This is a genomic window from Bradyrhizobium sp. USDA 3364, assembly GCF_054056355.1.
The window spans coordinates 5,832,641-5,945,948 of sequence record NZ_JBSRYG010000002.1 but is presented as its reverse complement, the minus strand read 5'-3'; the positions used below and the strand labels follow the sequence as shown (position 1 = coordinate 5,945,948).

Sequence of the window (113,308 nt, the reverse complement as noted above, 5' to 3'; positions counted from 1 at the left end):
CTCGACCGGCACCTTCATCGCGACGGTCACCATCATCCCGTTCATGCCTGATGGCTGGGACGTTGCCGCCGGCGGCTTCCCCGCGATGACCGGCAACGTGCCCTTCCTGATGAAGGACGTCGTTCTGCTGGCCGTCTCGCTCTATTTGCTGCGACAGGACGTGGTTCGCCTGACGCGGCAATAGGTGGCATCCGCTGATGGCGATGGATCGCCGGCGAACCCCGCGTTCGCCGGCGATCGCGCATTGCCCAGCGATTGAACAGGCGCAGTGCCTTCCGGATACAGCGACATGGCAGTCATTATTGTATTATTTGCGCAGGCCGGTCGCCCACGGCCTTTCAAGGCCAAGCCATAACCCATTGCCGAATTTGCGGAATGGCTTGAAATTGGCCATCTGTAAAGCGCGCTCGGTGGTGCGGCGGCCCCCATTCGACGAGCGCGCATAGTTTATTCCCATGCACGAATGATCCGTAGTTCTCCGGCCGTGAACATAGTTCCGCCGCGCGGTCTGGGCTAAGAAGTGGCGCCGGTGTTGTTCTGGGGTGAGTTGATGAAAAAGGACGACGTCACGTGTCCGCGCTGCGGGGCCGGATTCCGACGCCTTGAGCTGGCAGCAGGATCAGGAAGCAAGGGCGAGTATCGCTGCCCGGTCTGCGAAACAACGCTCGAGCAGTTCGATGGTGACAAGCTCGTTGCCTACCGCCTGACGATCCAACCCTCGATCCGCGGCTTGAAGACGTGATCGCCACGCCGGATCACGATCTCCGCTTCAGGACGTAACTGTCCATGATCCAGCCGTGCTGCGCACGTGCATCCCGGCGCGCGGCGACGATGCGCGGGCCGACCTCCGCGAGTTCCCCCGCCATGAGAATCTGATCGGGCATGCCGAGATAGGCGCCCCACCAGATCTTCAGGCCCTCAGGATCGAGCGTCTGGAAGGCCGCTCCGCCGTCGAGCATCACGACGATAGTGTCGACGCCGGGCGGCCAACCGCCCTCGCGCAGCCGCCGGCCTGTCGTGACCAGGAATGGCTCGCCGATCTCATTGAGCGGCAGCGCGTGCGCCGCGCACAATGCCTGGATCGACGTAATGCCCGGGATCACGTCGATCGATGGCAAAGGATCGAGCCGTTGCGCAATCCTCAAGCTCGAATCGTAGAGCGACGGATCGCCCCAGATCAGCAGCGCGACGCGCCCCTCGCCGCCAAGATGCCGCGCGATCTCCTGCGACCAGGTCGCGGCGACCGCGTCGTGCCAATCGTCGACACCCTTGCGATAGTCCTCCTCGCCGGCGTCACGCACCGGCAGGTCGAACTCGGCAAGGCGAGTGCGGTCGCTGCTCAATGCCTCCGCGCAGATCGTCCGGCGCAAATCGGCGAGATCGGATTTTGCCGCTCCCTTGCGCGGGATCAGGATCAGATCGGCGGCATTGATCGCGTCTGTTGCGGCGCGGGTGAGCTGCCGGGGGTCGCCGCAACCGATACCGATCAGCGAAAGCCTCAACATGGCCGCGTCAACCTCGATCCGGCGCCAGCGCGCCGAACAGAATGACGGCAGCCGCCGTGGCGGCGCCGGCATGCGTGAGCCGTTCGGCCAGCTCTGCGATCGTGGTGCGGACAAGCCGCTCATCGGCGTGGCCGAGCGACTCCGCCAGCAGCGCAGGCGTATCGGGCGCGAGGCCCTGCGCGATCAGCGTTGCGGCGAGCACGGGGAACGTGCGCCGGCCCATATAGACGACGGTGGTCGCTTCGGGATCGGCCAGCGCCGCCCAGTTGAGGTCATTTGGCAACTCGCCGGTGACATCGGCGCCGGTCACGAACTGGACCCGGCGCGAGGTCAGCCGTCGCGTCAGCGGAATGCCGGCCTGCGCGGCGGCCACCGAGGCCGAGGTGACGCCGGGAATGATCTCATAGCCGATGCCGGCCGCGCGCAACGCCTCGATCTCCTCCTCGAGCCGGCCAAAGATTCCGGCATCGCCCGATTTCAGCCGCACCACCCGCACGCCGGTCCCAGCATAGTCGACCAGCAGCCGGCTGACATGATGCTGCCGCGCGGACAGCCGGCCGGCCCGCTTGCCGACCGCAACGAGATTGGCGCCGGGGCGCGCGAGATCGAGGATCGCGCCCGAGGCAAGATCATCATAGAGCACCACGTCGGCCTCGCGCAGCCGCGCGGCTCCCTTCATGGTCAGGAGTTCGGGGTCGCCGGGACCGGCCGAGACGAAGGCGACGAAGCCGCTCACCGGTCCTCCGCGATCAGATGGAAGAATGTCCCCGTTGCGTTGCCCCGCCGCGATCCGGTCTCCGCAACGATCGCGCCGGTCGCATCGCGCACCACCGCAAGCGGCGTGTCCGGCTGCGCGATGATCGTCGAATAGTGAAATTCGTGGCCACGCAGGCGTACGCCCGGACCGTGGCCCGGCATCGGTGCGGCAAGTTCGGCGAGCCGGTAGCCCAGATGCATGCGGCGCTTGGCATAGCTGGACTCAAGCCCGAGCAACCCCGCCATTTCATGGCGCACGCCTTCGGCATCGGTCAGCGCGGCGCCCAGCACCATGTAGCCCCCGCATTCGCCGTGCACCGGCTTCGTCCCGGCGAAGGCACGCAGCTCACCGAGGAATCGCCGGTTGGCGGCAAGCCGGCCCGCATGCAGTTCAGGGTAACCTCCGGGCAACCAGCACACGTCGGCGTCCGCGTCGGGGCCCTCGTCGGCAAGCGGCGAGAAGGTCACGATGTCAGCGCCGGCTGAGCGCCAGGCCTCCAGCATGTGGGGATAGACGAAGGAGAAGGCTGCGTCGCGCGCAAGCGCGATGCGCTGGCCGGGCGGCGTGATGTCCAGCCCGCGCGCGGTTGATTGCGGCGACCAGACCCGCGCCGATTGCATCACGGCGTCGAGATCGACATGCTCGACGACAAAGCGTGCGGCTTCGTCGATCAGGCCGTCGATCTCGGCCTGCTCTTCGGCCTGCACCAGGCCGAGGTGACGCTTCGGCAACGCGATCTCGGCGTGGCGGGGTAACGCGCCCAACACCGAAATGCCCGCCCCCGCCATGGCACTGCGCACCAGGGCTTCATGCCGCGCGCTCGCGACGCGGTTGAGGACGACGCCCGCAAGCCGCGCGCCCGGGCGAAAGTCGCGCAACCCAGCCGCGACCGCCGCCGCCGTCTGCGCCTGGCCGGAGGGATCGATCACCAGCAGCACCGGCCATCCCATCATCTCGGCAATGTCGGCGGTGGCGCCGGTGCCGGAGACGCCAGCCGCGGCAACGCCATCGAACAATCCCATCGAGCCTTCGGCCAGCACCAGATCGGCATCCGCACCGCGGCTCGCCAGATGCGCGATCGCATCACGCGCCATCGCCCAGCTATCGATGTTGACGGATGCGCGGCCGGTTGCGACCGCGTGAAAGGCAGGATCGATATAGTCCGGCCCGCTCTTCAGGCACTGCACCTTCAATCCGCGATTGCGATAGGCGCGGGCCAGCGCCAGAGTCAGCGTCGTCTTGCCGACACCGGATGCCGGCGCCGAGATCACGAGCGCTGCGGTCATTGTGGTGATTCCGGCGATGATTCCGGAAAGCGTGGTTCCGCCCCCACCGGACGGTAGCGGCGGTCGTAATCGGCTGCATAGAGACGGCTCTCGGCGAACTCGTCCGCGCCGAGTGTCTTGCCGACCAGGATCAGCGCGGTGCGTTCGAGCTCGGGGCCGACAGCAGCATCGAGCGTCGCGAGCGTGGCACGCACGATGCGCTGATCCGGCCAGCTCGCGCGCCAGACGATCGCCACCGGACAGTCAACGCCGTAATGCTGCGTGAGTTCGGCGACGACCTTGTCCAGCAGATGGATCGACAGATGGATCGCGAGCACCGCGCCGGTCGCGGCAAAGGCTGCAAGCGTCTCGCCGTCGGGCATCGCGCTCGCCCTCCCCGGCGTGCGCGTCAGCACCACCGATTGCGCAACGCCCGGCAGCGTCAGCTCGGCCTCCAGTGCCGCCGCGGCCGCCGAGAAGGACGGCACGCCGGGCGTGACCGAATACGGAATCTGCAAGGCCCGCAACCGGCGCAGCTGTTCGCCCATCGCCGACCAGATCGAGAGATCGCCCGAATGCAGCCGCGCGACGTCCATGCCCTCTGCATGCGCGGTAGCGATCTCGGCGATGATCTCGTCGAGCGACATCGGCGCGGTGTTGATGATGCGTGCGTCCTTCGGGCAATGCGCCAGAACGCCTGATGGCACCAGCGATCCGGCGTAGAGACAGACCGGGCACGAGGCGATGAGATCGCGCCCGCGCAAGGTCAGGAGGTCGGCGGCGCCGGGCCCTGCGCCGATGAAATGCACCGTCATTCGCCGTCTCCTTCCGCGATCGCTGCGGTCGCCATCCGATCCTGCGAAACGGCCCTCGCCGAAATCAGGCGTGCACCGCGCCCCGCCGCCGCGAGCGCCGCGGCTTCTGCGACGGAGCCCGTGCCGAACTCGGCACGGATCAACTCGGATTGCGTCACGGTTTCGACCTCGGCCAGCGTCTCGGCGGGGATGCCCCGGATCGACAGCCCGAGTTCCTGCGCCAGGACTATCAACGCGGTTGCATCGGCCTTGTCGCTCACCGTGGCAAGCGCCGCAAGCCCTTCGGGGCCGCCGGCCGCGTCGAGCGCGTCGCGCAAGGACGCAACATTGGCATCGCGCCTGAATCCCAGGCCCGCGACCTTCATCGGACCACACTCCATTGCACGATCGGCCGCGCCGCCTTCCAGGAACGATACCGGCCCAGCGGTTCAGCCTGCGCAATCTCAAGGCGCATCAGTTCGCCGCCATGCCGCTGGTGCAGATCGGACAGCAGCACCTCGGTTTCAAGCGTCACCGCATGCGCGACCAGCCGCGTGCCCGGCGCGATGCGCGACCAGATCGCGTCGAACATGTCAGCATCGAGGCCGCCACCGATGAACACTGCATCGGGCGCCGCGAGGTCCGATAGAGCGCCGGGCGCCTCACCCTCGATGACGGTGATCCGGTGCGCCAGGCCGAAGCTGGCTGCATTGCTGCGGATATTGGCGGCGCGTTCGCCGCGGGCCTCGATGGCGATCGCCGTCCCTCCGCACAGCGCCCATTCGATCGAGATCGAGCCCGAGCCTGCGCCGACATCCCACAGCCGCTCGCCGGGCCGTGGCGAAAGCGCCGACAGCGCAAGAGCGCGAATCGGCCGCTTGGTCAGTTGCCCGTCATGCACGAAGAGCGTGTCGGGAAGACCCGAGCTGCGCGCGATGCCCTGCGCGCCCCTCGCCTCCAGCGCAATCGCGACCAGACTCTCACCGGAATCGCCGGCATAAGAGTCAGCGCGATGCTGCGTGATCGATTCACGCAGTCCGCCAAGCGCTGACAGCGTCCACATCGCCGATGCCCCCCAGCCATGGTCCGCAAGCCAGCGCGCGAGATCGGAAGCCGCCTTGCCGTCACGCACCAGACAGATGATCCGCGCATCGCGGGCCAGATGCGGCAACAGCCGCTCGAACGGTGCCGCATGAAGACCGAGACAGATCACATTCTCGAGCCGCCAGCCCAGACGCGCTGTCGCCAGCGAGAATGTCGACGGCGCGGAGTGCGCGATCCACTCGCCGGGCTGAAGTTTCTCGACAAGGCTTCCGCCAGCGCCATGCCAGAACGGATCGCCCGAGGCGAGCACAACGGTCGGACGACCGCGGCATTCAAGCACAATCCCCGCATCGAACGGCACCGGCCAAACGCGGCCGCGGTCGCTGATGCCGGCAAGCGCGAGGTGCCGTTCGCCGCCGAAAACCGTTTCGGCTTCACGAAGCGCGTTTCGGCTTGCGTCTGACAGCCCCGCAAGGCCATCTTCGCCGATGCCGATGATGGTCAACCAGGGATTACCCATGATGCGCGCCCTGATCCTGGGCGGAACCGCCGACGCCAATCTGCTTGCCGCTGCGGTCGCGCGCGCGGGAATCGACGCGGTCTATTCCTATGGCGGCCGCACCCGCGCGCCGGCTGATCAGCCATTGCCGGTCCGCAGTGGCGGCTTCGGCGGCGTCGGCGGGCTTGCCGATTATCTGCGTGGCGAAACCATTACGCATGTGATCGACGCGACGCATCCGTTCGCGGCCGAGATGAGCCGCAACGCGATCGCGGCTTGCGCGCAAACCGCAACGCCATTGATTGCCCTCGAACGCCCGCCCTGGGACAAGACCTCCGGCGATCACTGGATCGAGGTCGCGGACGTCGCCACCGCGGTCGCGGCCTTGCCGGAGCGCCGCGCCAACGTGTTCCTTGCGATCGGCCGCCAGCACATCGCGCCCTTCAGCGACCAGCCGCAGCATGCCTATACGTTGCGGTTCGTCGACCCGCCTGGCGAAACGCTGCCATTGCCCGATGTAGGTATCATCGTCTCGCGTGGACCATTCACGCTCGAGCGCGAGCTCGAGATGATGCGCACGCGCGCCATTGAGTGGATCGTCGCCCGCAACTCCGGCGGAACCGGCGCATACGCCAAGATCGACGCGGCCCGCATGCTTGGCCTTCCCGTCATCATGATCACGCGGCCGCCGCTGCCCGACCGGCCGCGGGTGGAAAGCGTCAGCGAAGTAATGGAATGGCTCGGTCATCGCACCTGCCTCGGTGCATAGACCCAGCGGCCGACCCGCCGCGTCGCCGAATTACCGACGATGACTAGCGTCCGCATGTCGGCCATCTCGGGTCGCGCGTCGCGCAACTCAACCGTCTCGATCCGCTGCTCGGGCGTCGAGACGGCGCGCGCGAACACCACGATCCGCTCGCCACAGCCGGCCTCGCGCAGGATCTCGAGCGCGCGACCGAAACCTTCCGGGCGGCGGGCCGAGCGCGGATTGTACATCGCAATCGCAAAGTCGCCCTCGGCCGCGAGCCGCAGCCGCTTCTCGATCAACGGCCATGGCTTGAGATTGTCCGACAGGTTGATCGCGCAAAAATCATGACCGAGCGGCGCGCCGGCGCTCGCCGCCGCCGCCAGCATCGCCGTGACGCCAGGTAGAACGCGAATCGGCAAATCGTGCCATTGCGGCGTTTCCTCGAGCGCCTCGAACACGGCGGATGCCATCGCGAACACGCCGGGATCGCCAGATGACACCACCACGACGCGGCGTCCCTCGGCCGCCAGCCGCAGCGCCTCAGCGGCGCGCTGCAACTCGACGCGATTGTCCGACGGATGCAGCGTGAGCCCGGCGCGTGGCGGCACCCGCGTCACATAGGGCGCGTAGCCGACGATGTCAGTTGCCGCAGCGAGCGCAGCAGTGACTTCCGGCGTGACCAGCGCCTCGTCGCCCGGCCCAAGTCCCGCGATGGTCAGCGTGCCGGTCATTGCGCCGCCTCCCGGCGCCGCCCCTGCCCGTGCACCAGCACGATCGCAAAATACGGACAATCGGCCTCGCCAATCTCAGCGAGCCTGATGACCCGCTGGTCCGGCATGGTGCCGCGCTCGACGAGCCAGGCATCGTCGAGACGCCCGGCGGAAGCCAGCGCACGGCGGATCTTCGGAAGATTGCGGCCGGTCTTCATGACGACCAGCGCGTCAGAGTTGCGCATCCGCGCTGCGAGTTCGGCCTCCGGCAGCGTGCCCATCAGGACCGTGGTCACATCGTCAGCGAGCGCGAACGGCTGGCCGACCGCATTCCAGCAGCCGACCATGCCGGGAATGCCGGCGATCACCTCGATCCCGACACGTCCCTGCAGCCGCGTATGCAGGTGCATGAACGAGCCGTAGAAATAGGGATCGCCCTCACACAGCACGACGACATCGATCTCGCGCGCAAGCCGCACCAACCGCTCGGCCCATGCATCGTAGAAATCAGCCAACTGCCGCGCGTATTCGGGACTGTCAAACGCGATCTCCGTGGTGACGGGATATTCCATCGGATATTCGTTGACGTCATCCGCGAGCATGCCTTCGACGATGCGGCGCGCCTGCCCCGGCTGCCCCTTCTTGCGGAAATAGGCGACGTCCTTTGCGGCACGCACGATGCGGTCGGTGCGCACGCTCATCAGATCCGGATCGCCTGGGCCGAGGCCGCAGCAGATGATGCGTCCCATCGCTATTCGCTCCGGCTCGCCAGCGCATTGACGGCGGCAACCGTGATCGCCGACCCGCCGAGACGTCCCTCGACCGTCAGCGCCGGCACGGGCGGCTCGGCCATCAAGGCCGCCTTGGACTCGGCGGCGCCGACGAATCCGACGGGACAGCCGATGATCGCCGCCGGCCGCGGGCAGTCGGTATCCTCCAGCATGTTGAGCAGATGAAACAGCGCCGTCGGCGCGTTGCCGATCGCGACGATCGCCCCCGCCAGATGCGGCCGCCACAGCTCGAGCGCCGCCGCCGAGCGCGTGTTGTGCATCGATTGCGCGAGCGCGGGAACTTGGGGGTCGCCAAGCGTACAGATCACTTCGTTGCCGGCCGGCAGTCGCGCGCGCGTAATTCCCTCCGACACCATGCGCGCGTCGCAGAGGATCGGCGCACCGTTCTGCAAAGCTGCCCGTGCGCTGGCGGCCATGCCTGGCGTGAAGCGGACATGCGCTTCCAGGCCCACCATGCCCGCGGCATGGATCATGCGCACCACGACCGGCTCTTCGTCCGGCGTAAAGCGGGCAAGGTCGGCCTCGGACCGGATGGTGGCAAAGGACTGGCGATAGATCGCCGCGCCATCGGTTTCATAGACGTGCGGCATCAGCGGCCTCCCGTCAGCACGGCGGGATTTGCCAGGAGGTACGTGTTGGTCAATCCTCGCATGACCGGTGCATCCCGCGTCGTGCCGCAGCGGATGAGGTCAAAGCCCTCGCATGACGCAACGAGGGTGACATCCGCAGAGCCGGAATGGGCACAGCCCTTGGCGCAGCCGGAGACGTGAAGCCGGGCATCGGATGGGACATGTGGCGCAAGCGCCGATGCCAGTGCCCGCGTATCGGCATACGCCTCGGCGCAGCGCGGTGCGCCGCTGCAGGCGGTGACGCGCAGCGCAGGATCGTCGGCGTCGGTGACGAGATCCGCCCCATGGGGCATCTCGTGCAATCCCTCCGCCAGCACCATCCGCCACGGCGTCATGCGAAGCGCCTGCGCGCATCCGGCGAGATGGCTGAGCGTCTGGTGCGGCATTTGCCCGAAGGTCACGCCAACCATCGCGCCGGTCGGATAGAGACCGGGAACAGGATCCGCCGATCGAGGCGCTGGCTCGGCATCGCCGCGAAGCGATTCGGACAAGCTCGCTCCGCCGACGAGATGCGCCGCCATTCGTCGCTTCTCACCCTTGGCTCCGCCGGAGGCCACAAACCATTCGGCCAGCGCCAGCGCGACCTGGACAGCCTCGCTCAGCGCGACCGACCGCCCGAATTGCGCGCCATCGGCGCGCACCAGCAGGCCACCATTACGATCGCGCTCGATCCTGATATCCGCAGAGGCGCCAGCCAGCACGCGCGCGTTGCCGTCATCGATTGCGAAGCCGAACTTGGTCGGAAGATCGAACGAAGCACCGGCAAGCGCCCGCTCCAACTCGGCCGCGAGCGAGCGGGTGTCGTCACCGACAGTCCAGAACGGCGTCACCAGAATGTTGCGCTGCGCCTCGGTATTGGAGTCTTCATCCAGCAACCCGAGCTGGGCGAGCCCATCGATCAAGGCTGGATAGCTCGCATCGCTGACGCCACGGATCTGGAGATTGGCGCGGCTGGTCAGATCGATCAGGCCGTTGCCGTATCGCGCAGCCAGTTCGGCGATTCCCGCCGCCTGCGCCGCGTCCAGCCGCCCGCCACGCGGTCGAATCCGCACCACGAGGCCGTCGCCAGATTGCATCGGCCGCAGCGCGCCGGGACACCAGCCCTTGATCGCGACCGCGCTCATAAAACCTCCTGCAGCGCGGCCGCAATCGAATTGCGCCGCGTCTGCCAAAGCGACGCTTCATGCAGCCGGGTGAAGCAGGTTTCGATCGCAGCCAGCGCCGCCGGATTCTCGCGCGCCATGAAAGCGCGCACCTCGTCATTGCCGAGCGTCGCGTCGTAGTAGAGGTCGAACAGATGCGGCGGCACCGCGCCGGCGAGATGGGCGAACGCCGCCATGTGCTCCAGCGTCGCGGTGATCTCGGCGGCGCCGCGGAAGCCGTGGCGCATCATGCCGGCGATCCATGCGGGATTGGCGGCGCGCGCCCGCACCACGCGCGAGATTTCCTCGGTCAAGGACCGCGCGTGCGGCTGATCCGGCCGCGTTGCATCGAGGTGATACAGCGCCGGGACGTTTGCGCCGAGGCGCCGGGCCGCCGCCGCGATACCGGCCTCATGCGCCGCGTAGTCCGCCGCCAGCAGCAGATCCGTCTCGGGCAGATCCTGGGTGTGGACGAAGCTGTCTGCAGCAGCGAGCCGTGCCTCGATGCCAGCGCGATCCGGCCTGCTCTCGCCGTCGGACGCAATCGCCCAGGACGATGCCGACAGCCAGGTCTCGCCGGCCGCGTCGCGCGTCTCCGGCGTGAAGACATCGGGGATCGACGCAATGCCGGCGCCGTAATGTCCGGGCGGCGGACCGAACACGCGCGCGATGCGCTGCCGGTACGGATTCTCGTCCGCCTCATCGCTGCGTTCGGACAACGCCTCCGTCGCGGCCTCGAACAATTGCGCAAGTCCCGAAAAGACGTCGCGGAACAGACCCGACACGCGCAGCGTCACGTCGATGCGGGGACGGGCGAGTTCCGCCGGCGCGATGATGTCGTAGCCCGACACCCGGCCCGACCCATGATCCCAGCGCGGCGCGATGCCGGCGAGATGCAGGGCCATCGCAAAGTCTTCGCCGGCGGTGCGCATCGTCGACGAGCCCCAGAGATCGACGACGAGTCCCTTCGGCCAATCGCCGTGATCCTGCAAATGACGGCGCAGCAGCTCTTCGGCGAGCTTCACGCCCTGCGCATGCGCCGACGGCGTCGGCACCGCGCGCGGATCGACCGCAAACAGATTGCGCCCGGTCGGCAGCACGTCGCTGCGCCCGCGATAGGGCGAGCCCGCTGGGCCCGGCGCAACGCGCCGGCCGGCGAGCGCATCACGCATGGTAGCCCTCTCCGCTTCGCCGCAAGCGCCCTGCCCGAACACATGCAGGCCGTCGCCGAATTGGCTTTCCTTGAGATCGCAGACGAAGCGATCGATCTGCGGAATCGCCTCCGCCGCCGAGACCGACGCCGCCAGGCCAAGATCGTCCTCCAGCCCGGCAATGCGCGCCTCCTCGCGGATTGCGGCAATCAGGCGCTGCCGCCGCGCCGGATCGAGGCCATCGGCGGTCGAATACTCGTCGAGCAAGCGCTCGAGACCGCGCAGGCCCTCCGGCACCACCGCCTGCGCCAGCGGCGGCGGCAGATGGCCGATCGTCACGGCGCCGATCCGGCGCTTGGCCTGGGCGGCCTCGCCGGGATCGTTGACGATGAAGGGATAGATGACGGGCAGATCGCCGATCAGCGCTTCCGGCCAGCATGCCGATGACAGGGCGACCGACTTGCCGGGCAGCCATTCCAGCGTGCCATGCGTGCCCATGTGGACGACAGCATCGATGCCCTGCTGCCTGAGCCACAGATGGAACGCGACATAGGCATGACGCGGCGTGCGCGAGAGATCGTGGTAGTCGGCATCGCGACGACCGGCCTCACCGCGCTCCGGCTGCACGGCGATGACCGACCTGCCGCACTGGATCGCCGCGAAATGAAATGCGCCGTCGCGGCAATCGGGATCATCCTCCGGCGCGCCCCATGTGCTGGCAAGGTCGTCCTGGAGTTGCACCGGCAAGTTGGAGATCGCCGCGCGATATTCGACCACGCCCCAAGTCAGTTTCCGTCGCAGAAGTGCATCGCCCAGCGACGCCACCGGCTCGAGATAAAATCCCGCAGCCGCGAGATCGGTCAGCAACACCTCGACCGAGGCCAGCGCATCGAGGCCGACGGCGTGCGCGATCTGATGCGGACGGCCCGGATAGTTCGAGAGCACGAGCGCGAGATGTTTGTCCCGCGCCGGCTTGCTGGTAAGCCGATGCCAGGCCGCCACACGCGCGACAATTGCCGCAACGCGCTCGGCATCCGGCCGATGCGCGAGGTGCGCGAATTGCAGTTCGGGATCGCGCTCGCCTGCCGACTTGAAGCTCACGACGCCCGCGAACAGGCGGCCGTCGACCTCCGGCAGCACGACATGCATCGCGAGATCGCCGGGCGAAAGGCCGCGCAGCGACAAGGCCCAATCCTCGCGCCGCGCCGTGGACAGCGCGACCTGGAACACCGGGCACGATGCGATATCGAACGGCGTCGTGCCGTCGTCACCGGCTGCCGAGAATGCGGTCGCATTGACAATGGCGGCCGGCGGGCATTGCGCGAATTGGGTGCGCAGCCAATCGGCGACGCCCGCCGCCTTCAACGAGGTGACGAACACACCGTGGGCATCGAAGCCCTTGTCGCGCAACGCATCGATCAATGCATCGACCGGCGCGGTGTCGCCGGCCGCGAGATAGGAGCGATAGAAGGTCACCAGCACCCGCGGCCTGTCGCCGGAGGCCGGCAGAGCCGCGACGGCACCGCGCACGGAATCGTAGACGCCGATTTCGGGGAGATCGATCTCGCCGACGACGGGTCCGGCATAGAGACCGGACGCCAGCGCCAGCTGCGCGATCACGGCCTGCGCGGCAACCGGGCCGCCCTTGTCGCACAGCACCTTCAGGCGGCGCAGCGTCGAGACCGGCAGCGTCGAGAACTCATCCAGCCGCAGATCGTCGCGGCCGTCCGCCGGCAGCACGACCAGGGCGATGCCGCGCTCCTTCGCCAGCCGATGCACCGCGGCCAGCCCGTACGACCAATAGGGCTCGCCGCCGATCAGGCGGACGAGAATGCCGCGTGCATGCGACAGGGTCCGCTCAATATAGGTGTCGACCGACAGCGGGTGGCGCAGCTCCGCGAGATTGGCGAGCCGCAGCGACGGCAGCGCGGCGCGGCCGCGCCGCCAGCCGGCCGCGAACGCCGCGAGATCGCTGTCGGAAAACGACAACACCACGAGATCGGCCGGATCCTGGCCGAGGTCTCTCGGTGTCGCGGTCTCCTCAAGGCCGCGGCTCTCGCGGAAGATGACGTGCATCAGACACCAAGTCGCGCCCTGATCGCGGTCTCATCGATATCGGCATGTTCGCCGATCACGACCAGCTTGGACTGCCGCGGGCGCGCGCCCCAGGGCATGTCGAACTGATGCCGCACCCGTTCGCCGACCGATTGCACGAGCAACCGCATCGGCTTGCCTTCGACTGCAATGTAGCCCTTGGCACGGAGCACGTTCTGCTCGCGGGCCAGGCCCTTGATCGACGTGACCAACGCATCGACGTCAGCAATCTCGGGAAGATCGATCACCACCGAATTGAAATCGTCGTGCTCGTGTTCCTCTTCGCCGTCGTGATGCGACGGACGTGCGGCGAGATCGTCTTCCGCCGCGGCCCCAAGGCCGAGGATCACGCGCGCGTCGATCGTGCCGTCGACAATGGGCAACATCGGCACCTCGCGCGGCATTTCGGCCGCGATCACCTCTTTTGCTGCCTTGATCCCCTCTGCGCCTGCGAGATCGGCCTTGGTCAGGAGCACGATATCGGCGCAGGCGATCTGGTCCTCGAACACTTCGGACAGCGGCGTCTCGTGGTCGAGATTCTCGTCGGCCGCCCGCTGCGCATCGACCGCGGCCACGTCAGGCGCAAAGCGGCCGGCTGCGACCGCCTCGGCATCGGCCAGCGCGATCACGCCGTCCACCGTGATCCGCGAGCGGATCTCCGGCCAGTCGAATGCCTTGAGCAATGGCTTCGGCAGCGCGAGCCCCGATGTTTCGATCACGATATGATCGGGCTTCACGGGGCGTGCAAGCAACTGCTCCATCGCCGGGATGAAATCGTCGGCGACGGTGCAGCAGATGCAGCCATTGGCGAGCTCGACGATGTTCTCGGTCGGGCAATTGGCATCGGCGCACGACTTCAATATCTCGCCGTCGACACCTTCGCTGCCGAACTCGTTCACCAGAACCGCGAGCTTCTTGCCATTGGCATTGCGGAGCAGATGCTGGATCAGCGTCGTCTTGCCGGACCCGAGAAAGCCGGTCACGACCGTGACCGGAACCTTGGCGAGTGTCGTCATTCTGCGGCCTCCGGCACGACAGCGATGGGTGGAATGCGGGCAAGCGATTGCTTGCGGAAGATTTCGGGACGGCTGCGCCACGGCACGATGCCGTCGGGCGCCGCGGCATAGGCAGAGGCGCCGGCGATCACATCCCTGGCATTGGCTTCGGACAGGCGGCCGTAGACATAGGACCACCGCCCCGGCGCGCTGAGCGCGACCGAGCAACCCTGGCTGCAGGCCGACAGGCATTCGACGGGAACCAGATTGACGTTATCGGGCACGCCGGCCTCGACAAGCGCGGCATGCAGGCGCGCGCCGGGTGCGATCTCGCCTTCCGCCAGCGTCTGGCCGGCGCGACAGGTGATGCAGACATGAAGTGTAACGCTCATCGCCCTTCCTGGATTGACAGCGGGAAGCGATGAGGCACACGAACCGACTTCAAGCAGGTTCGTTTCCCCCGTCGCGGAACACCCCGTCCGCCGGTCTCACAACATGTTGCGCTGGCAGGTCTCCCGGCTTGCGGAGCAGGTTTTACCCCTCGATGCCCACCTTCCCGACTCCACATGGAATCAGTGGCTTGGACATCTCTCCGGTCACGGTCGCGGGGGCGGCTGCGCTTCAAGCCCGATTTAGCGGAGCCCTATCGCATTCCCTCTTCGCCTGTCGTAGGACAGGAACCAACGCGGGCCCACCATTCGTCGATGGCTCGCACTTGTCAAGCCGAAGGACCATGATGATTTCTGATGGAAACGACGCTCAGGACGGCGCCGTCGGCACCGACCCCTCGCTGGATGCGCGCCATGCCGACAAGATGGCGAAAAAGAAGGCCGCCCGCGACCGCATCATGGCGACGAAGAGTGGCGAAAAGGGCCTGATTATCGTTCATACCGGCGCCGGCAAAGGAAAATCCTCCTCCGCGTTCGGCATGATCGTGCGCTGTGTCGCGCACGGCTTTCCCTGCGCGGTGGTGCAGTTCATCAAGGGTGCCTGGGATACCGGCGAGCGCCGCCTGCTCACCGGACATTTCGGCGATCTCTGTCAGTTCCATGCCATGGGCGAAGGCTTTACCTGGGAGACCCAGGATCGCGCCCGCGACATCGCGGCGGCCCAGGCCGGCTGGGAAAAGGCCAAGCAGCTGATATCAGAGCCGAGCCTACGCATGGTAGTGCTCGACGAGATCAACATCGCGCTGCGCTACGATTATCTCGCGATCGCCGATGTCGTCGAATTCCTGACGACGTCGAAGCCGCCGATGACGCATGTCGTGCTCACCGGACGCAACGCCAAGGACGAGTTGATCGAGATCGCCGATCTCGTCACCGAGATGACGCTGGTGAAGCACCCGTTCCGCTCCGGCATCAAGGCCCAGCCGGGCGTCGAGTTCTGACCGATATCACGATGGCGCGCGCATTGATGATCCAGGGAGCCGGCTCGGACGTCGGCAAGTCGCTCATCGTCGCGGGCCTCGCACGCGCCGCTACACGGCGCGGCCTGCGCGTGCTGCCGTTCAAGCCGCAGAACATGTCGAACAACGCCGCAGTGACCGTCGACGGCGGCGAGATCGGACGCGCGCAGGCCTTGCAGGCGCTCGCCGCCGGCGTCGAGCCACACACCGACATGAATCCGGTGCTGCTGAAGCCCGAAACCGATGTCGGAGCCCAGATCATCGTGCACGGCAAGCGGATCGCGACCGCGCGCGCCCGGGAATATGCCGCGATGAAGCCATCGCTGATGGGCGCGGTGCTGAAGAGCTTTGAACGCCTCAAGGCGCGCGCCGACCTTGTGCTGGTCGAGGGTGCCGGCAGCCCCGCGGAGGTTAACTTACGCAAGGCCGATATCGCCAATATGGGCTTTGCGCGCAGGGCCGACGTGCCCGTGGTGCTGGTCGGCGACATCGACCGCGGCGGCGTCATCGCGCAGCTCGTCGGCATCAAGACGGTGATCGATCCTGACGATGCCGCGATGATCCGGGGTTTTGTCATCAACAAATTCCGCGGTGATCCCTCTCTGTTCGATGACGGCTACCGCCTGATCGAGGTCCGCACCGCGTGGCGCGGCCTTGGCGTGCTGCCCTGGTTCGCCCGCGCCGGCGAGCTTCCGGCCGAAGACGCGCTCGGACTCGGCGAGGCGCGCAAGCCCGGCCAGTGCAAGATCGCCTTTCTGGCGCTGTCGCGGATCGCCAATTTCGACGACCTCGATCCGCTCAAGCTCGAGCCCGGCGTCGATCTCGTGATGGTACGTCCGGGTGAGGCCATCCCGGGCGATGCGCGGCTCGTCATCCTGCCCGGCTCGAAATCGACCCGCGGCGATCTCGCCTTCCTGCGCGCGCAAGGATGGGACATCGATCTGCTGGCGCATCATCGCCGCGGCGGCCATGCCCTCGGCCTGTGCGGCGGCTACCAGATGCTCGGACACACCGTCGCCGATCCCGAGGGAATCGAGGGTCCCGCCGGCGAAACGCGCGGCCTCGGATTGCTCGATGTCACCACCACGATGACCGAGCAGAAGACGCTGACCCGCGTCAGCGCGGTGCATGCTGCGACCGGTCAACCGATCAGCGCCTACGAAATCCATATCGGGCATACCGACGGCCCGGATCGCGCGCGGCCTTTTTCATTGCTAAACGGCTCACCGGAAGGTGCGATTTCCGCCGATGGACGCGTGTATGGCAGCTACCTGCACGGCTTGTTCAGCTCGGACGATTTCCGTAAGGCGTTCCTTGCGCAGCTCGACGTGCCCGCGACTGATCAGCCCTACGGCGCCAGGGTCGAGAGCGCGCTCGACGCGCTTGCCGAGCACATCGAGACCCATCTCGATGTCGAAGGGCTGCTCGCGCTGGCGTGCTAAACGGACAGCACGGCAGACAGGCGGGACCACTCGGCCTCATTGCCCGGCAAGCCGAGGCGCAGCCATCCCGGCCTTTGCTGGAAGACGCGCGACCAGATCTGGCCGCGGGCGAGCTTGTCCTGCGCGGCCAGCGCATCGCCAGTCTCATAGAGCCGGAACAGCGGCGTGCCACCGACCAGCGTCCAGCCCTGCACGCGCGCCTCCGCATCGAGCCTGACGCAGTCGTCCGCCAGCCGCGCGGCCGTCGCCTGTGCCCAGTCGCGATCGAGCAACGCGCGCCGTCCGATCGCAATTGCGGCGCCCGACACCGGCCATGGCCCCGCCATCGCCGCAAGCGCGGCGATATCCGCCTCGCTGCCGAGCGCAAAGCCGAGCCGCAAGCCGGCCAGTCCGTAAAATTTTCCGAACGAGCGCAGGATCAGGAGCCCTGCTCGTCCGGTTTCCGACGCAAGCGAGATGCCGGGCACGGCGTCCGCAAAACTCTCGTCTATGACGAGCCGGCCAACGCGCGGCAGCAGCGCCAGCAGTTCGTCCCGATCATGGTGCTGTCCGTCGGGGTTGTTCGGATTGACGACGACGGCAACATCAGCTCCCGCAAGCGCTGCCAGATCGGATACCTCGGCGACGTCCCAACCGGCCGCTGACAACACCGCGGTATATTCATTGTAAGTCGGCGCCAGTATGCGCGCCCGCCCCCGAGACGCCAGATGCGGCAGCGACTGAATGGCAGCCTGCGCACCGCCCATTGCCACGATCGGCGCCTTGGTGGCATAGGCCCGCCGCGCGGCATCGTGCAGCGATTCAAGTTCGGATCGCGACGGCAACGCGCTCCATTGCCGCGGCTCCACATCGACGACAGGATACGGCACCCGATTGATCCCGGTCGACAGGTCGATCCAGCCGTCCACCGTGCCGCCGAAGCGTTGTTGGGCGACATCGAGATTTCCGCCGTGCTCACGCATGCGCTGCCCTCTTACAGCAACGCGAGGGCGACGAACACCCCGGCCAGCAGCGTCATGGCGCGACGATAGAGCTTCAGCCCGGCGAAGATGTCCGCGGCCGCCGGATCGCGCGCGCCCTCATTCAGCCAGGGCTCGTTTGCGATGCTGCCGTGATAGATGCGGGGACCGCTGAGCCGCACCCCGAGCGCGGCGGCCATCGCCGCTTCCGGCCAGCCGGCATTCGGTGAACGATGCCGGCTTGCATCGCGCAACATGCATGACCACGCCTGCGAACGGTTTGGCGCGAGCAGCACGAACAGAACGCCGGTCAACCGCGCCGGAGCGAGATTGGCGAGATCGTCGATCCGGGCTGCGGCCCAGCCGAAGGCTTCGTGCCGCGCGGTGCGATGGCCGATCATGGAATCCAGCGTGTTGATCGCCTTGTAGCCAAGGATGCCCGGCAGGCCGAACAGCGCGCCCCAGAACACCGGCGCCACGATGCCGTCGGAGGCATTCTCGGCGAGGCTTTCGATGGTCGCGCGCGCGATGCCGGCCTCGTCGAGCGTTGCCGGATCGCGCCCGACAATTTGCGCGACCGCCGAACGCGCCGCTGTGATATCGTCGGACGCCAATGGATTGGCCACCGCAGCGACGTGATCATGCAACGAACGCAACGCCACCAGCGGCCACGCCAGCGCACCCACAAGGGCGACGCGCACCCATCCGGATGCGAGCGCGGACTGAACGGCCCAACCGAGTGCGACCACCAGCGCGATCACCAGGACAGCAGCCGCGACGCCAGCCATGCGCCGAAACGCCGGTGCATCGGCGGTCCGGTTCCAGTTGGAATCGGCAAAATGGATCAGGCGGCCGAGCCAGGTCACGGGATGGCCGATGCGTGCAAACAGCCACGCCGGCCAGCCGATCAAGGCATCCACGGCCATCGCCACCGCCATCGCTCCCGCAAAACCCACTTAACCCTCTCCTCGCCGCGATCCCCCTGATGCGCAAGACGTGAACCGAGCGCAAGCCCTCCGTGACGGATTTCGGCTTTGTCTTTCACTGCGATTGGTGGTTAGAGCGGGCGTAAAGGAGATCACATGTCCGTCATTCTGATCACGGGCGGGGCCCGATCCGGGAAAAGCCGGCGCGCCGAATTGCGGGCGCGCGGCTTTCCGGGGCAGCCGGTCTATGTCGCCACCGCCGAGGCCCTCGATGCGGAAATGGACGAGCGGATCGCCAAACATCGCGCGCGGCGCGGCAACGACTGGATCGAGCGCGAGGTGCCGCTCGATCTCGTTGACGTGCTGTCCGCGACCGACGGCGGTGGCGCAAGGCTGGTCGATTGCCTGACGCTGTGGCTGTCCAACCTGCTGCATGCGGAGCGCGACTGGTCGCGGGAGGTCACGCTGCTGGCAGATGCACTGCCGCGTCAGCGCAGCCCGGTCATCTTCGTCACCAACGAGGTTGGCCTCGGCATCGTGCCCGATAACGCGCTGGCGCGGACCTTCCGCGACGCCGCCGGGCTGATGAACCAGATGATTGCGGGTGTGGCTGACGAGGTGGAATTCGTCGTGGCAGGCTTGCCGATGAAGCTTAAATGATGTCCGCTACCCAGCGTATCAAAGGCGCGCGATGATCTCATTCGACGATGCGTTCCGCCGGCAACTGCACGAGTTGTTCGTGTGGCGGCGCGACGTGCGGCGCTTCCGGACCGATCCGCTTCCGGATGGGTCGATCGAGCGGTTGATCGAGATCGCCTGCCTGTCGCCTTCGGTCGGGCTGAGCCAGCCGTGGCGGTTCGTCATTGTCGACGATGCGGCACGGCGCCGCGCTGTCATCGACGACTTCAAGGCCTGCAACGCCGATGCGCTGCGGTCCTATTCCGGCGAACGTGCCGCAAAATATGCCGCGTTGAAACTATCCGGCCTCGAGGAGGCGCCGGGCCATCTCGCCGTGTTCGCCGAGAAGTCCGACCACATCGGCTCCGGCCTCGGCCGCGCGACGATGCCGGAGACGACGGAATATTCCGTGGTGGCCGCGATCTGCGCGATGTGGCTTGCCGCGCGCGCCGAAGGCATCGGGCTCGGCTGGGTCTCGATCCTCAATCCAGGCCGCGTTCATGAGATCCTGGAGATTCCGGACGCCTGGAAATTCATCGGCTATCTCTGCATCGGCTACCCTCAGGCCGAATGCGACCGACCGGAGCTCGAACAGGCCAAGTGGGAATCGCGGCGAGGTCCCGGTGAATTCACCATTCGACGCTGAAGGCGCTGCTGAGAACGGCGGCGTGCACTGGCGCGGCGACATCGCCTCGCTGATCTTTCCCGTCCCGGAGCACGGCGCGATCTGCGCGGTGCATCAGGGCGCGTTTCGGACGCTGCTCGGCATGGAGCCGGCGCCGGAGGCCTGCATCCGCCATTTCGAGCGGTATCAAGACGCGTTCAGGGCCGCGGCACGTGCCAAAATCCTGCGCAAGGGCATCCCCCTTGGAACAAATCTGCATCTTACCAGTCGCGACATCGCCCGAAAGCTGCTAGAAGCCGACCAAATCGAACGTGGAGAACGACCATGAGCCAATCCCGGGCCGCGCAAACCCAGACGACGCATCTGCCGGTCGCCACCGGACAGGTGGGACGGCTTGCCCAGTCCCTGATGGCGATGACGCTCGGCCTGTTCATCGTCGGCGTGGTCGGCTTCTCGCACATCGACGTGATCCACAATGCCGCGCACGACCTGCGCCACTCCAACGCGTTCCCCTGCCACTGACCTCGTTGGCATGAACACGTTTCGCTCGATCGTCTTCTCGTCGGTCATTGCCGGATTCATCGTTGGCCTGATCGTCACCGCGGTCCAGCAATTCGGCACCGTCCCCCTGATCCTCAGGGCCGAGGTGTATGAGAAGGTGGCCGAGCACAAGCACGAAGCCTCAGCGCCGCCGCAGGCCATCCTGGTGCACGATCACGCCGATCACGATCATCGCGCCGAGGCGTGGGAGCCGAAGGACGGCCTGGAGCGCAATCTCTATACCGCTGGTGCGAACATCCTGACCGGGATCGGCTTTGCGCTGCTGCTCTGCGGCTTCCTCTCGGTCCGCAGCGGTGCGACCGGCGAGCCGATCTCGTGGCACGAAGGCCTGATGTGGGGGCTCGCAGGCTTTGCCGTCTTCACTATCGCCCCCGGCCTTGGGCTGCCGCCCGAATTGCCGGGCGTGCCTGCCGCTCCGCTGCTGTCGCGTCAGATCTGGTGGGTGACGGCGGTGCTGGCGACCTCAGCCGGCCTCGGGCTGATCGTGTTCCGGCGCTCGATGCCGGCCGCGATCGCCGGCGTTGTCCTGATCATGCTGCCGCATTTGATCGGCGCGCCGGAGCTCGAGCATGTCGAGACCAACGTGCCCTCGTCCCTGTCGCATCAGTTCGTGGTCGCGGTCACGTTGACGAGCCTGGTGTTCTGGTCGCTGCTCGGCAGCCTGACCAGCGCCGCGTTCGCGTATTTCGATCGGCCCGCGTCGGCGTGACCGCCACGGGCCTGATCGCGACACGGCTCAGCTCGCCTGCCTGAGCCGCTTTCCAGCCCGCAACTCCCTGTCCTGCACCAGCACCTGCTCCGCATAGAGCTGGTCGATGTCCTGCTCGGACAGCCCGAGTTCGCCTAGGATTTCTTCATTGTGCTCGCCGAGCAGGTCGGCCCTCAGCTCAGTGCGCTGCGGCCATCCCGAGAAGCGCATCGGCGCGCCCGGAATTGCGAACTGGCCGATCCTGGGATCGCTGACCTGGCGGACCGTGCCGCGCTCGATCAGATGCGGCTGGGCCATCGCGTCATTCAGGGTCAGCACCGGCGCACAGGGAATCCTCTCCTGCTCGAGTGCTGCAATCGCCGCCTCGCGCGACGGGAAGCTCTTGAGCCACGTTTCCACGATCTCGCCGACCAGCACCCGGTTGTCGGCACGGGCGCGCGCGGACTCAAAGCGCGGATCCTTCTCGAGCTCCGGCCGGCCCAGCGCGCGGACCATCTGCGGCCATTGATGCGCCAGCGCGCAGATCACGAGAAATTCGCCCCGGCCGCAATCGAACACCCCGACCGGGCCGCCATTCGGATGCAGCGAACCTTCCCGCTGCGGCACAAAATTGTCGCCGCGCAGCGCGACCTTCGGCACATTGGCCTCGTGCATATGAAAGTAGGTGTCGAGCAGCGTCGATTCGATGAACTGCCCCTCTCCGGTCCGCTCGCGGTGAAGCAGCGCAAAGCCGACGGCCATCGCCGCGGCGACACCGGTCGAGGCGTCTCCGATCGCGACCGGCACCTGCGCCGGCTTGCCATCGGGATCGCCGATCACCCCGGTGATCCCTGCGAATGCCTGCGCGATGTAGTCGAAGCCGGGCTTGTCGCTCAACGGACCAGTCTGTCCCGCGAACGAGATCGAGCACATGATCAGCCGCGGATTGATTTTCTTCAGTGTCTCGTAGCCGAGTCCGGCGCGTTCCATCACGCCGGGCGTAAAATTCTCCACCAGAACGTCGGCCTTGGCCGCGAGGCGGGTCAGGATCCGGCGGCTCTTCTCATGCTTGAAATCGAGCGCGAGGCTACGCTTCGAGTGGTTCTGCTGGAAGAAATAGGTGCTCTGCGACGTGTTCTTGTAGGCGGGGTCGCGCGGCTTCAGGCCCTGGAAGCGCGATCGATCGCCGAACGGCGCAAGCTCGATCTTGATCACGTCGGCGCCGGCCTCGGCCAATAGACGCGTGCAAGTCGGGCCCGCGACGAACTGGGTGATATCGAGCACGCGGTAGCCGCTCAGCATTTTCGGAGGCAGGGTCATCTCACCGATCCACTTGTTGTGATGGCAGCGCTCCGCCGGGCGCGTCTCCGCCCGCCGGCCTCGTTCCAAACAGATTGCTGCGCGCCTCATCGTCGAGCGTCCTGCGCACCGCGCGGCGCCCGACCGCCAGCCCCTGCTGGAGCCTGGGCCGCGCGCGCAGCTCAGTGAACCAGCGCCTGACGTGCGGGAAATCGTCGAGCGTGAAACCCTGCGCCTTGTGGGTCATCACCCAGGGAAAGCAGGCGACGTCGGCGATCGAATAATCGTCGCCGGCGACATAGCCGCTCTCGCTGAGCCGGTCGTTGAGCACGCCGTAGAGACGGCGCGCCTCGTTGCGGTAGCGCTCGACCGCATAGGGAATCCTGTCCGGCGCATAGAGCGAGAAATGTCCGTTCTGGCCCAGCATCGGCCCGAGCGCGCTCATCTGCCACATCAGCCATTGCTGCACGCGGGTGCGGCCACGCAGATCTCGTGGAAAGAACCGGCCGGTCTTCTCCGCGAGGTAAAGCAGGATCGCCCCGGACTCGAAGATCGTCAGCGGCGCGCCGCCGCCGGGTGGATCCCTGTCGACGATGACAGGGATCCGGCCGTTCGGATTGAGCTTCCGGAATTCGGGCCTGAACTGGTCGCCGCGCGTAATGTTGACCGGCACGACGGCGTACGGCAGCCCGCATTCCTCGAGCATGATCGAGATCTTCCAGCCATTCGGCGTCGGCGCGAAATGAAGGTCGATCATCGGGGCCTCCGGCAGCTCACGCCAGCTGCTTTTCGCGCGACAGCGAGAGCCCGGCCTCGTGCAGCCGCCGCTCGAGCATCGGCACCCGGTCGTTGCCCCAGAACTGCTCGCCGCGGAACACGCAGATCGGCACGCCGAAGATGTGATCGCCCTGGCTCTCCTGCTGCGCCTCCTCATATTCGCGCCGGCCGTCGCCCTCGAAATAGCTGCGGAATTCCACACCGGACATGCCGAGCGATTCGATGAAGCGCTCCACCGCATCGACCTCGTCGACCGCGAGTTCGCGGCGGAAGAACAGCTCATAGACCAGCCGGCTGTACTCGATCAGGCGCCCCTGCTTCTCCGCGAACAGCCCGCCGATCAGTGCGGGCGCGGTGTCGAAGATCTTCAGGGGGCCGCGGATGATCTTCTTGTCGCCGCGCTCATTGGCGCTCCGCCGTGCATCCATGTAGGAATACTTGACCTTGTATTCGGAATAGACGCTGCGCTGGCCGGAGCCCTTGATGCGGAGCTGGAACGGCCGCCACTGCACCCTGATGTCGAACTTCTTCTCCAACTCGAACACCGGATCGAACGCCAGCCAGGCATAGGGGCTCTTGTAGTCCGAATACATCTTGAGAACTTCACGGGACATGGCCTCTCCTTTCGATGTCATTGCGATTGGGCGACGAGCGGGCACTGGCTCTGCGACAACGGCTGCGCCGCCTCGGATGCCGGAATGACCTTCTCGATGGTGTAGTAGTCCCAGGGCTTACTGACCTCGCCGGGGGCCTTGATGCTCGCCATGTAGAACGGATGCATCAGCCAGCCGTCGGCGCGCACCGATCCGTTCTCGACATACATGTCGTTGACCGGCAGCTTGCGGATCTCGTCGGCGACCTTCAGACCGTCCAGCGTCCCGGCGGCAGCGACGGCCTGGAGATAGTGCAGCGTACCCGAGTAGACCGCGGCCTGGTCCATGGTCGGCATCGCGCGATGCTGCCTGAAGAAGCGCTCCGACCAGGCACGCGTCTTGTCGGTCCGGTCCCAGTAGAACGGTGTCGCAAAGGTCAGCCCTTGCACGTTGGCGATCCCGAGCGCGTGCACGTTGGTGATGTAGGTCAGCGGCACCACGATGTGCTGGCCGCCCTCGGCGATGCCGAACTCCTTGGCCTGCTTCAACGCGTTGGTGGTGTCCTCGGCCGCCGAGATCAGCCAGATCACCTTGGCCTTCGACGCTACCGCCTGCAGCAGGAAGGAGCTGAAGTCGGGATTGTTCTGCGGGAAGCGCACCGAGCCCAGCACCTTGCCGCCGGCGGCCTTGATCGCGCCCGCCGCAGCGTCCTCCATCGCCTTGCCGAAGGAATAGTCGGCCGACAGGAAGAAGAAGCTGTCGAGACCGCGCTCGATCAGCGGCTTCGGCAGCGGAGCCGAAATGGCGTAGGCATTGAGCGACCAGGAGAACGCGGTCGGCGCGCAGGCCTGCTGGGTGATCGCGGGACTCCCGGTGACGCCGTGGATCACGATCTTGTTGCGCGCCCGCGCCAGCTCCTGCACGGCGAGCGCCACCGCCGACTGCGCGACGTCGACCACGACATCCGCGCCGCCATTGTCGAACCAGTTGCGGGCAATCGCCGCCCCGATATCGGCCTTCGCCTGGTGATCGCCGGAGACGACCTCGATCGGGCGGTCCAGCACCTTGCCGCCGAAATCCTCGACCGCCATTTTCGCTGAGAGCACCGAACCCGGTCCCATGATGTCGCGGTACATCCCCGACATGTCGGTGAGCACGCCGATCCTGACCGGCTGCACATCCTGCGCCCGCACCGGCGTCAGCATCACGCTGCCGACCAGTAACGCGATTGCCGTATTTGAGATTGTTCGTTTCCTCGCCATGACTGTCCTCGACGCTCCCCGCTTAGGACGGCATGCATGTGCCGGCCTTCTTAGCTTTCAGATGATCCGCCTGGACTTCAGATCTTCGATCCGCTGGTCCGAGAGGCCGAGCAGGCCGGCATAGATCTCCTGATTGTTCTGCCCGAGCGTCGGAGCCGGCGCGGTGTATCCCTTGTGGGTCCGTCCCATCTTGATCGGGAACCCGGCGCCGACGACGCGCTGCTCCAACGTCTCGGTCGGATGCTCGACCGCCTGCAGCATGTCGCGCGCACCGAGATGCTCCCAGGCCAGGATGTCGTCGATGTCACGGATCGGGCTTGCGGCGACGTCGCCGCCATTGAGCGCGTCGATCGCCTCCGACGTGGTCCGCGCCCTCGTCCATTCGGTGACGATGGCGTCGATGATCGCGTTGTTAGCCACACGCCAGCCGGTGTTCATGAACTTCGCGTCTTCGGCGAGGTCGAGCCGGTCCATCACGCGCAGCAGCGCCAGCCAGTCCTCGTTGGTCGCGGCGCCGAGCGCGATCGCCCCGTCGCGCGTGGCATAGGTGTTGAACGGCGAGAACCGCATGATGCGATTGCCCTGCCGCGGCGCCATTCCCATCTGCGGGTAACAATCCAGCGGCTCGTCGAGCACCAGCGACAGCAGGCAATCGGCCATCGCGACATCGACGAACTGGCCTCGCCCCGACATCCGCTGCTCGGTCAGCGCCGCAAGAATGCCGGAGACGGCAAAGGCGCCAGTGATGCCGTCGGCGAGCGCGGTGCCGGCTTTGCTCGGACCGCCGTCCGGCGCGCCGGTGATCGACATCAACCCTGCGGCCGCCTGGATCATCAAATCGTAGGCCTTGAGACGCCGATCGGCACCGGTCGAGCCGTAGCCGGTCAGCGCGCAATGCACGATCGCGGGGTTGACCTGGCGGTTTGCCCCGTAGTCGATCCCAAGCCGCTCGGCGGCGCCGGGCCGCAGGTTCTCGACCAGGATGTCGGACTTGCGCAGCAGCGCATGGAACAGCTCCATGCCCTCCGCCGTGCGCATGTTCAGCGTGATCGACTTCTTGTCGCGGCAGCGCTTCAGATAGGCGAGGCCGAGATCGCTGTCATGCTTGCGGTCGAGCGCGACGCCGTCCTTGCCGAGGAACGGCGGCCCGGCCATGGTGGGGTCGCCCTGCTCCGGGGTGTCGATGCGAATGACCTCGGCACCGAAGCCGGCCAGCATCAAGGTCGCGAACGGACCGGAATAGAACCGCGTGAGATCGAGAACGCGGATACCGTGCAGCGCGCCTTGCCTCGTCATCGTCGGGCTCGCCGTCATCCGCAATTTCCCTTCCCGCTCGCTGCTCTGTCGTTGTGTTCATCGTTGACGCCGCGGCCATATAGGTCAAATATTTTCCAATCTGGATTATTGATGCGTAAATGGAATGAATGATGCGCGAGCGACGTCCACGCGGGTTCGAGGTCAGCCTCAAACATCTTCGCGCCGCCAACTCGGTGGCGGTGTATGGCAGCTTCACCGCGGCCGCCGCCGACCTCGGCATGACGCAATCGGCCGTAAGCCGCCTCGTGCTTCAGCTCGAGCGGCAGCTCGGCGTCTCGCTGTTCCTGCGGTCGACGCGCAACGTGATCCTGACCGCGCCGGGCCGCGAGTTCACGGCGGCGATCCAGCGCCTGCTCGCCGATCTCGGCGCCCAGGTCGACAACGCCCGCGCGCTGGGCGAACAGATCAAGGGACGCCTGATCATCTCCTGCCTGCTGTCACTCACCCACCACGTGGTGCCGGAGGCCGTGCTGAAATACAGGAAGGCGCATCCGGGCGTCGAAATCCATTTGCGCGAGGGCCTCGGCAGCCAGGTCTATGAAGACGTGCGCAGCGGCTTTGCCGACTTTGGCGTCGGCAACGTCACCGCACTCGGCCAGGAGGTCGTCAGCGACGACGTGGTGCAGGAGTCCTGCTTCGCGATCCTGCCGTCACGCCATGCTTTGCGCGACAAGAGCACGCTGAGCCTGCGCGAACTGCGCAACGAGGCGTTCGTCTCGCTTCCGACCGGCTCGGGCCTGCGGCAGCAGATCGACAGCGTCGCGACCGCGAACGGCATCGTGCTCAAGCACAGCACCATCGTCGAGCAATTCGGCACGCTGTACGACTTCGTCGGCGCCAATGTCGGCATCTCGATCGTCCCGGCCTCGGCGCTGCCGCCGCGCGCCCCGCGCGGCGTGGTCGTCAAGCGGCTGGTTTCGCCGCCGCTGGTCCGCAAGATCGGAATCCTGCGGCTGAAGAACCGCCCGCTGACGCCGGCTGCGACCGGATTTCTGGATATCTTCCGGCCGCTGTTCCTGAGCGCGTCGCGGCGATAGCAGGCGGCGCACCGCGCCTCACATCCAAGAATCATTTGAGATTCGCGGCCGAGCCTGATTAGGTTCGGCAACACCAGATGCGACAGGACCCGACCACGAATGGCAAAGGCGCGACGGACACGACCGACGATTCGTGACGTCGCGGCCGAGGCCGGCGTGTCCGTCTCAAGCGTCAGCCGCACGCTCAATGGCGGCATCTATACCAGCGCGGAGCTGCATGCCCGCATCATGCGCGCGGTGAAGCGGCTGGGCTTCGAGCCCGACCAGGCGGCGCAAGCGCTGCGCTCGCGGGCGTCAAATACGATCGGCTGCATGGTGGCCGACTTCTCCAATCCGCACTACACCGGCATGGTGAGCGCGGCGGAGGAGGAATTCCAGCGCGCCGGGTTCCTCCTGATGCTGGCCGCGACCAAGCACGAGGAGGCGCGCGAGGCCGCGTTCCTGTCGGCGGTACGGCGGCGCCAGATGGATGGACTGCTGCTGTTCGCCGGCGACAACTCGCACAAGGATTTCATGAAGGGGCTGGCAACGCTCGACCTGCCCTGCGTCACCGTCGACCGCGACGTGCCCGATAGCATCCCGGTTCGCGTCGATCACCGCGGCGGCGCGCTGGAGGCGACGCGCTACCTGATCGGCCTCGGCCATCGCCGGATCGCACTGTTGACCGGCAGCGCCGCGGTGCTGCCGAGTTCGGAGCGGCTTGCGGGTTACCGGCAGGCGCATCAGGAGGCAAAGATCGAGGTCGACCCGACCCTGATCCGCCCGCACATGCAGGGCGCCAACACCGCCTTCAGCTCGGTGTGCCAGCTCCTGCAATCGGCAAAACCGCCGACCGCGATCATCTCGCTCGGCACCAGCATGCTGGCGGAGGTGCTGGAGGCGATCACCAGCAACGGCCTACGCTATCCGCAGGACGTCTCGATCGTGTGCAGCGGCGACACCGACCTCGCCCGCCATGCGACGCCCGCGATCTCGGCCCTGAGCTGGGACATGAACGAGGTCGGCCGCACCGCCGCGCGGCTGTTGCTGGAGCGGATTCGCGAGGGCGACAAGCCTGCCGGCAGCCGCGCACCGGTGTTCCTGCCGACGCGCCTCATCCTTCGCCATTCCTGCGCCGCGCCGGCGACGCCTGCGCGCGGGCGGAAGTAGCGTTCTGATCTATGCTAGCGCTGGAAACGGTTCCAGTCTTTCCGTACAAGCCCTATCTACGTCATTGCGAGCGAAGCGAAGCAATCCATCGTCCCGCGTATGCCTCGCGATGGATTGCTTCGTCGCTATCGCTCCTCGCAATGACGGAGAGGGCCGGCGCCCGCCACACCTCAGCCTCAGCGCAGCACGAAGCCCTCGTAGTCGCGTTGCGCGATCTGCGCGATGCGGTGGCGATAGCCCTGGCCGACATAGGGCATGAACACGCGCGGCTTGCCGGCGATGTTGGCGCCCTGGTACCAGGAATTGGCCTTCGGATAGAGCGTGCGGCTGGCGGCATCCGCGACATGCGCCATCCAGGCTTGCTCGGCGTCGCGCTCCGGCTCGATCCGCGTCAGCCCCTTGGCGCGCATGTTGCCGAGGCAGGCCGTGATCCACTCGACATGGTTTTCGCAGGCATGGATCACGTTGCCGATCACCGATGGGCTGCCCGGCCCGGTGACGACGAACAGGTTCGGGAAGCCCGACACCATCAGGCCGAGATAAGCGCGGGGCCCGTCGGCCCAGGCCTCCTGCAACGTCGTTCCGTCGCGTCCGCGAATCTGCATCGCAGCGAGCGCGCCGGTCATCGCGTCATAGCCCGTCGCCAGCACCAGCGCATCGAGCGCGAAGGACCGCGTCGTGGTCTCGACGCCGGTCTCGGTGACCGTCGTCAGCGGCTCCGCGCGCAGATCGACCAGTTCGACATGCGGCAGGTTGTAGGTCGCGAAATAACCGGTATCGATGCAGATGCGCTTGACGCCGAGCGGGTAATCCTTCGGCGACAGTGCCTCCGCCGTCATCTCGTCCTTCACGATGCCACGGATCTTGTCGCGCACGAAGTCGCAGGCGACGTCGTTGACGGCCTCGTCGGTCAGGATGTTCGGGAACGCGGTCAGGATGCCGCCGCCGCCCTGCTCCCAGAGTTGCTCGTAGCGCGCCCATTGCACGTCGCGCTCCGGCACCGGCGCGTCGAAGGCGTTCGCGGGCACCCGCCCGAACTCCGGCGTCTCGAGGCTCTCGCGATATTTCGCGATCACGGGCTCGGCGGCCGCGATGTCGGTGTCCGACAGCGGCGTGTTGCGCGCCGGCACCGAGTAGTTCGGCGTGCGCTGGAACACGGTCAGGCGGCCCGCCGCCTTGGCGACCATCGGGATCGTCTGCACGCCCGACGAGCCGGTGCCGATCACGGCAACGCGCAAGCCGGAGAAGTCGACCTCCTGATGCGGCCACTGCCCGGTGTGGTAGATGGACCCGCGGAAGCGTTCCAGCCCCGGCAGCTTCGGCTTGTTGGGCACCGAGAGATTGCCGGTCGCCATCACGCAGATCGATGCGACGATGCAATCGCCGCGATCGGTGCGCACCGTCCAACTCTCACCCGTCTCGCCCCAGTCGGCATCAGTCACGCGAGTATCGAAGCGGATCAGCGAGCGCAGCTCGAACCGGTCGGCGACGTGCTGCGCATAGCGCACGATCTCCGGCTGCGCGGCGTATTTCTCGCTCCAGCGCCATTCCTGCCGCAGCTCCTCCGACCAGGTGTAGGAATAGAATAGGCTCGGTATGTCGCAGCGCGCGCCGGGATAGCGATTCCAGTACCAGGTGCCGCCGACATCCGACGCCGCCTCGATTCCGATCACCTTCAGCCCGAGCTCGCGCAACCGGTAGATCGCGTATAGCCCGCCGAAGCCGGCACCGACCACGACGGCATCGCATTCGACGACAAGCGGCGGCCTCGCACCACGGTCCGGGCTCGCCTGCTCCAGTCTGCTCATTTGTCACACCTCTCCGGCCGCAGGAATATTGCCATCGCTGGGAACACGCGCTAGTCTGGAAACGTTTCCAGACTGGAAGCGCATACGATAATTGTCGCCGGGCGTCAACGCGAGGCCTTCGGGCCCGCGACCGTCACAAGGCGATCGGGAATCATCAGGGAGAGACTGAGGGATGTTGGACGGTTTTTGTCTTCGCGCGCTTGTAGCGATCGCGGCAACGATCGGCGGGCTGTCGCCTGTGCTCGCGCAGAAGAACTACGGCCCGGGGGCCTCGGATACCGAGATCAAGATCGGCAACATCATGCCGTATAGCGGCCCCGCCTCCGCCTACGGCGCGATCGGCCGCACCGAGGCGGCCTATTTCAAGATGATCAACGACCAGGGCGGCATCAACGGACGCAAGATCAACTTCATCAGCTATGACGACGGTTTCTCGCCGCCGAAATCGGTCGAGCAGGCGCGCAAGCTGGTCGAGGGCGACGAGGTGCTGCTGGTGTTCCAGCCGCTCGGCACCGCCCCCAATGTCGCGATCCAGAAATATCTCAACGGCAAGAAGGTCCCTCACCTCTTCATCGCGTCGGGCGCGACGCGCTTCGGCGATCCCAAGGGCTTTCCCTGGACGATGGGCTGGCAGCCGAACTACCAGAGCGAGGGGCGCATCTACGCCAAATACATCCTGGACAAATTTCCGAACGGCAAGATCGCCGTGCTCTGGCAGAACGACGATGCGGGCAAGGATGCGCTCAAGGGACTGCGCGACGGACTCGGCGACAGGGCCAGCAGCATGATCGTGGCCGACAAGTCGTATGAACTCACCGATCCGACGCTGGACTCGCAGATCGTGGCGCTGCGTGCCTCGGGCGCCGACATCCTGTTCACCTGGGCGGCGCCGAAGGGCGCGGCGCAGACCATCAAGAAGGTCGCCGAGCTCGGCTGGAAGCCGACCTTCTTCCTGACCTCGACCGCAACCTCGGTCGCCTCGGTGATGCGCGCCGCCGGCATCGAGCATTCGCAAGGCATCATCTCGGTCGCCTACCTCAAGGATCCGACCGATACGATCTGGAACGATGACGCTGAAACGAAGGAATGGCGCGCCTTCATGGACAAGTACATGCCCGACGGCGACAAGACCAACGGCAATCACGTCTATGGCTACGCCGCCGCGCAAACGCTCGCGCAGGTGCTCAAGCAGTGCGGCGACGATCTGACACGCGAGAACGTCATGAAGCAGGCCGCCAGCCTGAAGGACTTTGCACCGAAGATGATCCTGCCCGGGATCCGGATCAACACCGGTCCGAACGACTTCCGCCCCATCGAGCAGTCGCAGCTGATGCGGTTCGAAGGCGAGAGCTGGAAGCTGTTCGGCAACATCATCACCGGCGAGGTCGGCAGCGAATATTAGCGCGGTGATGCTGCCTCGGTTCGTCATGCCCGCTGCAAAAGCACGAAGCGCGCCGTCGCGCCGGATGCCTCGGGCATGACGCAAGCGATCGTCATCCAGTCAGCCAGCCGAAGGCGCGGCGCAAGAACGCCGGCGCATCCTGCTCGACCGGCGTTCCGTGGGCCATCAGCACCTTTTCGGCGGGCCACGCCAGAATCCGCTGCATCGCCCTGCGCGCCGCACGGCGGCCTGTGAAGGCAACGCGGAACTTGCGCGGCACCGACGGCTCCGGCCCGACCATCAGGTCGAGTTTCGCAATCGTTGCACGCCAGCCCGAGACCAGCTCGGCAGGTATCTGCTGCAGCAGATCGGTGAACAGCACGGTCCCGCTCGTGATGTGGAAGAACACCACCTCCGTGGTGATCAGGTTGCCACGCATCACCGCCTGGTCGATCTGCCCAAGCCAATCAAGGCTCGCTCCGTCGGCGAGATCGGCACCGAAGGCAAGATCGCGACGCCGCTTGCGCAGGCCCGGCGGGGCGTGGAGCACGGCGGCCGGATAGGCCTGCTTCCACTCGGCGAGGAACAGATGATGCAATGAATTGGGCGCCACGATGTGCCTGACCTGGCCGAGCGCGTCCACCGCGGCCTGCAACTCCCTGGTCAATCGAACCGGCGACCAGACGAAGAGGCCACCGTCCGCAAGGCGGATGACGGCCATCCGGGTGGGATAGTGAAAGCCGGCGACCGTGACATCAGGTCCGTCGGCAATCCAGATGTCGTCGCCGAAGGCCTGCAACATCGCCATTTCCGATGTCCGTCGAACGCCGGGCACGCTGCCGCCAGCGTTGCGGGTTCATTTACCATGCCCGGCGCCACGGGCCGCGGGCAAGGGCCATGCCGGCCTCGGGTTCCAATGATGCCGTGGCTAATTGCAGCGGCCGGGTTTACGCAACCTTAGACGATTTGGTCCAGATGTTGCTCGTGCACGACGCGATTGGAATGAAGCGGCCGATGTCGCAAAAGTCGGACCTCGAGGGACACAGGCTGGCCTTCGCTGATGATGCCGCGCGTCATCTGGCGGCGTCGGATGAGGCAGATCCAGGCGCTGCGACACAGCGCGGAACCATCGGCCGGATGTCCGGCGCAGACGCGCTGATCTCCGCGCTGCGCGACGCCGACTGGCTCACGTCCGATCGCATCACCGCCTTCTCCCGCGTCTTCCTCGTCCTGTTCGTCGGCTGCATCGCGATGATCCCGTGGGCAGCGCCGACGATGGACGTCGGCCATGACTTCGCGGCGTTCTGGACCGCCGCAAGGCTCGCGCTCGACGGCCGCGCCGGCGACGCCTATGGCGAGGCGGGCCGCGCCGCCGTAGCAGCCGTGCTCGGTCCGAAGAACTACGCGCCGTTCTTCTACCCGCCGACGTCTTTGCTGTTCTGGCTTCCCTTCGCACTGCTGCCGTTCGCGACGGCCGTTTTCATCTGGATCGTCGCGACCGGCGCCGCCTATGCGACTGCCATGCGAGCCATCCTCAAGGGCGGATCGATCATTCCGGCGCTCGCCTTTCCCGGCGTATGGGTGTGCGCGTTGTTCGGGCAGAACTCGCTGTTCTCGGCGGCCCTGCTCGGCGGATCGGCGGTGACGCTGGATCGCTATCCGGTGATCGCCGGCGCCCTGCTCGGATGTTTTGCCTACAAGCCGCAGCTCGCTTTGCTGGCGCCGCTTGTGCTGATCCTGACGCGGCGCTGGCGCGCACTCGGCGCAGCGGCCGCAACAACACTCGTGCTCATCCTGGCGACATCAGCGATCTTCGGGATCGACCCGTGGATCAAGTTTGTTGCCGTGCTTCCGGAAGCAAGCGCCTGGAGCATCGGCGGCGCGCCCGGCTTCGAGAAGTTCGCAAGTCCCTACGCTGCAATCAGGCTGGCGGGCGGATCGGCCGGCGCTGCCTGGCTCGTTCAGCTGGCCGCGGCCGCGATCGCGGTCATCATCCTGATCGTGCTGCTGTGGAAACGCCGCGGCGGCGCGGCCGAGATCGCGCTGATGGTGGCCGTGACCGGACTGTGCATCCCCTCGCTCGGCAATTACGAGATGGTGATGCTGGCGATCCCGGGCGCCTGGCTGATCTCGCAAGCGCTTGAGCAGGGATGGCTTCCCTACGAACGCATCGCCCTTGCCGCGCTTTACCTGACCCCGTTCGCGATGGTGCCTGCGAGCGCCAACGGCCTGCAACTGGCGCCGATCGCCGGTATAGCGCTCGTTGCGCTGCTCGCCCGACGCATCCGGCATCTGCCGCCTGGTGACGCTCCGGCCAAAATTGCCAATCCCTGATTTGCCGGACGGCCCAAGCCCTCGCAGCAAGCTCGATGTCGTCCCGGGCAAGCCAACGGGTCGGCGCGAAGCGCCGCCCGATGACAGGCTCCGCGCGACCCGGGACCCATAACCACCGATCGTGATTGTTGCACGACGCTGGGGCCACAGCTCACTTCAACAACGCAGGCCTGTGGTTATGGGGCCCTGCTTTCGCTGGGACCACGGCAGGAAGGAGCCGTTGTGCCGGTGATGGCATCAAACAAGCTGTTTGACTGATTGAACTCAGAACTTATCCGGCCGGCGTCAGGATCGCCTGCCGTGCCGCTTGCCAGCTTTCCTTGTCGGGCGCGCAGAGCAGGCCGCCGGTCAGGTTGACCGGCTTGTAGGGCGATCCGTCGAAATGTGCGCTGTAGCCGCCGGCCTCGCGATGCAGCAGCCAGCCCGCGGCGTGATCCCACGGCATCAGCTTGTTGTAGAACAGCAGATGGCAATGGCCGGATGCCGCCATGCGATACTCATGCGCGGAGCACCTGAGCCAGGCGCTGACGGCAAGCTTGGAAAGATTGCCGGAGACGATCGCGCGCAGCGGCTCAGGCAGGAAATTGACGCCGACGATCGCGTCCATCTGCTTGACCGGCACGGGCGCGGCGACTTTCAAATCGTGACGCTTGCCGTCAGGCAGTTCGAGCCACGCGCCCTCGCCGCGCAGCGCGAACGCGGTATCGTTGCTGACGGGATCATGGATCGCGCCGAACACGATCTCGCCGCGCATCGTGGCGGCGACCATGGTGCCGAACAGCGGCAGGCTCGAGGTGAAGTTCCGCGTGCCGTCGATCGGATCGATGATGAAGGCAAGCTCCGCAGTGCCGACCTGATCGAGCGCGGCCGGATCGCGCGACGTCGCTTCCTCGCCGATGACGGTCGCCTTCGGAAATGCCCGGAGCAGCGCCGTCGATATCGCCTGCTCGGCGAGTTCGTCGGCCTCGGTGACGACGTCGAATGCCGAGGTCTTGGTGCGGGCCTCGATCTCCCGCACGCGGCGGAACCGCGGCATGATCTCGCTGCGGCCGACCTCCGCGAGGATGTTTCCGATGTTCAGCGCATCGGCATGGGACAGTTTCACGCGGCATTCTCCTGCGTTGCGTTCGAATCATACAGCTGATTCCGCAACCGCATGTTGACAAGCCGCCGGCGCGACAGATCGCGCCCGGAGCGAATTATCGGCGCTGGTTGTAGACGTCGATGCAGACGGCGCCGAGCAGCACGAGGCCCTTGATCACCTGCTGATAATCGATGCCGATACCGAGAATCGACATGCCGTTGTTCATCACGCCCATGATCATGGCACCGACCACCGCGCCGCCGACCCGGCCGACGCCGCCATAGGCCGACGCGCCGCCGATGAAGCAGGCGGCGATCACGTCGAGCTCGAAGCCGAGGCCGGCCTTCGGCGTCGCGGTGTTGAGCCGCGCGGCGAACACCAGGCCGGCGAGCGCGGCGAGCACGCCCATGTTGACGAAGGTGAAGAAGGTGAGCCGCTCGGTCTTGACGCCGGACAGCTTGGCGGCCTTGGCGTTGCCGCCGACGGCATAGATCTGCCGGCCGATCACCGTCCGCCGCGTGACGAAGCCGTACAGCGCGATCAGCACGGTCATGATGACGAGCACGTTGGGCAGGCCGCGATGCGAGGCGATCAGATAGGTGAAATAGAGCACCGCGCCGGCCAGCGCGATGCTCTTGACGATGAAGAACGCGTAGGGCTCGACCTCGATGCCGTGCGACTGCTCGCGCGCCCGGCTCCTGGCGCTCGCCAGCACCAGCGCGAACGCAAGCACGACCCCGATCAAGAGCGAGGTCGGATAGAGCGTGCCGGCGCTCGGGAACAGCTCGGGGATGAAGCCGGACGACAGCTTCTGGAAGGTCGGCGGAAACGGCCCGACCGACCGGCCTTGCAGCACCGCGAGTGCAAGGCCCTTGAACACCAGCATGCCCGCCAGGGTCACGATGAAGGACGGGATCTTGAAATAGGCGACCCAGTAGCCCTGCGCCGCGCCGATCGCAGCACCGATCAAAAGACAGGCGACGAACGCGACGGGATAGTCGACATGGTAGGTCACCATCAGCACCGCCGCGACCGCGCCGACGAATCCCGCGACCGAGCCGACCGACAGGTCGATATGCCCGGTGACGATCACGAGCAGCATGCCGAGCGCCATGATCACGATGTAGCTGTTCTGCAGCACGAGATTGGTGAGATTGACCGGCTGCAACAGCGTGCCGTCGGTCACGATCTCGAAGAACAGCATGATCGCGAGCAGCGACAGCAGCATGCCGTAGTTGCGCAGGTTGTTCTTGATGAAGCCGGAATGCTTGGGGGCTTCGGGAAGTGACACCGTCTTGTCGGTCATTGCGCTGCTCCTGCCGCCCGCACGGCATCGTGATGCGCGCCGTTTCCGGATACCCTGATATTGCGCATGATGGCGCGCATGATCTTCTCCTGCGTGGCATCGTCCTTGGCGAATTCGCCGACGAAGGCGCCGTCATTCATCACGCAGATCCGGTCGCAGATGCCGAGCAATTCCGGCATTTCCGACGAGATCACCACGACGCCCTTGCCGGCCTCCGCGAGCTCGTTGATGATACAGTAGATCTCGTATTTCGCCCCGACATCGATGCCGCGGGTCGGCTCGTCCAGCAGCAACACCTGCGGATCGGTCATCAGCCATTTCGACAGCACCACCTTCTGCTGGTTGCCGCCCGAGAGCTGCCCGGTCTCCTGGTAGACGTCGGAACAACGGATTCGCATCCGGTTGCGATAATCGCTCGCGGCCTTCAGCTCGACGACATCGTCGATCACGCCGCGATCCGACACCTGGCGGAGGCTCGCCAGCGTCACGTTCTTGCGGACGTCGTCGGCGAGCACGAGCCCGAGCTGCTTGCGGTCCTCAGTGACATAGGCAAGGCCGGCACGGATCGCCGCCGGCACGCTGGAGACGTCGGCCTGACGTCCATCCAGGCTGATCCTGCCGGTGATGTTGTAGCCCCAGGCGCGGCCGAACAGGCTCATGGCGAACTCGGTGCGGCCGGCGCCCATCAGGCCGTGCAATGCCGACCACCTCGCCGCGGCGCACCCTGAAATCGACGTTCTTGATCACCTGCCGGGCGGTATGCAGCGGGTGATACACCGACCAGTTCTCCACCGTCATCACGGGATCGCCGATCGCAACGTTCCGCTCGGGGAAGCGATGCGCGAGGTCGCGATTGACCATGCTGCGGATGATCCGGTCCTCGTCGACCTGTTCGGTCCGGCAATCGATACTGTCGACGGTGCGGCCGTCGCGCAGCACCGTGATCCGGTCGGCGACGCGCGCGACCTCGTTGAGCTTGTGCGAGATCAGGATCGAGGCGATGCCCTGCTCGCGGAACACGAGCAGCCGGTCCAGCAGCGCGGCGCTGTCGGCCTCGTTGAGGCTCGCGGTCGGCTCGTCCAGGATCAACAGGCGCACCTTTTTCGACAATGCCTTGGCGATCTCGACCAGCTGCTGCTTGCCGACGCCGAGATCGGTGACTAGGGTATCGGGCGATTCCCGCAGGCCGACCTGGCTCAGCAGCTCCGCCGTCCGCCGGAACGCCGCATTGCGGTCGACCACCCCGAAGCGCGACGGGGCACGAGAGAGAAATATGTTCTCGGCGATCGACATCAGCGGGATCAGCGCCAGCTCCTGGTGGATGATGATGATCCCCAGGTCCTCGGAGTCGTTGATGTCTCCGAACCGGCGCTCCTCGCCATCGAACAGGATCGCGCCTTCATAGCTGCCGGCGGGGTAGACCCCGCTCAGCACCTTCATCAGGGTCGACTTGCCGGCGCCGTTCTCGCCGACCAGCGCATGGATCTGGCCGGCTTCCACGGTGAAACTGACGTCGCGCAACGCCTGCACGCCGGCAAAGCTCTTGCTGACGCCGCGCATCTCAAGCATTGCCGTCATCGGATCATGTCCCGCAGCGTCGATCGGCCTCGGCGTGGTGCGCCCCGCTCACCCGCCTTAGTCGAATTGCGAGCGCTTATAGTAGCTGCTGTCAATCAGGACTTTCTCCCAATTGGTCTTGTCCACCACGACCGGCTTAAGCAGATAGGACGGAACCACCTTGACGCCGTTGTTGTAGGTCTTGGTGTCGTTGACGCTGACCTCCTTCTTGCTCAGCACGGCATCGACCATGTCGGCGGTCACCTTGGCGAGATCGCGGGTGTCCTTGAAGATGGTCGAGTATTGCTCGCCGCGCAACATGGCCTTGATCGACGGCACCTCGGCGTCCTGGCCGCTGATATACGGCATCGGCTGGTCCTTGCTGCCGTAGCCGACACCCTTCAGGGAAGAGATGATGCCGATCGACAGACCGTCATAGGGCGACAGCACCGCATCGACCCGCTTCTTGCCGTAGAAGGCGCTGAGCAGATTGTCCATCCGAGCCTGCGCGGTGGCGCCGTCCCAGCGCAGGGTCGCGACCTTGTCCATGCCCATCTGGCCGCTGGCGACCACCAGCTTGCCGCTGTCGATGTATGGCTTCAGCACCGACATCGCGCCGTCGTAGAAGAAATAGGCGTTGTTGTCGTCGGGCGAGCCGCCGAACAGCTCAATGTTGAAGGGCCCCTTGCCCTCCTTCAGCCCGAGTGCGTTCACGAGCGAGCTTGCCTGCAGCACGCCGACCTGGAAATTGTCGAAGGTCGCGTAGTAGTCCACGTTCGGCGTGTCGCGGATCAGGCGGTCGTAGGCGATGACAGTGATGCCCTGCGCCTTGGCCTGCTTCAGCGCGTCGGACAGCGTGGTGCCGTCGATCGCCGCGATAACCAGGACCTTGGAGCCCTTGGTCACCATGTTCTCGACCTGGGAGAGCTGGTTCGGAATGTCGTCGTCGGCATATTGCAGGTCGGTGCCGTAGCCGCGCTCCTTCAGCACCTTGACCATGTTGTTGCCGTCGTCGATCCAGCGTGCCGAGGATTTGGTCGGCATCGCGATGCCGATGGTCGGCTTGCTTTGGGCCAGCGCGTCCGGTGCGGCCGCGGTGAGACCCGCCAACGCCAATGCGATCAACGAGACCTTCAGTCTGAACATGCGTCACTCCCTTGGCTTTTTGAGTTGGGTATCGTTGCGTTGGCCAGCGTCAACCGACGGCTATCATTCGTTGGCTGGTCGCAGGTCTACGACGATGTCGGATCGGCACCGGGGCCATTACGAACCGAAATCGTGGAAAGTCGATTGAACCCGTCAGCAGCACCATGCTCACTCCGCACGATCAGCCATATCGATCCTGCAATGCCTAGGTCACCCGCGCGTCAGGCCGTCGGGCGAACGAGGCGTAGCAATGAGGATCATGAGGCGCTGTCTCCCGGAATTGTTGGCAAGCGCCAGCGCCCCCAGAACCTCTGGTGGCTTGGTACCGCTTCTGGCAACTTTTGGTGGATGGTGCCCCTGCTGTGCCATCGATGCAAGCACGATTTATTCAATCATCCGAAGAAAATTGATCCGAGACACGGACGATCATGAGGCGCTGTCTCCCGGAATTATTCGCAGCCGCCACCGGTCGCCAGAATTTCTGGAGGCCGGGCGCAGCTTCTGGCCGAAGGTGCCCCTAATTCGCCATCGACGCAAGCGCGATTTATTTAACTTTCCGAATAAATTGATCGGAAGCGCCGTCCAGCGGCAGCAATGGCCTTCAGTCGGCGATCTCGGAGAGATCATCGACGACCAGAAGCGCCTCGGCAAAATCATCGTCGCCGAAATATGCGCTGCGGGTAATGACCACCGGGATGCCGGCGCGCGATGCGGCAACGAGGCCGTTGCCGGAGTCTTCGATCGCAATGCAGTCCGCCGGCACGAGACCAAGCCGCGCCAAGACCTCGACATAGACATCGGGCGCCGGTTTCTTCCGCGGAACGTCGTCGCCGGCCACGATCGTCTCGAACAGTTCGGCCCAGTCCAGCCCAAGCGCGACCGCGAGCAAGGCGTCGATATTGCCATGCGAGGTCGTCGTCGCGATCGCCAGGCGCTGGCCGCGGCGGCGTGCACCAGCGAGGAACGCGCGCACCCCGGGACGCAGTGGACATCCGCCCGCCGCGATCAACGCGGCATAGCGGGCGGTCTTGATCCGGTGCAGGTCGGCGATGTCGGCGAATGTCAGCGATGGAACCGCATTGCGCTGGTCGAAGGCGCGGATACGCTCCTTGCCGCCGGCGACGCGAAGCAGGCGCCCATAGGTGACCTGATCCCAGAACCAGTCGAGCCCGGCTTCGGCAAACGCCTCGTTGAAGGCGCGACGATGCACCTCCTCGGTCTCGGCGAGCGTGCCGTCGACATCGAAGATCAATGCGCGGGCGCCCGCAATGATGTCGCGCATCCCGGCGGTCCGGATCGCCGCGAGCGCCTGGTTCATCGCCCCTCGCCCGCCGCAGAGGTACCCTTGGCGAACACCCGGCTCGCCAGCACGTCGCCCGCCTCGATCGACATCACGTCGTCGGCCGTCAGCGTACGGTCAAGCTTCGCCACGATCCGGTTGGCCTGGCGCAGCCGGATGCGGTCGAGCGCGTTGCGCATCGAGCGCGCGTTGGAGAACAGCGGTTGCTCCTTGCGGATGCCAATGTATCTGGTGAAAGCCTCGCGCGCTTCCGGGGAGAAACGATAATTCTGCTGCTGCAGCATCAGCTCGGCGATCCAGAGCAGCTCGCCGTCCGAATAGTCCGGGAAGTCGATGTGGTGCGCGATGCGCGAGCGGAAACCCGGATTGCTCTGGAAGAACTTCTCCATCCGGTCGCCGTAGCCGGCCAGGATCACCACCAGATCCTCGCGCTGCTGCTCCATGATCTGCAGCAGGATCTCGATCGCCTCCTGGCCGTAATCGCGCTCGTTTTCGGGGCGATAGAGGTAATAGGCCTCGTCGATGAACAGCACGCCGCCCATCGCCTTCTTGAGGATCTCTTTCGTCTTCGGCGCGGTGTGGCCGATATATTGCCCGACGAGGTCATCGCGCGTGACGCTGATGACATGGCCGCGGCGCACGAAGCCGAGCCGGTGCAGGATGCCGGCCATCCGGAGCGCGACCGTGGTCTTGCCGGTGCCGGGATTGCCGGTGAACGACATGTGCAGGGTCGGAAATGTCGTCGCCAGCGCCATCTTCTGCCTGATGCGTTCGACCAGCAGCAGCGATGCGATCTCCCGGATGCGGGTCTTCACGGGCTTCAGGCCGATTAGTTCGGAATCAAGCTGGTCGAGCACGTCGCCGATGCCGAGGTCGGCGAATTCATGCCGGAGGTCGATCGTCTCGGGTGGCGTCTCGCGGATCTGTTCGCTGATTTGTTCTTGTGCTTGGGTCATTATCCTCTCGCTTGGAAAAAAGCTCCGTCGCCGCGGCGGGCGACGACGGAGAAGTGCATCCGGACCAGGCGGTCGAGGGAGCAACCCGCCTGGCTTGCCAACCGGACGCGGTCACTGATCGGCGTAGCGCTCGCCCTCGGGACGGCCCGCCGCATAGGAATGCGTGGCGTAACGCAGGTTGCGTCCGGCCGCCTCCTGACGGTCGAGCCGGAAGCCCGGCTCCTCGCGCGGCCGGTTGACGATGAAGGAGATCCGGACCGACTCCCAGCCATGGCCGGAATCGAAGCCGGAGATCCGGATGTAGCGGTCGCCATAGACCCGCCGGCAATCGGCGAGCTCCTTCATGATGCCGGCGGCATCGCGCAGGTCGAACATCGGCAGGCCCCACATGTCCCAATAGGTGTTGCGGGGATGCGGATCGTCGGTGAACTCGATGTTCACCGCCCAGCCCTTGTCGAGGCAGTATTGCACCTGCGCGGCGATCTGTTCATCGGTGAGATCGGGCAGGAACGAGAAGCAGCCTTGGGTTACGCGCATGAGAAACTCCTGTCAGACCGCCATGCTCGGCGTGGGAACGAAATCGGGGGCGTCCGTCGACTCGTAGTTGAAGGTGACGTCCTTCCAGACGTCGAGCGCCTCGCGCAGCGGCGTGCAGGTCTGCGCCGCCTTGGCCAGGATCTCGGGGCCCTCATGGACGTAGTCGCGTCCCTCGTTGCGGGCGAGGATCATGGCTTCCAGCGCGACGCGGTTGGCGGTGGCGCCGGCCTGGATGCCGCGGGGATGGCCGATGGTGCCGCCGCCGAACTGCAGCACGACGTCCTCGCCGAGCAGATCGAGCAGCTGGTGCATCTGGCCGGCGTGAATGCCGCCGGAGGCCACCGGCATCAGCTTGTTGAGGCTCGCCCAGTTCTGGTCGAAGAACACGCCGTGCTCGAGCTGCGTCGGATTGAAGTCCTCGCGGCAGATGTCGTAGTAGCCGCGCGTGGTGTTCGGATCGCCCTCGAGCTTGCCGACCACGGTGCCGGCATGGATGTGATCGACGCCGGCGAGCCGCATCCATTTCGCGATCACCCGGAACGAGACGCCATGGTTGCGCTGCCTGGTGTAGGTCGAGTGACCCGCCCGGTGCAGATGCAGGATCATGTTGTTCCGGCGTGCCCACTTCGCCATCGACTGGATCGCGGTGTAGCCGATCACGAGGTCGATCATGACGATGTTGGAACCGAGCTCATGGGCGAACTCGGCGCGCTCGTACATGTCCTCCATGGTCGCCGCGGTGACGTTGAGATAGGTGCCCTTGATCTCGCCGGTCGCCGCCTGCGCGCGGTTGACCGCCTCCATGCAGTACAGGAAGCGCTCGCGCCAGTGCATGAAAGGCTGCGAGTTGATGTTCTCGTCGTCCTTGGTGAAATCGAGCCCGCCCTTCAGCGCTTCATAGACGACGCGGCCGTAGTTGCGGCCGGACAGGCCGAGCTTCGGCTTCACCGTGGCGCCGAGCAAGGGACGGCCGAACTTGTCGAGCCGCTCGCGCTCGACCACGATGCCGGTTGCCGGGCCCTGGAACGTCTTCACATAGGCGGTCGGAAGCCGCATATCCTCGAGGCGCAACGCCTTCAGCGGCTTGAAGCCGAACACGTTGCCGATGATCGAGGCCGTCAGGTTCGAGATCGAACCCGGCTCGAACAGATCGAGGTCGTAGGCGATGTAAGCAAAGTAGCTGCCCGGCGAGTTCGGCACCGGATCGACGCGATAGCACTTCGCGCGGTATTTCTCGGCGGCGGTCAGCCGGTCGGTCCACACCACGGTCCAGGTCGCGGTCGAGGATTCGCCGGCCACCGCCGCGCAGGCTTCGGTCGGATCGACGCCGTCCTGCGGGGTGACACGGAACAGCGCGATGACGTCGGTGTCCTTGGGCTCGTAGTTCGGCTCCCAATAACCCATCCGCTTGTATTCCATCACGCCGGACTTGTAGCGATCCTTGCCGCGCACGGTGATCGACTGCTGCACATTCATCGAAATCTCCTGTCGTTCGCCGCGATCTGCTCAGGCGGCCTGGGTCATCTTTCCAATCTGCGGATCGAGCGCGCCGGCGCGATAGCGACGGGCCATTTCCGGCAGCGCAACCACCTTGATTTTGGCGGCATTGCCGGCGGTGCCGAACTGCTCGAAACGGTCGCGGCAGAGCTCGCGCAGCGCATCCATCGCGGGTGTGAGGAACTTGCGCGGGTCGAACTCGCTCTTCGACTGGACCGCGACCTTGCGGAAGGCAGCGGCCATCGCCAGCCGGCAGTCAGTGTCGATATTGACCTTGCGCACGCCATGCTTGATGCCGCGGACGATCTCCTCGACCGGGACGCCCCAGGTCTGCGGCATCTCGCCGCCGAATGCGTTGAACATGTCCTGGAGCGGCTGCGGCACCGAGGACGAGCCGTGCATCACCAGATGCGTGTTGGGCAGCCGCGTATGGATCTCCTCGACCACGCGCATCGCCAGGATCTCGCCGTCGGGCTTGCGGGTGAACTTGTAGGCGCCATGTGAGGTGCCCATTGCGATCGCGAGCGCGTCGACCTTGGTGGCGCGGACGAAATCGACCGCCTGATCGGGATCGGTGAGCAGCTGATCCTGGCTCAGCTTGCCTTCGACGCCGTGGCCGTCTTCCTGCTCGCCGCCGCCATGCTCGAGCGAGCCCAGCACGCCGAGCTCGCCTTCGACCGACGCGCCGACCCAGTGCGCCATCTCGACGACGCGCCGGGTGATGTCGACGTTGTAGTCGTAGTCGGCGACGGTCTTGGCGTCGGCCTTGAGCGAGCCGTCCATCATGACGGAGGTGAAGCCGTAGCGGATCGCGGTGGCGCAGGTCGCCTCCTCGTTGCCGTGATCGAGATGCAGGCAGAGCGGGATCTGCGGATACATCTCCTCCAGCGCATCGATCATCTTCGCCAGCATGATGTCGTTGGCATAGGACCGCGCGCCGCGCGAGGCCTGGATGATGACGGGCGCATCGCAGCCCGCCGCCGCCTCCATGATGGCGAGGCCCTGTTCCATGTTGTTGATGTTGAAGGCCGGCACGCCGTAGCCGCGTTCGGCGGCATGATCCAGCAATTGTCTCAGTGTGATCCGCGCCATCGTGGCGTCCTCCTTTCAATTCGCTCGTTGGATGAGCTGTTTTGCCGCCGCGGCGACTGCCGCAGGCGTGATGCCGAATTCCCGGTACAACACGTCGGCCGGCGCGGAGGCGCCGAAACCGGTCATGCCCACGAACGTACCGTCGTCGCCAAGCCAGCGCGCCCAGTCGCCCTCGACGGCAGCTTCCACGCCGACACGCGGGGCGCTGCCCAGCACCTTCGCGCGGTAGTCGCTCGGCTGCTGGCGGAACAGGTCGAAGCACGGGGCCGAGACGACCGCGGCCTGCACCCCTCCTTCCGCCAGCAGCTTTGCGGCTTCGAGCGCGATCGCCACCTCCGAACCCGTTGCAATCAGGGTGACGTCACGCGCGAAGGACGGCTCGACGAGAACGTAGGCGCCGAGCGCGACCTGGTTGTCCGTGCTGGCCTCGCGGACCGTCGGCAGCGCCTGCCGCGACAGGCAGAGGATCGACGGCGAGGCCTCCGCCTTCAGCGCGCAGTCCCATGCTTCCGCGGTCTCGACCGCATCGGCCGGACGGAACACCAGCAGGTTCGGGATCGCCCGCAGCGCCGCCAGATGCTCGACCGGCTGATGCGTCGGCCCGTCCTCGCCGAGCCCGATCGAATCATGGGTCATCACGTGGATGACGCGGATGCCCATCAGCGCCGCCATGCGGATCGCCGGCCGGCTGTAATCGGCGAAGCTGAGGAAAGTGCCGCCATAGGGAATGAACCCGCCATGCAAGGCGATGCCGTTCATCGCCGCCGCCATGCCGTGCTCACGGATGCCGTAGTGGATGTAGCTGCCCTCGAGCGTTTCCGGCCGCACCGAAACTTGCGACTTCGCCAGCGTGAGATTGGAGTGCGTGAGGTCAGCCGAGCCACCGAGCAGGTTCGGCAAAGCTTCCGCGATCACGTCGATGACCTGCTGCGAGGCCTGCCGCGTCGCGAGCTTCGGCCGCTCGGTCGCAAAGCGCTCGACGAGCGCCGCCATTGCCTTGCTGTAGGCACAGGGCAGTTTCCGGTTCAGCGCGTCGTGGAACGGCGATCGCTCGGCCTTGCAGGCGCTGCGCGAGCGCTCGATCCAGGCACGCCGCCCATCGCGGCCGCGGCCGCCGAGCTCACGCCATTCGGCCAGCACCGCCTCGGGGACTTCGAAGGCCGGATACGGCCAGCGCAGCGCGGCACGGGTCTTGGCCACCTCATCGGTGCCGAGCGGCGCGCCATGCACCTTCTCGCTGCCCTGCCGGTTCGGCGCACCGAACCCGATCACCGTGCGGCAGGCGATCAGCGACGGGCGATCGCTCGCTCGCGCCTGCCTGATCGCCGCAGTGATCGCCTGCGGATCGTGGCCGTCGATGCGGCAGACGTTCCAGCCGCTCGCCCTGAACCGCGCCGCCTGATCATCCGAGCAGGACAACGAGGTCGCACCATCGATCGAGATGTGGTTGTCGTCGAACAGCACGATCAGCCGGTTCAGCCGCAAATGGCCGGCGAGCGAGATCGCCTCATGGCTGAGGCCCTCCATCAGGCAGCCATCGCCGGCGATCACATAGGTGTAATGGTCCACGAGGTCGTCGCCGAAGCGGGCGTTCATCAAGCGCTCGGCGAGCGCCATTCCGACTGCGGTCGCGATCCCCTGCCCGAGCGGCCCGGTCGTGGTCTCGACTCCAGGCGTATGGCCATACTCGGGATGTCCCGGGGTCTGCGATCCCCACTGCCGGAATGCCTTGAGCTGATCGAGCGTCATGCTCTCGTAGCCGGTCAGATAGAGCAGCGCGTAGAGCAGCATCGAGCCGTGACCGGCCGACAGCACGAAACGGTCGCGGTCGGGCCAGGCCGGATCGGCCGGATCGAACTTCAGGAAGTCGGTGAACAGCACGGTCGCGACATCGGCCATGCCCATCGGCATGCCGGGATGACCGGATTTCGCCTGCTCCACCGCATCGACGGCGAGGAAACGGATGGCGTTCGCCATCTCGTCGTGGCTGATGTCGGGGCGGCTGGCAACGGACGCAAGTGCGGTCATATCGTTCGCCTCTTTCGTTCGATCAGTTGCAGGATCAGCGGGGTCAGGATGAGCTGCATCGCGAGGTCGAGCTTGGCGCCGTGCACCACGATCGAATTGGCGCGCGACATGAAGCTGTGCGGGATCATCGAGAGCAGATAGGGAAAATCGATGCCGCGCGGGTTCTTCAGCCGGATCACGACCATCGATTCATCCGGCGTCGGGATCCAGCGCGCGATGAACGGGTTCGACGTGTCGACCGTCGGCACGCGCTGGAAGTTGATGTCGGTCTCGGTGAATTGCGGGCAGATGTAGTTCACGTAGTCCGGCATGCGGCGCAGGATGGTGTCGGTCACCGCCTCGGTGGAATAGCCGCGATGGCTGCGGTCGCGGTGCAGCTTCTGGATCCATTCGAGGTTGATGACCGGCACGACGCCGATCTTGAGGTCGGCGTGCTGCGCGACGTTCACCTTGTCGGTGACCACGGCGCCGTGCAGGCCCTCATAGAACAAGAGGTCGGAATTCTCCGGCAACGCCTCCCATGCGGTGAAGGTACCGGGCTTGGCGCCATAGAGCCGCGCTTCTTCCTCGTCGTGGACATAGTGCCGCGTCGTTCCGGTGCCGGTCTCGGCATAGTCGCGGAACAGCTTCTCCAGCTCCTCGAACAGATTCGTCTCGGGGCTGAAATGGCTGAAGTTCTTGTTGCCGCGCTCGGCCCGCTCCGCCATCAGGCTGCGCATCTCGGCGCGGTCGTAGCGGTGGAACGCGTCGCCCTCGATATAGGCCGCGACCACGTTCTCGCGGCGGAAGATGTTCTCGAACGTCTTCTTCACCGAGGTGGTGCCGGCGCCGGAGGAGCCGGTGATCGAGATGATGGGGTGTCTGCGAGACATGCGCTTCCCCTCAGCGGAACAGGCCGCGCCGCGCGAACAGCGGGGCATCGCTGCTCTCGAACAACGGCTCGACGGTCAGGTGAATCGCATCGACGTCGCGCACGGCGCGGGCCGATCCCATGATCAGCGGCACGCGCTGATGCGGCGTGCGTGCCGAGAGTTCGAGGATGCGCGAGCGGCCATTGGATGCCGCACCGCCGGCCCATTCCATGATCAGCGCGATCGGATGCGCCTCGTACAGCAGCCGCAGCCGGCCCTCGCGATACCCCTGGCGCGCATCCGCCGGATACAGGAACACGCCGCCGCGCATCAGGATGCGGTAGGCTTCCGCCACCAGCGAGCCGATCCAGCGCATGTTGAAATCCTGCCCGCGCTCGCCGTTCACGCCGGCGAGGCACTCGTCGATATAGTTGCGCACCGGGCCGCTCCAGTGCCGGCGGTTCGAGGCATTGATGGCGAATTCGGACGCGTCCTGCGGCACCCGCAGGTCGCGCGCCGTCAGGACGAACTCGCCAGTTCGCGGGTCGAGCGTGAAGCAGTCAACACGCTGGTCGAGTGCCAGCACCAGCACGGTCTGCGGTCCGTAGATGAAGCAGCCTGCGGCGCATTGCGCCGTGCCGGGCTCGAAGAAGGTCGAGATGATGTCGTTGCCCTTCGGCCGGATCGAGAAGATCGTGCCGATCGAGATGTTGTTTTCGAGATTGGCGGATCCATCGAGCGGATCGATCGCGACACAGAGCGGCGCGTCGGTATCGAGCATCTCCGGCAGCTCGACCTCCTCCGACAAAACCGCTGCAACCGGCGCGGTGCGCAGCGCGTCGCGCATCAAGCCGTCGGCGACGATGTCGATGGTCTTTTGGCGATCGCCGTCGGGATTGACGCCGCCGCTTTCGCCGCCGATGCCGGCGAGCGGCCCGGCGGCAATGATGCGCGAGAGCTCGATCGCGGCACCGGCAAGGGCTTCGATCACCGCGACGGTCGCGGCACGCAGCGGGTTATGCTGCGCCGGCCATTCCAGATGGGCATGCAATGCAGGACGAATCTCCACCGGCCTCTCCCTTTGATCGCGCCCTCTGTCCCGAGGCTTCGAGAGGCGACCTCAGGGGAGTCGCCTTCCGCCGTATCAACGCGCGAATTGCCCAATTAGGGAAATTTTATTATCTTTGGTCCGGGCAAAGTATTTCTTATGGAGCTTGTCATGGCCGGCAACTTCTCGCGCGATCTGACCATCCGCCAGCTGCGCGCGCTGTCCACCCTGCACGAGGCCGGCTCGATCACGTCGGCGGCCAACCGCCTGAACCTGACCCAGCCCGCGGTGACGCTGCAGCTCCGCAACCTGCAGGCGCTCGCAGGATTGCCGCTGATCCAACGTACCGGCGACGGCATGGCGCTGACGGATGCGGGCACGCATGTGCTGACGCTGGTCGAGCGGATCGAGGCGGCGCTGAAGGATTGCGAGCAATCGCTCGACATGATCGCAGGCCGCAGCGGCGGCCGCGTCGCGATGGGCGCGGTCAGTACCGCGAAATATTTCGTGCCGTTCGCGATCGCGGCGTTCTCGCGCCGCTTCCCGAAAATCGAAGTCACGCTCAGGATCGGCAACCGCGAGGAGATCCGCGACGCGTTGCGCGGCTACGATCTCGACATCGCGGTGATGGGGCGTCCGCCGGCCGATGTCGAGGTCGAGATGAAGCCGCTCGGCCGGCATCCGCATTTCATCATCGCCTCGCCCGATCATCGGCTGGCACGGCGGCGGCACGTCTCGCCGCCGGAGCTCGCCAACGAAACCTTCATCACCCGCGAGCAGGGATCGGGCACCCGGATGCTGATGCAGCAGTATTTCGAACGGGTCGGGCTGGAGCCGAAACTCGGCATGGCCATGGACAGCAACGAGACCATCAAGCAGGCGGTCATGGCCGGGCTCGGCATCGCCTTCATCTCCCAGCACACGGTGTTTCATGAGCTGGAGGACGGTCGGCTGGTGGTGCTCAAGGTGAAGGGCCTGCCGATCGTCCGGCAGTGGCACGCGATTAGGCGCACCGACAAGATCCTGCTGCCACCCGCGCAGGCGATGCTGGACTTCCTGGGCAAGGAGGGCTGGCGCTATCTGCCGAACTCGCACCAGCCGCAACGCGTGCGCGATCGAGAAAATCAAGCCGGTACCGTATGTTAACCATTGAAGTTCCGGCAAACGCATGTCACATCTTGGGTGCGGTCAGTGGCGGACCGTATCCCTGCGAGGGAGGATGAACTGCAAAATCAGTCCCCGCCGATGCCTGACTTCAAGGCGTTATTCGAGGCGGCGCCCGGCCTTTATCTGGTGCTGACCCAGCCCGACTTCCGTATCGTGGCAGCAAGCGACGCCTATCTGCGCGCCACCAAGACCGAGCGCGCAGCGGTCCTCGGGCGCAACCTGTTCGAAATCTTTCCCGACAATCCGGACGATCCGGCCGCCGACGGGGTGCGGAACCTGCGCGCCTCGCTCGAGCGCGTGGTCCAGTTCCGCCGCCCCGACACCATGTCGGTGCAGAAATACGATATCCGCAAGCCCGAGTCGGAGGGCGGCGGATTCGAGGAAAAGTACTGGAGCCCGCGCAATACGCCGGTGTTCGGGCCGAGCGGTCAGTTCATCTACATCATCCATCGGGTGGAAGACGTCACCGGCTTCATCCAGCTGAAGCAGCGCGGCGCCGAGCAGGACAAGCTGACCGACCGGCTGCGCGAGCGCACCGAGCAGATGGAAGCCGAGATCTTCATGCGCGCGCGCGAGGTCGAGGCCGCGCGCGAGCAGCTCGAAGCCGAGCAGAAGTTGCGCCAAGTGCAGAAGATGGAAGCCGTCGGGCACCTCACCGGCGGCATTGCACACGACTTCAACAACATCCTGACCGTCATCACCGGCCTGATCGACATCCTCGCCGAGGCCGTCGAGCACGATGCCGCGCTATCGTCCGTCACCAAGATGATCTCTGATGCCGCATTTCGCGGTGCCGAGGTGACCAAGCATTTGCTCGCCTTTTCGCGGCAGCAGCCGCTGCAGCCCCGCGAAGCCGATCTGAACACCCTGGTGCAGGACACCGCGCGGCTGTTGCGCCCCTCGCTCGGCGAGCAGATCGAAATCGACACCGCGCTCGAGCCCGACGCCTGGTCGGCCTTCATCGATCCGAACCACATGGCGACCGCGCTGCTCAACCTCGCGGTCAATGCCCGCGATGCGATGCCCGACGGCGGCAAGCTGATGCTGGAGACCAGCAACGTCATCCTCGACGAGGTCTATGCCGCCGCCAATCCCGACGTGCGGGCGGGCGAATATGTGATGGTCGCGGTCAGCGATACCGGCGGCGGCATCCCGGCGGCGATCCGCGACAAGGTGTTCGAGCCGTTCTTCACCACCAAGGACACCGGCAAGGGTACCGGCCTCGGGCTGAGCATGGTCTACGGCTTCATCAAGCAGTCCGACGGGCATCTCAAGATCTACTCCGAAGAAGGCCACGGCACGTCGATCAAGCTCTATCTGCCGCGCAGCATGGGCGACATGGTCGACGTCGAGCCGCCGGCTCCGGTCGACACGCGTGGCGGCAACGAATCCATCCTGGTCGTCGAGGACGATCCGCTGGTCCGCAATTACGTCAGCGCCCAGCTCGAGCAGCTCGGCTACCGCACGATGGTCACCGCCAACGGTCCGGAAGCATTGGCTGCGGTCGACAACGGGTTCGTCTGCGACGTGCTGTTCACCGACGTCATCATGTCCGGCGGCATGAACGGAAGGCAGGTGGCCGATGCCGTGGTCGCCAGGCTGCCCTCGGTGCGCGTGCTCTTTACGTCGGGCTATACCGAGGACGCGATCATCCATCACGGCCGCCTCGACCCCGATGTGACGCTGTTGCCGAAGCCCTATCGCAAGGCCGATCTCGCCCGGATGATCCGGCAGGTGCTGACCCAACCGCCGGCGGTGGCGGCAGCCAAGTAACGCGGGGCTAGCCAGGACCGAAACTCGAGCAGGTTTCGACCGGCTCCGGCATCACGTGCCTTCACTCTGCTTGTTGCTCCGGTCGGCCGGCACGGCGCAGCCGGACAGGAAGAGCGCCGCGCAGGCCTTGGCGCGTGCTTCCATCTCGCTGTGCACGAGCGCGGGCTTGTGCCCGTACATGACATCGCGCTGCGGCTTGAAGACGAGCATGCCGAGCAGCATGCCCGCTGCGGCCTCACTATCGTCGAGCACGATCCGCCCTCGCCGCTGCTGCACGTTCAGCCAGCTCGCCAGCGCGGCAATGGTCCGCTGCATCGCCTTCTCGTAGAACGTCTCGGCAATGTCGGGAAATTTGTCGCTGTCGGCCAGGATGATGCGTTGCAGGGCGATGACCTCGGCATCGAGCACGAGTTCGGCGCAGGTCAGCAGCACGCCCTCCAGCGCCGCCGACACGTCGCGGCCGTCGCAGGCGCCAAAATTCACGATCGACACGAACCGATCCATCCGATCCGTCACCGTTTCCTCGAACAGCGCCAGCTTGGTCGGGACCAGCCGGTACAGCGTCTTGGTGGACACGCCGGCGCGGCAGGCCACGTCGGCGATATTCGCCGCAGCGAATCCGCGCTCCGAGAACTCGCGCCGCGCAGCGTCATAGATCAGCGCGCGCGTCTCGTCGTCGGAGCGCAGCTGCGGCCGGCCGCGGCCGCGCCGCTCCGGCGCCGCCAGGGCCTGCTCAGTCTGGGCTTTGTCATTCCGGTTCATCGGCGAGCCATGCTTTTAGATGATGACTGTCATTCTATTGACAGTTCCAATATGGGCTCTATTTTGGAAAACATCAAGTTTCCTAATTATCTCGGGCGACCAAGACCAGAAATCACAAGGTTTCCCAGAGAGATAGAGAGCTTCCAGGAGCGACTGCCATGAGCCAGCATGAAACCTCTTTCAAGGCCGAGAGCCAGGTTCCGGCCGATACCGCCAAGCAATTGATCGCCGATTCGGAAGCCGCCGTGCCGACGCCGGGCGCTGCGAAGGGCAAGCTTCGCCGCCTGCTTCTCGCCACCGCCGCCGTCGCCGCCCTCGCGGGCGGCGCCTGGTACGGCTGGGACTACTGGACGGTCGGCCGCTTTCAGGTCTCGACCGACGACGCCTATGTGAAGGCCGACAACACCACGATCGCGCCGAAGGTCTCCGGCTATCTCAGCGCGGTGCTGGTGGGCGACAACGAGCATGTGCACGCCGGCCAGGTGTTGGCCCGGATCGACGAGCGCGATTTCAAGGTCGCGCTCGATCAGTCGAAGGCTGACGTCGCTGCCGCCGAAGCCGCGATCACCAGCAAGCGTGCCCAACTCGACGTGCAGCACTCGGTGATCGAGTCGGCACGCGCGACGCTCGCCGTCGACACCGCGACGCAGACCTTCGCCGAGCAGGAGAACAAGCGCTACACCGACCTCGCCGGCACCGGCTACGGCAGCGTGCAGAACGCGCAGCAGGCGCAGTCGCGCTACGCCAGCGCGCAGGCCGCTATCGCCCGCGACACCGCAAACCTCGCTTCTGCCGAGCGCCAGGTGGAACTGCTCAAGGCCGACATTGCCCAGGCCATTGCGACGCAGGCACGGGCGACCGCGCTCCAGCATCAGGCCGAGCTGAATCTCGGCTACACCACTATCATTGCCCCGATCGATGGCGTCGTCGGCAACCGCACGCTGCGTACCGGCCAGTACGTGCAGGCCGGCACGCAGTTGATGTCGCTGGTGCCGGCCACCGGCGCCTACGTGATCGCGAACTACAAGGAGACGCAGCTCACCAATGTCCGCAAGGGCCAGCCGGTCGAGATCGAGGTCGACATGTTCCCCGGTCAGGTCGTACGCGGCCATGTCGACAGCCTGGCGCCGGCGAGCGGCCAGGAATTCGCGCTGCTGCCGCCCGACAACGCGACCGGCAACTTCACCAAGGTGGTGCAGCGCATCCCGGTGAAGATCGCGCTCGACGCGACGCCCGTCGAACTGCGGCCAGGCATGTCCGTGATCCCGACCATCGCGACGCTTTCACATCCTGCCGATGAAGCTCCGCACGCAAAAGCCACGCCGAAACTCGCTGTCGCCTCCTTCAAATAGGTGATGTCATGTCCGACCTCGCGCTCTCCTCCCCGGCTGCCGCGCCCCGCGCGGTAGCGGTCGATCCCAACCGCGCCAGCATGGCCGTCTGGATCTCCATCGTCGCCGCGATGATCGGCGCCTTCATGGCGATCCTCAACATCCAGATCACCAACGCCTCGCTGCTCAACATCGAGGGGGGCATCGGCACCGGCGTCGACAACGGCTCCTGGATCTCGACGTCCTACCTGATCGGCGAGATCGTGGTGATCCCGCTGACCGACTATCTCAGCCGGGTGTTCTCGTTCCGCAAGATCATCATCTCCTTCGCCACGCTGTTCGCGATCTTCTCGGTCGCCTGTGCATTCACCCACGACCTGCCCTCGATGATCGCGATGCGCGGCCTGCAGGGCTTCTTCGGCGGCGTGCTGATCCCGATGGCCTTCACGCTCGTGTTCACCAAGCTGCCGAAGGTGCAGCAGCCGATCGGGCTTGCGATGTTCGCGCTGGCCGTGACCTTTGCCCCGGCGATCGGCCCGACCATCGGCGGCTACCTCACCGAGAATTACGGCTGGCAGACCATCTTCTTCGTCAACGTGGTCCCGACGGCTGTCATGGTCGCCACCCTCTATCTCACGCTGGATCGGCAGCCGATGCAGCTGCACCTGCTGCGCGAGGGCGACTGGCTCGGCATCGCCACGATGGCGATCGGCCTGTCGGCGCTGCAGGCGGTGCTCGAGGAAGGCAACAAGGACGACTGGTTCGGCTCGCCCTTCATCGTCAAGCTCGCGGTGATCGCGGCCGTCAGCCTCACGCTGTTCGTCTGGATCGAGCTCGTGGTGGAGAAGCCGCTGATCCGGTTGCGCCTCTTGACCCAGCGCAGCTTCGGCTTCGGCACCATCTCGGCCGTGTTCGTCGGCTTCGCGCTGTTCGGCTCGGTCTATCTGCTGCCGGCCTATCTCGGCCAGGTGCAGCGCTACAATGCCGAGCAGATCGGCCAAGTGCTGGCATGGACCGGCCTGCCGCAGCTGATCCTGATCCCGCTGGTGCCGAAGCTGATGCAGCGCTTCGATGCCCGCTACATCGCCTTCACCGGCATGATCCTGTTCGCGGTCTCGTCCTTCATGAACATCCAGATGTCGCTCGACTACTCCGGCGACCAGTTCTTCGTCCCGAACATCGTTCGCGCCATCGGTCAGGCGATCATGCTGGCGCCGCTGTCGGCCGTCAGCCTGGGCAGCGTCGCCCCGCAGGATGCGCCGGCGGCCTCCGGCATCTCCAACATGATGCGCAACCTCGGCGGCGCGATCGGAACGGCGCTGCTCTCGACCATCGTCACCAAGCGCGAGCAGTTCCACTCCAACATCATCGGCCAGTCGGTCCACCTCGGCCGTGAGGAGGTGCGCACGCGGATCGCCGAGGTCACCAACTACTTCCTGAGCCACGGCATCTCCGACCCTGCCACCGCGCACAACCAGGCGATCGTGGCAATCGGCAACATCGTGAAGCGCCAGGCGCTCGTGCTGGGCTTCAGCGACGCCTTCGCCGTCATCGGCATCGTGCTGGTCTTGGCCGCGATCGCGATCGTGCTGACCGGCAAGCCGAAGAGCACGGCCGGCGGCAGCGCGGCGCATTGATTGATTTCTCGACGATCCCCAAAGGGGCGGCGGCGAAGAGCCGCCGTCCCGTTCCTAGCTGGCTTCGCGCAGCTTGAAGCGCTGGATCTTCCCGGTCTGGGTCTTCGGCAGCGCCTCGACGAAGGCGATCGCGCGGGGATATTTGTAGGGCGCGATCGTCGCCTTGACGTGATCCTGCAGCAGCTTGACCTCGACATCGTCGCTGCGCGCACCCTGCTTCAGGACGATGAAGGCCGAGACGATCTGTCCCCGCTCCTCGTCGGGTGCGCCGATCACGGCGCATTCCGCGACATCGGGATGCCCGAGCAGCGCCGCCTCGACCTCGGGACCGGCGATGTTGTAGCCCGCCGAGATGATCATGTCGTCGGCGCGCGCCACGAACGACAGCCGGCCGGTCTCGTCGCTGACGAAGGCGTCGCCGGTGATGTTCCAGCCGTCGCGGACATATTTGGTCTGCCTGGAGTCCGCGAGGTAGCGGCAACCGGTCGGGCCGCGCACCGCGAGCTTGCCGACCTGCCCCGCCGGCAGCTCGTTCATGTCCTCGTCGACGATCTTCGCCTCGTAACCGGCGACCGGCGTACCCGTGGTGCCGCCGACGGCGCTACCGGCGCGGTTGGTGATGAAGATGTGCAGCAGCTCGGTGCTGCCGATGCCGTCGAGGATCGGCTTGCCGGTCTTCCTGGTCCAGCTCTCGAACACCGGTGCCGGCAGCGTCTCGCCGGCCGAGACCGCGAGCCGCAGCGACGACAGATCGGCGCCCTTGTCCATCGCCGCCATCATCGCCCGGTAGGCGGTCGGCGCAGTGAAGCAGATCGTCGCCTTGTAGGTCTCGATGATCCTGATCATCTCGCTCGGCGCCGCGTTCTCCAGCAGCGTCGCGGTGGCGCCGAAGCGCAGCGGGAAGATGGCGAGTCCGCCGAGGCCGAAGGTAAATGCAAGCGGCGGCGAGCCGACGAACACATCGTCCGGCGTCACCTTGAGCACTTCGCTCGCATAGCCGTCCGCGACGATCAGAAGATCGCGGTGGAAATGCATCGTCGCCTTGGGTTCGCCTGTCGTGCCCGACGTGAAGCCGAGCAGCGCGACGTCGTCGCGGCCGGTCTTCACCGCTTCGAACTTGACCGGCTTGTTCAGCGCGATCCGGTCGAGCTCGGCGTCGTGGTTCTGCGTGCCGTCAAAATTGACGACCTGCTTGAGGAATTTGCTGGTCTTGGCGCAGGCCACCAGTTCGTCGGCGATGCGACTGTCGGTCAGCGCCAGCGCGATCTCGGCCTTGTCGACGATCTTGGCAAGCTCGCCTGCGCGCAGCATCGGCATGGTGTTGACGACGACGGCGCCCGCCTTGGTCGCGGCGAGCCAGGCCGCGACCAGTGCCGGGTTGTTGCCCGAGCGGATCAGGACGCGATTGCCGGGCTTGACGCCATAGTTCTCCACCAGCGCATGCGCCAGGCGGTTCGACCAGTCGGTCAGTTCCTTGTAGGTGCGCTGGCGGCCGTTGCCGATCAGCGCGATGCGATCGCCCATCCCCTGCTCGACGATGCGGTCGGTCAATTCGACCGCGGCGTTGAGATAATCGGGATACTTGAATTCGGGCCGGTCGAGCACGAGCTGCGGCCATTGCTCCGATGGAGGCAGGTTGCGCCGCGCGAAATCGTCGACATGCCCGGATGGGCCGAGCCCGGGAAATTCACCTGACATTCGATTGCCCCTCGCTTTCCATCCAGAAAGGCCAAAGACCAACATCGCCAATATCGAGGACGCCCGGCAGCGTTCCAATCGCCAATCATTTTATACTTAAAATAATTCGGCGCAAGGGTGGATATCGCGTGGAGATGGCGAGGTCCTTTAGAGCCTCAGATCTGCGTGAGCTGCTTCAGCCGCGCGACCATCGCCGAGCCCGGGTCGGCGAGCGGTGCGATCGCGGTGAAATGATTGGCGTCGGGCACGGTGCCAAAGCGCGTTGCAACGCCCGCTTTGCCCCAAACATCGGCGATGGTCCGGCTCTGCCGGTGATATTCCGCGCTCTCGGCGCCGCCGACGACGGCATCGAACGTCGCGCCCGTGGGTGCTTTCCAGAGCAGCGGGCTCGCGGCCCTTGCTGCGTCGCGGTCGAGGCCAAGCGCCTTGTTGATGGTGGTGCCGACCAGCGGCTCGAGTTCGAACAGGCCGGAGATCGCGTAAGCAGCCCTGACCATGTCCCTCGGCAGCGACGCATCATAGGCCGGCCAATCGGTCGCGAGCATGCATGCGGCAAGATGTCCGCCGGCGGAGTGTCCCGACACGACCAACGGCCGGCCGAGCTTCGCCAGTTCGCGGCACGCCGCGCGCATCTCGCCGACGATGTCGTTGACCGAGACATTGGGACAGAGATCGTAGCTCGGCACTGCGACACTGATGCCGTGACCGTTGAGGCCCCGCGCACAGTGGCTCGAGGACGAGCCGTCGAGCGCCTGCCAGTAGCCGCCATGGATGAAGACCACGAGCGGCCCGTCGCGATCGCCCTCAAAGAGATCGATGACGTTGCGGTTGCCGGGGCCGTAGGTCAGCCGCCGCGGCGGGTGCTGCTCGCAATAGGCCGCGGAGTCCCTCGCCCAACCGGCCATGATCGCCGGGTTCTCCGGCACCCGCGCCCGGTTGTTGTATTCGACCTCGTAATCGATCTCGCTCACGGCGCTACGCAGTCCTCGCCTTGGCGGAGCGCTGCGCCGAGCCCTTGGCCTTGGCGAGCAGCCGCATCAATTCACGGATATCCTTCGGCGAGAGATCGCCGAAGATATCGGCGATCCATTTCTCGTGCTCGGCCGCCATCTTGCGGAATTCGGCCCGGCCAAGCTTGGTCAGCCGGATGAACTGCACGCGGCGATCGGTCTCCGAGGTGCGGCGATCGAGATGGCCGGACTCGACGAGGCGCTCGACCAGCCCGGTGACGTTGCCGTTCGACACCATCATCCGCTTCGACAGGTCCGACAGGGTCATGCCGTCGGATACCTTGTCGAGCTGGGCCATCAGGTCGAAGCGCGGCAGCGTGACGTCGAATTTCTCGCGCAGCCGGCTGCGGACCTCGCCTTCGATCAGCGTGGTGCAGGTCAGGAGCCGCAGCCACAGCCGGAGCTCGGTGCCGTGATCGTCGGGCAGTTCGACGGCTTTGGTTTCGGAATCGAGGATCATGCGGCGATCGTGCCTCCGCGGCGGGTTTCGGTCGGACCGATTACTTTGAGCTTCAAGCAATTCGTGGCGCCCTGCAAGGACAATTGCGAATCTTGCGGGGAATGCCGGCGCGATCCTGCAATTTCTTTAAACTTCAAGCAATTGGCGCGGCGCTTGCATGGTGCGCGGCGGCGCCTGCATGGCGCGCGACCATCGCCCTGACGCAATGCCACATCGCTTGCGGCGGTTGCGCGCGTCAGACTAAGCTGCGGCCAAGCTGCGAAAGGCATCGAGACAGTGATTGGGGAGTGACATGAAGCAATTGACGGGGCTCGCGGGATTGGCGGCGCTGCTGGGAATCGCGGCGACCCCGGCGACGGCCCAGGAGAAGATCAAGATCGGCGTGCTGGTGACGACCTCGGGACCTGCCGCGGCGCTTGGGCAGCAGGTCCGCGACGGCTTTGCGCTCGCGATCAAAGACCTCGGCGGCAAGATGGCCGGCCGCGATGTCGAGATCGTCAACGCCGACGACGAGCTGAAGCCCGACGGCGCGGTGGTCAAGGTGCGCGGCCTGCTCGAGCGCGACAAGGTCGATTTCGTGGTCGGCCCGATCTTCTCCAACATCCTGCTCGCGATCCATCGCCCGGTCACCGACAGCAAGACCTTTTTGATCAGCCCGAATGCCGGCCCTTCCAGCTATGCCGGCAAGGAGTGCAACCCGTTCTTCTATGTGACCTCGTACCAGAACGACCAGGTGCACGAGATCCTCGGCAAGGTAGCGCAGGATCGCGGCTACAAGCGCGTCTACCTCCTGGTGCCGAACTATCAGGCCGGCCGCGATTCCGTCGCCGGCTTCAAGCTCGACTACAAGGGCGAGATAACAGAGGAATCCTACACGCCGCTGAACACGCTGGATTTCCAGCCCGAGCTCTCCAAGATCGCCGCGCAGAAGCCGGATGCGCTGTTCACCTTCATGCCGGGCGGCATGGGCGTGAACCTCGTGAAGCAGTACAAGCAGGCCGGCGCCACCGTGCCGGTGCTCTCCGCCTTCACCGTCGATGAGTCCACCCTGCCCGCGCAGCAGGACGCCGCGGTCGGCATGTTCGGCGGCGCGAACTGGGCGCCCAACCTCGACAACCCCAAGAGCAAGAAGTTCGTCGCGGCCTATGAGGCGGCCTACAACGGCGTGCCCGGCACCTATGCCATGCAGGCCTATGACGCCGCGCTCCTGATCGACAGCGCGGTCAAGGCCGTGAAGGGCGACCTCTCCAACAAGGACGCCGTCGCGGCGGCGCTGAAGAAGGCCGACTTCACCTCGCTGCGCGGTAACTTCAAGTTCAGCAACAACGGCTATCCGATCCAGGATTTCTACCTCACCAAGGTGGCAAAGCGGCCGGACGGCAAATTCCAGACCGAGATCGTCGAAAAGGTGTTTTCGAACTACGGCGACCGCTACGCCAAGGACTGCGCGGCCAAGTAAGTCACAAAGCGTTTTCAAGCGAAGTAGACACCGGTTCGCGTGAAGAAAACGCGTTAAGCAAAAGAGAGGGAACCATGACGATGAAAGACGAGATCGCCGGCATCACCCGCGCCAATGAGGGCATCCAGGGCATTTCCTGGAGCATCCTTGGCCAGACCTACGTGCCGAAGAGCCGCACCGAGCATTCGTTCTCCTGGCACGCCACCTTCCCGCCGGGCACGTTCGTTCCGCCGCACATCCATCCCGACCAGGACGAGTACCTCTACATCCTCGAGGGCAAGCTCGACTTCATGCTCGACGGCGCTGATGAATCGGCCACTCCGGGCGATTTGGTGCGCCTGCCGATGGGCAAGCCGCACGGCATCTTCAACAAGTCGCAGCAGACCGCCAAGACGCTGTTCTGGGTATCGCCGACGCGCCGGCTCTACGACCTGTTCTGGGCGATCCACAACATGAAGGAACAGAACCCGGATGACGTGGTGCGGCTCGCCGCCGAGCACAACATCCACTTCCTGCCGCCGCCTCCTGGCTAGGACGCGCGGTCTCTCCTCGTCATCCTGAGGAGCCGCGAAGCGGCGTCTCGAAGGATGCACGGCCGCGCTGGTGGCCGTCGCCCCTTCGAGACGGCCGCGTTGCGGCCTCCTCAGGGTGACGGAAATTGCTGCCTCACTAGGAGAGAAGCAATCGTCTCGGCTCGCCCTACTGCCGCGCGACCACGCGCGCGGCAAAGCCGGCCTTCGCGGCATAGCCGCGCACGATCGCCTCGCGCGCCTCGTAATTGAGGATGGTGTCGACGTCGGTAAAGCCCTGCGGCGCGAGCTGCTCGACGGCGTCGATCACGCCCTCCGGCCCGCCGCGGCGGTTGGAGGCGACGATGTCGGCGGTCATCGGCAGCCGCTGCCGCTCATAGGCCGCCAGCGCCTGGCGCGGATGCTCTGATCGCGCCAGCATGTCGGCGAGGCACCGCGCATCGAGGATCGCCTGCGAAGCACCGTTCGAGCCGACCGGATACATCGGATGCGCCGCGTCGCCGAGCAGCGTGACGCGGCCGCTCGACCAGTACGGTAGCGGATCGCGGTCGCAGCACGGATACTCCCAGAACTCCGGCGTCGCGCTGACCAGTCCGGCGAAGTCGACCTGCGGAACCGTGAAGCTCGTGACATAGGGCATCATCTCGTCGCGCCGGCCGAGATTGGACCAGCCCTCGCGGCGCGGCGGCGGCGAGGAGCCGTCGCCGATCCGCACCAGCACCGCCCAGTTGGTGAGCCGGCTCGCCGGGCTCGACCCCGGCGCGATCGGATAGATCACGGCCTTGGCGTTCAGCCCGCCCGCGATGATCATCGAGCGTCCGGTCAGGAAGGCCGGCCAGTCGGTGGCGCCGCGCCACAGCATCAGTCCGTTCCAGCACGGCCCGCCCTCGCCCGGGAACAGCGTCTCGCGCACTTTGGAGTGGATGCCGTCGGCGCCGATCAATATGTCGCCGCGCGCGGTGTGCACATGGGCGCCGCTGCGGTCGAAGAAATAGGCCGAGACGCCGCCCTCGTCCTGCGTGAAGGAGCCGAGCCGGCAGCCGGTGCGGATCGCATCCGCGCCGAGCCGGTCGATCACCGCCTGATGGATCACGCTTTGCAGGCGGCCGCGATGGATCGAGAATTGCGGCACGTCGTGGCCGGCATCGAGCCCGCGCTTCTCGTGCCAGACCTGCTGGCCATGGCGCGTCAGGTAGAACAGCTCATAGGTCCGGATCGCGACCTCGTCGAGCCTGTCGAGCAGGCCAAGCCCCGCCAGCTCGCGGATCGCATGCGGCAGCGTGTTGATGCCGACGCCGAGCTCGCGGATCGTCTCGGACTGCTCGTACAGCTCGCAAGCGATGCCGCGCGAGCGCAGCATCAGCGCGGTGGTGAGGCCTCCGATTCCGCCTCCGACGATAATCGCCTTCATCGTCCTCAACTCCACACACAACAGGACGTATTTGCGTTTGCGCCTAGGGTCGCACGCCCGCTTGTCCCGCCGCAAGCGGCTTGGCGGCCTTAGCCCCTAATTGACCCGCGCCGGTTCGGCTTAGGATTAACATTCGCTCAGCGCGCTCCCATCTATTCCCGTCACCCTGAGGAGCCGCGGAGCGGCGTCTCGAAGGGTCGACGGCCACTAGCCCGGCCGTGCATCCTTCGAGACGCGGCTTCGCCGCTCCTCAGGATGACCGGACCAGCATGGTCGCGATCCATCAATCCGGCACCACCGCAATGGCCTGGATTTCCACCTTGGCGCGGTCCTCGATCAGGCCGGCAACCTGGATCGCGGTCATTGCCGGAAAGCGCCGGCCGATGATGTCGCGATAGACGGTGCCGATCTCCTTCAGCCGCGCGGAATATTCCTTGCGATCGAGCAGGAACCAGGTCATCGAGACGATGTGCTCGGGCCCGGCGCCGCCAGCGGCGGCGACCGCGACAATGTTGCGCAGGGTCTGGCCGATCTGCGCCACGAGATCGTCGGTCTCGAACACGCATTGCCCGTTCCAGCCGATCTGGCCGGCGATGAAGATCTGTTTGCCGCGCGCGGCCATGCCGTTGGCGTAGCCGATCGGCTTCGCCCATCCGTCCGGTTGCAGGATCTCGATCATCTCAATTGCCCTCGAAGGCCGGTTTCTGCTTGGCGGCGAAGGCCTCGAAGGCGCGGCGGAAATCGCCCGTCACCATGCAGATCGCCTGCGCCTGCGCTTCGGACTCGATCATCTCGTCGACGCCCATCGCCCATTCCTGGTTGAACATCGTCTTGGTCACGCCATGTGCGAACCACGGGCCATCCGCGAGCGAGCGCGCCAGCTCCTGCGCGGCAGCGGCGAGCTCGGCCGGCGGCACCAGGCGATTGTGGAAGCCCCACGCAAAGCCTTCGTCGGCGCTCATCGCGCGGCCAGTGTAGAGCAGATCGGCGGCATGCCCCTGCCCGATTACCCGCGGCAACAATCCGCATGCGCCCATGTCGGCGCCGGCGAGGCCGACGCGGGTGAACAGAAAGGCGGTCTTGGCCTGCGGCGTCGCCAGCCGCAAATCGGACGCCAGCGCCAGCATCGCGCCGGCGCCCGCGCAGATGCCGTCGATCGCGGCGACGATGATCTGCGGACATTTGCGCATCGCCCGCACCACCTCGCCGGTCATCCGGGTGAAGGCGAGCAGGTCCGGCATCGCCATCCGCGTCAGCGGCTCGATGATCTCGAACACGTCGCCGCCGGAGCAGAAATTCCCTTCGGCACCGGTGAGCACGATGGTGCGGACATCGGAGGCATATTTGAGATTGGTGAAGAGGTCGCGCAGCTCTTCGTAGGACTCGAAGGTCAGCGGGTTCTTCTTGTCCGGCCGGTTCAGCGTAATAGTCGCGACGCGGCCGGTCGCGTCGGTCGACCAGCGGAAGTGCTTGGCGGGATAATCCTTGAACGGCCGGAGCTTTGCTTTCATCTCGGACATGATCTGTTCCTTCACCCGGTAAAGACTTCGCCGCCGGCGACCGCCACGGCTTGTCCGTTGATTGACGATGCGCCCTCGGAGGCTAGCCAGAGGATGCTGTCGGCGACCTCCTCCGGCGTGACCAACCGCTGCATCGGATTGACTTTTGCCAGCGCGGCGCGCGCTTCCTGCTCGCTGCGGCCGGTCTTGGCGACGATGTTCGCGGCGGCATCCGCCACCAGCGGCGTATCGGTGTAGCCGGGGCAGACCGCATTCACAGTGACGCCGCGCCGCGCATATTCCAGCGCCAGCGAACGGGTCAGGCCGACGACGCCGTGCTTGGCGGCGACATAGGCGGAGACGTACGCGTAACCCGTGAGGCCCGCGGTCGAGGCGACATTGATCACCCGCCCGCGGCCGCGCTGCGCCATTCCGGGCAGCACCGCATGCGTCACCAGGAACACGCTGGAGAGGTTGCTCGCCAGCATATCCGCCCACAGCGCCCCATTCGTCTTGTCGAACGGCGCACTGCCGGCCTTGCCGGCATTGTTGACGAGGATGTCGATCGGGCCCGCCTCGGCCTCGATCCCAGCGACACCCTTGGTCACCGCGGCTTCATCGGTCACGTCGATCGAGACGACCGAGCCCACGTGCTTGCCAAGCGACGCTGCCGTCGCCTTCAGCGCATCGATCCGGCGCCCGGCGATGCTGACGCGCACGCCCGCATTCGCCAGCGCGATCGCCGTGGCAGCGCCGATGCCGGAACCGGCACCGGTAACCAGCGCATGGGCGTTGGACCAGAACCTCATCATGCCTTCCCTCCGGCGGCTGCACGTTCGAGATTGGCCTCATATTGCGACTTGCCCGACAGGTATTGCTTCGGCCAGGCGATCTGCTTGACGCCGATCTTCGCGGCCTCGTGCAGCGTCCAGGCCGGATCGGCGAGATGCGGCCGCGCGATGGCGCAGAGATCGGCGCGGCCGGCGGCGATGATCGAGTTGGCGTGGTCGGCCTCCGAGATCGCACCGACCGCGATGGTGGCGATGCCGACCTCGTTGCGGATCTTGTCGGCGAACGGCGTCTGGTAGAGCCGGCCATAGACCGGATGGTCGTCGGCCCAGACCTGGCCCGACGAGCAGTCGATCAGGTCGACGCCGGCCTGCTTGAACAGTTTTGCGAAGGCGAGCGCGTCCTCGGGCGTGTTGCCGCCCTCGGCCCAGTCGTGACAGGACAGACGGACCGACATCGGCTTGTCCTCCGGCCACACCGCGCGGACGGCGCGGAACACCTCCAGCGGATAACGCGCGCGGTTCTCGATCGATCCGCCGTAGTCATCGGTGCGGCGGTTGGTCAGCGGCGACAGGAAGCTCGACAGCAGATAGCCGTGCGCGCAGTGCAGCTCCAGGATATCGAAGCCCGCGGTGGCGCCGCGTTTGGCCGCCGCCACGAACTGGTCGCGCACCTCGTCCATCTCGGCGCGGCTCATCGGCTCCGGGATCTGGCCGTCGGGCAGATAGGGCACCGATGAAGCCGACACCAGCGGCCAGTTATGGTCGGGCAACGGCTCGTCCATCCCTTCCCAGGCGACGCGCGTCGAGCCCTTGCGGCCGGCATGGCCGAGCTGGATGCCGATTTTCGCTTGCGAGTTGCGATGCACGAAGTCGACGATGCGCCTGTAGGCCGCTGCCTGCGCATCATTCCACAGGCCGCAGCAGCCGGGCGTGATCCGCGCTTCCGGCGAGACGCAGGTCATCTCGGTGAACAAGAGGCCGGCGCCGCCGAGCGCGCGCGAGCCGAAATGCACCAGATGGAAATCGCCCGGCACGCCCTCCTCCGCCGAATACATCGCCATCGGCGAGACGATGATCCGGTTGTGCAGCGACAGGCCGCGGATCTGGAACGGCGTCAGCATCGGCGGCGTGACGCGGTCGTTGGTGGCGGGCACGCCGCTGCGCTCCGCGAACCAGCGCTCATAGCCTTCGAGCCACGTCTTGTCGCGCAGCCTTAGGTTCTCGTGGCTGATGCGCTGCGAGCGGGTCAGCAGCGAGTACATGAACTGCTCCGGCTCGAGCGTGTCGGCATAGCGCGAGCCGACCACCTCGAACCATTCCATCGCATTGCGGGCGGCATTCTGGATCCGCGCCACGTCGACCCGGCGCAGCTCCTCATAGGCCTTTAGCACCGCGGGAATGCTGTCCCGCGTCGCGCCGTGGATCTTGAACTGGTTGGTCAGCTCGATCGCGTCTTCCAGCGCGAGCTTGGTGCCCGAGCCGATCGCGAAATGCGCGGTGTGGGCGGCGTCGCCCATCAGCACGACATGGCTGTTGCCGTTGAACGCGGTCCACTTGCCGCAGATCAGCCGCGGGAACGACAGCCAGGCCGAACCGCGCAGATGCCGCGCGTTGGAGACCAGATGATGGCCCTCGAGGATTTCCGCGAACACGTTCTCGCAGAACGCGATGGACTCGCCCTGCTCCATCTTGTCGAGGCCATGGGCGAGATACGCTTCCTCGGTGGTCTCGACGATGAAGGTCGCCGCGCCCTCCTCGAATTTGTAGATGTGCGCCTGAAACCAGCCATGCTCGGTCTTGCGGAAGTCGAAGGTGAAGGCGTCGAACGGCCTGACGGTGCCGAGCCAGATATAGCGGTTCGGCCGCATCAGCATGTCGGGCTGGAAGGTCTCGGCGTATTTGACGCGCACCTTCGAATTCACGCCGTCGCACGCCACGATCAGGTCGGCGTCGGGAAACTCGAGATCGGAATTCACCTCGCGCTCGAAGATCAATTCGACGCCGAGCTCCTCGGCCCGCGCCTGCAGGATGTTGAGCAGCCGCTTGCGGCCGATGCCGACGAAGCCATGGCCGGTGGTGCGCATGCGGCGGCCCTTGATCAGAACCTCGATGTCGTCCCAGTGGTTGAAGGCCTGCTCGATCGTGTCAGCGGGTGGCCGGGTCCCATCTGCGCATGTTGTCCATGGTCGCATCGGAAAACACCACGCCGAAACCGAAGGTGTCGTAGGGCCGGTTGCGCTCGACCACGGAAATACGATGCGCGGGATCCAGCATCTTCATCAGGATGCCGAAATAAAGCCCGGCCGGCCCGCCTCCAATGCAAACGATGCGCATGGCGTTCTCCCGTTGGCTTCGGCCGGGGTCGGTTCTCCGGCCAGCCGATACCGCATATTATTTTATACTTAAAATAATTGTCAAGATGGGTTGGGCCGCAACCATAACCGTCGTCCCGGCGCAAGCAGGGGCCCATAACCGCAGGATCGCGTTGTTGAAATGGGCTGTGGCCCAGCGCTGTAAACCAACAGCAATTGGTGGCTATGGTCCCTGCTTCCGCGTTTGGGACGACACTGAGTTTGTGGCGCGCCGCGCGAACTCAATGCACCGCGGCGTACAGGATCTTGTCCTGGGTCGCATCCGCGGCGTCGAACTCGGCGACGATGCGGCCGGTGCGGGCGACCAGGATGCGGTCGGAGACGGCGAGGATCTCGGGCAAATACGACGAGATCACCACCACCGCCTTGCCCTCGTCGGCGAGACGGCGGATCTCGCCGTGGATATGCGGGATGGTGCCGACGTCAACGCCGCGCGTGGGCTCGTCGAAGATGATGATCGAGGGGTCCTGCACCAGGGTCTTGGCCAGCACCACCTTCTGCTGGTTGCCGCCGGACAATTCGATGATCCGCGCTTTGCGCTGCAACGCGCTGATCTTGAGCCGGTCGACCCAGTAGTTGGCGAGCTTGCTGCGCCTGGCGCGCGACAGCAGCAAGCTCCAGCCCTTCCGCGTGGCGAGGCTGCCGATATAGACGTTGTCGTCGACCACCATGGTCTCGAAGAAGCCGTTGGCCTTGCGGTCCTCGGTGATGTAGGCGATGCCGTCATTGATCGCCTGCCGCGGCACGCGGTAGCGGATCGGTTTTCCGCGCAACCTTATGGTGCCGCCGTTGACCAGATTGCGCTTCAGCGCGCCGTAGATGATCTTGGCGATCTCGGTGCGGCCCGAGCCGATCAGGCCGGCGATGCCGACCACCTCGCCGGCATAGACCGAGAACGACATGTTCTTGACCGCCATGCCCATCGTGACGTTCTCGACCGTCAGCACCTTCTCGCGGCGCTGATGGGTCTTGGCCTTGCCGCCATAGACCGCCTGCGCCACCTCGCGCCCGACCATGTGCTGCACCAGCGCGTCGCGGGTGAGCTGCTTCGCCGGCGCCGTGATCACGAGCTTGCCGTCGCGCAGCACGGTGATGCGGTCGGCGATCTGCAGCGATTCCTCCAGCGCATGCGAGATGTAGATGATCGAGACGCCGCGGGCGCGCAGGTCGCGCACCAGATGGAAGAAGTGGACGATCTCCTCCGGCGTCAGCGACGCGGTCGGCTCGTCGAAGATGATGATGCGCGCCTTGTTGTAGATCGCGCGCGCGATCTCCACCATCTGCTTCTTGGCGGTGCCGAGCAGCGCCACCGGCGTGGCCGGATCGACGTGGAAGTTGAGCGACTGCAGCAGCTGCTGCGCCTGGATGTTCAGGGTGCGGAAGCGCGTCAGCAGCTTCTCGTTGCCGAGCTCGATGTTCTGCGCCGCGGTCATCGTCGGCACCAGGCTGGTCTCCTGATAGACCATGCAGATGCCCGCATCGAGCGCGTCGCGCGGCTGCTCGAAATCGGCGGGCTTGCCGTCGAGCAGGAAGTCGCCCGAGGTGAGATTGATCGCACCCGCGATCGCCTTGCACAGCGTCGACTTGCCGGCGCCGTTCTCGCCGACCAGCGCGTGCACCTCGCCGGGATAGAGGTCGAAATTGACACCCTCGATGGCGTGGACGCCGCCATAGATCTTGGAGCCGTTGCTGATCCGCAGCACCGGCTCGCGGGCTGCGGAGGGGGTTGCGGTTGCCGCCTGCATCACGCCGTCATTCATCGCAGGTCTCCCGTATAGCGCAGCAGCCGTCCGGCGCCGCGCGCCGCGATGACGATGCCGGAGGGCGCAGCACAAGCGGCGGTGATGCCGTGGAAGCGGCCGCCGGCACGGCTGTGCATGCTGTCGGTCGCATCGCCCTCGGCATCGAGATGAACCAGCAGGCCGTAGGAGCGCGGCGGCGCCCAGGGCTTCTGGATGCCGAGCGCCTTGACGCTGCCGATCTGCATCGGCTCCAGGCAATCGCTGCCGCCGACCAGGGCCGGCGCCACCCAGTAATCGGGCGGCATCGTCGCCATCATCTCCTCGCGGAAATCGTCTTCCTTGAGCACGAATTCGATCAGATGGGTGCGGCGCGCGAACATGCCGAGCAGCAGCCCGGCATGGCCGTCCGGATGCAGCCGCGCCGGATAGCCCGGCATGTTGGCAGCGACGGTCTCGCGCGGACCAAGCCCGTTGGCAGTGAGCGCGAAGCGGCTGAGGCGGTGCGCCCAGCTCTCGGTGAGCCACAGGCTCCTGCCGTCGGCGGAGACCATCACGCCGTAGGGATATGGCAGGTCGCGCTGCAGCACCTGCGGATTGTCGAGGCCGGCGCCGCAGCTGATGAGGCGGCCATTGGCGCGCTTCTCCATCAGATCGTGCCGCCATTCACCGGGACGGCGCCCGGCGCTGCCTTCGACGGCATAGATGCGGCCATCGGGCGCGGCCGTCACCGACAGCAATCCTGTGAGCGCGCTGCCGCCGGCAGATTCCAGCCAGCGCGGATCGGGCTTCGCCGGATCGATCGCGGCAAGTCCCCTGCCCACGACGCAGACCAGCAGGCGGCCGTCGGGATGCAGGGAGAGCCCACCGGCGTCGTCCTCGAACTCGGCCACGACCGTACGTGTCGAGAAATCCGCGCCGCTGAGCTTCAGCACCTTGTGGCCGGCGGAGACAAAGATCGCGCCGTCGCCGGCGGCGATGACGTCATCGACGCCGGGCAGCGGCTCGCCGATCGGCTCCGCGCTGTCGAGCCGGTCGTTCGGGCTCAGTGCGCCGTCGAGCGGCGGGATCGCGTTCTGGCCGCCGTCACGGTCGACGACGCTGCGGATATCGCGCAGCAGATGATCGAAGAAGCCCATTACGTCGCCACCCTGCTTTTTGCGCCCCAGTACGCGTCGTAGCCGGTCCAGCTGTCGTCGACGCCGTCGAGCTTGATGCGGCCGATCCGGTTGTTCTCGAGCCCGCCGAGATAGAGATAGCCCTGGTGCTCGCGCATCGAGGTCAGGGTCGAATGCGAGATGCCGGTCGGGTCCCACCACGACTCCAGCGCCTCGCCCTGCTCGTTGAACTTCAGCACGCAGCCATGGTTGAGCGCGGGCGCCAGCCATTCGTCGGTCGGCACCTGCTTGACCATGCGCAGGCGGAAGCCGGGTTTTCGCGCGGCGAGGTCGAATGTCGGGGTGCGGATGCCGACCAGCGCCAACCAGTACGTTCCGTCGGACGCGCGGTTGATGTTGTCGGGATTGCCCGGCAACTCGTCCATCAGCACTTCGGTCTTGCCCTTGTTCGGGCCGTCGATCCAGTGCCGGAAGATCTTGCACAGCGAGGTCGACGCGATCAGGATCGACTTGCCGTCATGGGAGACGCAAATCCCGTTCGGGAAATAGAAGTGGTTGATCACCGTACGCGTGGTCTTGGTTGCCGGATCGTAGCAGACCACGCGGCCGTTCGGCCGCCCCTCGAGAATGTCGAGGGTGTTGGTGGTCATCTCGTAGCGCGTGGTGCAGTCGCTGAAATAGATCTTGCCGTCGGGCGCGATGTCGAGGTCATCGGCCATGCGCAGCCGGCTATCGTCGTTCAGCTTGTACCAGGTGCGGTTGGTCTCGTCGGTGACCTTGAAGATGCCTCCGTCGGGCGCGACGCCGTAGACACCCATGCCGGCGACCGCGACGATCAGGTTCTCGTCGCGATCGAACTGCATGCCGAGCGGCCGGCCGCCGATATGGGCGAACACCTCGCGGGTTTCGAAGTTCGGCCCGGAGAAGCGGATCACATTGCCGTCGCGGGTCGAGCCGTAGAGCCGGCCCTGGCGGTCGAGGATGACGTCCTCGGGGCCCTCGACCTGATCGACGCCGATCGCCTGCGCGTTGATCAGCCGGTCGTTCTGCGCATAAGGCGACGCCGCGCCGGGCTGCACCGCCGGCGCCGAGGCGAGCGGCACGAAGGCCGGATTGACGTAGATCTTCTGGATCGCCTTGCCACGGTTCTTCGACCATTTGACGTCGATGCCGACGGCAGCGAGCAGGATCATGCCCGTCACCGCCGAAGTGACGTAGCCCGGGATGCCCATCCGCACGAGGCCGTTGATCAGCAGGAAGATGATCAGCGCGCCGATCATCGCCCGCCACACCGTGCCCTTGCCGCCGGCGAGCGACACGCCGCCGAGCACCACGGCGGTCAGCGCCTGGAACTCCCAGCCGACGCCGGTGGTGGAATCGGTCGAGGCCTGGCGCGCGGCGTAGAAGATGCCGCTCGCCGCGCACAGCGTGCCCGACAGCACATAGGTCATGAACAGCATCAGGCGGACGCGGATGCCGGCATGGCGCGCCGCCTTGCGGCTGGCGCCGATCGCCGTGAGGTGCCAGCCATAACGCGAGCGCGACAGGAAGATGTGGCAGATCAGGAGCACCACGAACAGCGTCGCCGCGTTGACGGGAATGCCGAGCACGCTGCCGCCGCCGATGAAATCCCAGGCGTCGCTCTCGATCGAGTTGGTCGCGAACACCTGGGCATAGCTGGTGTTGAGCAGGTTGACCGAGGCACGCAGGATGATCAGCGTCACCAGCGTGGTCAGGAACGGCCGCGTCTTCAGGAAGCCGATCAGGAAGCCGTTGATGCTGCCGAGCAGCGCGCCGACCAATAACGTCGCCGGCACGGCGAGGCCGACCGGCCATTCGCGCACCAGCAGGAAATACAGCGCGGCGAAATTGCACAGCGCGAAGATCGCGCCGACCGAAAGGTCGATGCCGCCGGTGACGAGGCAGAAGCCCATCGCGAGCGCGACGAAGCCGAATTCGGCGAACAGCCGCAGCAGCGACACCGAGTTCTGCACCGAGGCGTAGTCGGGAATGGTGAGCGCGAAATACGCCCACAGCCCGATCATCACCGTGAAGGGAACGACCGGCTCGAACCACTGTTTCAGCAACAGCTCCGACAGCAGGAGCCGGGGTGAAAACCGCCGCACCGACGCGGAAAACGAATCAACTGCCATCGACATCGCGAATGCACTCCCTCGATCCGGCGTCCACGTCTCCGGATCACTCCCGTGATACAGCCGGCGCGGGAATGCCCCCCGCGCCGGCTGCCCCGCGCCTTGTTAATTTTTCTTGGGTAGCGCGAAACAGGTGCCGCCGAGCGAGGCGTTCGACTTATCGATCCAGATCGGCCGCGTGTAGTAGGACAGGTTCTTAGAGCCGGGCTTGTCGCCGGACATCAGCAGCGTCTCGGCCGCGAACATCAGATCGTGGCCCTGCTCGGTCGCCTTGTAGCTGAGGAACTTGCTGAAATTGCCCGAATTGACCTGGTCGCAGTCGAGCTGCGAGCCCTCACCCGAGGCGAACACCTTCACGTCATCGATCTTGCCGGCGTTGCGGATCGCTTGCGCGGCGCCCGACTCCATGATGCCCCAGAAGCCGATCGAGGCGCAGAGATCGGGATGCTGCTGGATCACGGTGGCGGTGATGTTGAGCGCGGTGTTGGCGTCCCAATTCGCGGCCTGGTTCGACACCACCTTGATGTTGGGATCCTTGTTCAGGACGTCCATGATGGCGCCGACCTGGTCGACGCTGGCGGCTGCGGTCAGTTCGCCCTGCACGATCTGCACCTTGCCCGACTTGCCGGAGCCGGTGCCGCAGGCCTTGACGGCTTCGTTGGCGAGCATCCTGCCGATCTCACGCCAGTCGACGCCGACGAAGGCGCCGGACTTGTAGTTCGAGGCCATGTTGACCTGGATCACATGCGTGCCCTGGGCCTCGGCGCGCTTGAGGTCCTTCATCAGCAGCGTCACGCTCGGGTTCTGCACGATCAGGACGTCGGGCTTCTGGTCGACCAGCGCGGTCAGCGCCTGCTGCATGGCGGACGGATTGTTGTTGGGATCGCGCACGATGTATTTCATGCCGCGCCACTCGGCCTCTTCCTGCACCACGCGGCCCCATTCGTCGGACAGCGGCACGCCCAGCGCGATCGGCAGGTAGGCGATGGTCTTGCCCTGCAGCGCCTTGTCGTAGGCGCCGCGCAGCTCGCGCCCGGCCTTGGTGCCTTCCTCCTGCGCGGATGCCGCGAACGGCATCGCGGCAACCGCCACCCCGGCAAGCAGCATCGTCCAGAACTTGGTCGTCTTCATCGTCTCCTCCACACAAAATTCTTTTGATTGATTTTGGAATTGTTTTTTTGATTGGCGCGGGAAGCTCGCTCAGTCCCCTTGCCGCGCGGTCTCCTCGTCGCGGGGATGCAGCCAGTTGTCGAGCACGATCGCCGCCAGCAGCACCACGCCCTTGATGATGTTCTGCACCTCGCTGTTGACGTCCATGATGGTGAAGGCGTTGAGCAGCGTGCCGATCAGGACGCAGCCGACCACGACGCTGAACACGCTGCCGCGGCCGCCGATCAGGCTGATGCCGCCGATCACGACGACCAGCACGACGTCGAAGATCATGGTCCCCTGCGTGATCGCCATCTGCATGCTGCCCGTCGTGCCGACCCAGACCAGGCCTGCAATCCAGGCGAGCAGCGCAACCAGCACGTGCTCGAGCACGATCAGCGGCCGCAGCGGAATGCCGGTCAGCCGCGCGGCCTCCGGATTGTCGCCCTGCGCATAGATGAAACGGCCGATCGAGGTGCGCGACAGGAACAAATGCATCGCGATCGCCGCGACCGCGAACACCAGGATCGGAACCGGGACGCCGAACAGCCGTCCGGCGCCGAGATACATCAGGCCCGGCGCATCCTTCGGCGCATAGACCACCCAGGCCGGCGCGATCCAGAACGCGAGGCCATAGATCACGAAGCCCGCGGCGAGCGTCACGAACAGCGCCGGCGCCTCGACGAAGGCGACCATCACGCCGTTGACGACGCCGATCAGCACCGCGATTGCCAGCGCCAGCAGCACTGCCGTGAAAACGGGCATACCGTCCTGCATGTAGATCAGCGCGATCGCCCAGGAACCCGCCATGATCGCGACCTCGGACAGGTCGATGCCGCGGCTGATCACGATCAGCCCCATGCCAAGGCCGAGCACGCCGAGGATGGAAATACTGCGCAACAGATTGAGGAGATTGGAGACGGTGGCAAAGCCGTTCAACGTCAGGCCGAACACGACCAGAAGCGCGATCGTGATCAGGAGCACGATCTGCTCCTGGCTCGGCTTTGCAAACGTTGTGCCCGAGCGAGATGATGCCGCAGGGACAGCAACGCCGCGCGATGGCGATTGCACGCTCATCGTTTCCTCCAGGTATTATTTTGCTTGAGACTTTAAGAGTGCCAAATCATATTCGTCAAATGCATTCGACGGATACGGATTGATTATTTCCATGCATGTACGCGACATCGATCTGAACCTGTTCGTCGTGTTCGACGCGATCTATTCCGAGGGCGGCGTCAGCCGCGCCTGCTTCCGCCTCAATTTGACCCAGCCCGCGGTGAGCCATGCGCTGAGCCGGCTGCGCGCGATGTTCAACGATCCCTTGTTCGTGCGCCGCCACCACGTGATGACGCCGACCCCGCTGGCACGCCAGATCATCACCACCGTGCGCCAGGCGCTCAATGGCCTCGAGACGACGCTGACCCACACCAACCGCTTCGATCCGGCCAAGACGCCCAAGCGGTTCGTGATCGGCCTGCGCAACAATCTGGAGGCGCCGATGCTGAGCGCGCTGATCAACCGCATCAGCACGGTCGCGCCGCTGGTCGAGATCGCCACCGTGCGCAGCGAGCGCAACAATCTGGAGCGCGAGCTTGCCACCGGCACGCTTGACGTCGCGATCGATACGCTGTTGCCGCTGTCGACCGAGGTGCGGCGCGAGCAGATCCTGACCGAGCATATCGCGGTGTTCGCCCGGCGCGGCCATCCCGAGCTCGGCGCGCGGCTCGACAAGAAGGCGTACCTGCGCATGGAGCATGTCTGCGTGACGTCGCGGCGCAGCGGCGTGTCGTTCGAGGATTTTCAGCTCCAGCGCCTCGGCCTGACGCGCACCGTTCGACTGACCTGCCAGAATTTCGCGACCGCCTGTCACGTCGTGAGCCGCAGCAACATGTTGCTGACGGCGTCCGAAAGCGCAGCCTCCGTGCTGGAGGATCCCGGGCTGTTGCAGTGCTTCCCCTGCCCGTTCCCGATCAGCCCGCACGTCAACTATCTCTATTGGCATGCCACCGCCGAGGGCGACACCACCAATCAATGGCTGCGCGAACAGCTGCGCGGGGCGGCGGCGCTGCTGGCGGGCAGCCGCTTCAGCAAGAAGAACCGGCGCACGGCAAAGACGGGCCCGAAGGTGGCAATCCCGATCCCGGCCAGCATCGCCGCCGAATAGCGCCGATGCTCCACGCCGTCAGAGCCCGCTCAGGCCGCTGTCGACCGCTAGCGTCTGCGCGGTGACGTAGACGCTTTCATCCGACATGAAGAACAGCACGGCATAGGCGATCTCCCACGCCGTCGCCTGGCGGCCGAACGGGACGTGCCCCCTGCCGCGCGAGGGCCGGCCTGCACCGGCCTCGCGGCCGTTCGGCGTGTCGACCAGCCCGGGATAGACCAGGTTGGCGCGGATGCCGCGGCGCGCGCCGGTATGCGCGATATTGCGCATCAGGCCGCCGAGCGCGGCCTTCGAGGAATCATAGACCGCCATCTGCGATCCGGCCTTCAGCGCCGCGATCGAGGAGATGAACACGATCGAGCCGCCGTCTGCGAATTTCGGCAGAGCGGCGCGGCAGCACAGCATCGGACCGCGGACGTTGACGTCGTAGATCCTGTTCCACTCCTCCGCGCTGACATTGTCGAGCCCGGTCTTGCCGAAGGTGCCGATGTTCAGCACCATGCCGTCGAGCCCGCCCATCGCGTGATGAGCTTCATCAATCATCCTGATGACGTCGGCCTCCCTGGTGACGTCGGCGGCGATCGCGAAGCCGCGGCCGCCATCCGCCGTGATGCGCGCGACGGTGTCCTCCGCGGAGGCAAGGTTGAGATCGGCGACCGCGACATGCGCACCCTCGCGCCCGAACAGCAGGCTCATGGCGCGGCCATTGCCGATCGGATCGGTCGCGGCGTCGAACACGCGCTGGCCGCCGCCGACCACCAGGATGCGGCGGCCCGTGAGGCGTCCCCTGCCCGGCGCGGTGCCTGAGGATTCCGCGCTCAGCGGACGGGGCGCTCCGGCTTGGAGTCTTGCGAAGTCTCTGGCGAAGTGTCCGACATCTCATCAACCCCGCTTCTTGCCGCCCTCGAAGACCGCCATGCCGGCGGCCGGATCGAGATCGGTCTCGGTCGCCTCGGTCAGCCGCGCCATCATCATGTAGAAGCCGAGCGTGACGATCGCCTCGACGATCTCCTGGTCGCTGAAATGCGTGCGCATGCCGGCAAACACGGCATCGCCGACGCGGACATTCTCGACCACCTCGCGGCCGAAGGTCAGCAGCGCGCGCTCGGCCGCATTCAGTGCCGCATCCTCGTAACTGCCGCGCTCGACCGCGTCGATCTGCGCTTGTTTGACGCCGACGCCGAGCGCGATCGGCACATGCTGGCGCCACTCATAGGCGCCGCCCTCGAGCTGCGCGGCCTGCAGGATCAGAAGCTCACGGTTGACGCCCGAGAGCTTCTGCTTGTGCAGGATCGAATTGCCGAGCCGCATCGCCGGGATCATGTTGGCCTCGGCGTGCGCCATCATGCGGAAGATGTTGAGCTTGACCGGCATGCGGTCGAACGAGGCGCGGATGTCTCCGCTGGTGGTGTCCGGATCAATCAGGGGCAGCCTTGCCACGCGTCTCTCCCTTTTCGTTGCTTCTTGTTCGTTGACTTGTTGTCCGGCTTCCCGGCGCGTCCACCTAATGCACCGGGACGATCGAGATCAAGCCGACCGCTCGACATTGCCCGAATTGCGGGGTTCAGCCATGCGGTTCCGCGCTTGAATCCGCATCCGCGGGCGGGCATAAGGAGCGCCATCTCCCTTAAAAAACGGCCTTAGCCCAAAGATTTGAGCAAGGATTTGAGAAGGATCTACGATGCCCGCCTATCGCTCCCGCACCACCACCCACGGCCGCAACATGGCGGGTGCACGCGGCCTCTGGCGCGCCACCGGCATGAAGAACGAGGATTTCGGCAAGCCGATCATCGCGGTGGTCAATTCCTTCACCCAGTTCGTGCCCGGGCATGTGCATCTCCAGAATCTCGGCCAGCTCGTGGCGCGGGAAATCGAGAAGGCCGGCGGCGTCGCCAAGGAATTCAACACCATCGCGGTCGATGACGGCATCGCGATGGGCCATGACGGCATGCTCTACAGCCTGCCGTCGCGCGAGTTGATCGCCGACAGCGTCGAATACATGGTCAATGCGCATTGCGCCGACGCGATGGTCTGCATCTCCAATTGCGACAAGATCACGCCCGGCATGCTGATGGCGACGCTGCGCCTCAACATTCCGACCGTGTTCGTCTCGGGCGGCCCGATGGAGTCGGGCAAGATCCTGCTCAAGGGCAAGAAGCGCGCGGTCGACCTGATCGACGCGATGGTCGCGGCCGCCGACTCCAACGTGTCGGATGAGGACGTCGAGGTGATCGAGCGCTCGGCCTGCCCGACCTGCGGTTCCTGCTCCGGCATGTTCACCGCGAACTCGATGAACTGCCTGACCGAAGCGCTCGGCCTCGCGCTGCCCGGCAACGGCTCGGTGCTGGCGACGCATGCCGACCGCAAGAGCCTGTTCGTCGAGGCCGGCCATCTGATCGTCGACCTCGCCCGCCGCTACTACGAGCAGGACGACGCCAAGGTGCTGCCGCGCAACATCGCGAACTTCAAGTCGTTCGAGAACGCGATGACGCTCGACATCGCGATGGGCGGCTCGACCAACACCGTGCTGCATCTGCTCGCCGCCGCGCGCGAGGGCGAGGTGCCGTTCACGATGACCGACATCGACCGTCTCTCACGCAAGGTGCCGGTGCTCTGCAAGGTCGCGCCCTCGGTGCAGGACGTCCACATGGAGGACGTGCATCACGCCGGCGGCATCATGGCGATCCTGGGCGAGCTCGACCGCGCCAGGCTGCTCACGACCGACGGCCCGACCGTGCACGCCGCGACGCTGGACGACGCGCTGAACCGCTGGGACGTGGTGCGGACCACGAGCGACAAGGTGCGCAATTTCTACCGCGCAGCGCCCGGCGGCGTGCCGACCCAGGAAGCCTTCAGCCAGGACCGCCGCTTCGACGAGGTCGATCTCGACCGCGAAACAGGCGTCATCCGCGACGCGGCGCACGCCTATTCCAAGGACGGCGGCCTCGCCGTGCTGTTCGGCAACCTCGCCGGGGACGGCTGCATCGTGAAGACCGCGGGCGTCGACGAGAGCATCCTGAAGTTCTCCGGCCCGGCCCGCATCTTCGAGAGCCAGGACGCGTCGGTCGAAGCCATCCTCACCAACAAGGTGAAGGCCGGCGATGTCGTGCTGATCCGCTATGAGGGCCCGCGCGGCGGCCCGGGCATGCAGGAGATGCTCTATCCGACCAGCTATCTGAAGTCGAAGGGGCTCGGAAAGGCCTGCGCGCTGATCACCGACGGCCGCTTCTCCGGCGGATCGTCGGGCCTGTCGATCGGCCACGTCTCGCCGGAAGCCGCCGAAGGCGGCCTGATCGGTCTGGTCGAGGAAGGCGACGTCATCGAGTTCGACATCCCGAACCGCAAGGTCAACCTCAAGGTGGATGACGCCGAGCTGAAGCGCCGTCGCGCGGCAATGGAAGCCAAGGGCAACGCGGCATGGAAGCCGGCGGCGCCGCGCAAGCGCGCCGTCTCGACCGCGCTGAAGGCCTATGCGGCGTTCGCGAGCAGCGCGGCGAAGGGTGCGGTGCGCATCCTGCCGGAGTGATACGCGCGACGTTATCCGGGGCGCCCGCAGCTTCCCCTTACCTCTCCCCAGCGGGGAGAGGTGATTTTCGATGCCAATCGAGTGTGCTCGCGCGCGACGCGTCAGCTCACATGCAGGTCGGCCGCCTCGATCCGGATGCGGTCGGCATGCAGTGACCAGTCGCACAGCGATTGTTCCTGACAGAATTTGACCTTGGCCATCTCGGTGGCCTGGCCTTCGCTCATAGCGTCGATCTCAAGCGCGCCCTGACAGACCTCGCGCTCGCGGCCGTTGCCGCCGAGCACGTCTTTCATGAAATGAACGACGAAGCGTGACATGGAACCCTCCCTGCTGCACCGGCAGAGCCCGGGGGTACCACGCTAGCACTAACGCGAAATAAGAGTGAGTTAATTCGAAGGGGTCGTGACTGCTCGCAGCGGGGAAAGCTACGCGCCGGCCTGGGGCAGGCTGGCGGCAGCGATCGCAACGATCTGCGCAAGACGCCGGCCGATTTTCGCGGGCGCGGTGCGGAGCAATGACTGGACCTGTCGCATGACACATCTTCCTTCCGAACCCGGAATGGTCGGGCGCACATAGAAAATGGCGATATCCAGCTAAGCCGTCGATATCTCAGGGAAAATAACAACGGAGGCACTGCGCGACGTTTGTTTGGCAGTGGGTTTGTTGCTTGTTTTGGAGCAATGACGAAGGAGATTTTCTCCGGCGATTTCAGCTGTCACGTTCCCACGCTTTTAGCTTCGCTGGTGAGGGACGCACTGACGCAAGGGTTCCCTCCCCCCTTGCGGGGGAGGGTTAGGGAGAGGGGTGCCACACGGCACACGCTCTCCACTTTGCGCTTGAACGACACGCGCCGGCGGGAGTTCCGGCAACGATATCTTCATCAATCATCTCGCCCGGGGCCACCCCTCTCCCCACCCTCCCCCGCAAGGGCGGAGGGAGCCTGACCAGCGTGCTCACCTCACCGAGCGGCGCGGCGCGGCGACGGAACAGGTTCCTCCCCGTTGCTCTCCTGCGCCGCGGGCATTTCACAATTTCGGAATATTGGAAATGTACCCCTGAGTTGCCCGACGCGTCAAGTTACCTGCTCGAACGCCGGTGGCTGCCGGCTCCTTTGCATGGGGTTGTTTTCGATATTTTGGCCGCGCGCTAGTGAGGGACGCACCAACGGCAGGGTTCCCTCCCCCCTTGCGGGGTCCGAGGCGAGCGAAGCTCGCTCTCGAGGTTAGGGAGAGGGGTACCACACGGGTGCTCTCTCGCTTTGCGCTTGAACGACACGGGGTCCGAATTGCGATAGTCGCGCCTTCGTCGATCATCTCGCCCGGGGCCACCCCTCTCCCCACCCTCTCCCGCAAGGGGAGAGGAAGCCTGACAAGCGTGCTCACCTGACGAAGGCGAGAGCTACCACCGCCACCTACCCCGGCATGAACCCGAACGCCTTCTCGAACCGCTTCGCATACACCGGCCAGACCTCGGGATTGATGATGCGCGGCGGGCGCTTGCCGTCGAGCGCATCGAGGATCTGCTCGGCGGCGATGCGGCCCATGTTGATGCGCGCCTCGCGGGTGACGCCGGCGGTGTGCGGGCTTGCCAGCACATTGTCGAACTGCAGCAGCGGATGGTCCGGCGGCGGCGGCTCCTTGTCCCAGACGTCGAGCCCGGCGCCGGCGATGCGTTTGTCACGCAGCGCGTCCTCCAGCGCCTTCTCGTCGTGGATGAAGCCGCGCGCAGTGGTGACGAAATAGGCGTGCGGCTGCATCAGCGCGAACTGGCGCGCGCCGATCATGCCGCGGCTGTTCTTGTCCAGCGGACACGAGATCGAAACAAAGTCCGCGCGACGCAGGAGATCGTCGAGCTCGACCTTCTCCCCGCCCCGCTTCGCCATCTCATCCGCCGTGAGATAGGGATCGTAGGCGATCACCTTCATGTGCAGCAGGCCCTTGCACAGCTCGGCGATGCGGCGGCCGACATTGCCGAGGCCGACGATGCCGACGGTCTTCTCCTTCAGCTCGTTGCCGATCAAATCGTTGCGGTTGACGTTGGCCTCGCGCCGCAGCCTGCGGTCGGACTGGATGATGCGCTTCGACAGCGTCAGCATCATGCCGAGCGCGTGCTCGGCGACCGAGTTGGCGTTACCGCCGGACTGGTTGACGACAAGCACGCCCGCCGCGGTGCAGGCATCGACGTCGACGGGATCAAACCCGGCACCGTTCGAAGACACGATCAGAAGGTTCGGCGCGCGCTTCAACAGCTCGGCATGGGCATGGAAATGCGGTGCCAGCTCGTCACGCGCCGCGCCGATCTGGTAGGCGTGCGCCTCGGCGAGGACAGGCGCGAATGTCGCTTCCGGCGTCTCGTTCTCGAGACGGTCGAGCCGGACATCCGGCCGCTTCTTCAAGATATCGACGTAGATCTCGTGGGCGAGGTATTTGACGTAGAACACGCGCTTGTTGTTGACGGTCATGTCTTCGAGCAGCTCTCAGTTTGGGAAGCCATAGAGTCTTGCGGGATTGTCGACGAGGATGCGGTGACGTGTCGCGGCATCCGGCGTCCATTCGTGAAACAGGTCGAGCAGATGTCCGGCATCGGGCATCTCGCCCTCGACCCGCGGATGCGGCCAGTCGCCGCCCCACACCAGCCTATCAGGGTTGGCCGAGACCAGCGCCTCGTGGAACGGCCGCGCATCCGGATAATCCGGCGCCTGCCGGCTCAGGCGATGCGCGCCCGACAGTTTGGCCCAGCACCAGCCTTCGTCCACCGCACGCAGCAGGCTCTGGAAGCCCGCGGTGTTGATGCCGGCGGCAGCGTCGGTGCGGCCCATGTGATCGACCACGACCGGCAATCCCAGCGCCTTCAGCGCCGGGATCGTGTCGGGCAGATCCTTGACATCGATCCAGAGCTGCAGATGCCAGCCGAGCTCGGCCATCACGGGAGCATGCGTCTCGGCGACGCCAAGCGGAATGCCGCCGCGATAATGCAACTGCCCGCCGCGGTAGAAATGGTTGAAGCGCAGGCCGCGCACGCCGAGCACATGCCATTGCCGCAGCGTGCCCGCCGCGACATCGGCGTCGGCCACCGCGACGCCGCGCAGCCGCGCCGGCTCGCGCTGCAAAGCGTCCAGCATCGCCGAATTGTCGCGGCCATGCGCACTGCCCTGTACCAGCACGCCGCGCGCGAAGCCGAGCGCATCGAGCATGCCGAGATAGGTCGCAAGCGGCGCGTCGGGCGGCGTGTAGCTGCGATTCTCCGCATAGGGGAAGCGGTCGGCCGGACCGAACACATGCGCATGGGTATCGCAGGCCTTCGCGGGCAGTCTCTCCCGCGGCGGCGTCACCGGACGCGGCGGCAGGCAGGCGGGGATCTCTGATGCGGCCATTCTCTATTCCGCCTTCATGCCGGCGGCCTTGATGATCGGCCCCCATTTGTCGTAGTCGGCCTTGATCTTGGCGGCGAACTTGTCCGGCGTGGAGCCGATCGGGATCGCGCCGAGCTTGCCGAGCCGCTGCTTCACGTCATCGGTATTCAGCGCCGCGACGAAATCGTGCGAGATCTTCGCAACGAGATCGGGCGGCATGTTGCCGGGTCCGAGCAGGCCCCACCACACCTCGGTGTCGTAACCCGGCACGGTCTCCGACATGCTGGGCACGTCGGCCAGGAACGGTGCCCGCGAGGCCGTCGTCACTGCCAACGCGCGAACCGTGCCGGCCTGCAGCTGCCCGACCGATTCCGGTCCGTTGTTGAACGACATCGGAATCTGCCCGCCGAGCAGATCGTTGATCGCGGGCGCGCCGCCCTTGTAGGGGATCGCGCTGAGATCGATCTTGGCGAGGCTGTTGAGCAGCTCACCGGCCAGATGGGTCGAGGTGCCGTTGCCGGCATGGGCGAACGACAGGCTACCCGGCTTCGCCTTCGCAGCAGTGATGACGTCGCCGACCGACTTGAACGGCGAATCCGCGCGCACCAGCAGCACGTTCGGCGACGACGCCAACAGCGAGATCGGCGAGAAGTCCTTAAACGTGTCGTAGGGCAGTTTTGGATAGAGGAACGGATTGGTGGCGTGGCCGCTCGCCACCATGATCAGGTTGTAGCCGTCGGGCGCCGATGTCGCGATCGCCTGCGAGGCGATCACCCCGCCCGCGCCGGGCCGGTTCTCGACCACGATCGATTGCGTCCAGGTTTTCGACACCGTTTCGGCGAGCGTCCGCGTCAGCACGTCGACGCCGCCGCCGGGTGGATACGGAACGAGAATGTGAACCGCCTTGGCCGGATACGGCTGCGCGGACGCAAGCCCGGCCGCGAACACCGCCGCCGCCGCAACGGTCGTCCGCCAGATCCATCCGGCCATCCGCGCCTCCCGTCTTTATCGTTACCGTCTGTATCGCACGTCGGTTCGGCGCTGGGGTGGCCGAATTCCGCAGATCGCGTTGCGGCCGCGGCATGTTGACAATCACAGGCACCGCGTCAAGTTGCGATCCGCAAGCGAACATCAGCGTCGCGCGAGAGGGAGAACAGGATGGCGGCCGCGGAACAAGCCTCGCCCCAGAAGTCGGCGACCAGCTGGCACGGCATCGTGCTGCAGACGCTGAAACGGAACGAGATCAAGCTCGTGCCCTATGTGCCCGACCGGGTGCTGACCACCCTGATCAAGGACCTGCACGCCGATCCCTATTTCACGACATTTCCGACCGCGCGCGAGGAAGAGGCCGTCGGCATCGTCTCCGGCGCCTGGATGGCCGGGATGCGCGGCGCCGTGCTGATGCAGACCTCGGGCTTCGCCACGCTCGCCAACGTGCTGGCCTCGCTCGCGGTGCCCTACCAGATCCCACTGATCATGTTCGTCTCCGAGCGCGGCACGCTCGGCGAGTTCAATTACGGCCAGGCGCTGGTCTGCCGCACCATGCGGCCGGTGCTGGATTCGCTGGCGATGGAACACCACACCATCACCCGGCTCGACGAGCTCGAATTCATCGCCGACCGTTCGATCAAGCAGGCCGTCACCACCCAGGCGCCGGTGGCGCTGATCCTCTCGCCGCTTCTGACCGGCGGCAAGACCTTCGACAAGTGAGATCAGCCATGACCAGCACACAACGCAACACCAAGGTGATGAACCGCTTCGACCTCACCCAGCGCCTCGTCGCCAAATTGAAGGACGAGGCCGTGATCGGCGGCATCGGCAACACCAACTTCGACCTGTGGGCCGCCGGCCACCGGCCCGAGAATTTCTACATGCTGGGCAGCATGGGACTGGCGTTTCCGATCGCCCTCGGCGTCGCGCTGGCGCAGCCGAAACGCCGCGTGTTCGCGCTCGAAGGCGACGGCTCGCTGTTGATGCAGCTCGGCTGCCTCTCGACCATCGCGACACTGGCGCCGAAGAACCTCACCATGGTGGTGATGGACAACGGCATCTACCAGATCACCGGCAGCCAGCCGACGCCCGCCGCCGGCCATACCGATGTCGTCCAGGTCGCAATCGCCAGCGGGCTTGCGAGCAGCTCCTGGGCCGCCGATGAGGACGATTTCGAGCGGCTGATCGAGCAATCGAAGCAGGCCGCAGGCCCGAGCCTGATCGGCGTCCGCATCGACGACAAGCCCGGCACCGGCACGACGAGGCGCGATCCCGTGCAGATCCGCGAGCGGTTCATGCACGGGATGGGGGTACGGCAGCTGCTGTAGTCCAGAAAGCGCTTGCTGCCTGCACAGCGTCATTGCGAGGAGCGAAGCGACGAAGCAATCCAACTTTCCTCATATGCCGAGAGATGGATTGCTTCGCTTCGCTCGCAATGACGACGGCGCCGCCTCAATTCATCCTGAGCTCGGTGATGTGCCGCGGATCGGGCGCGAGCTCGCCGCGCTCGACGCGCTTGACGATGTCGGTCAGGGCGGCATTGGCGTTGCACGCAAGGCCGAGCTTCTCGCCCTCGCGCACCACGAAGCCGTTGAGGAATTCGATCTCGGTGCGGCGGCCCTTCTGCATGTCCTGGCCCATCGAGGGACGCTGCGCGGATGAGGTGCGCTTGGCATCCTTGAAGCGCTGCTCGTCGCACGCCCGCGTCGCGGCCTCGTCGCCCTCGCCGGCGCGCGCGATGGTCTCCGGCGGCAGGTGCAGGATCTCCTCGAGCTGATAGCCATGCGCCTGGCCGACGCGGATCGCCTCGCTGCCGAGCCGGGTCGAGAAACGGCGCAGCGGTTCGCTTTGCAGCACCTCGCTGCCCGGCAGGCCGGTGCAGGCCGACAGCCCGTTACCCATCACATTGGCGACGAGTTTCGACCAGCGCTCGCCCCAGAGGTTGAAGGTGACCTTGGCGCTGTCGGAGAAACCGACCAGCCGGCACACCTCCTCGGCCCGCGCGGTGATGCGGCCATGCACCTCGCCGGCGCGAAACACGGTGTGGGCAGCGCCGCCCTTGCCGGCGCCGCGGTGGATATGGCCGGGCTCGGGCAGATTGACGGTGATGCTGCTCGCGATGCAGCCGAGCGTCTTGCCCCAGCCGACGATGCCGGCGATCGTCTCCTCGTTCATGCAGTTCTGCAGCGAGACGACATAGCCGTCGGCCGCGAGATATTGCCGGATCAGCATGGTGGCCCAGGCCGTATCGTAGGACTTCATGCAGACGAAGGCGATGTCAACCGGCTTCTCCTTGGCGAGTTGCTGCGCGTCGGTGATATCAAGCGCGCGCACCGGCACCGCGAATTCCGCGACGTCCATCGCGTGTGTGACGCGCAGCCCGTGCTTGCGCATGTGCTCGACATGCTCAGGCCAGGGATCGATGAAGGTGACGTCCTCACCCGCCTGCACCATGTGGGCTCCGGCGTAGCCGCCGACCGCACCCGCGCCGACGATCGCGATCTTCCGACCCATGTTTCGATCCCCCTGCTCTTGATTGAGACAGACGTGTGCTGCGTCCGTCCGTTGGCGGGCAGTCTAGGGGATCGGGCGGTCAGGCCAACCGGTCGCTGCATGAAAAAAGCGGGCCCGTGCCATGCCGGTATTCATGGGACAGACGAATCCCCGCGGACGACGAGCCCGCGGGGATTCGATCATCAAAGGCTTGGCCGATCAGTCGATGATCTTGACGATCCGGTGGGAGCGCGCGTCGACAATCACGCGGCGATCGTTGACGATGGCGTAGCGATATTCGGTGTAGCGCGGCACCGGGCGCACCACGACGGTGTCGGGCAGCGGCTCGCCGACCACGATGCGCTCACGCACCACGACCGATGGCTCGTTGCGCGGGATCGAGGAGATCACCGCATTCGGAATCTCGAGGCCGGCGCCGACCGCAGCACCAACCGTGCCGCCGACGATCTCGCCAACCGGGCCCGCAATCTCGCCGCCGGTCCGCGCACCGTTTGCGGCGCCCGCAGCAGTCGTGGACTGCGCGAAGGCCGAACCGGACACGAGCAGCGACGTGGCAGCAACAAGGGAAATGGCAAAACGCTTGTTCATCATCTTCTCCTCCTCCGAGCTATGAGATGCCCCTTCAACATCGCAGCGAATGAGACGTTCCAGTTCCGGCGCGGCAACTTGCGCGCAGATTCCAGTTCCGCCGCAACTCGCTCTGGTTCCGGCGCAAATGAAAATGCCGCTTCGAGCATGTCGTAAGCGGCATTCATCGTTGGTTCAGATTCAGAGACGGCCCGGGTCCGCGCCGCGCGCCTTTCATTCCGGCGGCTTTTGACCGGTTCGCCGTCTCGGCGTTCGCCGTCGTGGCGGCGGTGCCGCCGCCTGCTTGATGCGAATTCGCATCGTCCCGCCCTTGGGATGATCGATCTCGAAGGCGTTGGTCCTGCGCACCAGCTCGCCCAGGGTGCGGAAGCCGTAGGTCCGTTGATCGAAATCGGAGGCAAAATTTTGCAGCTGGCGTCCGACCTCGCCAAGCGTGACCCAGCCGTCTTCGCTGGCCATCTGGCCGAGGACCTGCTTGATGATCGGCGTGGCGGCCTCGGGCTGCTGCAACGGCTGGGCACGCGCGGCCGCATCCTGGTTGCTCGCCGCGCCGCCACGCAAATTCTCGGTGTAGACGAACCTGCGGCAGGCCTGCCGAAAACTCTCGGGCGTCTTCTGCTCGCCGAACCCGAACACGTCGATGCCGTGCTCGCGGATGCGGGCGGCAAGACGGGTGAAATCGCTGTCCGACGACACCAGGCAGAAGCCGTCGAACCGGCCGCTGTGCAGCAGGTCCATGGCGTCGATCACCAGCGTGATGTCGGATGCATTCTTGCCGGTCGTATAGGCAAACTGCTGCTGCGGGATGATGGCGTGCTTCGACAGGATGTCGGCCCAGCCCTTGGACCTGGGATTGGAGAAGTCGCCGTAGATGCGGCGCACGCTGGCCTCGCCGATCTTGGCGATCTCCTCGAACAGCCCATCGGCGATCCTGGCAGATGCATTGTCGGCGTCGATCAGGACGGCGAGACGCGGTGAACGGAGTTCGGAAGGCATGGCATTTCTCAGCTGGGACGCGATGCGTCAAGATTCGCATATCGCGCGTCCCAAGCATAGGCTCAACGACTGCCGAGACGCGGCAGCCGCAGGCGGATCAGATCACCTCGCCGAGATCGATCGCGCGCCTGGCGAACTCGATGGCCTTCTCGGCGGTGATCGCGTCCGCGGTCGTCGTCGCCTCGTCGCGCACCGACGGCGGAGAAGCGATCCGGATCTTCTTGCCGTTCGAGCGGCGGATGGTCGCGCGCCAGCGATCGACATCGCGCCGGTAGGCATCGATGACAAAGTCCCGGTAGGTGACGCCGCTCATCAGCGGTTGAATCGACGGCGTTTCGAGCGCGGGCGGCCGGCTCGCGACATCGCGCACCATCTCGACGATGGTCTCGACGGCATGCTCGCGCGCGACGCCGGTCGCGTCCCTGAGCAGGTAGTTCACCGCCGCGCCGATCTGCGCCCTGGCGCGATCGTCGCTCGCAAAATCCGAATCGACCTGAACTGACATGATGGGGAAAACGCCTCCTCCGGACGCAATATCGGATGCTTCCAGGCATCCGGCACGTTGCAACCCGAGACGTTTAATCGGCTCCCGATTAAAGCCGGATTATCCGTTAGCCCCCGATTTCTCGGATGCCGTTAACCGGGTTTTGGTGCCGCTTCGGAAGGAGCCCGAAGCTACGTCGAACCTAGATCGGATCACGGAAAGTCCGCGCTAGGCGCCGATTTGTCCCCACCTCGTCCGGCACCGTGCGTGTGATCACCAATTGACATATGACTGCCATTCGTGTGACATTTTATTAAAGAGGCCAGCAAGAGCCCTTGAACGTCCACCTGGGGAGGCAGCAATGACCATTTCCGACGTCACCGCAGGAGCCGGAAGTCGGGCTCCGGCCGCCGTCGCCCGAACCGCGCAAGCGCAGCAGGTCGCCGATATCGCGGCGCGGCTCGAACGCCTGCCGCTGACGTCCTATCAGCGATGGATCTTCGGGATCATCGCAACGGCGTGGTTCTTCGACAGCATGGATCTGGCCGCGCTGACCTTCGTGCTCGGCTCGATCCGCCAGACCTTCGGCCTCTCGACCGCGGAAGCCGGGCTGCTGTCCAGCATGAGCTTCCTCGGTATGTTCGCAGGCGCCGCGTCCGCCGGCCTGCTTGCCGACCGCTTCGGCCGCGCCCGCGTCTTCCAGGTCAGCATGATCTTCTGGGGATTGGGCAGCCTGTTCTGCGGTCTCTCCACGACGGCGACCGCACTCGGCGCATCCCGCCTGCTGCTCGGCTTCGGAATGGGCATGGAATTTCCGGTCGCGCAGTCGATGGTCTCGGAGATCATGCCGGCCAGCAACCGCGGCCGCTACATCGCCTTCCTCGAAGGATTTTGGCCGCTCGGCTTCATCGCGTCGGGACTGTTGACTTACTTCGTGCTGCAGGCCGCCGATTGGCGCTGGGTGTTCATCCTGCAGGCGATCCCGGCCGTCTTTGTGCTCGTGGTACGCCGCTACGTTCCGGAATCGCCGCGCTGGCTTGCCTCTCACGGCTATTCAGAACGGGCCGAAGCGACCGTGCGCGCCATCGAGAGCAAGGTCCGCGATCGTCTCGGCAGCAAGGAACTGCCGCCGGTGGTGCGCCAGGCGGCGGCCCCCGCGTCCGAAGTGACGGGCGTGCGGACGCTGTTTTCAGGCATCTATGCCAGGCGGACCACGATGTTGTGGACCCTGTGGTTCTTCGCGCTGCTCGGCTTCTACGGCCTGACCACATGGCTCGGCGCGTTGCTGCAGGCCAAGGGATTCCCGATCACCAAATCGGTATTCTACACCATCCTGATCTCGCTCGCGGGCATCCCCGGCTTCCTGGTCTCGGCCTGGCTCGTCGAATCCTGGGGCCGCAAGGCGACGCTGGTAATGAACCTGCTCTGCGGCGCGATCGCCTGCCACTTCTATGGCGGGGCGACCGACCAGACCCAGCTCATCATCGCCGGCCTCTGCATGCAGTTCTTCCTGTTCGGCATGTGGTCGGCGCTTTACGCCTATACGCCCGAACTGTATCCGACCCATATCCGTGCCACCGGAACGGGTTTTGCCTCGGCCGTCGGCCGAATCGGTTCGCTGATCGGCCCCTATGTGATCGGCGTGATCCTGCCGGCCGCGGGACAGGGCGGCGTGTTCGCGCTCGGCGCCGGCGCGTTCGTGGTGGCGGCACTGGCGGTGCTGTTGCTCGGCGAGGAAACCCGCGGCCGCACGCTGGAGAGCATTTCGCACTGATGGGCGCGCTACGCGCCGCCCGATTCGGCGCGGCGCCGATCGACCGGCCTTGTCAGCGCCATCGGGCGTGTGAGATATCTGCTGTACAGCAGCACTCGCGATCCCGATGGCAGATTCGAACAAACGATCCAGCACGATGCGCGCTCACGCGGCAGGGAGCCGCCGGCCGGCGCGGCAATCCTCCGCCGCCGGCAACAAGCCGCGGGCGTCCGTGCAGGCGGTTCTCCCGCCAAGCGACGTCACGCTCACCGATCGCGCCTATGCCGAGCTGGAAGAGCTGATCGTGACGCTGCAGCTGCCGCCCGGCACCGCACTCTCCGAACTCGTGCTTGCCAAGCGGCTCGACATCGGCCGTACCCCGATCCGCGAGGCATTGCAGCGTCTGTCGCGCGACGGTCTCGTCAACATCCTTGCCCGTCGGGGCGTGCTGGTGTCCGACATCGACCTCAGGGCCCAGCTCCGCCTCCTCGAAGTGCGGCGCGAGCTGGAGCGGCTGATGGCACGCGGCGCCGCCGAGCGCGCCACGAGCGAGCAACGCACGCAGTTCTCCGAGATCGCCGCCGGCATGCGGCGCGCGGCGGAAAAATCCGACGATCTGCTGTTCATGCGGCTGGATCACCAGTTCAACAACCTGATCTCCGCGGCGTCGCGCAACGAATTCGCCTCCCGCGCCATGGGTCTGATGCATGGCCTGTCGCGCCGCTTCTGGTACCAGCACTATAAGGAAGCTGCCGATCTGCCGCTCGCGGCGCGGCTGCATGCCGACGTCGCCGAAGCCATCGCCGAGCGCCGCGTCGACGCGGCCGGTGCTGCCTCCGACAGCCTGATCGACTACATCGAAAGTTTTGCGCGTTCGACGCTCTGAGAACCTTTGCTTGAGCATGATCTCCGCGCAAACGCGGTCCGCGTTTGTCGCGAGGGAAAACCGGATCCACTTTTGCGGATCATGCTTTAGAACTCGACGACAGTACGAATCGACCGTCCGCGCCGCAACGCCTCGAAGCCATCATTGATACCGTCGAGGGTGCAGCGGGCAGTGATCAGCTCATCGAGCTTGAGCCGGCCATCGAGATAGGCCTGCGCCAGCCAGGGAAAGTCGCGCCGCGGCCGCGCGCCGCCGTAGCTCGAGCGCCGAAATCGCTTCTCCCCCATCAAAGCTCCCCAGCGGAAGCTCACGTCGTGCGAGACGTCGATCTTGCCGAGCCAGATCACCTCGCCGCCCGGCCGCACCGCCTCCGCGGTCTGCCGATACGCCAGCGCCTGGCCCGCCGCTTCGAGGATGACGTCGGCTCCCCGGCCGCACGTCGTCTGCTTTGCGACCTGGACCGGATCCTCGCGGGCCGCGTTGACGACGTGCGTGGCGCCGAGCTGCCGCGCGAGGCCAAGCTTTGCATCGTCGAGGTCGACCGCGATAACAGCACCGGCGCCGGCAAGCCGGGCGCCCTGCACCGCTGCCAGCCCGACCGCGCCGCAGCCGGTGACCATCACGGTATCACCGTGACCGATGGCCGCGACGTTCAGCGCGGCGCCGACGCCGGTCATGACGCCGCAGCCGATCAGGCACGCGCGGTCGAACGGGATGTCGTTCGGCACGACGATCGCCTGCTGGGCCGGCAGCACGACATATTCCGAGAATGCGCCGAGGAACATCAGGTGCGCCAGGTTGCGGTCGTCCGCGAGCCGCGCCTTCGACGCGCCGTCGAAATGCAAGCCTTCCGCGCCCCGCGCGAGATAGGTCTCGCACAGGATCGGCTGCGCGCGGTCGCAGTGAAAGCAGTGCCCGCAATGCGGATTCCAGGACAGGATGACGTGATCGCCGACGCGCACGTCGCGCACCGCACTGCCGACCGCCTCGACGATGCCGGCCGCCTCGTGCCCGAGGATCATCGGCAAGGGATAGCGCAGCGATCCGTCGATCACCTCCAGGTCGGTGTGGCAGAGGCCCGCAGCACGCACCTTCACCACGACGTCGGTCGACGTGGGCGGTGCAAGCGAAACGCGCTCGACGGACAGTGGCGTTCCGCTTCGATGCAGCACCGCCGCGCGACAGGTCAGGGTCATCTCGGAGGTTCTCTGCTGGAGACATCAGTGCGGGTCAGGCCGCTTGTCCGGACCGCAGCGCCGCGACGGCCTCGTCGAGATCGGTCGAGGAGAGCTCCCATTCATTGTCGAAATTGGCGACCACCCGCCGCATGAAGCTCTCGTGCAGCGCCTTCGCGGCAGTGGCGTCGTGCAGATGATCATAGAGCAGCGCGAAGGCCAATTGGGCCGGCTCGGGCCCCTCATAGCTCCATTCAAAACCGTGCTCGGTGAGTCTGAACTGGTCGTAATGCGGTGACAACGGCTCGCCGTCGACCAGGACGGAAATGCCGTCGATGGTACGGTCCCCGGTATAGCTTGCCATCGGATCCTCCCTGTGCTGCAGCATCGTATCAGGTGCCTTATCAGGATCCTGGTGAACGGACCTTGAGGTCCTTCTTGACGACCTCGGGGAAGATCCACATCGCAACCGTGGCGAATACGCCGAGGAAGGCGACCGCGTAGCTCGGTCCCTGCTGTCCCAGATAGACCATGAAGACATATCCGCAGGCCGCCGTGGCGAGGCATGCCAGCGATAGCATGAGCTTGATGTGGCTTGGCATCGAAACGTTCCCTCAGGTCCAGATGTGAAACGACGGTGCAGCGACGCCGACGAGCAGCGCCAGCGCCGCGATCATGGCGCAACAGGACAGGCGCAATCCCGCGCGTCCGTCGCGCCACCATGCCGGCAGCGCCTGAAACAGCTCGGGCAGGAACAGGAACAGCACACCGCCCACCACGATAACGGTGGTCCAGCGCAGCTCCACCAGGGCGAATACCAGCGTGCCGGCGAGCAACATCACCCACAACAGCGTCGTCATCGTCACCGGCAGAATGGCGCGTCCGCGCAGCGGATACATCCCCGCCAGTTGCAGGAAGCCGATGCAGCACACGCTCCACAACAGGCCGAACCAGGCGAGGCCCGTGAGATTGGGTTCAAGCTGCGGCATGCGGCACCGATTGCTCCTTCATCGGAACCCGCGGCGTCCGCGCCGTGCGCCGCATGTCGGTCTTCACGTAGCGCGTGCTGTAGCCGTTGAAGACGTGGCCAAGCAGGCCACGATTGAGATCGGAGGTGCCGAACAGATAGTCCATCACCGGGAAAGTCAGGTTCATGTTCCGCTCCATCATGATCGACTGGTTATGATGGGCGGTATGATGCCGGCGGATGGTGTTGACGAACGGCATGTTGCGCACGAAGGCATTTTCCTCGACATGGCAGCAGAAATGCATGAATTCGTAGATCAGGTACATTGACGTGGTCGTGGTGATCAGCAGCCAACCGGTATTGGCCGAGATCACGAGGCCTGCGACGATCGCCGGCGGGATCGACATCAGGGTGAACACCACGAGCGCATAGGGCGGGAAAAAGGTGACGCGCCAGTCGTGATGATCGGCGAAGCGCATCTCCTCCTCGGTGAAGAATTGATGGTGCATCAGCGTGTGGCGGCTGTAGATCGCGCGCAGCAACGGCACGTTCGAGGGCCGGTGCATGACGAAGCGATGCACCGCCCACTCGAAGAAGTTCGCAATCAGGAAGACCGCGGGTATGGTGAGGTATTCCCACCATTTCACGTCGTGCACATTGGCCAGGTAGACGTACAGCGCCGTGAAGCCGATGGTGTAGATCAGCACGACATGCAGCCAGCCATTGTACCAGCCCACCACCCGCTCGCGGTAGGTCGCGCGATATTTGCGCTGGCGGTCGGTCATCCCTGTTGCAGCCAACTCCATCGCCGGTTCCTCCATCGCGCTTCAACTGACATATCAGTAGCACATCAGATACGGAAGGCAAGCCGCCTTCGTCGGCCGGGCGCGGTGCGGAAAAACCGGGATGGTTTCGAGAGATCGGCTGGTGGCGCCCTCTTCGCGCACCTCGGCGGCAAGTTTGAGATCGGGGCGGCCCAACGAAAAGGCCGCCCCGGACGAGGTCCGAGGCGGCCACTGGTCTTTGACAGATCAAAAGATCAGAGCAGGCCCGCGCCGCGCGCCCACTTGTACTTGGCGCCCAGCACCTCGACCGGCAGTTCGGTCGAATAGGCGTAGGCCGGAATGCCGTTCTGGTAGAGATATTCGGCGGCTTCCTCGACCTCGACGTCGCCGGCGAGCGAGGCGACGATCGGCTTCACGAAGCCCTTGGCCTCCATCTCCTTCTTCACCTCGACCATGTTGCGCGCGAACACCATCGGCGGCGTCACGATGGTGTGCCAATAGCCGAGGATCAGCGCGTGGATGCGCTCGTCCGACAGGCCGAGCTTCACGGTGTTGACGTAGGTGATCGGCGGCTCGCCGCCGGTGATATCCACAGGATTTCCGGCCGCGCCGAACGGCGGGATGAACTTGCGGAACGCGGCGTCGAGATCCGGCGGCATCTGCATCAGCGACAGGCCATTGTCGACCACCGAGTCGGACAGCAGCACGCCGGAGCCGCCGGCGCCGGTGATGATCAGCACGTTCTCGCCCTTCGGTGTCGGCAGCACCGGCACGCCGCGGGCGAACTCCAAGAGCTGCCGGAGCGAGCGCGCGCGGATCACGCCGGACTGCTTGAACACGTCCTCATAGATCTTGTCGTTGCCGGCGAGCGCGCCGGTGTGCGACGAGGCCGCTTTCGCGCCCGCAGACGTGCGGCCGGCCTTGAGCACGACCACCGGCTTCTTCTTGGAGACGCGCTTGGCGGCCTCCGCGAAGGCACGGCCGTCCTTGAGGTCCTCGCAGTGCTGCGCGATCAGGTTGGTGTTGGGGTCCTGCTCGAAGAAGGCGAGCAGATCGTCCTCGTCGATGTCGGACTTGTTGCCGAGGCCAACGATCGCCGACACGCCCATCTTGGCCGAGCGCGAGAATCCGATGATCGCCATGCCGATGCCGCCCGACTGCGACGACAGCGCGGCGTGGCCCTTGACGTCGTAGGCGGTGCAGAACGTGGCGCAGAGATTGGCCGGCGTGTAGTAGAAGCCGTAGATGTTCGGCCCCATCAGGCGGATGTTGTACTTCTTGCCGACCTCGACGATCTCGGCCTGCAATTCCGGCGCGCCGGCTTCGGCAAAGCCCGAGGGAATCAACACCGCGCCGGGGATCTTCTTCTCGCCGCACTCGGCGAGCGCGCCGGCGACGAACTTCGCCGGGATCGCGAACACGGCGGTGTCTATCACGCCGGGCACGTCCTTGACGCTCTTGTAGGCCTTGTAGCCCAAGATCTCTTCCGCCTTCGGGTGGATCGGATAGATCTCGCCCTTGTAGCCGCCGTTGATGAGATTCTTCATCACGGAGTTGCCGATCTTGCCGTCCTCGGCGGAGGCGCCGATCACGGCGACGCCCTTCGGCTGCATGATGCGGTTCATCGCGGCGACGATCTCTTCGGTCGGACGCGGCGCCGGGCGCGGCTTGTAGTTGAAGTCGACCACGATGCGGACGTCGGCCGCGATCGCATTCTTGCTGGTGGCGAACACCGGGTTGAGGTCGAGTTCGACGATCTCGGGGAAATCGCTGACCAGCTGCGACACCTTGACGATGACGTCGGCGAGCGCCTCGCGATTGACCGGGTCGCCGCCGCGCACGCCCTTCAGCATCTCATGGGCCTGGATGCCGTCGAGCATCGACAGCGCGTCGTCCTTGGTCGCGGGCGCGAGGCGGAAGGTGATGTCCTTGAGGATCTCGACCAGCACGCCGCCGAGGCCGAAGGCGACCAGCTTGCCGAACGAGCCGTCGGTGATCGAGCCGACGATCACCTCGGTGCCGCCGCCCAGCATCTGCTGGACCTGGATGCCCTCGATCTTGGCATCGGCCTTGTATTTCTTGGCGTTGGCGAGAATGGTCTCGTAGCTCTTCTCGGCGTCGGCGGCGCTCTTGACGCCGACCACCACGCCGCCGGCCTCGGTCTTGTGGAGGATGTCGGGCGAGACGATCTTCATCACCACCGGGAAGCCCATGTCGGAGGCGATCCGGGCGGCCTCGGAGGCCGATTTGGCGACGCCTTCCTTTGGCACCGGAATGCCGTAGGCGTCGCACACCACCTTGCCTTCGGGCGCGGTGAGGCTCGTGCGCTTGTCGGCCTTGACCGCATCGAGAATTTTGCGGACCGCATCCTTAGAATTTGACATCGGCTTCCTCCTGGGACAATTTCGTGGCATTTGGTATGCCAAAAACGTAATTGTCAAGATCGGTCGATACCCAAAAACATCGAAAAATAAGGCCACCTTGACATTCTGGTATTTGGCATGCCAAAAATCTAAGGTAATTTCTTCTGCTAAGAAGACGTCTCCAACTGGAGGAGACGAGTCGTGCCTGACCCGAAACAGACCAAGGCGTCGCCAATCATGGCTGACACAGATATCGCCATCGTCCGGATCGCTCCGGAGACGAGCTTCAAGAACAAGGCCTATGAGGCCTTGAAGGAAGCTATCTTGAGGATGGACATCTACGCGACGCCGGAGCCCGTGATGCTCGACGAGCGCGCGCTGTCCGAGCGCCTCGGCGTCAGCCGCACGCCGATCCGCGAAGCCATCGCGATGCTCGAGCAGGACGGGTTCGTGAAAACCGTGCCGCGCCGCGGCATCGTCGTGGTCCGCCGCACCAAGGCGGAGATCGTCGACATGATCCGCGCCTGGGCTGCGCTGGAGAGCATGGCGGCGCGCCTGATCACGACCACCGCGCGCAAGAAGGACATTTCGGCGCTGCGCGACTTCTTCAAGGATTTCAGCGACGATCGCCTGCCGCAGGATCACGTCGAGGAATATTCCAAGGCCAACATCGCCTTCCATCAGGCGCTGATCTCGCTGTCGGAATCGCCTGTGCTGGTCGACCTCACCAATGACCTGCTGCTGCACGTGCGCGGCTATCGCCAGCTCACGATCGGCCGCAAGGACCGCACCGCGACCTCGCTGCCGGAGCATCTCGGAATCATCGAGGCGCTGGAAGCGCGCGACACCGAGCTCGCCGAAAAGCGGGCACGCGACCACACGCTTGGCCTTGCCGCCTATGTCGAGGCGCACGGCCAGGAACTGTTCACTTAGAGAGCACTGTTCACTTAGGTTTTAGAGTTCACTCACGCTTCAGACGACGAATAGATCGTCCGAACAAGAACGATCAGGGAGATGATGCCGATGCTGAATACCGCTGTGAAGTCCGAGGCACCGGGCACCGAGCAAGAGCTGACGGATGGCTTCCATCTCGTCATCGACGCGCTCAAGCTCAACGGCATCGACACCGTCTACGGCGTGCCGGGTATCCCGATCACGGACCTGGGCCGCATGGCCCAGGCGGCGGGCATTCGCGTGCTCTCGTTCCGCCACGAGCAGAACGCCGGCTACGCTGCCTCGATCGCCGGCTTCCTCACCAAGAAGCCCGGCGTCTGTCTGACGGTGTCTGCGCCCGGCTTCCTCAACGGCCTCACCGCGCTGGCGCACGCCACCACCAACTGCTTCCCGATGATCCTGGTCTCGGGCTCCTCCGAGCGCGAAATCGTCGACCTGCAGCAGGGCGACTATGAGGAAATGGACCAGCTCGCGATCGCCAAGCCGCTGTGCAAGGCGGCGTTCCGCGTGCTGCACGCCCAGGACATCGGCATCGGCCTCGCACGCGCGATCCGCGCCGCGGTGTCGGGCCGTCCGGGCGGCGTCTATCTCGACCTGCCGGCAAAGCTGTTCTCGCAGGTGATGAACGCCGATGCCGGCCAGAAGTCGCTGGTCAAGGTGATCGACGCGGCGCCCGAGCAGATCCCCTCGCCGTCTTCGGTCAAGCGCGCGCTCGACGTGCTGAAGAGCGCAAAGCGTCCGCTGATCATCCTCGGCAAGGGCGCGGCCTACGCGCAGGCCGACGAGGCGATCAAGAATTTCGTCGAGAAGAGCGGCGTGCCGTTCCTGCCGATGAGCATGGCCAAGGGCCTGCTGCCCGACCTGCATCCGCAATGCGCGGGCGCTGCGCGCTCGACCGTGCTGAAGGAAGCCGACGTCGTGATGCTGATCGGCGCCCGTCTCAACTGGCTGCTGTCGCACGGCAAGGGCAAGACCTGGGGTGAAGCCCCGAAGAAGTTCATCCAGGTCGACATCGAGCCGAAGGAAATGGATTCCAACGTCGAGATCGTTGCCCCCGTGGTCGGCGACATCGGCTCCTGCGTCTCCGCGTTCCTCGACGCGATGGGCACGAACTGGACCGCGGCGCCTTCCGACTGGCTCTCGACCATCGCCAAGAAGCGGGACGACAACGTCGCCAAGATGGCGCCGAAGCTGATGAGCAATGCTTCCCCGATGGATTATCACGGTGCGCTCGGCGCGCTGCGCGCGATCATCGCGGAGCGTCCGGACACCATCTTCGTCAACGAGGGCGCCAACACGCTCGACCTCGCCCGCGGCGTCGTCGACATGCACAAGCCGCGCAAGCGGCTCGACGTCGGCACCTGGGGCGTGATGGGCATCGGCATGGGCTATTCGATCGCGGCCGCGGTCGAGACCGGCCTGCCCGTGCTCGCGGTCGAAGGCGACAGCGCGTTCGGCTTCTCCGGCATGGAGGTCGAGACCATCTGCCGCTACAAGCTGCCGATCTGCGTCGTGATCTTCAACAATGACGGCATCTATCGTGGCACCGACGTCAACAGCGCGGGCGACGATCCGGCGACCACCGTGTTCGTCAAGGGCTCGCGCTACGACAAGATGATGGAAGCCTTCGGCGGCGTGGGCGTCAACGCCACCTCTCCGGATGAGCTGAAGCGCGCGGTCAATGCGGCGCTGGATAGCGGCAAGCCGACGCTGATCAACGCGGTGATCGATCCGGCGGCGGGCTCGGAGAGCGGCCGTATCGGCAACCTCAATCCGCAGAGCGTTCTGCAGAAGAAGAAGTAACCCCTTAAACCCCATCACTCCCTGCGGGTGCAGGGGTAGACCAGAGTACGGAGCAAACATTATGACCAAGGCGCTCAAGGGCGTTCGCATTCTCGATTTCACCCACGTTCAGTCGGGTCCGACCTGCACGCAATTGCTGGCCTGGTTCGGCGCCGACGTGATCAAGGTCGAGCGCCCCGGCGTCGGCGACATCACGCGCGGCCAGCTGCAGGACATCCCGAACGTGGACAGCCTGTATTTCACCATGCTGAACCACAACAAGCGCTCGATCACGCTCGACACCAAGAACCCGAAGGGCAAGGAAGTGTTGACCGCGCTGATCAAGCAGTGCGACGTGCTGGTCGAGAATTTCGGCCCCGGCGTGCTCGATCGCATGGGCTTCCCCTGGGAGAAGATCCAGGCCATCAACCCGAAGATGATCGTCGCCTCGATCAAGGGTTTCGGCCCCGGCCCGTATGAGGACTGCAAGGTCTATGAGAACGTCGCGCAGTGCACCGGCGGCGCCGCCTCGACTACCGGCTTCCGCGACGGCCTGCCGCTCGTCACCGGCGCGCAGATCGGCGACTCGGGCACCGGCCTCCACCTCGCGCTCGGCATCGTCACCGCGCTCTATCAGCGCACCCATTCGGGCAAGGGCCAGCGCGTCACCGCGGCGATGCAGGATGGTGTTTTGAATCTGGCGCGCGTGAAACTGCGCGACCAGCAGCGCCTCGCCCATGGTCCGCTCAAGGAATACAGCCAGTTCGGCGAAGGCATCCCGTTCGGCGACGCCGTGCCGCGCGCCGGCAACGATTCCGGCGGCGGTCAGCCCGGCCGCATCCTGAAGTGCAAGGGCTGGGAGACCGACCCGAACGCCTACATCTACTTCATCACCCAGGCCCCGGTCTGGGAGAAGATCTGCGACGTGATCGGCGAGCCGACCTGGAAGACCGATCCGAACTACGCCAAGCCGCCGGCCCGCCTGCCGCGCCTCAACGAGATCTTCGGCCGCATCGAACAGTGGACGATGACCAAGACCAAGTTCGAGGCGATGGAGATCCTCAACAAGGACGACATCCCCTGCGGCCCGATCCTGTCGATGAAGGAGATCGCGGAAGACCAGTCGCTGCGCGCGACCGGCACCGTGGTCGAGGTCGATCACCCGACCCGCGGCAAGTATGTCTCGGTCGGCAACCCGATCAAGCTGTCGGATTCGCCAAGCGACGTGCAGCGCTCGCCGCTGCTCGGTGAGCACACCGACGAGATCCTGCGCGAGGTGCTCGGCTTCAGCGATCACCAGGTCGCCGAGATCCACGACTCCGGCGCCCTCGATCCGCCGCGCAAGCAGGCCGCCGAGTAAGGGCTGCGCTCAAGCAACACAACAAATGGCCGCGGGCAACCGCGGCCATTTTTATTTGGCCCGTTTCCGCTACCAGAGATCGCGATAGTTCGCGAACCTGCGCAGGGTCTTGTCGTAGCGGGCCGGCACGATCCAGGGCAGCAGCAGCTTGAAGATCGCGTTCGGAAGCGGGGAGCGAAGCCGCACATAGAGGTCGAGCGGATCGAGATCGTGCCGCATCCGGAATTTCGGCTCGTAGCTGAGGCCCGTACTGCGAAGCCATTTGTAGCCGTTGGCCATCGCCCAGCTCATCATGTCGCGGATGGTGTAGTAGTAGAGATGGAGGTCGAGCGCGACGGCATAATCCAGCCCGACATATTCCCAGAACAGACTGTCGCCTTCGACCATGCAGAGGCTGAAGGCGACCGCCTGCCCGCCCCGGCGCCAGATGAAGAAGCGGACCTTGTCCTTCATGTCGCCGCCGAGCCGGCGGACATAATCGGTCGTCAGCTTCTCGAAACGGAATTTCGAACGCTCGAACACCTGCAGATAGAGCGGATGGATCTCGTCGACGGCATCGCTCGCGTCATCGGTGACGGTGAGAACAATGGTTTCGCCGTCGGTCGCCTTGAACTTCTTGCGCAGCTGCCAGCGCGCCGACCGCGACAGCGCAGTTCGCATGTAGGCCTCGAAATCGTCGTGCTCGATGTTGAGCGCCGTCATCGGCATGCTCGGCGCACGGGCGAAGCCGCGCCGGACGAAGCAATCCAGCACCGGCCGGTAGCGCGCAGGGAATTCCTTCAGCACGATCAGCTGCGCCCGGCACGACCTTGCGAGATTGACGATCTCGCGGCAGAGAATTTCCGCAATTTCGGCAGGCGGCACCGTGTCTGATCCGGCGAGATGCCCTTCCCCGGCGAAGCACCCGACCATCAAGGTCCGCATCTTGAGAAATCCGGGCACGAAGCGCCGGATGCGCGCCAGCAGCGGCTGCCATTGCGCGCCAAGTCCTTCGAGAATATCCTGCTCGAGCAGAAAGAACGGCTGCACGGCCTGGATACAGTCGGCCCGGTCGATGATCGCGACGTACCGGTACTCGACGCCTTCGCGGAGCGTGTCCTCGAGGATCTCGTAGTAGCGGTGATCCTTGCGCAGGTCGGCGAAGGTGGCGGCCCAGGCGGGGCTATCAGCGATTTCGCCGCGCGTCAGTATCTTCACGTCAAACCGCGCCGGAGCAGCGGCCGCGTCGGCTATACTTGATGTACCAACCAGGCTGACGGCGTCTGACGCCATGCATCGCTCCGGATGATGCTAAATTTTTCCAAATATGGTCTGAATGTAACTGAATTGGCGCGAAGTGTGTGTGCTATCCGCGCAACAAGCCGTTCTTTTCCGCGGAGGCAAGAAGGCGGCGGAGACCGCGCGTCATGGCGATGCTTCGCAATCGGCCGCGCCTGCGATCAACCGCCCTCGCCGCCCTCGGCGTCACCGCCCTCATCGCCTGGCACATACTCCAGAATATCCCCCGGCCGGCAGTCCAGCTCGCGGCAGATCGCCGACAGCGTCGAGAAGCGCATCGCCTTCGCCTTGCCGGTTTTCAGAATCGACAGGTTCTGGATCGAAATGCCGATCGCGTCCGCGAGGTCGCCGAGGCGGCGCTTGCGCTTGGCGAGCATGACATCGAGGTTCACCACGATCGGCACCGGCATCGCCCTCAGATCGTGAGCTCGTTTTCGGACTGCAGCAGGATGGCGTGCTCAATCACGAATTTCAGCGCCATCAGGAAGACACCGCCTGCGACGGTGCCGACGTCGACGCCATAGCTCGGCAGAAAGAACTTGATGTCACCGAGCTGATAGAGGGCATAGGTCACCGCGTTGGTCGTGATCGTATCCACAAACGGCCAGACCACCAGGAAGATCCCGATCCACCAGACCCCCTGCAAGGTTTCGGACACGAAGATCCGTCCGCCGGCGAATCGATTCACCATCCGGTGAAGGATGCCGATCAGCACGGCATAAAACGATACCCCAAGCGCAAACAGCGACCAGAACAGCATCTTGCCCGTGGCCGACATGGTGAGCGGGTTGGCGACGATCGCGGCACACTTGGCCTGCTCGCCAATCAGGCTTTCGGCGATCGTGGCCGAGGCTGTCGTGGTGCGGTAATAGGCCAGCCACAGCACGACCGGCAGCGCGGCCCAGATCACCCAGAACGCCCGATCCAGCCTGCGAAACCAAAGCTGGCGCTGTTCACGAACCGAATTCCCCATCGCATCCATCCGAAAATTTTTTCCACAACAGGCCGTTACGGCCGGACCGCATCATGCTGCGGTAATGTCATTGACTCAACCTTAAACGTGATTAATTTCATGTTTATCATGAAATGTTTCATGAAGAGGGTGGATGATGACGGTAATCCCAGACCATGACGGCCTGCATAAGGCCTTAAAGCAGCTGATCCACGCTCACCTCACCCGCCGCCTGATCGCGGCGGCATTCCACATCCCGCTGCTCGGCAGCCCCGCCGACGCCGCCAAGGCTGGCGACAAGGCCAACGATCCGGCCGGCGTCTGGCTGACCCAGTCCGGCGACGCCAGGATCAAGGTGAACCGCTGCGGCAGCGCGCTGTGCGGCCGCGTCATCTGGCTGAAGGAGCCGATGGACAGGGCCACCGGCAAGCCGCAGCGCGACGACAAGAATGCCGATCCCGCACAGCGAAATCGCCCGGTGATGGGCATGTCGCTGTTCATCAACATGCAGCCCGCAGGCCCGAACAAATGGGCGGGGCGAATCTACAACGCCGATGACGGCAAGACCTATGAGAGCTCGGTGACGCTGGTCTCGTCCGGCACCCTCACCGTTCGCGGCTGCATGGGAACGCTGTGCGCCGGCGAAGACTGGACGCGGTGAAGGGACTGGCCCCGACCCTTCATCGGCCAAGAAGAAAAGCAAACCCTCCAACTCAAGGCCGCCTCTGCCATCAGGCGGCCTTCTTTATGATCGCTGTTCCCGGTTCGGCGGCATCCGGCTCGCGCTGTTCGGCAAGAGTTCCCGGCCTGGGCGAAAGAGCTGCTACCGACCTAGACTTCGCGCCCGGTCCGGGGCCGCGTTCCAAGGCCGGTTCCAAGGCCATTCGCCGGGTTCCAAGACCCATTCAAGGCCCTGGTTTCGCGCGCCTTTCCTCCCGATCTGGGATGCCAACCAGCCCATTATGCTGCGTTGCACAGTCGTGAATGCTGCTATGCAAACAAATCCGTTGTATCTGGCATCTGGTATACATAATTTGGCTTCAGATGATGAGCCGGCCCATTGCTGGCCTCCAATGAAAGGGGACACCAATGTCCAAGACTGCCGCTATTACCCTCGCGCCCTCGTCCACCCTGTTCGGCCGCCTGCTGGCCACGATCGACCGCCTGCTGATGAAGAGCGCGGAGATTTCCAACCGCAACGGCGACCTGCCGCGCTTCGGCCTCTAAGCCAAGAGATTCCGGGCGCTCTTCGCCGATGCTGTTTCGGCGCTAGGATGCGACCTCGCATTGAACCTTCGACCAATGGCCCCGATTTTCGGGGCCATTTTCTTTGCGCGGTGAATTAGTCTTCCGCGATGGCTGCTGAGTCCTGTGCGGCATATGCGCACGCCGCCACTGCGACAGCTTGAACCTTGGCATATCGGATACCAAGATGGCCATCGCGCGCTCATAAGCAACGACAAGGGGCGCACTGGGAGGATCAATGTCGGACATGGTTCAGGCAACTGCGGCCCCCGCGGCCGCGCGTGTCAGCGACACTTATCGCTGGACGCAACTTGCGATCGGCGTCGCCGCGATGGTGATGATCGCAAACTATCAATACGGATGGACATTCTTCGTCCCCGACATCCAGAAAAAGTTTGGCTGGGATCGCGCATCGATCCAGTGGGCCTTTACACTCTTCGTGCTGTTCGAGACCTGGCTGGTGCCGATCGAGGGATGGTTCGTCGACAAATACGGTCCGCGCCTCGTCGTGCTGATCGGCGGCATTCTCTGCGCGATCGGCTGGGCGATCAACGCGCAGGCGACCTCGCTCAACGGCTACTATCTCGGCATGATCATCGCAGGCATCGGCGCCGGCGCCGTCTACGGCACCTGCGTCGGCAATGCGCTGAAATGGTTTCCCGACAAGCGCGGGCTCGCCGCGGGCATCACCGCAGCCGGTTTCGGCGCGGGCTCGGCGCTCACGGTCGCGCCGATCCAGGCGATGATCAAGGACTCCGGCTTCCAGACCACCTTCCTGTATTTCGGTCTCGGCCAGGGCATCATCATCGTGCTGCTCTCCTTCTTCCTGCTCGCGCCGAAGCCGGGCCAGGTGCCGCCGGTGGCGCAGAATGCCAATCTGGTCCAGACCAGGCGCAACTATCAGCCGACCGAAGTGCTGCGGCAGCCGATCTTCTGGCTGATGTACTTCATGTTCGTGATCGTCGGCGCCGGCGGCCTGATGGTGACGGCGAACCTGAAGCCGATCGCGGTCGACTGGAAGGTCGACAGCGTGCCGGTGACGCTGATCGGCATGACGATGACGGCGGTGACCTTCGCGGCGACCATCGACCGCGTGCTCAACGGCCTGACGCGTCCGTTCTTCGGCTGGATCTCCGACATGATCGGCCGCGAGAACACGATGTTCATCGCCTTCGGCATGGAAGGCATCGGCATCTGGATGCTCTATCTCTGGGGTCACGATCCCGTCTGGTTCGTGCTGCTCTCGGGCTTCGTGTTCTTTGCCTGGGGCGAGATCTACTCGCTGTTCCCCTCGACCTGCACCGATACGTTCGGCGCGAAATTCGCAACGACGAATGCGGGCCTGCTCTACACCGCGAAAGGCACCGCAGCGCTGCTGGTGCCGATCGCCAACTACATGCAGCAGTCGTCGGGCCATTGGGACAGCGTGTTCATCGTCGCAGCCGGCGCCAACATCCTCGCCTCGCTGCTCGCGATCGTGCTGCTCAAGCCGTGGCGGAAAATCGTGGTCGAGAAATCGGCTGTCGCCGCGACCTAGGCAACCCGCTTTCACTGCTGTCGACGAAGCGCCCGGCTCACCGCCGGGCGTTTTTCGTTATCCGCCAGGCCATCGCATAGGCCGAAAGTCTGTGCCCCGTATGCCAGATTTGCTGCGATGCAGCAGGGTGATGGGCTTGCTTTCTGGAATATAGTATACCAACATCCGCCGAAGCGCTTGCGACGATACGCCACAATAATTGCGACACTGGGTCTCATGAAGACCAGGCGCGCTTGGGAGGACTTGATGGTTTCCAGCAATACTGCCGTCACACAAGCTCAACCTTCGTCCAGCGGCTTCCGCTGGCTGCAGCTCGTCATGGGCATCGTCTGCATGGCGATGATCGCGAACCTGCAGTACGGCTGGACGCTGTTCGTCGATCCGATCGACGGCGCGCATCACTGGGGCCGCGCATCGATCCAATTCGCCTTCACGATTTTCGTCGTGACCGAGACCTGGCTGGTGCCGATCGAAGCCTGGTTCGTCGACAAATACGGCCCGCGGCTCGTCATCATGTTCGGCGGCGTCATGATCGCGCTCGCCTGGGTGCTGAACTCCTATGCCGACTCGCTCGCCCTGCTTTACACCGCCGCCGTGTTCGGCGGCATCGGCGCGGGCGCGGTGTACGGCACCTGCGTCGGCAACGCGCTGAAGTGGTTCCCCGATCGCCGCGGCCTTGCCGCCGGCGCAACCGCGGCCGGATTCGGCGCCGGCGCTGCGCTCACCGTGGTGCCGATTGCAAAGATGATCGCCACCAGCGGCTATCAGACCGCGTTCTTCGATTTCGGCATCGGACAGGGATTGATCGTCTTCCTACTCGCCTTCTTCATCCAGCCGCCCGCGGTCTCGATCCCGCCGAAGAAGAAGCAGCTCAACCTGCCGCAGACCAAGATCGACTTCACGCCGCCGCAGGTGCTGCGCAGCCCGATCTTCTGGGTCATGTATCTGGTGTTCGTGATGGTCGCATCCGGCGGCCTGATGGCGGCGGCGCAGATCGCACCGATCGCGCACGACTACAAGATTGCCACGACGCCGGTCACGCTCGCCGGCTTCCAGATGGCCGCGCTGACCTTCGCGATTTCGCTCGACCGCATCTTCGACGGTTTCGGACGGCCGTTCTTCGGCTGGGTCTCCGACAATATCGGCCGCGAGCACACCATGTTCATCGCGTTCGGCACCGGCGCGCTGATGCTGCTGACGCTCTCGACCTGGGGCCATAACCCGCTGGTGTTCGTGCTGGCGACCGCGGTCTATTTCGGCGTGTTCGGCGAGATCTACTCGCTGTTCCCGGCGACCTGCGGCGACACATTCGGCTCGAAATTCGCGACCACCAACAACGGCATGCTCTACACCGCGAAGGGCACCGCCGCGCTGCTGGTGCCGGCCGCCAGCATCGTTGCCGCCAGCTACGGCTGGCAGGCGGTGTTCGTGATCGCGGTCGCGCTCAATGCCACCGCGGCGCTGATGGCGCTGCTCGTGATCAAGCCGATGCGCCGCGCGTTCATCAATGGCAACGAAGCGGCCGCCGCCGCAGCCGAGACCGCGACGAGCGCCAAGACCGCCTGATCAAGGACGGCCTGATCAGGACGGCCTGGCCCGAACTCTCCCCTGGACTGCCGGAGGCGCACCTCGGTGCGCCTCTTTCTTTTGGTCAGGACACCGTCACCCATCAGGGATACCAGATACCAGTGCACTTGAAACGATTGCTTGGCGTCACCATTGACGGCCGCTCACAATCGGCCGAAACGTCAGCAAACCTGCCTATTTAAGCTGTTTCCCGATGGTAGATTCCTCAGACGGCCCGTTGACAATTGGTATCTTGTATACCAGACTTGGTGCCAACGATAAACCCCAAGGAGGTTGCCATGCAAGTCGGAGATATCCTGCGCAAGAAGACCCCTCGCGTTGCCACGGTTCGCATGAACGAGACGGTGGCGATCGCCGCGCAATTGATGCGCGCCAGCAATATCAGCGCGCTCGTGGTCAAGGATGTCGTTCGCACCGAAGGCAACACCGCCGTCGGCATGTTCACCGAGCGCGACGTGGTGCGCGCGATTGCCGAGCACGGCGCGGCCGGCGCCGGCATGAAGGTGTCGCAGTTCGTCTCGGTGCAGCAGCTGGTGTCGTGCACATCGAGCGACACGCTCGAGCACATCCGTCATCTCATGACCAAGCACCATATTCGCCACGTGCCTGTCATCGACAATTACAGCCTGATCGGCGTCGTCAGCATGCGCGACATCGCGGCCGCGTTCGACGAGGAAACCGCCGCGGCGCGCAAGGAAGCCGTGCCGGCGTAACATGCGCCAGCCACCGTCATTGCGAGGAGCTCGCGACAAAATTGCAAGGCAATTTTGCGCTGAAGCGACGAAGCAATCCATCGCTCCGCAAGCGGCGAAATGGATTGCTTCGCGGAGCTTGTCATCCGGCGGCGCTTCCGCCGACCGGCTGGCTCGCAATGACGTGGATGGAAGTGCGCACCGGTCCGCGCGCCTGAGCAGTTGACCGAAACTCCCTGCCCCACCTTCGCCTGACCTCCGCGCCCCGTCATTTCCGCATGGGCACGCCGCAGGTCACCGGTAGACATTTGCCGGACAGGACTGCATCCTTCCCTCGACATCCAAAAACAACACCGTGCGCGGCCGTCCGCGTCGCGGAAAATTCTGATGGAAACGAGGGCAGAATGATCAAGACACGTTTCACCGAGATGTTCGGCGTCGACCACCCGATCGTGCAGGGCGGCATGCAATGGGTGGGACGCGCGGAGCTGGTGGCGGCCGTCGCCAATGCCGGCGCGCTCGGCATGATCACCGCGCTGACGCAGCCGACGCCGGACGATCTGCGCAAGGAGATCGCGCGCTGCCGCGAGCTGACCGACAAGCCGTTCGGCGTGAACCTGACCATCCTGCCCGCGATCAAGCCGCCGCCCTACGCCGAGTATCGCCAGGCCATCATCGAGAGCGGCATCAAGATCGTCGAGACCGCCGGCAACAAGCCGCAGGAGCATGTCGACGAGTTCAAGAAGCACGGCATCAAGGTGCTGCACAAATGCACCAGCGTGCGCCACGCGCTGTCCGCCGAGCGGATGGGCGCCGACGCGATCTCGATCGACGGCTTTGAATGCGCCGGACATCCCGGCGAGGACGACACGCCCGGCCTGATCCTGATCCCGGCGGCCGCCGACAAGGTCAAGATCCCGATGATCGCCTCGGGCGGCTTCGGCGATGCCCGCGGCCTCGTCGCCGCACTCGCGCTCGGCGCCGAAGGCATCAACATGGGCACGCGCTTCATGTGCACCAAGGAAAGCCCGATCCACCAGCTCGTGAAGGAGCGCATCGTCGCCAATGACGAGCGCGAGACCGAGCTGATCTTCCGCACCATGCGCAACACCTCGCGCGTCGCCAGGAATGCGATCTCGACCAAGGTCGTGCAGATGGAGAAGGAAGGCGCCAAGTTCGAGGACGTCCGCGAGCTGGTCGCCGGCGCCCGCGGCAAGATGGTCTACGCGACCGGCGATGCCGACGAAGGCATCTGGTCGGCCGGCCAGGTGCAGGGCCTGATCCACGACATCCCATCCTGCGCCGAGCTCATCTCGCGCATCGTCCACGAGGCGGAAGCGATCATCCGCGAGCGGCTCGAGGCGATGATGTCCGGCGCCAAGCGCCAGGCTGCGGAGTAGCCGGCCGGGAGCAGGAAGTTTCGTCCGTCGGCCTGAGGTGCTCGCGAAGCGAGCCTCGAAGGGCGACGGCCGCCAGCCGGGCCGCGCATCCTTCGAGGGCCGCTGAAGAAGCGGCCAGCTCAGGATGACGGGACTAGAGTCATCTCGCGTTTGACGACACAAACGAGAACCAGACCATGATGCGCTACCTTCGCATCATGATATCTTCGGGACAGCCGGCGAGAGTTAGCATGCGTCTCCTCAAGGCAGCCGTTGCGGTCATCCTCTGCCTGTCGGCCGCGTGCGCACACGCGGCCGGTCTCCGGCTCATCAAGGTGAAGGCGGATGGCGCCGAACCGCTGCAGATTGCGGTGTGGTCGCCCTGCGCCGCTCCCGCGGGCGAGGTGAAGCTGGCGACGACGACGCTGCCGGGAACGGCGGATTGCCCTGTGGTCGGTGAGAAGCTGCCGCTGATCCTGATCTCGCACGGCTTCGGCGGCAGCTTCACCGGACATCACGATACCGCCGAGACGCTGGCGGATGCCGGCTTCGTCGTGGTCGCTATCAACCATCCCGTCGATAGCGGCGCCGGCGACATGACCCGGGCCGATACGCTGGCCGCGCTTGTCGAGCGCTCAGCCGACATCAAACGGGCGATCGACTACATGCTCGACGCATGGCCGGACCGCACTAGGCTCGATCCCGGCAAGATCGGTTTCTTCGGCTTCTCGCGCGGCGGCTACACCGGCCTCGTCGTCGCCGGCGCCAATCCTGATATCCGCAAGGCCACCGCCTTCTGCGACGTGCCCTATCGCAAGCCGAGTTGCGAGGAATTGCAACGCAACGAAATCCCGGCGCAGGCTGTCGTGCATGACCCGCGCGTGAAGGCGATGGTGCTTGCCGATCCGGCATTCGCTCCGTTGTTCGATCGCTATGCCCTGAGGGGTGTAACGATCCCGACCCAGCTCTGGGCCTCGGAGCTCAGCGGCGAAGACACGATCACCGAGATCAATCCCGGCTACGTCGCGGCGATCAACGAGAGCCTGCCGATCAAGACCGACTATCATGTGGTCCGCAATGCCGGGCACTTCGTGTTCCTGGTGCCCTGCTCTGCAACGCTGGCGGCCAAGCGGCCAAAGATCTGCACGGACCGGCCGGGCTTCGACCGCGTTGCGTTCCACAAGGAGTTGAACGCCGACATCCTCGCCTTCTTCCGCGAGCAGCTGGACGTGCATCAGCCCTGACATCAGATCAACAACAGCGCGACGTGCCAAAAAACTTTGACCCAAGGTACGTCTCGGCCAACACAGCTGGAGAGAACCAGATGGCAGCCCAAATGAAAGCCTACGTGTACGGAGCCAATGGCCCTGAGATCACCGACGTCGCCAAGCCCGCGCCGAAGGGCCAGCAGGTGCTGGTCAAGGTTCATGCCTGCGGGCTGAACCGGGCCGATCTCGGCATGACCAAAGGCCACGCCCACGGCGCGGCCGGGGGCGTCGGCACCGTACTCGGCATGGAATGGGCCGGCGAAGTCGCCGAGCTCGGCCCCGACGCGAAGGGCGTCAAGGTCGGCGACAAGATCATGGGCTCCGGTGCTGCTGCGTTCGCCGAATACACGCTCGCCGATCACGGCCGTCTGTTCCGCTCACCATCGAACATGAATTTCGACGAGGCCGCAACGCTACCCGTCGCGCTCGCCACCATGCACAACGCCGTCGTCACCAACGGCGCGCTGCAAGCGGGCCAGACCGTGCTGATCCAGGGCGCGAGCTCCGGCGTCGGCCTGATGGCGATGCAGATCGCAAAGCTGAAGGGCGCGAAGCTCGTCGTGGGTTCGTCGACCGACGCGATGCGCCGCGGCCGCTTGACGGAATTCGGCGCCGATCTCGCGGTGGATTCCAAGGATCCCGGCTGGGTCGATCAGGTGTTGCAGGCGACATCAGGCGAAGGCGTCGATCTGATCGTCGATCAGGTCTCCGGATCGATAGCGAACCAGAATCTGAAGGCGACCAAGGTCAAGGGCCGCATCGTCAATGTCGGCCGGCTCGGCGGCACCCATGGCGACTTCAACTTCGACCTGCACGCGGCGCGCCGCATCCAGTATATCGGCGTCACCTTCCGCACCCGCACGATCGAGGAGATCCGCGAGATCTTCGACGAGGTGCGCAAGGACATCTGGCCCGCGGTCGAGGCGCGCAAGCTGCAGCTGCCGATCGACCGGGTCTACAAATTCGCCGACATCGGCAAGGCGTTCGAACACATGGAAGCCAACAAGCACCTCGGCAAGATCGTGGTGACGCTGTAGCGACGGTGCGTCTGGCGGATTGGCCAACGGGTCCGCGCAAAGCGCGGCCCGGCTAATCCGTCCTACGTGCTTCCAGAAGAGCTGTGGCTCTTTCTCGTGCGACGTTCAGCCGACCGGTCCGGGGACCCAATAATCCCCCGCGAGCGGTCTAACCTTTACGTCGCTAATGACTCCGAGCTCCAGGCTCGGATCGAAATAGCGCATCGTCCGCTCATTGAGGTCAATGATGCGGCCAGGCCTCAGCGGCCCCACATCATTTATCTTGACGATGACCTTCTTGCCTGCAGCCTCGACCAGGGCATATTTCGGCCTCGCACCAAATTCGACCCCACCAAACTTCTGACGCAGGCTTGTCTTGATGGCAGCCGCCCAGACCCAGCGATCATAGCGTTCGCCGGAGGCTGTGCTCGGACCGCCCTCCTCCTTGCCGGGCTTGAACGGATTGTACATGGATGCCGCGCCAACGATTGCATCCCCACACGCGGCATTGACGACGTCTCTTGAATGAACCGCACCGATTTCACTTCCAGCAGCAGAGCCAAAAATGGCGAACGCAACCACGGCGCCGCAAACTGCGGCGCTCGAGCCGAACAGCATCATCACTCCTCGATTGATTTTTGATCGTTCGGTTCCCGATTCCGCAAACGTGGTCGAGCGAACGTGGAGGCGTTAACTCGGGCCAGTTCTTTGCGGATTCGTGCCAATTCCGGCGACGGAACCATTGTGGGAACCAAAGCGGTCCCACACAGTGTTTTTAGTTCTCGCCCGGTTAAGACAGAGATTGCGTCAGCAACATGACTGAACAGAACTTCTTCGACGGCGCGTGAAGGGTGACTCGGCGTCACTTTCCGCACGAGGCGCCGTTGCCGGATCAGATTCGATGATCACCACATCGACGGCTACCAGTCGTCGTAGAGCCACTCCCTTGGCGGCATTCGAGGTGGCGCCCTCGCGTAGGGCGGCTCATAGGTCCGCTGGGGCTTGCGCGGGGCCGGAGCCGGCGGCGCCGCAGGCGCTGACGTCTTCTGCTCGGAAACCTTCTGCTCGGAGACCTTCGCGAGCGCCCGCTTCAATTCCTCCTGGCTTGCCTTGAGCTCCTCGATGGCTTTGGAGCTCTCGCGGGCGGCTTGTTGCTGGTCCGCCTTGAGCTGTTCGATGTTTCGCTGCACGTTCGCGAGATCGCGCGCGATGGTTTGCAGCAGCCCGGCTTGATCGGGAAGCGCCGCGGGAGCCGGTGGCGCGTTGTCCTGCGCTGCTTTCGGCGCGGCGTCCTGCGTTGCGGGCGAAGGCGCGGGCGTCGGTTGCGGTGGTGCGGTCTCGGCCGCGGCAATTTGAACGGCAGATGGAGTGCGCTGCGCGGGAAGCGGCGGATCATCCGGCGGCAATGATCGAGCTGAAGCGAGCTGCGGCGCCCAGCGGGCGACAACCAGCTTGGCTCTCGCGCCATAGGACGACTGCGAAGCCAGGACAGCGACAATGATGCATGCCGCCAGTGACAGGGCGGCAAGGGCGCGGAAAGCCGGCCTTCCGGACGACGATTGCGGGCTGCGTTCGAGCGCGGCAGCAGGTCCGGACGAAGCAGCAGCGCCCGACGAAGCAGCAGGTTCGACCGAGGGCGGGACAGGTTCAGCCGACGGTGGGGGCGCCGCGTCGCGCTCCATCCTCGCAAGCCGCTCGCTCAGGCGTGTGAGCTCTTCATCGGCGCGGACGATCTGCTTGTGGGCTTCCGCCAGCCGTTCATCGGCGCTCGCGGCCGGCCCCTCACCAGGTTCACCTGCATTCGGAGTGGGTGTGGAGCTCATTGGCGTGTCCCTCTTCCGTCCAATGTCATCCAAGACTGCCGTCTCGGTTATCCGTCAGGTCGATCAGCGCCCAGCACCCCGTTCAGTCTCGCCCAAGTGATCGTATGATAGCGCGCTTGGCGTCTCGTGATAAGCAGGATCGTCGTCTTGCGGCGATGATGACTGTTGCCCATTCGACACGACGGGCAACTCGGCAAAACGTGTCAATCCCTCGCGCCAAAAATATTTCGCTTTATCAGAAATGCGAGGGCGGTGACCAGCAGGAGATGACACCGGAAACAGGTACGCAATAACGCCGCGTCGTATCGCCGAGAACCATCCTCATCGTCGTCCTGGCGAAAGCCAGGACCCATCACCTCGAATGCGAGTCATGACGCGATGCAGTTGCTACAGCTCACCTCAGCAACACAACCCTGTGGTCATGGCTCCTGGCTTTCGCCAGGACGACGGTCTCGCACAGTGCACATCTTGAGATTCGGAATAGTTCGCAACAACTCCACTCCCGAGACGCGCTCTTGCAAGTGAGTTGCGCTTGCGCATGGCGAACGACGCGCGACACTTGATGTTCACAGTTGGCCTGCTAAACCGCCGCCCATGAGCCCTTCAAACACCAGCGCACCCTCCACCAAGACATCCGTCGCCGCGATCTCGATCCTTGCCAGCGGCAGCATGGCCCTGGCGAAGTTCATCGTCGGCATCGCAATCGGCTCGCTGGCGCTGATATCAGAGGCGCTGCACTCGTCGATCGACCTGGTCGCCACCATCATCACCTGGGCGGTGGTGCGGGTGTCGGACCAGCCGGCCGACGCCGAGCATCACTACGGCCACGGCAAGTTCGAGAGCGTCTCGGCGCTCTTCATCATCGCCCTGCTCTACGTGTTGGCCGGCGGCATCCTGGTGCAGGCCTACAGCCATCTGCGCGAGGGCGCCCCGCCGCCGTCGATCTCGGCCATTCCCTTCATCGTCCTCGTCGTCGATATCGGCGTCAATCTGTGGCGCGCCCGCGCGCTGCATCGCGCCGCGCGCGACACCAAGAGCCAGGCGCTGGCCGCCGACGCGCTGC

At 65.3% G+C, this 113,308-nt stretch carries 105 protein-coding genes, 2 pseudogenes and 1 riboswitch (2 of these 108 cut by a window edge); of the genes and pseudogenes, 38 read left to right on the top strand and 69 right to left on the bottom strand.

Translation table 11 applies throughout. The features are described from left to right. Both ACVILL_RS27885 and ACVILL_RS27880 read left to right on the top strand, forming a co-directional pair. Positions 1–184: the 3' portion of a YkgB family protein gene (locus ACVILL_RS27885; protein WP_456731982.1), read on the top strand. The gene continues 323 nt to the left of window position 1, outside the view; 184 of the gene's 507 nt are visible here — the last part of the coding sequence; the start codon falls outside the window, past its left edge; it ends in the stop codon at positions 182–184. A 366-nt stretch (positions 185–550) separates the two neighbouring features. After that, entirely contained in the window at positions 551–742 is a 192-nt protein-coding gene (locus ACVILL_RS27880; RefSeq protein ID WP_456731981.1) for a hypothetical protein, read from the top strand. A 13-nt stretch (positions 743–755) separates the two neighbouring features. Here the strand turns inward: ACVILL_RS27880 and cobF are convergent, their stop codons facing one another. The 6 genes from cobF to cbiE are packed head-to-tail and all read right to left on the bottom strand — an operon-like array spanning position 756 to position 5,885. Then, positions 756–1,505 carry a precorrin-6A synthase (deacetylating) gene (gene cobF, locus ACVILL_RS27875; protein ID WP_456731980.1) on the bottom strand — a complete coding sequence of 250 codons (750 nt, stop codon included), beginning with the start codon at positions 1,503–1,505 and terminating at the stop codon, positions 756–758. A gap of 7 nt (positions 1,506–1,512) precedes the next feature. Next, the gene (cobA, locus tag ACVILL_RS27870) at positions 1,513–2,241 is read right to left on the bottom strand and encodes a uroporphyrinogen-III C-methyltransferase (protein WP_456731979.1); all 729 of its coding nucleotides are present in this window, start codon (positions 2,239–2,241) and stop codon (positions 1,513–1,515) included. After that, positions 2,238–3,548 carry a cobyrinate a,c-diamide synthase gene (locus ACVILL_RS27865; protein ID WP_456731978.1) on the bottom strand — a complete coding sequence of 437 codons (1,311 nt, stop codon included), beginning with the start codon at positions 3,546–3,548 and terminating at the stop codon, positions 2,238–2,240. The genes cobA and ACVILL_RS27865 overlap by 4 nt, the downstream gene beginning before the upstream one ends. Further along, the gene (gene cobM / locus ACVILL_RS27860; RefSeq protein ID WP_456731977.1) at positions 3,545–4,342 is read right to left on the bottom strand and encodes a precorrin-4 C(11)-methyltransferase; all 798 of its coding nucleotides are present in this window, start codon (positions 4,340–4,342) and stop codon (positions 3,545–3,547) included. Before cobM ends, ACVILL_RS27865 begins: the two co-directional genes overlap by 4 nt. Continuing rightward, positions 4,339–4,707: a cobalamin biosynthesis protein gene (locus ACVILL_RS27855; protein WP_456731976.1), complete on the bottom strand. Its 369-nt coding sequence runs from the start codon at positions 4,705–4,707 to the stop codon at positions 4,339–4,341. Before ACVILL_RS27855 ends, cobM begins: the two co-directional genes overlap by 4 nt. Next, the gene (gene cbiE, locus ACVILL_RS27850) at positions 4,704–5,885 is read right to left on the bottom strand and encodes a precorrin-6y C5,15-methyltransferase (decarboxylating) subunit CbiE (RefSeq protein ID WP_456731975.1); all 1,182 of its coding nucleotides are present in this window, start codon (positions 5,883–5,885) and stop codon (positions 4,704–4,706) included. Before cbiE ends, ACVILL_RS27855 begins: the two co-directional genes overlap by 4 nt. Here cbiE and ACVILL_RS27845 point away from each other — a divergent pair. Then, complete coding sequence (locus tag ACVILL_RS27845) at positions 5,884–6,633, top strand: cobalt-precorrin-6A reductase (protein ID WP_456731974.1); 750 nt, start codon at positions 5,884–5,886, stop codon at positions 6,631–6,633. The genes cbiE and ACVILL_RS27845 overlap by 2 nt on opposite strands. Here ACVILL_RS27845 and cobJ read toward each other — a convergent pair. The 7 genes from cobJ to ACVILL_RS27810 are packed head-to-tail and all read right to left on the bottom strand — an operon-like array spanning position 6,609 to position 14,516. Beyond that, entirely contained in the window at positions 6,609–7,343 is a 735-nt protein-coding gene (cobJ, locus tag ACVILL_RS27840; RefSeq protein WP_456731973.1) for a precorrin-3B C(17)-methyltransferase, read from the bottom strand. The genes ACVILL_RS27845 and cobJ overlap by 25 nt on opposite strands. Then, positions 7,340–8,071, bottom strand: coding sequence for a precorrin-2 C(20)-methyltransferase (locus ACVILL_RS27835; RefSeq protein WP_456731972.1), 732 nt, complete (start codon positions 8,069–8,071; stop codon positions 7,340–7,342). Before ACVILL_RS27835 ends, cobJ begins: the two co-directional genes overlap by 4 nt. Positions 8,072–8,073: 2 nt before the next feature. After that, on the bottom strand, positions 8,074–8,703 hold the full coding sequence (locus ACVILL_RS27830) for a precorrin-8X methylmutase (RefSeq protein WP_456731971.1): 630 nt from the start codon (positions 8,701–8,703) through the stop codon (positions 8,074–8,076). Next, positions 8,703–9,866 (bottom strand): precorrin-3B synthase, encoded by a 1,164-nt coding sequence (gene cobG / locus ACVILL_RS27825; protein WP_456731970.1) that lies wholly within the window; start codon positions 9,864–9,866, stop codon positions 8,703–8,705. The genes ACVILL_RS27830 and cobG overlap by 1 nt, the downstream gene beginning before the upstream one ends. After that, on the bottom strand, positions 9,863–13,111 hold the full coding sequence (gene cobN / locus ACVILL_RS27820) for a cobaltochelatase subunit CobN (protein ID WP_456731969.1): 3,249 nt from the start codon (positions 13,109–13,111) through the stop codon (positions 9,863–9,865). Before cobN ends, cobG begins: the two co-directional genes overlap by 4 nt. Next, the gene (gene cobW, locus ACVILL_RS27815; protein WP_456731968.1) at positions 13,111–14,145 is read right to left on the bottom strand and encodes a cobalamin biosynthesis protein CobW; all 1,035 of its coding nucleotides are present in this window, start codon (positions 14,143–14,145) and stop codon (positions 13,111–13,113) included. Before cobW ends, cobN begins: the two co-directional genes overlap by 1 nt. Further along, positions 14,142–14,516 carry a DUF1636 family protein gene (locus ACVILL_RS27810; RefSeq protein WP_456731967.1) on the bottom strand — a complete coding sequence of 125 codons (375 nt, stop codon included), beginning with the start codon at positions 14,514–14,516 and terminating at the stop codon, positions 14,142–14,144. The genes cobW and ACVILL_RS27810 overlap by 4 nt, the downstream gene beginning before the upstream one ends. A gap of 96 nt (positions 14,517–14,612) precedes the next feature. Beyond that, positions 14,613–14,824, bottom strand: a riboswitch (cobalamin riboswitch). A gap of 36 nt (positions 14,825–14,860) precedes the next feature. Here ACVILL_RS27810 and cobO point away from each other — a divergent pair. Next, positions 14,861–15,514, top strand: a complete 654-nt coding sequence (gene cobO / locus ACVILL_RS27805; protein WP_456734379.1) for a cob(I)yrinic acid a,c-diamide adenosyltransferase — start codon at positions 14,861–14,863, stop codon at positions 15,512–15,514. Between the two features lie 11 nt (positions 15,515–15,525). Continuing rightward, positions 15,526–16,974 (top strand): cobyric acid synthase, encoded by a 1,449-nt coding sequence (locus tag ACVILL_RS27800; RefSeq protein ID WP_456731966.1) that lies wholly within the window; start codon positions 15,526–15,528, stop codon positions 16,972–16,974. Here ACVILL_RS27800 and cobD read toward each other — a convergent pair. Further along, a complete protein-coding gene (gene cobD, locus ACVILL_RS27795) occupies positions 16,971–17,936 on the bottom strand; it encodes a threonine-phosphate decarboxylase CobD (RefSeq protein ID WP_456731965.1) in 966 nt (321 codons plus the stop codon). The two genes, ACVILL_RS27800 and cobD, sit on opposite strands and share 4 nt — an antisense overlap. Before the next feature lie 11 nt (positions 17,937–17,947). Continuing rightward, positions 17,948–18,889, bottom strand: a complete 942-nt coding sequence (cbiB, locus tag ACVILL_RS27790) for an adenosylcobinamide-phosphate synthase CbiB (RefSeq protein WP_456731964.1) — start codon at positions 18,887–18,889, stop codon at positions 17,948–17,950. 126 nt (positions 18,890–19,015) lie between these two features. On the opposite strand from cbiB, the gene cobU reads away from it, so the two are divergent. From cobU to ACVILL_RS27765, 5 genes are read left to right on the top strand one after another with little or no spacing between them, the layout of a single operon-like run. Then, positions 19,016–19,519, top strand: coding sequence for a bifunctional adenosylcobinamide kinase/adenosylcobinamide-phosphate guanylyltransferase (gene cobU, locus ACVILL_RS27785; protein WP_456731963.1), 504 nt, complete (start codon positions 19,016–19,018; stop codon positions 19,517–19,519). Between the two features lie 31 nt (positions 19,520–19,550). Then, positions 19,551–20,183 carry a 5,6-dimethylbenzimidazole synthase gene (gene bluB, locus ACVILL_RS27780; RefSeq protein WP_456731962.1) on the top strand — a complete coding sequence of 211 codons (633 nt, stop codon included), beginning with the start codon at positions 19,551–19,553 and terminating at the stop codon, positions 20,181–20,183. 22 nt (positions 20,184–20,205) lie between these two features. After that, entirely contained in the window at positions 20,206–20,490 is a 285-nt protein-coding gene (locus ACVILL_RS27775) for a hypothetical protein (RefSeq protein ID WP_456731961.1), read from the top strand. Next, positions 20,487–20,684 carry a CbtB domain-containing protein gene (locus ACVILL_RS27770; RefSeq protein ID WP_456731960.1) on the top strand — a complete coding sequence of 66 codons (198 nt, stop codon included), beginning with the start codon at positions 20,487–20,489 and terminating at the stop codon, positions 20,682–20,684. The genes ACVILL_RS27775 and ACVILL_RS27770 overlap by 4 nt, the downstream gene beginning before the upstream one ends. Before the next feature lie 10 nt (positions 20,685–20,694). Then, positions 20,695–21,432 (top strand): CbtA family protein, encoded by a 738-nt coding sequence (locus tag ACVILL_RS27765; protein WP_456731959.1) that lies wholly within the window; start codon positions 20,695–20,697, stop codon positions 21,430–21,432. Between the two features lie 27 nt (positions 21,433–21,459). Here ACVILL_RS27765 and ACVILL_RS27760 read toward each other — a convergent pair whose 3' ends face one another. The 5 genes from ACVILL_RS27760 to ACVILL_RS27740 are packed head-to-tail and all read right to left on the bottom strand — an operon-like array spanning position 21,460 to position 26,638. Continuing rightward, positions 21,460–22,731: a CaiB/BaiF CoA transferase family protein gene (locus tag ACVILL_RS27760; RefSeq protein ID WP_456731958.1), complete on the bottom strand. Its 1,272-nt coding sequence runs from the start codon at positions 22,729–22,731 to the stop codon at positions 21,460–21,462. 1 nt (position 22,732) lies between these two features. Then, a complete protein-coding gene (locus ACVILL_RS27755; protein ID WP_456731957.1) occupies positions 22,733–23,467 on the bottom strand; it encodes a glutathione binding-like protein in 735 nt (244 codons plus the stop codon). 16 nt (positions 23,468–23,483) lie between these two features. Next, the gene (locus ACVILL_RS27750; RefSeq protein WP_456731956.1) at positions 23,484–24,101 is read right to left on the bottom strand and encodes a DsbA family protein; all 618 of its coding nucleotides are present in this window, start codon (positions 24,099–24,101) and stop codon (positions 23,484–23,486) included. A gap of 17 nt (positions 24,102–24,118) precedes the next feature. Beyond that, on the bottom strand, positions 24,119–25,342 hold the full coding sequence (locus ACVILL_RS27745; RefSeq protein WP_456731955.1) for an ABC transporter substrate-binding protein: 1,224 nt from the start codon (positions 25,340–25,342) through the stop codon (positions 24,119–24,121). 57 nt (positions 25,343–25,399) lie between these two features. Further along, positions 25,400–26,638, bottom strand: coding sequence for a CaiB/BaiF CoA transferase family protein (locus tag ACVILL_RS27740; protein WP_456731954.1), 1,239 nt, complete (start codon positions 26,636–26,638; stop codon positions 25,400–25,402). 131 nt (positions 26,639–26,769) lie between these two features. On the opposite strand from ACVILL_RS27740, the gene ACVILL_RS27735 reads away from it, so the two are divergent. Both ACVILL_RS27735 and ACVILL_RS27730 read left to right on the top strand, forming a co-directional pair. Continuing rightward, the gene (locus tag ACVILL_RS27735) at positions 26,770–27,696 is read left to right on the top strand and encodes a LysR family transcriptional regulator (protein ID WP_456731953.1); all 927 of its coding nucleotides are present in this window, start codon (positions 26,770–26,772) and stop codon (positions 27,694–27,696) included. Between the two features lie 99 nt (positions 27,697–27,795). After that, positions 27,796–28,845, top strand: a complete 1,050-nt coding sequence (locus ACVILL_RS27730) for a LacI family DNA-binding transcriptional regulator (RefSeq protein WP_456731952.1) — start codon at positions 27,796–27,798, stop codon at positions 28,843–28,845. 176 nt (positions 28,846–29,021) lie between these two features. On the opposite strand, the gene ACVILL_RS27725 is transcribed toward ACVILL_RS27730, so the two are convergent. After that, positions 29,022–30,653 carry a flavin-containing monooxygenase gene (locus ACVILL_RS27725; RefSeq protein ID WP_456731951.1) on the bottom strand — a complete coding sequence of 544 codons (1,632 nt, stop codon included), beginning with the start codon at positions 30,651–30,653 and terminating at the stop codon, positions 29,022–29,024. A 172-nt stretch (positions 30,654–30,825) separates the two neighbouring features. Here ACVILL_RS27725 and ACVILL_RS27720 point away from each other — a divergent pair, with 172 nt between their 5' ends. Next, on the top strand, positions 30,826–32,055 hold the full coding sequence (locus ACVILL_RS27720; RefSeq protein WP_456731950.1) for an ABC transporter substrate-binding protein: 1,230 nt from the start codon (positions 30,826–30,828) through the stop codon (positions 32,053–32,055). A 91-nt stretch (positions 32,056–32,146) separates the two neighbouring features. Here ACVILL_RS27720 and ACVILL_RS27715 read toward each other — a convergent pair whose 3' ends face one another. After that, positions 32,147–32,836 (bottom strand): DUF4336 domain-containing protein, encoded by a 690-nt coding sequence (locus ACVILL_RS27715; protein WP_456734378.1) that lies wholly within the window; start codon positions 32,834–32,836, stop codon positions 32,147–32,149. 212 nt (positions 32,837–33,048) lie between these two features. Between ACVILL_RS27715 and ACVILL_RS27710 the strand changes: the two genes are divergently transcribed. Beyond that, on the top strand, positions 33,049–34,368 hold the full coding sequence (locus ACVILL_RS27710; RefSeq protein WP_456731949.1) for a glycosyltransferase family 87 protein: 1,320 nt from the start codon (positions 33,049–33,051) through the stop codon (positions 34,366–34,368). A 271-nt stretch (positions 34,369–34,639) separates the two neighbouring features. Here the strand turns inward: ACVILL_RS27710 and ACVILL_RS27705 are convergent, their stop codons facing one another. From ACVILL_RS27705 to ACVILL_RS27650, 12 genes and pseudogenes are all read right to left on the bottom strand, one after another. Further along, a complete protein-coding gene (locus ACVILL_RS27705) occupies positions 34,640–35,473 on the bottom strand; it encodes an inositol monophosphatase family protein (RefSeq protein WP_456731948.1) in 834 nt (277 codons plus the stop codon). 94 nt (positions 35,474–35,567) lie between these two features. After that, on the bottom strand, positions 35,568–36,758 hold the full coding sequence (gene mmsB, locus ACVILL_RS27700) for a multiple monosaccharide ABC transporter permease (RefSeq protein ID WP_456731947.1): 1,191 nt from the start codon (positions 36,756–36,758) through the stop codon (positions 35,568–35,570). Then, positions 36,755–38,336, bottom strand: a pseudogene (gene mmsA, locus ACVILL_RS27695) (multiple monosaccharide ABC transporter ATP-binding protein). Before mmsA ends, mmsB begins: the two are co-directional and overlap by 4 nt. Before the next feature lie 57 nt (positions 38,337–38,393). Continuing rightward, the gene (chvE, locus tag ACVILL_RS27690; protein WP_456731946.1) at positions 38,394–39,461 is read right to left on the bottom strand and encodes a multiple monosaccharide ABC transporter substrate-binding protein; all 1,068 of its coding nucleotides are present in this window, start codon (positions 39,459–39,461) and stop codon (positions 38,394–38,396) included. A gap of 601 nt (positions 39,462–40,062) precedes the next feature. Beyond that, positions 40,063–40,779, bottom strand: coding sequence for an HAD family hydrolase (locus ACVILL_RS27685; protein ID WP_456731945.1), 717 nt, complete (start codon positions 40,777–40,779; stop codon positions 40,063–40,065). Then, entirely contained in the window at positions 40,776–41,717 is a 942-nt protein-coding gene (cbbX, locus tag ACVILL_RS27680) for a CbbX protein (protein WP_456731944.1), read from the bottom strand. The genes ACVILL_RS27685 and cbbX overlap by 4 nt, the downstream gene beginning before the upstream one ends. A gap of 111 nt (positions 41,718–41,828) precedes the next feature. Beyond that, positions 41,829–42,254 carry a ribulose bisphosphate carboxylase small subunit gene (locus ACVILL_RS27675; protein WP_456731943.1) on the bottom strand — a complete coding sequence of 142 codons (426 nt, stop codon included), beginning with the start codon at positions 42,252–42,254 and terminating at the stop codon, positions 41,829–41,831. 12 nt (positions 42,255–42,266) lie between these two features. Further along, on the bottom strand, positions 42,267–43,730 hold the full coding sequence (locus ACVILL_RS27670) for a form I ribulose bisphosphate carboxylase large subunit (RefSeq protein WP_456731942.1): 1,464 nt from the start codon (positions 43,728–43,730) through the stop codon (positions 42,267–42,269). Positions 43,731–43,760: 30 nt separating this feature from the next. Then, a complete protein-coding gene (fba, locus tag ACVILL_RS27665) occupies positions 43,761–44,843 on the bottom strand; it encodes a class II fructose-bisphosphate aldolase (RefSeq protein WP_456731941.1) in 1,083 nt (360 codons plus the stop codon). A 15-nt stretch (positions 44,844–44,858) separates the two neighbouring features. Then, on the bottom strand, positions 44,859–46,871 hold the full coding sequence (gene tkt / locus ACVILL_RS27660) for a transketolase (protein WP_456731940.1): 2,013 nt from the start codon (positions 46,869–46,871) through the stop codon (positions 44,859–44,861). Then, positions 46,868–47,743: a phosphoribulokinase gene (locus ACVILL_RS27655; RefSeq protein WP_456731939.1), complete on the bottom strand. Its 876-nt coding sequence runs from the start codon at positions 47,741–47,743 to the stop codon at positions 46,868–46,870. The genes tkt and ACVILL_RS27655 overlap by 4 nt, the downstream gene beginning before the upstream one ends. A gap of 10 nt (positions 47,744–47,753) precedes the next feature. Further along, positions 47,754–48,773 (bottom strand): class 1 fructose-bisphosphatase, encoded by a 1,020-nt coding sequence (locus ACVILL_RS27650; RefSeq protein ID WP_456734377.1) that lies wholly within the window; start codon positions 48,771–48,773, stop codon positions 47,754–47,756. A gap of 168 nt (positions 48,774–48,941) precedes the next feature. On the opposite strand from ACVILL_RS27650, the gene ACVILL_RS27645 reads away from it, so the two are divergent. Both ACVILL_RS27645 and ACVILL_RS27640 read left to right on the top strand, forming a co-directional pair. Continuing rightward, the gene (locus ACVILL_RS27645) at positions 48,942–49,916 is read left to right on the top strand and encodes a LysR family transcriptional regulator (protein ID WP_456731938.1); all 975 of its coding nucleotides are present in this window, start codon (positions 48,942–48,944) and stop codon (positions 49,914–49,916) included. Between the two features lie 99 nt (positions 49,917–50,015). Beyond that, positions 50,016–51,710 carry an ATP-binding protein gene (locus ACVILL_RS27640; RefSeq protein ID WP_456731937.1) on the top strand — a complete coding sequence of 565 codons (1,695 nt, stop codon included), beginning with the start codon at positions 50,016–50,018 and terminating at the stop codon, positions 51,708–51,710. Between the two features lie 51 nt (positions 51,711–51,761). On the opposite strand, the gene ACVILL_RS27635 is transcribed toward ACVILL_RS27640, so the two are convergent. Then, positions 51,762–52,472 (bottom strand): TetR/AcrR family transcriptional regulator, encoded by a 711-nt coding sequence (locus ACVILL_RS27635; protein WP_456731936.1) that lies wholly within the window; start codon positions 52,470–52,472, stop codon positions 51,762–51,764. A gap of 158 nt (positions 52,473–52,630) precedes the next feature. On the opposite strand from ACVILL_RS27635, the gene ACVILL_RS27630 reads away from it, so the two are divergent. Together ACVILL_RS27630 and ACVILL_RS27625 are read left to right on the top strand one after the other, a co-directional pair. Then, entirely contained in the window at positions 52,631–53,824 is a 1,194-nt protein-coding gene (locus ACVILL_RS27630) for an HlyD family secretion protein (protein ID WP_456731935.1), read from the top strand. Positions 53,825–53,832: 8 nt separating this feature from the next. After that, positions 53,833–55,440, top strand: coding sequence for an MDR family MFS transporter (locus ACVILL_RS27625; RefSeq protein WP_456731934.1), 1,608 nt, complete (start codon positions 53,833–53,835; stop codon positions 55,438–55,440). Positions 55,441–55,494: 54 nt separating this feature from the next. Here ACVILL_RS27625 and ACVILL_RS27620 read toward each other — a convergent pair whose 3' ends face one another. From ACVILL_RS27620 to ACVILL_RS27610, 3 genes are all read right to left on the bottom strand, one after another. Next, positions 55,495–57,138 carry a benzoate-CoA ligase family protein gene (locus ACVILL_RS27620; RefSeq protein ID WP_456731933.1) on the bottom strand — a complete coding sequence of 548 codons (1,644 nt, stop codon included), beginning with the start codon at positions 57,136–57,138 and terminating at the stop codon, positions 55,495–55,497. Positions 57,139–57,293: 155 nt separating this feature from the next. After that, the gene (locus ACVILL_RS27615; RefSeq protein ID WP_456731932.1) at positions 57,294–58,109 is read right to left on the bottom strand and encodes an alpha/beta hydrolase; all 816 of its coding nucleotides are present in this window, start codon (positions 58,107–58,109) and stop codon (positions 57,294–57,296) included. Between the two features lie 4 nt (positions 58,110–58,113). Further along, positions 58,114–58,608 carry a MarR family winged helix-turn-helix transcriptional regulator gene (locus tag ACVILL_RS27610; protein ID WP_024579672.1) on the bottom strand — a complete coding sequence of 165 codons (495 nt, stop codon included), beginning with the start codon at positions 58,606–58,608 and terminating at the stop codon, positions 58,114–58,116. Positions 58,609–58,900: 292 nt separating this feature from the next. On the opposite strand from ACVILL_RS27610, the gene ACVILL_RS27605 reads away from it, so the two are divergent. Both ACVILL_RS27605 and ACVILL_RS27600 read left to right on the top strand, forming a co-directional pair. Next, positions 58,901–60,067, top strand: coding sequence for an ABC transporter substrate-binding protein (locus ACVILL_RS27605; RefSeq protein ID WP_456731931.1), 1,167 nt, complete (start codon positions 58,901–58,903; stop codon positions 60,065–60,067). An 80-nt stretch (positions 60,068–60,147) separates the two neighbouring features. Next, a complete protein-coding gene (locus ACVILL_RS27600; protein WP_456734376.1) occupies positions 60,148–60,600 on the top strand; it encodes a cupin domain-containing protein in 453 nt (150 codons plus the stop codon). 166 nt (positions 60,601–60,766) lie between these two features. Here ACVILL_RS27600 and ACVILL_RS27595 read toward each other — a convergent pair whose 3' ends face one another. The 10 genes and pseudogenes from ACVILL_RS27595 to ACVILL_RS27550 all read right to left on the bottom strand — a co-directional run bounded on the left by ACVILL_RS27595 (position 60,767) and on the right by ACVILL_RS27550 (position 73,813). Beyond that, entirely contained in the window at positions 60,767–62,008 is a 1,242-nt protein-coding gene (locus ACVILL_RS27595) for a flavin-dependent oxidoreductase (protein WP_456731930.1), read from the bottom strand. 283 nt (positions 62,009–62,291) lie between these two features. Further along, positions 62,292–62,687, bottom strand: coding sequence for a RidA family protein (locus ACVILL_RS27590; protein ID WP_456731929.1), 396 nt, complete (start codon positions 62,685–62,687; stop codon positions 62,292–62,294). Position 62,688: 1 nt separating this feature from the next. Further along, complete coding sequence (locus tag ACVILL_RS27585; RefSeq protein ID WP_456731928.1) at positions 62,689–63,528, bottom strand: enoyl-CoA hydratase family protein; 840 nt, start codon at positions 63,526–63,528, stop codon at positions 62,689–62,691. Positions 63,529–63,539: 11 nt separating this feature from the next. Next, positions 63,540–64,319, bottom strand: a complete 780-nt coding sequence (locus ACVILL_RS27580) for an SDR family NAD(P)-dependent oxidoreductase (RefSeq protein ID WP_456731927.1) — start codon at positions 64,317–64,319, stop codon at positions 63,540–63,542. After that, positions 64,316–66,632: pseudogene (locus ACVILL_RS27575) on the bottom strand (bifunctional salicylyl-CoA 5-hydroxylase/oxidoreductase). The gene ACVILL_RS27580 and the pseudogene ACVILL_RS27575 overlap by 4 nt, the downstream one beginning before the upstream one ends. A gap of 259 nt (positions 66,633–66,891) precedes the next feature. Next, positions 66,892–68,430, bottom strand: a complete 1,539-nt coding sequence (locus ACVILL_RS27570; RefSeq protein ID WP_456731926.1) for a sugar ABC transporter ATP-binding protein — start codon at positions 68,428–68,430, stop codon at positions 66,892–66,894. After that, positions 68,427–69,548 carry an SMP-30/gluconolactonase/LRE family protein gene (locus ACVILL_RS27565; protein ID WP_456731925.1) on the bottom strand — a complete coding sequence of 374 codons (1,122 nt, stop codon included), beginning with the start codon at positions 69,546–69,548 and terminating at the stop codon, positions 68,427–68,429. Before ACVILL_RS27565 ends, ACVILL_RS27570 begins: the two co-directional genes overlap by 4 nt. Continuing rightward, a complete protein-coding gene (locus ACVILL_RS27560) occupies positions 69,548–71,686 on the bottom strand; it encodes an ABC transporter permease (protein ID WP_456731924.1) in 2,139 nt (712 codons plus the stop codon). The genes ACVILL_RS27565 and ACVILL_RS27560 overlap by 1 nt, the downstream gene beginning before the upstream one ends. 99 nt (positions 71,687–71,785) lie before the next feature. Further along, positions 71,786–72,811, bottom strand: coding sequence for a sugar ABC transporter substrate-binding protein (locus ACVILL_RS27555; protein ID WP_456731923.1), 1,026 nt, complete (start codon positions 72,809–72,811; stop codon positions 71,786–71,788). A 69-nt stretch (positions 72,812–72,880) separates the two neighbouring features. After that, on the bottom strand, positions 72,881–73,813 hold the full coding sequence (locus ACVILL_RS27550) for an ABC transporter permease (RefSeq protein WP_456731922.1): 933 nt from the start codon (positions 73,811–73,813) through the stop codon (positions 72,881–72,883). A gap of 184 nt (positions 73,814–73,997) precedes the next feature. Here ACVILL_RS27550 and ACVILL_RS27545 point away from each other — a divergent pair, with 184 nt between their 5' ends. After that, positions 73,998–74,993 carry a LysR family transcriptional regulator gene (locus ACVILL_RS27545; protein ID WP_456731921.1) on the top strand — a complete coding sequence of 332 codons (996 nt, stop codon included), beginning with the start codon at positions 73,998–74,000 and terminating at the stop codon, positions 74,991–74,993. Between the two features lie 18 nt (positions 74,994–75,011). On the opposite strand, the gene ACVILL_RS27540 is transcribed toward ACVILL_RS27545, so the two are convergent. Then, a complete protein-coding gene (locus ACVILL_RS27540; RefSeq protein WP_456731920.1) occupies positions 75,012–75,731 on the bottom strand; it encodes an SDR family NAD(P)-dependent oxidoreductase in 720 nt (239 codons plus the stop codon). A gap of 144 nt (positions 75,732–75,875) precedes the next feature. Then, entirely contained in the window at positions 75,876–76,433 is a 558-nt protein-coding gene (locus tag ACVILL_RS27535) for a carboxymuconolactone decarboxylase family protein (RefSeq protein WP_456731919.1), read from the bottom strand. Positions 76,434–76,674: 241 nt separating this feature from the next. Between ACVILL_RS27535 and ilvD the strand changes: the two genes are divergently transcribed. Further along, the gene (gene ilvD, locus ACVILL_RS27530) at positions 76,675–78,519 is read left to right on the top strand and encodes a dihydroxy-acid dehydratase (RefSeq protein ID WP_456731918.1); all 1,845 of its coding nucleotides are present in this window, start codon (positions 76,675–76,677) and stop codon (positions 78,517–78,519) included. A gap of 101 nt (positions 78,520–78,620) precedes the next feature. On the opposite strand, the gene ACVILL_RS27525 is transcribed toward ilvD, so the two are convergent. The 4 genes from ACVILL_RS27525 to ACVILL_RS27510 all read right to left on the bottom strand — a co-directional run bounded on the left by ACVILL_RS27525 (position 78,621) and on the right by ACVILL_RS27510 (position 82,861). Next, the gene (locus ACVILL_RS27525) at positions 78,621–78,836 is read right to left on the bottom strand and encodes a hypothetical protein (protein WP_074131098.1); all 216 of its coding nucleotides are present in this window, start codon (positions 78,834–78,836) and stop codon (positions 78,621–78,623) included. A gap of 1,094 nt (positions 78,837–79,930) precedes the next feature. Beyond that, on the bottom strand, positions 79,931–80,980 hold the full coding sequence (locus ACVILL_RS27520) for a hydroxyacid dehydrogenase (protein WP_456731917.1): 1,050 nt from the start codon (positions 80,978–80,980) through the stop codon (positions 79,931–79,933). Between the two features lie 15 nt (positions 80,981–80,995). Continuing rightward, complete coding sequence (locus tag ACVILL_RS27515; protein WP_456731916.1) at positions 80,996–81,892, bottom strand: amidohydrolase family protein; 897 nt, start codon at positions 81,890–81,892, stop codon at positions 80,996–80,998. Positions 81,893–81,895: 3 nt separating this feature from the next. Next, a complete protein-coding gene (locus tag ACVILL_RS27510; RefSeq protein WP_456731915.1) occupies positions 81,896–82,861 on the bottom strand; it encodes a Bug family tripartite tricarboxylate transporter substrate binding protein in 966 nt (321 codons plus the stop codon). Between the two features lie 168 nt (positions 82,862–83,029). On the opposite strand from ACVILL_RS27510, the gene ACVILL_RS27505 reads away from it, so the two are divergent. Continuing rightward, positions 83,030–83,581: a thiamine pyrophosphate-binding protein gene (locus ACVILL_RS27505; protein ID WP_456731914.1), complete on the top strand. Its 552-nt coding sequence runs from the start codon at positions 83,030–83,032 to the stop codon at positions 83,579–83,581. A gap of 8 nt (positions 83,582–83,589) precedes the next feature. Continuing rightward, on the top strand, positions 83,590–84,189 hold the full coding sequence (locus ACVILL_RS27500; protein ID WP_456731913.1) for a thiamine pyrophosphate-dependent enzyme: 600 nt from the start codon (positions 83,590–83,592) through the stop codon (positions 84,187–84,189). 124 nt (positions 84,190–84,313) lie between these two features. Here the strand turns inward: ACVILL_RS27500 and ACVILL_RS27495 are convergent, their stop codons facing one another. The 4 genes from ACVILL_RS27495 to ACVILL_RS27480 all read right to left on the bottom strand — a co-directional run bounded on the left by ACVILL_RS27495 (position 84,314) and on the right by ACVILL_RS27480 (position 87,464). Next, positions 84,314–85,375, bottom strand: coding sequence for a ketopantoate reductase family protein (locus ACVILL_RS27495; protein ID WP_456731912.1), 1,062 nt, complete (start codon positions 85,373–85,375; stop codon positions 84,314–84,316). Between the two features lie 198 nt (positions 85,376–85,573). Beyond that, positions 85,574–85,963, bottom strand: coding sequence for a DUF1236 domain-containing protein (locus ACVILL_RS27490; protein ID WP_456731911.1), 390 nt, complete (start codon positions 85,961–85,963; stop codon positions 85,574–85,576). A 213-nt stretch (positions 85,964–86,176) separates the two neighbouring features. Then, the gene (locus tag ACVILL_RS27485; RefSeq protein ID WP_456731910.1) at positions 86,177–86,959 is read right to left on the bottom strand and encodes an NYN domain-containing protein; all 783 of its coding nucleotides are present in this window, start codon (positions 86,957–86,959) and stop codon (positions 86,177–86,179) included. Positions 86,960–87,056: 97 nt separating this feature from the next. Then, a complete protein-coding gene (locus ACVILL_RS27480; protein ID WP_456731909.1) occupies positions 87,057–87,464 on the bottom strand; it encodes a hypothetical protein in 408 nt (135 codons plus the stop codon). A 340-nt stretch (positions 87,465–87,804) separates the two neighbouring features. Between ACVILL_RS27480 and ACVILL_RS27475 the strand changes: the two genes are divergently transcribed. Then, positions 87,805–89,217, top strand: a complete 1,413-nt coding sequence (locus ACVILL_RS27475) for an MFS transporter (RefSeq protein ID WP_456731908.1) — start codon at positions 87,805–87,807, stop codon at positions 89,215–89,217. Between the two features lie 136 nt (positions 89,218–89,353). After that, entirely contained in the window at positions 89,354–90,082 is a 729-nt protein-coding gene (locus tag ACVILL_RS27470) for a GntR family transcriptional regulator (protein ID WP_456731907.1), read from the top strand. Between the two features lie 86 nt (positions 90,083–90,168). On the opposite strand, the gene ACVILL_RS27465 is transcribed toward ACVILL_RS27470, so the two are convergent. The 6 genes from ACVILL_RS27465 to ACVILL_RS27440 all read right to left on the bottom strand — a co-directional run bounded on the left by ACVILL_RS27465 (position 90,169) and on the right by ACVILL_RS27440 (position 95,393). Beyond that, the gene (locus ACVILL_RS27465) at positions 90,169–91,278 is read right to left on the bottom strand and encodes a Zn-dependent alcohol dehydrogenase (protein ID WP_456731906.1); all 1,110 of its coding nucleotides are present in this window, start codon (positions 91,276–91,278) and stop codon (positions 90,169–90,171) included. A 34-nt stretch (positions 91,279–91,312) separates the two neighbouring features. Next, positions 91,313–91,621 (bottom strand): DUF6166 domain-containing protein, encoded by a 309-nt coding sequence (locus tag ACVILL_RS27460; protein WP_456731905.1) that lies wholly within the window; start codon positions 91,619–91,621, stop codon positions 91,313–91,315. Between the two features lie 40 nt (positions 91,622–91,661). Then, entirely contained in the window at positions 91,662–91,859 is a 198-nt protein-coding gene (locus ACVILL_RS27455; RefSeq protein WP_456731904.1) for a hypothetical protein, read from the bottom strand. 12 nt (positions 91,860–91,871) lie between these two features. Then, positions 91,872–92,246 (bottom strand): hypothetical protein, encoded by a 375-nt coding sequence (locus ACVILL_RS27450; RefSeq protein WP_456731903.1) that lies wholly within the window; start codon positions 92,244–92,246, stop codon positions 91,872–91,874. Beyond that, positions 92,233–93,030, bottom strand: a complete 798-nt coding sequence (locus tag ACVILL_RS27445; RefSeq protein ID WP_456731902.1) for a sterol desaturase family protein — start codon at positions 93,028–93,030, stop codon at positions 92,233–92,235. Before ACVILL_RS27445 ends, ACVILL_RS27450 begins: the two co-directional genes overlap by 14 nt. A 233-nt stretch (positions 93,031–93,263) precedes the next feature. Further along, complete coding sequence (locus tag ACVILL_RS27440; RefSeq protein WP_456731901.1) at positions 93,264–95,393, bottom strand: acetate--CoA ligase family protein; 2,130 nt, start codon at positions 95,391–95,393, stop codon at positions 93,264–93,266. Between the two features lie 216 nt (positions 95,394–95,609). On the opposite strand from ACVILL_RS27440, the gene ACVILL_RS27435 reads away from it, so the two are divergent. From ACVILL_RS27435 to frc, 3 genes are all read left to right on the top strand, one after another. Further along, on the top strand, positions 95,610–96,305 hold the full coding sequence (locus ACVILL_RS27435; protein ID WP_456731900.1) for a GntR family transcriptional regulator: 696 nt from the start codon (positions 95,610–95,612) through the stop codon (positions 96,303–96,305). A 90-nt stretch (positions 96,306–96,395) separates the two neighbouring features. Beyond that, positions 96,396–98,129, top strand: a complete 1,734-nt coding sequence (oxc, locus tag ACVILL_RS27430; RefSeq protein WP_456731899.1) for an oxalyl-CoA decarboxylase — start codon at positions 96,396–96,398, stop codon at positions 98,127–98,129. Positions 98,130–98,190: 61 nt separating this feature from the next. Beyond that, positions 98,191–99,468, top strand: coding sequence for a formyl-CoA transferase (gene frc, locus ACVILL_RS27425; RefSeq protein WP_018270753.1), 1,278 nt, complete (start codon positions 98,191–98,193; stop codon positions 99,466–99,468). A 69-nt stretch (positions 99,469–99,537) separates the two neighbouring features. Here frc and ACVILL_RS27420 read toward each other — a convergent pair whose 3' ends face one another. From ACVILL_RS27420 to ACVILL_RS27410, 3 genes are all read right to left on the bottom strand, one after another. After that, on the bottom strand, positions 99,538–100,740 hold the full coding sequence (locus tag ACVILL_RS27420; RefSeq protein WP_456731898.1) for a GNAT family N-acetyltransferase: 1,203 nt from the start codon (positions 100,738–100,740) through the stop codon (positions 99,538–99,540). Between the two features lie 167 nt (positions 100,741–100,907). Next, a complete protein-coding gene (locus ACVILL_RS27415) occupies positions 100,908–101,150 on the bottom strand; it encodes a helix-turn-helix domain-containing protein (protein WP_353703835.1) in 243 nt (80 codons plus the stop codon). An 11-nt stretch (positions 101,151–101,161) separates the two neighbouring features. Beyond that, a complete protein-coding gene (locus ACVILL_RS27410) occupies positions 101,162–101,719 on the bottom strand; it encodes a DUF2975 domain-containing protein (RefSeq protein ID WP_456731897.1) in 558 nt (185 codons plus the stop codon). Between the two features lie 133 nt (positions 101,720–101,852). Between ACVILL_RS27410 and ACVILL_RS27405 the strand changes: the two genes are divergently transcribed. The 8 genes from ACVILL_RS27405 to ACVILL_RS27370 all read left to right on the top strand — a co-directional run bounded on the left by ACVILL_RS27405 (position 101,853) and on the right by ACVILL_RS27370 (position 110,443). Continuing rightward, complete coding sequence (locus ACVILL_RS27405; protein ID WP_456731896.1) at positions 101,853–102,359, top strand: DUF2147 domain-containing protein; 507 nt, start codon at positions 101,853–101,855, stop codon at positions 102,357–102,359. Positions 102,360–102,787: 428 nt separating this feature from the next. Beyond that, positions 102,788–102,925: a hypothetical protein gene (locus ACVILL_RS27400; RefSeq protein ID WP_456731895.1), complete on the top strand. Its 138-nt coding sequence runs from the start codon at positions 102,788–102,790 to the stop codon at positions 102,923–102,925. Positions 102,926–103,181: 256 nt separating this feature from the next. Next, positions 103,182–104,480 (top strand): oxalate/formate MFS antiporter, encoded by a 1,299-nt coding sequence (gene oxlT, locus ACVILL_RS27395; protein WP_456731894.1) that lies wholly within the window; start codon positions 103,182–103,184, stop codon positions 104,478–104,480. A gap of 246 nt (positions 104,481–104,726) precedes the next feature. After that, on the top strand, positions 104,727–106,046 hold the full coding sequence (oxlT, locus tag ACVILL_RS27390) for an oxalate/formate MFS antiporter (protein WP_456731893.1): 1,320 nt from the start codon (positions 104,727–104,729) through the stop codon (positions 106,044–106,046). A 299-nt stretch (positions 106,047–106,345) separates the two neighbouring features. Next, on the top strand, positions 106,346–106,780 hold the full coding sequence (locus ACVILL_RS27385; protein WP_456731892.1) for a CBS domain-containing protein: 435 nt from the start codon (positions 106,346–106,348) through the stop codon (positions 106,778–106,780). A 383-nt stretch (positions 106,781–107,163) separates the two neighbouring features. Continuing rightward, positions 107,164–108,159 (top strand): NAD(P)H-dependent flavin oxidoreductase, encoded by a 996-nt coding sequence (locus tag ACVILL_RS27380; RefSeq protein WP_456731891.1) that lies wholly within the window; start codon positions 107,164–107,166, stop codon positions 108,157–108,159. A 230-nt stretch (positions 108,160–108,389) separates the two neighbouring features. Next, complete coding sequence (locus ACVILL_RS27375) at positions 108,390–109,382, top strand: alpha/beta hydrolase family protein (RefSeq protein WP_456731890.1); 993 nt, start codon at positions 108,390–108,392, stop codon at positions 109,380–109,382. A 92-nt stretch (positions 109,383–109,474) separates the two neighbouring features. Further along, positions 109,475–110,443, top strand: coding sequence for a zinc-binding dehydrogenase (locus ACVILL_RS27370; RefSeq protein WP_456734375.1), 969 nt, complete (start codon positions 109,475–109,477; stop codon positions 110,441–110,443). A 105-nt stretch (positions 110,444–110,548) separates the two neighbouring features. On the opposite strand, the gene ACVILL_RS27365 is transcribed toward ACVILL_RS27370, so the two are convergent. Beyond that, positions 110,549–111,043 (bottom strand): RlpA-like double-psi beta-barrel domain-containing protein, encoded by a 495-nt coding sequence (locus ACVILL_RS27365; protein ID WP_456731889.1) that lies wholly within the window; start codon positions 111,041–111,043, stop codon positions 110,549–110,551. 299 nt (positions 111,044–111,342) lie between these two features. After that, positions 111,343–112,245, bottom strand: coding sequence for a hypothetical protein (locus ACVILL_RS27360; RefSeq protein WP_456731888.1), 903 nt, complete (start codon positions 112,243–112,245; stop codon positions 111,343–111,345). A gap of 594 nt (positions 112,246–112,839) precedes the next feature. Here ACVILL_RS27360 and ACVILL_RS27355 point away from each other — a divergent pair. Beyond that, positions 112,840–113,308, top strand: the beginning of a protein-coding gene (locus ACVILL_RS27355; protein WP_456731887.1) for a cation diffusion facilitator family transporter. The gene runs 920 nt beyond the window's last position; the window shows 469 of its 1,389 coding nt (coding positions 1–469); its start codon is at positions 112,840–112,842; its stop codon lies off the right edge, out of view.

Bases quoted from the DNA above. Each gene is read 5' to 3' on its own strand.
- ACVILL_RS27880 (WP_456731981.1), top strand. From the start codon at position 551: ATGAAAAAGGACGACGTCACGTGTCCGCGCTGCGGGGCCGGATTCCGA.
- cobF (WP_456731980.1), bottom strand. From the start codon at position 1,505: ATGTTGAGGCTTTCGCTGATCGGTATCGGTTGCGGCGACCCCCGGCAG.
- ACVILL_RS27865 (WP_456731978.1), bottom strand. From the start codon at position 3,548: ATGACCGCAGCGCTCGTGATCTCGGCGCCGGCATCCGGTGTCGGCAAG.
- cobM (WP_456731977.1), bottom strand. From the start codon at position 4,342: ATGACGGTGCATTTCATCGGCGCAGGGCCCGGCGCCGCCGACCTCCTG.
- ACVILL_RS27855 (WP_456731976.1), bottom strand. From the start codon at position 4,707: ATGAAGGTCGCGGGCCTGGGATTCAGGCGCGATGCCAATGTTGCGTCC.
- ACVILL_RS27845 (WP_456731974.1), top strand. From the start codon at position 5,884: ATGATGCGCGCCCTGATCCTGGGCGGAACCGCCGACGCCAATCTGCTT.
- cbiE (WP_456731975.1), bottom strand. From the start codon at position 5,885: ATGGGTAATCCCTGGTTGACCATCATCGGCATCGGCGAAGATGGCCTT.
- cobJ (WP_456731973.1), bottom strand. From the start codon at position 7,343: ATGACCGGCACGCTGACCATCGCGGGACTTGGGCCGGGCGACGAGGCG.
- ACVILL_RS27835 (WP_456731972.1), bottom strand. From the start codon at position 8,071: ATGGGACGCATCATCTGCTGCGGCCTCGGCCCAGGCGATCCGGATCTG.
- ACVILL_RS27830 (WP_456731971.1), bottom strand. From the start codon at position 8,703: ATGCCGCACGTCTATGAAACCGATGGCGCGGCGATCTATCGCCAGTCC.
- cobG (WP_456731970.1), bottom strand. From the start codon at position 9,866: ATGAGCGCGGTCGCGATCAAGGGCTGGTGTCCCGGCGCGCTGCGGCCG.
- cobN (WP_456731969.1), bottom strand. From the start codon at position 13,111: ATGCACGTCATCTTCCGCGAGAGCCGCGGCCTTGAGGAGACCGCGACA.
- cobW (WP_456731968.1), bottom strand. From the start codon at position 14,145: ATGACGACACTCGCCAAGGTTCCGGTCACGGTCGTGACCGGCTTTCTC.
- ACVILL_RS27810 (WP_456731967.1), bottom strand. From the start codon at position 14,516: ATGAGCGTTACACTTCATGTCTGCATCACCTGTCGCGCCGGCCAGACG.
- cobO (WP_456734379.1), top strand. From the start codon at position 14,861: ATGATTTCTGATGGAAACGACGCTCAGGACGGCGCCGTCGGCACCGAC.
- ACVILL_RS27800 (WP_456731966.1), top strand. From the start codon at position 15,526: ATGGCGCGCGCATTGATGATCCAGGGAGCCGGCTCGGACGTCGGCAAG.
- cobD (WP_456731965.1), bottom strand. From the start codon at position 17,936: ATGCGTGAGCACGGCGGAAATCTCGATGTCGCCCAACAACGCTTCGGC.
- cobU (WP_456731963.1), top strand. From the start codon at position 19,016: ATGTCCGTCATTCTGATCACGGGCGGGGCCCGATCCGGGAAAAGCCGG.
- bluB (WP_456731962.1), top strand. From the start codon at position 19,551: ATGATCTCATTCGACGATGCGTTCCGCCGGCAACTGCACGAGTTGTTC.
- ACVILL_RS27770 (WP_456731960.1), top strand. From the start codon at position 20,487: ATGAGCCAATCCCGGGCCGCGCAAACCCAGACGACGCATCTGCCGGTC.
- ACVILL_RS27765 (WP_456731959.1), top strand. From the start codon at position 20,695: ATGAACACGTTTCGCTCGATCGTCTTCTCGTCGGTCATTGCCGGATTC.
- ACVILL_RS27760 (WP_456731958.1), bottom strand. From the start codon at position 22,731: ATGACCCTGCCTCCGAAAATGCTGAGCGGCTACCGCGTGCTCGATATC.
- ACVILL_RS27755 (WP_456731957.1), bottom strand. From the start codon at position 23,467: ATGATCGACCTTCATTTCGCGCCGACGCCGAATGGCTGGAAGATCTCG.
- ACVILL_RS27750 (WP_456731956.1), bottom strand. From the start codon at position 24,101: ATGTCCCGTGAAGTTCTCAAGATGTATTCGGACTACAAGAGCCCCTAT.
- ACVILL_RS27745 (WP_456731955.1), bottom strand. From the start codon at position 25,342: ATGGCGAGGAAACGAACAATCTCAAATACGGCAATCGCGTTACTGGTC.
- ACVILL_RS27740 (WP_456731954.1), bottom strand. From the start codon at position 26,638: ATGACGAGGCAAGGCGCGCTGCACGGTATCCGCGTTCTCGATCTCACG.
- ACVILL_RS27735 (WP_456731953.1), top strand. From the start codon at position 26,770: ATGCGCGAGCGACGTCCACGCGGGTTCGAGGTCAGCCTCAAACATCTT.
- ACVILL_RS27730 (WP_456731952.1), top strand. From the start codon at position 27,796: ATGGCAAAGGCGCGACGGACACGACCGACGATTCGTGACGTCGCGGCC.
- ACVILL_RS27725 (WP_456731951.1), bottom strand. From the start codon at position 30,653: ATGAGCAGACTGGAGCAGGCGAGCCCGGACCGTGGTGCGAGGCCGCCG.
- ACVILL_RS27720 (WP_456731950.1), top strand. From the start codon at position 30,826: ATGTTGGACGGTTTTTGTCTTCGCGCGCTTGTAGCGATCGCGGCAACG.
- ACVILL_RS27715 (WP_456734378.1), bottom strand. From the start codon at position 32,836: ATGTTGCAGGCCTTCGGCGACGACATCTGGATTGCCGACGGACCTGAT.
- ACVILL_RS27710 (WP_456731949.1), top strand. From the start codon at position 33,049: ATGTCGCAAAAGTCGGACCTCGAGGGACACAGGCTGGCCTTCGCTGAT.
- mmsB (WP_456731947.1), bottom strand. From the start codon at position 36,758: ATGACCGACAAGACGGTGTCACTTCCCGAAGCCCCCAAGCATTCCGGC.
- chvE (WP_456731946.1), bottom strand. From the start codon at position 39,461: ATGTTCAGACTGAAGGTCTCGTTGATCGCATTGGCGTTGGCGGGTCTC.
- ACVILL_RS27685 (WP_456731945.1), bottom strand. From the start codon at position 40,779: ATGAACCAGGCGCTCGCGGCGATCCGGACCGCCGGGATGCGCGACATC.
- cbbX (WP_456731944.1), bottom strand. From the start codon at position 41,717: ATGACCCAAGCACAAGAACAAATCAGCGAACAGATCCGCGAGACGCCA.
- ACVILL_RS27675 (WP_456731943.1), bottom strand. From the start codon at position 42,254: ATGCGCGTAACCCAAGGCTGCTTCTCGTTCCTGCCCGATCTCACCGAT.
- ACVILL_RS27670 (WP_456731942.1), bottom strand. From the start codon at position 43,730: ATGAATGTGCAGCAGTCGATCACCGTGCGCGGCAAGGATCGCTACAAG.
- fba (WP_456731941.1), bottom strand. From the start codon at position 44,843: ATGGCGCGGATCACACTGAGACAATTGCTGGATCATGCCGCCGAACGC.
- tkt (WP_456731940.1), bottom strand. From the start codon at position 46,871: ATGACCGCACTTGCGTCCGTTGCCAGCCGCCCCGACATCAGCCACGAC.
- ACVILL_RS27655 (WP_456731939.1), bottom strand. From the start codon at position 47,743: ATGTCTCGCAGACACCCCATCATCTCGATCACCGGCTCCTCCGGCGCC.
- ACVILL_RS27645 (WP_456731938.1), top strand. From the start codon at position 48,942: ATGGCCGGCAACTTCTCGCGCGATCTGACCATCCGCCAGCTGCGCGCG.
- ACVILL_RS27640 (WP_456731937.1), top strand. From the start codon at position 50,016: ATGCCTGACTTCAAGGCGTTATTCGAGGCGGCGCCCGGCCTTTATCTG.
- ACVILL_RS27635 (WP_456731936.1), bottom strand. From the start codon at position 52,472: ATGAACCGGAATGACAAAGCCCAGACTGAGCAGGCCCTGGCGGCGCCG.
- ACVILL_RS27630 (WP_456731935.1), top strand. From the start codon at position 52,631: ATGAGCCAGCATGAAACCTCTTTCAAGGCCGAGAGCCAGGTTCCGGCC.
- ACVILL_RS27625 (WP_456731934.1), top strand. From the start codon at position 53,833: ATGTCCGACCTCGCGCTCTCCTCCCCGGCTGCCGCGCCCCGCGCGGTA.
- ACVILL_RS27620 (WP_456731933.1), bottom strand. From the start codon at position 57,138: ATGTCAGGTGAATTTCCCGGGCTCGGCCCATCCGGGCATGTCGACGAT.
- ACVILL_RS27610 (WP_024579672.1), bottom strand. From the start codon at position 58,608: ATGATCCTCGATTCCGAAACCAAAGCCGTCGAACTGCCCGACGATCAC.
- ACVILL_RS27605 (WP_456731931.1), top strand. From the start codon at position 58,901: ATGAAGCAATTGACGGGGCTCGCGGGATTGGCGGCGCTGCTGGGAATC.
- ACVILL_RS27600 (WP_456734376.1), top strand. From the start codon at position 60,148: ATGAAAGACGAGATCGCCGGCATCACCCGCGCCAATGAGGGCATCCAG.
- ACVILL_RS27595 (WP_456731930.1), bottom strand. From the start codon at position 62,008: ATGAAGGCGATTATCGTCGGAGGCGGAATCGGAGGCCTCACCACCGCG.
- ACVILL_RS27590 (WP_456731929.1), bottom strand. From the start codon at position 62,687: ATGATCGAGATCCTGCAACCGGACGGATGGGCGAAGCCGATCGGCTAC.
- ACVILL_RS27585 (WP_456731928.1), bottom strand. From the start codon at position 63,528: ATGTCCGAGATGAAAGCAAAGCTCCGGCCGTTCAAGGATTATCCCGCC.
- ACVILL_RS27580 (WP_456731927.1), bottom strand. From the start codon at position 64,319: ATGATGAGGTTCTGGTCCAACGCCCATGCGCTGGTTACCGGTGCCGGT.
- ACVILL_RS27570 (WP_456731926.1), bottom strand. From the start codon at position 68,430: ATGAATGACGGCGTGATGCAGGCGGCAACCGCAACCCCCTCCGCAGCC.
- ACVILL_RS27565 (WP_456731925.1), bottom strand. From the start codon at position 69,548: ATGGGCTTCTTCGATCATCTGCTGCGCGATATCCGCAGCGTCGTCGAC.
- ACVILL_RS27560 (WP_456731924.1), bottom strand. From the start codon at position 71,686: ATGTCGATGGCAGTTGATTCGTTTTCCGCGTCGGTGCGGCGGTTTTCA.
- ACVILL_RS27555 (WP_456731923.1), bottom strand. From the start codon at position 72,811: ATGAAGACGACCAAGTTCTGGACGATGCTGCTTGCCGGGGTGGCGGTT.
- ACVILL_RS27545 (WP_456731921.1), top strand. From the start codon at position 73,998: ATGCATGTACGCGACATCGATCTGAACCTGTTCGTCGTGTTCGACGCG.
- ilvD (WP_456731918.1), top strand. From the start codon at position 76,675: ATGCCCGCCTATCGCTCCCGCACCACCACCCACGGCCGCAACATGGCG.
- ACVILL_RS27525 (WP_074131098.1), bottom strand. From the start codon at position 78,836: ATGTCACGCTTCGTCGTTCATTTCATGAAAGACGTGCTCGGCGGCAAC.
- ACVILL_RS27520 (WP_456731917.1), bottom strand. From the start codon at position 80,980: ATGACCGTCAACAACAAGCGCGTGTTCTACGTCAAATACCTCGCCCAC.
- ACVILL_RS27515 (WP_456731916.1), bottom strand. From the start codon at position 81,892: ATGGCCGCATCAGAGATCCCCGCCTGCCTGCCGCCGCGTCCGGTGACG.
- ACVILL_RS27510 (WP_456731915.1), bottom strand. From the start codon at position 82,861: ATGGCCGGATGGATCTGGCGGACGACCGTTGCGGCGGCGGCGGTGTTC.
- ACVILL_RS27505 (WP_456731914.1), top strand. From the start codon at position 83,030: ATGGCGGCCGCGGAACAAGCCTCGCCCCAGAAGTCGGCGACCAGCTGG.
- ACVILL_RS27500 (WP_456731913.1), top strand. From the start codon at position 83,590: ATGACCAGCACACAACGCAACACCAAGGTGATGAACCGCTTCGACCTC.
- ACVILL_RS27495 (WP_456731912.1), bottom strand. From the start codon at position 85,375: ATGGGTCGGAAGATCGCGATCGTCGGCGCGGGTGCGGTCGGCGGCTAC.
- ACVILL_RS27490 (WP_456731911.1), bottom strand. From the start codon at position 85,963: ATGAACAAGCGTTTTGCCATTTCCCTTGTTGCTGCCACGTCGCTGCTC.
- ACVILL_RS27485 (WP_456731910.1), bottom strand. From the start codon at position 86,959: ATGCCTTCCGAACTCCGTTCACCGCGTCTCGCCGTCCTGATCGACGCC.
- ACVILL_RS27480 (WP_456731909.1), bottom strand. From the start codon at position 87,464: ATGTCAGTTCAGGTCGATTCGGATTTTGCGAGCGACGATCGCGCCAGG.
- ACVILL_RS27475 (WP_456731908.1), top strand. From the start codon at position 87,805: ATGACCATTTCCGACGTCACCGCAGGAGCCGGAAGTCGGGCTCCGGCC.
- ACVILL_RS27470 (WP_456731907.1), top strand. From the start codon at position 89,354: ATGCGCGCTCACGCGGCAGGGAGCCGCCGGCCGGCGCGGCAATCCTCC.
- ACVILL_RS27465 (WP_456731906.1), bottom strand. From the start codon at position 91,278: ATGACCCTGACCTGTCGCGCGGCGGTGCTGCATCGAAGCGGAACGCCA.
- ACVILL_RS27460 (WP_456731905.1), bottom strand. From the start codon at position 91,621: ATGGCAAGCTATACCGGGGACCGTACCATCGACGGCATTTCCGTCCTG.
- ACVILL_RS27455 (WP_456731904.1), bottom strand. From the start codon at position 91,859: ATGCCAAGCCACATCAAGCTCATGCTATCGCTGGCATGCCTCGCCACG.
- ACVILL_RS27450 (WP_456731903.1), bottom strand. From the start codon at position 92,246: ATGCCGCAGCTTGAACCCAATCTCACGGGCCTCGCCTGGTTCGGCCTG.
- ACVILL_RS27445 (WP_456731902.1), bottom strand. From the start codon at position 93,030: ATGGAGTTGGCTGCAACAGGGATGACCGACCGCCAGCGCAAATATCGC.
- ACVILL_RS27440 (WP_456731901.1), bottom strand. From the start codon at position 95,393: ATGTCAAATTCTAAGGATGCGGTCCGCAAAATTCTCGATGCGGTCAAG.
- ACVILL_RS27435 (WP_456731900.1), top strand. From the start codon at position 95,610: ATGGCTGACACAGATATCGCCATCGTCCGGATCGCTCCGGAGACGAGC.
- oxc (WP_456731899.1), top strand. From the start codon at position 96,396: ATGCTGAATACCGCTGTGAAGTCCGAGGCACCGGGCACCGAGCAAGAG.
- frc (WP_018270753.1), top strand. From the start codon at position 98,191: ATGACCAAGGCGCTCAAGGGCGTTCGCATTCTCGATTTCACCCACGTT.
- ACVILL_RS27420 (WP_456731898.1), bottom strand. From the start codon at position 100,740: ATGGCGTCAGACGCCGTCAGCCTGGTTGGTACATCAAGTATAGCCGAC.
- ACVILL_RS27410 (WP_456731897.1), bottom strand. From the start codon at position 101,719: ATGGGGAATTCGGTTCGTGAACAGCGCCAGCTTTGGTTTCGCAGGCTG.
- ACVILL_RS27405 (WP_456731896.1), top strand. From the start codon at position 101,853: ATGATGACGGTAATCCCAGACCATGACGGCCTGCATAAGGCCTTAAAG.
- ACVILL_RS27400 (WP_456731895.1), top strand. From the start codon at position 102,788: ATGTCCAAGACTGCCGCTATTACCCTCGCGCCCTCGTCCACCCTGTTC.
- oxlT (WP_456731894.1), top strand. From the start codon at position 103,182: ATGTCGGACATGGTTCAGGCAACTGCGGCCCCCGCGGCCGCGCGTGTC.
- oxlT (WP_456731893.1), top strand. From the start codon at position 104,727: ATGGTTTCCAGCAATACTGCCGTCACACAAGCTCAACCTTCGTCCAGC.
- ACVILL_RS27385 (WP_456731892.1), top strand. From the start codon at position 106,346: ATGCAAGTCGGAGATATCCTGCGCAAGAAGACCCCTCGCGTTGCCACG.
- ACVILL_RS27380 (WP_456731891.1), top strand. From the start codon at position 107,164: ATGATCAAGACACGTTTCACCGAGATGTTCGGCGTCGACCACCCGATC.
- ACVILL_RS27375 (WP_456731890.1), top strand. From the start codon at position 108,390: ATGCGTCTCCTCAAGGCAGCCGTTGCGGTCATCCTCTGCCTGTCGGCC.
- ACVILL_RS27370 (WP_456734375.1), top strand. From the start codon at position 109,475: ATGAAAGCCTACGTGTACGGAGCCAATGGCCCTGAGATCACCGACGTC.
- ACVILL_RS27365 (WP_456731889.1), bottom strand. From the start codon at position 111,043: ATGATGCTGTTCGGCTCGAGCGCCGCAGTTTGCGGCGCCGTGGTTGCG.
- ACVILL_RS27360 (WP_456731888.1), bottom strand. From the start codon at position 112,245: ATGAGCTCCACACCCACTCCGAATGCAGGTGAACCTGGTGAGGGGCCG.